Raw genomic sequence first — 114621 nt, 5'->3', positions numbered from 1 at the left:
AGATCTACTTTGTGGCCCAGTCTTTCGAGCAATACGCTCGTCTTTTTGCGCAAATTGGCTGGCCTGAGGCCGTAAACGGCGATGAGGCGCAACTGGATGTCCTGGCACGGTCAATCGTAATCAGTGGCGATGAAGCAAGCATATGTAGTCGCGTGCGGGAGCTGGTCACAAGCGGCCTGGATGAACTGCAATTGCAACTGCTGCCCATTGCCAACGAGGCGCGTGAACGAAAACAGTTGCTCCAACTGATCGGCTCCCTAGAAGCGTGATAGCAACAAACGTACGGAAGTAAGAAAGCCACTAGAAATCTCTTACTTCCATGCGTTAGGGTTTCCTCTGGTAGGACTCCATTAAGAAACGTCATGCGCCGCTGGGGCGGCGCACCACTCCGCATGAAAAGGAGTATACTCGAAACAGCAACCTCCCAGAGAAAAGACGACCAACAAAATACTGTGTCCGAGCGTGTTTAAGAAACTGTACTGAGGTGTCTGGGCGAACCACTCCATGTGGCCTCCTCGGCGCTCGGCGAGCGTCGAGTGAGAAGAGAACGAAGAATATACTGCACTGAAACAGACACCCGCCTTCGAGGTTGCCCTCTCAACGAAGAAGAGCAGACAAACAAAGGAGCAGGTACGATGAGTCTGGAGGTCATGTATCAGCGATGTGCAGGGATTGATGTCCATCAAGGCTTTCTGGTCGTGTGTGTCAGTGTGATTGAAGGGGGGAAACGACAGAAAGAGATTCGCACCTTCAATCACGACACAGCAGGTCTCTTGGCCTTACGCGCGTGGCTGCTTGAGCAGCGCTGCACGCATGTGGGGATGGAGAGCACGGGCGTATATTGGATGCCGGTGTATCGTCGGCTGGAGGGCTTCTTTGAGTTGGTGGTGGCCAATGCCCAGCACATCAAAGGCGTCCCAGGGCGAAAAACCGATGTCAAAGACGCGGAATGGATTGCCGATTTGCTGCAACATGGACTCGTCAAGGCCAGTTTTGTTCCCAGCCAGGAGCAACAAGACGTACGTGATCTGACGCGCACACGTATCCACCTGGTCGAGGAACGCTCGCGCCTGGTCAATCGAGTGCAAAAAGTGCTCGAAGAAGCAGGAATGAAACTGCCCTCGGTGGTTACTGACGTGATGGGGGTCTCAGGCCGAGCGGTGTTACGGGCCATGTGTGCCGGAGAACGTGACCCCGAGCGCTTAGCGAGCTTGTTGCTTCCAGGTGTGAAAGCGACCCATGAGCAAGCCGTCGTGGCCCTGACCGCCGAAGTACGAGTCCACCATCGCTTTCTTTTACAAGAGCTTCTCACACTTATTGATGCGCAAGATCGTGCCATCAGTCATTTGGAAGGGGAAATCGAACGGCATCTGCACCCTTTTGAGGAACAGATGACACGCTGCGAAAAGATCAATGGGGTGAGTTCGCACATCATCCATGTCTTGATGGCAGAGGTAGGAACCGATCTTTCTCGTTTTCCCGATGCCGAACATCTCAGCTCGTGGGCCGGAGTCTGCCCGGGACACAAGGAAAGCGCAGGCAAACGACAAAGTGGACGATGTCGTAAAGGCAATCGCTATGTGCGAACGGCCCTGGTGCAAGCCGCCCATGCCGTTCGCCGCTCGCATACCTACCTGGGAGAACGCTACCGTCGTCTGAAAAAGCGGCGAGGAAGTAAACGTGCGGCCTTAGCCGTGGGACGCAGCATCCTGGTCATCTACTATGAGATGATGACAACGGGGCAAGACTATGAAGAGAAGGGAGAGGAGTTTTTCCGCCAGAGGGATCGCGGCAAGGTGGAGCGCGAATTGATTCAACGTCTCAAACGTCTGGGGTATCAGATCACGCAGCCAGCAGCCTGATGGATGCTGGCATCTCAAGAGGCAGGTGAGGAAAACCACAGCCACATGGTGTGGCGTTAGGGAGTCTTTTTTGCTTTTTTGCAGCTTTTTCAGAATATATTGTTGGCGAATTAATATGGAGCAAAATATGAGATACTGAAGGAGCACAAAAAAGACAAGCATTCAGGAGAGAACCTATGTCACTCCATCCCCAAGCGATCCCGCCAGTTCCAGAAGAAACCGTACAGATAGCACGCGCCATTTTGCCCAATGGAAATACGTGTATTCATATGCGAGATGCATTAGGAACGTTTTTTCAGGATGAAGATTTCCTCGATCTGTTTCCAGCAAAAGGGCAACCAGCAGAATCACCTTGGCGACTCGCTTTGGTGATGGTGATGCAATATGCAGAGGGGTTGACGGATCGGCAAGCAGCAGATGCAGTGAAAACGCGCATTGATTGGAAATACGCCTTGAGTTTGGAAATCAAGGATCCAGGATTTGATTTTTCCATGTTGAGTGAATTTCGCGCTCGTCTCCTCGCTCATCAAGCCGAGCGGCGCCTCTTTGATCTGATGTTATCTCAGTTCCGAGAACGAGGCTGGGTCAAAGCACGAGGCAAACAACGCACCGATTCAACACATGTACTGGCAGCTATTCGAGCTGTGAACCGTCTTGAAAGTGTTGGAGAAACCATGCGCCATGTCCTTAATATCCTGGCAGAAGTAGCTCCCGATTGGCTTCTTGAGCGCGTGCAACCTGAATGGGAAAAACGGTATCGATCACGCTTTAGCGACTTTCGTTTACCAAAGGAAGAGAAATCGCGCCAAGAGCTCGCAGAGCAGATTGGAGCTGACGGCCGAATGCTCCTAGAGAGCATCTGGGGCAGCACAACCCATGCTTGGTTACAAGAACTCCCAGCAGTAGAGATTCTCCGAAGAATTTGGATCCAGCAGTATCACGCGTGTGAGCAGGGAACGCCTTGGAGAAAAGATCAAGAGCTTCCACCAGCGGCGCTCTTGATCCAATCGCCATATGATATGGAGGCGCGATACAGCAAGAAGAAGCAGACTGGATGGGTTGGCTACAAAGTGCATTTCACAGGATGCGATGCTGATCAGCCTCATTTTGTGCTAGAAGTCACAACGACAGCATCCACGCTCCCAGATGGAGAGGTCATGGAAGATCTTCATGAACGCTTGGCTGACAATCGGCTCCTTCCCAGCCAGCACCTAGTTGATAAAGGCTATGTGGATGCCGAACTGCTTGCCACGAGTCAGCATCGTCATCAGATTGACCTCGTTGGACCGGTTCTTCCTGATACCAGTTGGGCCTCAAAAGAAGCTGGGCGTTTTGATCATAGCCACTTCCACATCGATTGGAAGGCCAAACAGGTCCTGTGTCCGGCTGGACAGACAAGCCGAGATTGGGGACACATCCCTGATCGACATGGGAAGCCACGTCTGCGTATCCGGTTCCCTCTTCCCCTTTGTCGGGTTTGCACGCTTCATGAGAAGTGTTCGTCAACCGCAGCCAAAGTGCTCATTCTGCGACCAGATGAAGCCACCTATGTGGCACTTCAGCAGGCTCGAAAACGTCAGGAAACCGCTGAATTTCGAGCCTTGTATGCAGCGCGAGCGGGCATTGAAGGAACCGTTGCTCAAAGTGTACGTACCTGTGAGATACGGAGGTCCCGATACATTGGCATGAAAAAACTTAATCTCCAGGCGTTTCTTACGGCGACCTCCATCAACATGCTTCGGGCTTGTCATTGGATCGCAGAAGCGAAGCTGGCAACCACCCCAACATCTCGCTTTGCAGAATTGCTCGCTTCTGTCAAGCAAGTAGCTGTTGCGTAGCTTCTGCTCATTCGCCAACAATATCATTAACTGGTGAAAGTGGGAGAGACTTGCAAAAATCAGGCTCCATTGACAAGATATGGAGATGCAAAGCACCACATCTGACCCAATGGAGCCGTCGAGACCATTTTGCCCGAAGCAGCATGCCCCGGCGCGGGGCACCACCAGGGATGAAAGAGGATATACTGGAGAGAGATCGCGGCCAGAGTGAGAACGGACTCCAAATTATGAACAGAAGCGTGAGCCCGAAGCTGTCTCCAGGTACCTGTTTGCACCGCCAGTTGTCGCTCTTTTCTAGAAGCACGTAGAGGAATCTAACCTTTCAGGCCGGGTACCTCTTGGTGCTTATCCGAAAACTGAAGGTATTGTCAACTTGGGAAAGTAGCTGAACAATGTGCTAGAATAGCTGCATGAAAACAAACACCCCTGCTCCAAGCTACAAAGGCTTTCGCTTCCCACCTGAAATCATCAGTCACGCAGTGTGGCTGTATTTCCGTTTTTCCCTCAGTTTTCGCGATGTGGAAGAGCTTCTGGAACAGTGCGGAATCGTCGTGAGCTATGAAACCGTGCGGCAGTGGTGCTTGAGTTTGAGCAGACCTACGCGAACGAACTGCGCCGTCGCCGTCCGAAAACGGGAGATACATGGCATATGGACGAGGTGTACCTGAAAATCAATGGCAAAACCCATTATTTGTGGAGAGCTGTTGATCAGTACGGCAACGTGCTGGACATCCTGGTGCAGAGCCGATGCAACAAGCAGGCGGCCAAAAAGTTCTTTCGCAAGCTCCTCAAAGGGTTGCAATACGTCCCGCGCGTGATCATTACCGATACATTGAAGAGCTATGGAGCAGCGAAACGCGAGATCATGCCTGGCGTGGAGCATCGGCAACACAAAGGCTTGAACAATCGAGCGAAAAACTCACATCCACCGACGCGACTACGAGAGAAGAAAATGCGGCGGTTTAAATCGGCCAAACACGCACAACGCTTTCTTTCGGCCTTTGGACCCATCGCTGGACATTTCCAACCACGAAGGCATCGTTTCCCTGCTGGGGAGTACCGTGCCCTTTTGCAGGGCCGATTCCAGCAATGGCATGAGGTAACTAGAGTCAAGCAGGTCGTATAACTCCTCTACCTCCCCACTTCTCATTACCCTTTTATTGCTTTTCTCCTATAGCTCACCAGTATATTTCGTTTTTATAAATAAGTTGACAATGCCCTCACGTTTCCTGGGTGAATTGAGAATCACAATTGTGGCAGTAGTGGTGGCTTGCAGGAACACGAGTTTCACATGTGCTACATACCTTGCTGATGTTCTCCATTGTCACTGATGCACCTTCCATATTTGCAATGTGCTCGCGGTAGAGATCAAAGCATTCATTACAGATGTATATACCGCCCGGCCCCGCAGTGAGTCGATTGATCTGAACTCGACCTTTGCCACAGAAGGAACACTTGGCACTAGCACTGTTCTCTTGTCTGGTGTCGTTCCACATCTATCTTTTCTCCCCCTCTCCTGTTTGAGAACTCTCTCATCCGTCATATTCGGCATGGAGAAAACGGTCATGTACCCAATAAGTGGTAGGTGATAGCTTCTGATCTTTCCAAAAAGTTGTCTAGGGTAGCTGTCATAATTCTTTGGAGTTTAGACAAAATTCTTATGAAGCCAGGCTAGAAGCGGCTTGAGCTATTTACAAGCGAAAGGACATAGAACGGCTCTGCTAGCCATTTCTTAGCAAATTTAACTAAACTCCAATATTACAACCCTGAAATGAAACGAGCACAGAGTACCAAAAAGCCCTTGGGAACCCCGAAAAATGAGGTGCTCGTTTAGTAATATAATACGGCTATCTCATATTTGTTCATTTGATGACATTTTGACAGAAGCGAACAAGATGGACATATTTAGAACGGATAACCGAAGTAGCCAGTACACCTGGCTACCTCAAGACGATAACGACCAACGGAAACACAAGAGCGTGACGAACCAACTCGTCCGCCGCTTAGAGCGACCGGGCTACCAGGTTCATCTTTCCATGGAAGAGACCATCCCTACCACCCCTGTCGAGTTGGCTGGGTGATTTTCACAGGAGAATCCTCTACCGCCCCCAACGCTCTGAGCGTCGCTTTTTGCGCTTCGGTCAAGCCAGTAATACCGGTGATGTTCATCCCCTCGTAGAGCCTGTTTCTCACCATGCTCACGCACTCGCCTGTCCGTACATTCCAGCAGAGAATGGTTCTGTCCTCACTTGCGCTCAGCACCAGACTCCCATCGGGGCTAAAGACCACTGCCCATATCCGGCCAGGATGTCTGTGTAACGTTTTGAGGCACGCTCCGCTGCTCACCTCCCACACCCTCACCGTTCCGTCATGCCCACCACTGGCAAGCGTGGCGCCATCAGGGCTGAAGATGACTGACTCTACCCAACCCGTATGCCCTTGCAGTATCTTGAGGCACTGCCCCGTACTCACGTCCCACACCCTCACCGTCCGATCATCACTGCCGCTGGCAAGCACAGTACCATCGGGGCTGAAAGCCCCTGACCGGACCAAATCCGTGTGTCCTTGTAGCGTCTTCAGGCACTTTCCCGTGCTCACCTCCCACACCCTCACCGTCCGATCATGACTGCCACTGGCGAGGAGCGTCCCATCAAGGCTGAAGCCTACTGATCCCACCCAGCTGGTATGACCCCGCAGCGTCTGGAGGCACTTTCCCGTGCTCACCTCCCATGTCCTGACCGTCGTATCGTAGCTCCCACTGGCCAGGCGAGAACCATCGGGGCTGAACGTCACCGACCGGACCCAATCTGTATGTCCTTGTAGCGTCTTCAGGCACTTTCCCGTGCTCACCTCCCACACCCTCACCGTCCGATCGTGACTGCCACTGGCGAGGAGCGTCCCATCAAGGCTGAAGCCTACTGATCCCACCCAGCTCGTGTGACCCCGCAGCGTCTTCAGGCACTTTCCCGTGCTCACCTCCCACAGCTTCACGGTCCCGTCGTGACCCCCTGTTGCGAAACGAGAGCGGTCGGGGCTGAAGGACACCGACGTGCTCCAAATAGCATGCCCCTGCAACGTGGCGAGGCATTGCCCCGTGCTCACCTCCCACAGCCTGACTGTTCCGTCGTAGCTCCCACTGGCCAGGCGAGTACCATTGGGGCTAAAAGCCACGGCCCAGACCTGGCCTGTATGGCCCTGCAGCGTCGTGAGGCACTGCCCTGTGCTCACCTCCCACACCCGCACCGTCCGATCGTGACTGCCACTGGCAAGGCGAGCCCCATCGGGGCTAAAAGCGACCGACCGGACCCAATCGGTGTGCCCTTGCAACGTTGTGAGGCACTTTCCTGTGTTCACCTCCCACAGCTTGACCATCTGGTCGTTGCTGCCACTGCCGAGGGTTGCACTATCAGCACTGAAGGCCACCGACCAGACCCGACCCGTATGCCCCTGCAATGTGGCGAGGCATTGCTCTGTGCTCACCTCCCATAGCCTGACCGTTCCGTCGTCACTGCTACTGGCCAGGCGAGTACCATCGGGGCTAAAGGCCACCGACCAGACCCGGCCTGTATGGCCCTGGAACGTTGTGAGGCACTGCCCTGTGCTCACCTCCCAGAGCTTGACCGTTCCGTCGTTACTGCTACTGGCCAGGCGAGCCCCATCGGGGCTAAAGGCCACCGATCGAACCCAATCCGTATGTCCTTGTAGCGTCTTCAGGCACTGCCCCGTGCTCACTTCCCACAACCTCACTAACCGGTCTTCACCGCCGCTGGCCAGGCGAGCCCCATCAGGACGAAAGGCCACCGACCAGACCCAGCCGAGGTGACCACTGAGGGTCATGAGTTGCTTCCAACGGGCCACTTGCCACACGCCTATCTCCCCATTCATACTCCCTCCGGCTAAGCACTGACCATCGGGGCTGAAGGCCACACAGTAAATAGCACTGAACGGTTCGCTAAAGACGGACTGCTCAAAATGTGACGCAGCAAAATTCGCCTCCTGGAGCTCTACTCCCGCCAAATAGGCTTGCCGGATGCGCTGGTGGGAGAAATCGTACCCGCGTAACGTCCCTCTCAGTTGAGCGAGCAAGTTGATTACATTGCCCCCGCCATATCCCTGTTCCTCCCACGATCGGCTTCTGACGGTGGCCAGAGCCTGCCTGAGCTGCTGCTCAATGACCTGCTCGCTTTTGAGCAGCGTGCGCAGCCTAGCGAGCACAGGTTTGAGCAGGAGCTCGGCCTGAGCGTGCCTCACGTACTCTTTGGTCTGGGCCTTCATCAGACAATGGCTGAGCACAAGCTCCAGGTGGCCGGTCGTGATCTCCTGGGCCACTTGCTCTACCAGACGCTCCGCCACATACTCCATCACCACTGGATGAAGCGTAAACACCGCTCCTGCTTCCCCTCTTTCCAGCAGGGAGCGCCGCCTGAGCGCCCCGAGCGCCTCTAGGAGTTCCTTGCCCGGCAGAGGGGAGAGGCTCTCGGAGACCAGCTCTGCTAGCGCCAGCGGTTCCCGTGCGAGGGCGAGCCAGAAGAGGAGGGCTTCTTCGAGGGCGGAGAGATGCTCAAACTGCTGGTCGAGTAACCCGCGCATGCCCCCAAACAGGACAGTTCCCTGGCTGAGGAACTCCGTGATATTCCCACCGAAGAGATCGCGAATCGTGGCAGCGACCATCTTCAGCGCTAGGGGATTGCCCGCGCTGCGATCAGCCAGACTCCTATATTCCCCCTCTGTCCCAGCCAGATTGCTGTCCTTGAGGATTTGTCGGCAAGCCTCCAGCTCTAAACCAGCCAATGTCATTGTCCGGACGGGCGCGTGGTCCCCTTCAAGCGGAGCCAATTCCTTGGGTTTCTCGCGGCTGGTCAGCAGCAGGCAGCTTTGGTGAGCGGTCTGACCTACCCGTTGGAAGAACTGGCCATACGCTTCATACCCTGCTCGATACGTCCCTGCGCGGCTCCGTTCCTGGAAGAGCGTTTCGACATTATCCAGCGCCAGCAGGCAACGAGCGGTGCGCAGGTACTCAAGCAGGAGCGTCATGCGCTCACCCGTGCTCTCCGGGAGGTCAGTTGTGTGCTGCTCTGAGAGGAACGTGAGGTAGTCGGCCAACAAGCGCTCCAGCGGGGGGGCATTTTGCAGCGAGCGCCAGATCACCACATCGAAATGGTGCGCGATCTGTTGGGTCAGCTTGACCGAGAGCGCGGTCTTCCCATATCCACCTCGACTCAGTAGGGCGACCAGGCGGCAACGCTCATCGACAATCCACCGCTCTAACTCGACCAGTTCGCTCTCACGCCCGTAAAACGCGCTGACGTCAATGGCCTCCCCCCAGTCCCTACGCAGAGGTGGGGATGCGATCGCCTCCTGCCTGCTCTCACGGGCGAGAGGCCGCGTTACCCTGCCTGGTTGCACAGGAACGGCATGCTCAACGCCTGGGCTTGGAGTGTGACTCAGTGGACCACTGGGAGTGCTCGTGGTGGCCTCGAGCCACTTGAACGGGGGGGCGTTCCACTCGTCAGGGAGAAAATCTGGACAATCCATCAGTTCCAGGAGTTCACGTGCTTCAGCTTGCCTGGTCATAGCTCCCCACTCGACCAACGTTTTGACGATCGCTTGTACCTCGCGGTGGGTCAAGCGTGCGTTTCTTGTCCCATGAAGTTTGTGGCTCAAGACATAAGGACTCAGGCCAAGCGCTTTGGCCAGGTCTTCCTGTGTCCTCTCGGTCAGAGGGCGGTAGTAGCGTACTTTCTCGCGAAAGCGTTCCAGGTTCATCTTTGTTCACTACTTCCCACGCACAAGGGTAAGCAAGAAACGCTCAAAAATGGCTCAAGCAGCGCTCAAGAATCGCGCAATAAACCCATAGCCCTTGCCAAGGATATCAGGTATCCTCAGAACAAGTTGATGAAGGAACCTTAGAACGTTTTTCACCGTTTGTCAAGCGAAGTACTTTTGTCTGACAACCGGAATCTCTCTTCTGAGAGGAAGAGGATGGTTCATTCGTTCTGCTTTTTCGTTGCGATGATGCTCGTTGTTCACACGCTCTGAAGAGCCTTTCGCAGGCTTTTCAGGACAACAGAAGGAGATTCTATGCAAAGCTACGACCGTTTGCTTATCGGAGGGAAATGGGATGCTCCCGCGACCCCCTCGGTGCTTCAGGTCATTTCGCCTCTGACTGAAGAGGTCATTGCCCAGATACCAGACTGCTCAACGCGAGATATCGATCGGGCGGTGGCGGTTGCCCGTGCGTCCCAGGATCACGGTCCCTGGCCGCATATGCCGGTGGCGGAACGGATTGGTATCCTGCGCAAACTGGCGGCTGGACTGCGTGCGCATGAACTGGACTTCGCGCGTACGCAATCCGAGGAAGTCGGCTCACCCTACTCGCTTATCTCAGCCATTCAGGCCGAAGTGGCTGCGGCGTTGCTCGATTATTACCTCGATCTCGGCTCGACCTACCCGTTCGAGGAGGTCCGCCCCGGACTTTTTAGCAAGGCGTTAGTGCTGCGTGAGCCGGTCGGGGTGGTGGGAGCCATCGTACCCTGGAATTACCCACTGAGCCTGTCGTTTTTCAAGCTGGCTCCAGCCTTGCTCGCTGGATGTAGCGTCATCCTCAAGCCGGACTCGGCGACACCACTGCACTCCTACATCCTGGGGGAAATCCTGCAAGAGATTGGCCTGCCTCAGGGAGTCATGAGCATTCTCCCGGCGGGTCGAGAGGCCAGCGAGCATCTGGTGACCCACCCAGATGTCGACAAAATTGCTTTCACCGGCAGCACGGCAGTGGGCAAGCGCGTGGCTGCTCTCTGTGGGCAGACGCTCAAGCATGTGAGTTGTGAACTGGGCGGCAAATCTGCCGCCATCTTGCTTGATGATGTCGCTCTGGATCAGATAATCACGCCCCTGATCTACAGGGCATTGCCAAATAATGGACAGACCTGTATCGCGCAGACGCGTCTCCTGGTTCCGCAGACTCGTTACGCTGAAATCACCGAAGCCCTTGTCGAGCGCGTGCGTACCTTGCGCGTAGGGAATCCGCTCGATCCGCACACCGAAATTGGGCCGCTGGTCACCCAGCGCCAGCGCGACCGTGTAGATGGGTATATTGCCTCTGGACTGGCGGAAGGAGCGAAGATTGCTGTTGGAGGCAAGCATCCTCCAGCCATGACAAAAGGCTGGTTTGTGGAGCCAACCGTCTTCGTTGATGTCAACAGTTCCATGCGCATCGCCCAGGAAGAAATCTTCGGCCCGGTGCTGGTCGTCCTCCCCTACGCAGACGAGGAGGAAGCCATCGCCCTGGCCAATGACTCGGCCTACGGGCTCAGCGGATCGGTCTGGACGGCAGATCAGGCCCGTGGGATTGCTCTCGCGCGCCGCATACAAACGGGCACCATTGGGATCAACAACGCTGGACTCGACCCGGCTGCTCCCTTCGGCGGTTGGAAGCAATCGGGCATCGGGCGGGAGTTAGGACGAGAAGGATTGGAGGAGTACTTTGAACTGAAATCGATCCTTCTCCCGCCGGAACGACCGCCTGCTTTTGCTGCAGAGGAGAGGGCAGTTCCTGGCCTGTAGATGATCCTTGGAGGCTCTGGCCAGTTCATCTGAGAAGATCGGGTGGTCAGAAAGGCAAGCACCATGACGAAAGACAGGGAGGCCATACTGCTCGAAGCATGGAGAAGAAATTCAAAGGAGATAGGACATGGAATCAGCACTCGACTTTGCCACGCCCACCTTTAAAGCCGATCCCTTTCCGCCGTTTGCTCAACTGCGTATACATGATCCGGTTCACGAGATCACCATGCCGAACGGTCGAAAGGGCTGGATGATCACGCGCTCTGAAGATGTTGACGCAGTGTTACGGGATGGACGCTTCGTCAAGGATAGACGCAACATCTACTCGGCTGAAGCATGAGCCCAGATACTTTCGAAGGTGGAACTGGACTTTATTGCCAGGGGACTCAGTCAGAGTCTGGTCGCTTCTGATGTGCCCGATCACACCCGACTGCATTCATTAATGAATCTTTCCTTTACACCGCGGCTGATCGAACAGTGGCACGAACATGTTCAAGCTATTATTGATGAACTCCTCGATACGGTCCAGGAGAAAGGAGAAATGGAACTGATTGAGCATTTTGCGTATCGGCTGCCTCTGATGGTGATTACCGAGATGCTCGGTATCCCTGCTGCTGATCACGAAAAGTTCCATACATGGTCAAATGTGATCGTTGAGTCCGAGGGCTCTGCCGAGGCTCCTGAGCATTTGGGGTCGGTGATCCCACAGTTTCACGGCTACCTGGTAACGTTGCTTCAAGAAAAGCGCAAGCATCCCGCAGATGATCTTCTCGTTCCGATATCCCAATCTCTTGAACGAAGGGATTGAGAGCGCTACGAGAAGCAGGCCATGAGTTGCATTGAGCCTCATGGCTAAACAAGAGGAGCCATCGCATACACTTCGTGCCAGTTGATACTCTCAACAAAAGGAGAAAACATGTTACAGATAAACGATTTTGTCATCGATAAAACCGAGGAGGAACTCTTTGCATACCATCGCTCGACGATGACGTCGCCAGAGATCTTCGCACTCGAGCAAGAGCGGATTTTCGAGACGTGCTGGCTCTATCTGGGCCATGAGTCGGAAGTCCCCAATCCGGGCGACTTCGTGCGCAGGGATATTGCCGGTCGCCCCATCTTTTTCGTGCGCAGCAGGAAAACTGGGAAGATCAATGTCTTTTATAACACCTGTACACACCGCGGCGCGACCATTTGTCGACAGGATACGGGCAATGCGAAGTCCTTACAGTGCTTTTACCATGCCTGGACCTTCAACATAGACGGGGAACTCATCGGCGTGCCGGATGAGGGGTCCTATGGCGGATTTTGGGACCGGAAAAAGATGGCGCTCCAGTCTCCGCGAGTGGAAAACTACCGTGGCTTTCTGTTCGTCACCTTCAACCCGGAGGCCGAGGATTTGATCACCTATCTGGCTGGGGCTCGTGAGTACATCGATGACGTGGTGGATGGGGCAGAAGAAGGGGCCAGGCTCTTTGGGTCACAAGAAGGAGGGATGGAACTCATCCGCGGGACGCATGCCTATGCCGTGAAAGCCAATTGGAAGCTGCTGGCGGAAAACAGCGTGGATGACTATCATGTGGGACCGACGCACGAGACCTACCTGCAGTTCCTGCGCAATCTGGGCGTCCAAACCGGGAGAGCTACCAAAGGTGGAGAAGGCAAGGACCTGGGCAATGGGCACGGCGTGATGGAGAAATTTGCTCCCTGGGGTCGGCCGATTGCCCAGTGGGGGCCGGTCTTCAGCGAGGCGTCCAAACCGGACATCGAGAGGATTCATGATTACCTCCTCGAAAAGTTCGGCGAGGAACGCGGCCGCAGGATGACCGAACTGAGTCGCAATCTGCTGGTCTTCCCCAACCTGGTCATTAACGATATCATGGCTGTGACCGTTCGCACCTTCAACCCGGTTGCTCCCGATCACATGGAGGTGACGCAGAAGGAGTTAGTGCCTAAGGGCGAACGTCCCGACTTGCGTGCTTTGCGCCTGGACAGCTTCCTGACGTTCCTAGGCCCCGGCGGTTTTGCTTCCCCAGATGATACCGAAGCCATGGAATCCTGCCAGCAAGGCTTTCAAGCCAAAGCCGTCGAGTGGAATTACATTGCACGGGGATTCCATCATCATCCCCCCGGGGCCATGGACGAACATCACATACGCGCGTTTTGGCGTGGCTGGTACCGACGCATGCGAGCCGAGGAGTAGACCTATGCAGAAAGAGAGAAGCGAAGTAAACACGCTGGAGAAGTCATTAGAGAGCATGAGCCGTCAGGAGGTCGAGGACTTCCTTTATAAAGAGGGGGATTTGCTCGATCACTGGAAATTGGATGAGTGGCTCACACTTTACACCGAGGACGCACAGTACCTGATTCCAACGAATGATCTGCGCGCTGGCGACCCGGAGAACGATCTGGTCTATATCAATCATGATTTCGAACGCCTGCAAGCCCTGGTGGTACGCCTCAACAATAGTAGGGCCCACCGGGAGTACCCCTGGTCAAGGACCACGCACCTGATCACCAACGTGCGCCTGCTGGGGGTGGAAGAAGAGTGCCTGATGATCACTGCTCCCTTTATGGTGTGGCGCTTCCGCAACAAAGATGCCGAGTACTTTGTCGGGCACTATCGGTACGCCTTGAAACTGGGAGGCGGACAGTTAAAGATCCGTTCCAAGCACATTTTGATGGATATGACGAGTCTGCGTCCTGCGGGAGCGATCAGCATTATTCTCTAGAGCAACGAGCGAAACGATTGAGCCGAGAGAGGGAGGGCGAACACGTTGATAGACGTCATGGAGCCAGAGACTTCACCCTCCCTGGGGATGCCCATTCAGGAAACCTTTCAGTGGATGGTGACGCAGGCACAAATAAGCTCTGAATATGCCAAACAGTACTCACATCATCTCCTGATGCAAAGCCATGAGATAAGCGTGAAGCGGTCATGGATGACTCATTTTCATCGAACCGAAAAGAGATCTCGCGATGAGAGTTACGTGCCAGAAAGGAAGTAGAAATGAGGAAGCACATTTTAGTCGTCGACGACGACCAGGCTTTGCGATCGCTCATGCAAGAGCTATTGGAAGAGGAAACCTATGAGGTAGATACAGCCATCGATGGCGTAGACGCCTTAGGCCAACTGGACCATCAACGGAACGCGTACGATGTAATCTTGCTTGATTTAACGATGCCACGTCTCAATGGGCTGCAATTCTTGCACAAGGTACAAGAGCAAGATCCGCCCCTCTTGCACTCGATCATTGCGCTGAGTGCAGATGGGGAAGCTCTCCAGCAATCTGCTTGTATGGGGATTTGCAACACACTTAAGAAACCGTTTGATCTGGAAGTGTTGCTTGTGCTGGTTGGGCGAGCAATGTGCTGGAATTAGGAGAAATCGATGGCTCACTCTTTTTGACCACTGCTATTGGTTCGCCGCACCTGTCTCGACAACGAGGATGAGGCACCCTGCCTGTTCGACAGATGGAGCAGTGCGTAGCGAGAGCCACGAGGAAGGAGGGCAACAGAACTATGCCCTATGTGATTACTCAGCTGTATATCGGCTCAAAGGACGCATGCTGCGTCGAGGTGTGTCTCGTTGATTGTATCCATCCCACGCCAGATGAGGAGGAGTTTGAGACAACGGAACATCTTTCTATCAATCCAGATGAATGTATCGAGTGCGGCGCGTGAGAAGCCGCCTGCCCCGTTACGGCGATCTTCGAGGAGCCGCTGGTTCCCCAGGAGTGGAGGCAGTACATCGCGATCAATGCCAACTTCTTTAAACGCTGAACGTGATGCAGAGTCGATGAACACAGCGGGATGATTGGGACACCGCCTGGAACCAGCTGATCGCGGCCCAGGCAGAGCAAACACATGCAGAGGAGAGGAGCGCAAACGCTGTTTGCACGCAAGAAGGAGAAGAATATGAACCAGATAGACCGGCAAGACCCCTGTGAATTGTTGCGCACGGCTGGGTTCACTGAGGCAGAAATAGAGAACCTGGAGAGGCTTCGGCGAGCCTATAGGGAAAACAGTAGTTGGCTGACCTGTGCAGAGGAACGTCGGCTTGCATTCGTACGCTGGCTCGTGACCACTGACAGACTGACCGAGCAGGTTGAGGCATGACGCCAGGGGAAGGAGGAGCAATCCATGGCTCTGCAAGAAGAGATGAGGTGCTGATTTGACAAAGCGCGACAAACGCTATGTGATTATCGGCAATGGAGTGGCCGGCACGACAGCCGCGGAGACCTTGCGCAAGCTTGATCCGAATTGCGGCATCCATATGCTCACCAACGAGCCCTATCCACTCTACAATCGGGTCTCCCTGCCACGCTTTCTGCAAGGGGTGATTGGTGAGCAGAAGGTGATGATGCACGACTTCGCCTGGCATGAACAGCGTGCCATTCACCTCGTCACCGAAAGCATGGTCACTGGTGTTGCTACCGAGGAACGGGTCGTCGTGACTGACAGGGGAGAGCATCTTCCCTATGATGCCCTATTAGTCGCTACCGGCGGCTGGGCTAATCCCCTGCGGGTGCCGGGGGCTGAGGAGACCAAACACATCTACAACTTTGTGACGTTGGATGACGCCAGGACCATCATTGCTCGTATGCAGGAGTCACGTACCGCGGTCGCCTATGGGGGCAGTTTTATTGCTTATGAGTTGTGCGATGGCTTTGCCAGGCGCAAGCTCGACACGACCTGGATTATGCGCGGTCCCTGGTGGCTCCGCACGTGTTTGGATCGCGATGGGGGGGAGGTGGTTGATACCATCGCCAGGAAATTTGGCGTGGAAGTCATCCACAGTGATGAAATGGAGGCAGTCGTTCCCCGTCATGGCGTGCCCGGCTATGTGAAGACGAAGAAGGGGCACCAGATCCAGGCGGACCTGATCGGGGTCGGCCTGGGCATCTCGCTCAACACAGCCATCTTAGAGCAGGCCCCGGTCCAGGTTCGCAAAGGGATCCTGGTCAATGAGTACCTGGAGGCGAATGTGCCAGGGGTGTATGCAGCCGGCGATGTGGCGGAATTCTTTGACCCAACGATTGTCCAGCACCATATCATGGGCACCTGGGACAATGCTCTCGCCCACGGGCGCATCGCTGGGGCGAATATGGCAGGTGGGCACCAGGCCTATGTAGCTGTGCCCACCTATACCAGCCCTTTGTTTGACGTCAATATCGCGGTGATTGGCACAGCCGAGTCCAATAACCCGGAAGTAGAACAGATAGCTCGTCGCGAACCAGGCGAAAAGGGCCATGAGAACTACCGCAAGCTGTTTTTCCGCGAGAACAAGCTGGTCGGGGTTCTGATGATTGGCAGTCCCAAAGGGCGCAAAAAGTTGGTCGAGGTTGTCAAGAGCCAGCAGCTCATCGAGACGGCGGCCGAGCGTGAAGCTCTGTTAACACTGAAATAAAGAAAGAGGGGGCGAGGAGACGAAACCCTCGAGGAGATTCAATGACAACCAGAGAGAGAAATACTCTCGGCACCTGCAGAGATTGCTATCCCCCCACTTTGACTCCTGGGGAGCAAAAGCAAGCAGTGATTACACCACAACAACGCTACAGGCAAGGAATCGAGGGCATCTGGCAGAAAGTAGACCAGTTACCTAAAGGCCAGGATCAAGTCGTGATGTCGCAACTCTGGGAATTGGGGGAAACCTCGGCTCTTCCCACGCCGACACGATTTCCGGCCTTGGCCGCGCATAGTTTTATCACAGAACAGCTGACGGAAAATCTAAGCGTGTGGAAACCCTCCTCACCTTATCTGAAGGATTTCTGGCGCATCGGCATCGATATATCGCAGGCATATGGATTCAGGCTCCGGCCACATCAGGCATTCAAAGCCAGTTTGCGAGCAGAAATGGATACTGTTGCTAAATTCCTTCCCCTGGCTTGAAGAGAAGAGGCGAATCTTCGCGACGTGAGCTTGAATTGCCGACTAGACCAGGAGCCAAATGAATTTAGCAACAGTATCCATTCATACTCAAGGGCCACCTTCCAGCGAGGTTACACACGAAACTCCAGGAAAAGGGGTTATCCGCGGAATATGTATGTCAAGATAACCTTGCCGATTATATAGGTTGAATCTATCGGTCAATCAGCAGGCCTGTTTTTGAGGTTGGGCCACAAGTGAAGAAAAGATGGAGCAGGAAAAAACTCAGGCGGCAGAGAAGGTAGCAGGCCGTCCCAGTCGCGTTCTGAAACGTGAGGGCGAGCATCCTAATAAGTGGGCAGTGTTGGCCATCCAGGCGATTGGCATTTTCATGGCCATGCTGGACTCCTCAATCGTCAATATCAGCCTGCCGAATATCGCCAGCTATTTCAACGTGCCGCTCAACGGTGCCGTGGAATGGGTAATTATCGCATACCTGGTGACGATTGCCGGAGTCCTCCTGAGCATCGGGCGCCTGGCGGACATGATTGGACGCAAGATACTCTGGATTGCCGGACTGGTGATTTTTACACTTGGCTCGGCGATCTGCGGCGCCGCGCCAAGCTTGCTGATTCTCGTTGCTGCTCGCGCGTTCCAGGGCCTGGGTGGCGCACTGATTCTGTCGGTCAGCCCGGCGATATTGACCAGCGCCTTTCCGCCTGAAGAGCGTGGGCGCGCGCTTGGCATGAATGCTGTTTTTATCGCTCTGGGCATCAGCATCGGCCCGACACTAGGCGGCCTGATTACCGCGAATTTCACCTGGCGCTGGATCTTTTATGTCAATGTACCCCTGGGCATGATTGGCATCATTGCTACTCTCTTCGTTCTGAAAGAACTTATACAGCACGCCAGGAGACGATTTGATCCAGTAGGCGCGCTTTTGCTTGCCGTGAGCTTAATCGCGTTGACGCTCGGCTTCTCCTTTGGCCAGGAATGGGGCTGGACCTCACCAACACTGATTGCAACCATGGTAATCAGCGTGGCCGCGTTGGTTTTGCTGATTCTTGTGGAGCACCATGTCGCCGATCCCATTATCGCTTTTAGCCTTTTGCATAACCGCGTCTTCGTTTCGGCCACTGTCAGCCTGGTAATGTACTATCTGGCAGTCTTCGTCGTGAGCTTTATGCTGCCTTTCTACCTGGAGGAATTGCGGAGAATACCTCTGATAGAGGCCGGGCTACTGCTCACACCGCTGCCTCTGACCAGCATAGTAATCGCGCCGTTTAGCGGCGTCCTGGCGGATAAGATTGGTACGCGCTGGCTGGCCACCGTCGGTATGGTCATTATCTGTGTAGGGCTCGTGCTGATCAGCCAGTTAGACACGCAGAGTTCGACCAGCGATATCATCTGGCGTCTCGTCGTAACTGGTGTAGGTCAGGCGCTCTTCCAATCGCCCAATAATAGTGCGCTGCTGGGCGCGGCGCCTCGCCACCAGCAGGGTATCGCGGCAAGCTTCATGGCTCTCGGTCGTGTGGTGGGCCAGAGCGTCAGCGTGGCTCTGGCTGGCGCGATCTTCACCAGTCTAGGCGGTGCTGGGGCCGGCGTGATATTGAGACAGAGCGTGCAGAGGCTGCCGCCAGCCGAATTGGCCAGCGTACAGAACACCTTTAATACAGCCTTTCACACCACCTTCATCGTCTGTGCAGTCATCGCGGCGGTCGGAGTCTTTACTTCGTTGGTGCGCGGCAAAGAGCAGATAGTGCATCGTATCAGAAATGGCACACGAACACCCCTTGTCGCCCCAGGAAAGGAGAGCCACCGATGAGTGCTGAGCTCAATCCCACCAGAGAGAAGCAGGGCCCTGTTTTCGGGTCGGGCTTGTCTGCGGGCGAGTTCGCCGAACGCGTTCGCCTCAATCAGCGCAAGCTGCGTTCTGACCTCAAGTTGCAGTACGACGTGATCGTCTGCGGATCGGGGTCTTCTGGATCGGTCGTTGCGCGTCGTCTGGCCGAAAACCCCAACGTCAGCGTGCTGCTCCTTGAGGCAGGTGGCGGCGATGACGTCCCAAGCATCATGGATGCGGACAAATGGCCGCTCAACCTGGGCAGCGAGCGAGATTGGAACTTCCAGTCTCAACCCGATTCCCGCCTCAATGGCCGCTCCATCCCCTTGAATATGGGCAAGGTCCTGGGTGGCGGATCAAGTATTAACTTGATGGCGTGGGCTCGCGGTCACCAGAGCGACTGGGATTTCTTTGCAAAAGAGGCAGCAGACCCGGCTTGGAGCTATGCCTCGGTTTTGCAGATCTATCGTCGCATCGAAGATTGGCATGGCGCTCCAGACCCCAAATACCGAGGAACCGGTGGGCCCGTTTTTGTCGAGCCCGCCCCTACCTCCAACCCGATCGCTCCCGCCATGCTGGAAGGAGCACGGTCGGTTGGGATTCCGACCTTTGAGAATCAGAACGGTCGCATGATGGAGGGGGAAGGCGGAGCCTCGATCATTGATGTGCGGGCCCGCGCTGGCAAACGCCAATCCGTGTTCCGCTCCTACACCTTCCCCTACATGGACCGGCCCAATCTGACGGTGCTCACGCATGCCCTGGTCACCCGGCTGATCTTCGAGGGCAAGCGAGCCACCGGGGTGGAGATGTTCTACGACGGCAAGACCCACCGCGTTGGCGCGGGGCTTGAGGTGGTGCTCTCGCTGGGCGCGATTCAGACGCCGAAGGTCCTGATGCAATCGGGGATCGGCGATCAAGACGAATTGCAGCGCCTGGGCATCCCAGTCGTCGAGCATCTGCCGGGGGTCGGGCAGAACTTTCAAGACCATCCTGGTCATGGCTGCATCTGGGAGTATCAGGAACCACTTCCGCCACGTAACACCCTGCCCGAGGTGACCTTCTTCTGGAAAAGCTTCTCTGGGCGAGAGAGTCCGGACTTGCAGACGTGCCAGGGGGAAGTTCCCTTGTCGAGTGCCGAGAATGCCGCACGGTTTGGCCTGCCTGTCAGTGGGTGGACCTTGTTTGGTGGCGTTGTCCGGCCCAAAAGTCGAGGCCGTATCCGTCTGACGGGGCCTCATCCGCTCGACCCCGTTCAGATTGAGGCCAATTTTCTGTCGCACCCAGATGATCTGAAGGCGGCGATCGCCTGCGTGGAACTGTGCCGAGAGATCGGCAACTCTGCCGCGCTTCGCCCCTTCGCCAGGCGCGAGGTGATGCCAGGCAACCTGAAAGGGGCTGCGCTCGAACGCTTTGTCCGCGATGCCGCCATAACCTACTGGCATCAGACCTGCACGGCCAAGATGGGCCGAGATGCCATGTCGGTGGTGGATGGCCATCTGAACGTCTATGGCGTCACCAACCTTCGGGTGGCGGATGGCTCAATCATGCCACGGGTGACCACCGGGAATACGCAAGCGCCCTGCGTCATCATTGGCGAGCAGGCCGCCGGGATCGTGCGAACGCAGTATCGGCTGTAATCCTCATCGGAGTCAGTGTGCTCGTGTTGTCAATCCCAGCATGTTGAGATCCAATCGCAGCCCTGGCGCTGATCTCCTTTCGTGTTGGGGAAATACGGGAAGCATGGCACGAGACCCGCACAGGCGAGACCTGTAACTGGAGCAAGGATGATTGCTGCAAGTGAGCGGAACACAAAGAGAGGACAGGTGACGGGCACAAAGACACATACAGCATCCCTTCATACAGCCGCTGATGGTCGACCTCTGACAGGGACACCCAGACGGACGAACGAGCGCCGTACCTGAGAAAACGATAGTACTGTAGTCCACAACAGCTTGCTTGTTCCTCAAAGGCCTGCCATCATGGTACTATCCTCGTACTCGATCAGAGAAGGAGCTCCTCGTTGTTCCCAGCGATGGGAGAAATGAAAAGGAGACCCCATCAGATGGCAGGAGAAGAGCAAACCAGGCGTATCACTGCTGCGTCGCGTGATACGCTGCTCACCATACTTGAAACGCTTCCTGATGCTTTTTTTGTCGTCGACGATGTTGATACCATTGTCTATGCCAATCAATGTGCGCAGGCTCTGACCAGAGCATCACCAGAGGCATTCCTCGGGCACAGCTTCTGGCGCGGTGCCCCCCACCTGGTGAGCACCGCGCTCTACCACGCCATGCGCACGGTCAGACAGACGCGAGAACCGACCGAAGTGGAGTATATCTCTCCCGTGACCCGCACCCGGCTGCACGTGCAACTCGCTCCGACCGCTGGCGGACTTCTGTTGCAGTTCCACGAGAAGCAAGAACCAATCCGAAGCCAGAAGACGTTCTTCCTAGAGGAACACCTCACCGCTGATGTGCTGGTGAACCTGTATGTCGGGGTCGGCGTTCTCACCCCCGAGGGGATCTTGTTGGACATCAATGAGGCCCCGTTAGCAGATACGCAGATCCGACGCGAGGAGGTGATTGGTCAACCGTTTACCGAAACTCCCTGGTGGTCCTTTTACCCTGCGAGTCAACAGCAATTACGCGAAGCCATCACACGGGCCAGCAAGGGAGAAACCGTGCGGTTTGAGACGGTCATTCACCCTCGGGAAGGGATGGATCTGCACCTCGAGGCGACGATCACCCCCCACAGGGACGTGGGGCACCGCGTCGAGTACCTCGTCTATGTCGGGACCGACATCACCGCGCGCAAACGAGCCGAAGCAGAACTCCATGCCCTCATCGATGCTATTCCCCAGCTGGTCTGGGCAGGGCGACCCGATGGCTATGTCGATTTTTATAATCAACGCTGGCGCGACTATACCGGCCTGAGTACCGAAGAGGCCCAAGGGGAGGGATGGATGCAGTGTACGCACCCCGAGGACCGCCAACGCGTCCTGGAGACATGGCAGCGCGCCGTCCAGACCGGCAGCCCCTATGAAGCAGAACAGCGCCTGCGCCATTGTACGACCGGGCAGTATCGCTGGTTCCTCATGCAAGCCACACCCTACAGAGATGCTCGGGGCACGATCCTCAAATATATCGGCACCTGCACCGACATCGACGAGCAGAAACAGGTCGAAGAGAGGATCAAAGCCAGCGAGGAGAACTGGCGCGTGCTGGCTGAAACGGTGCCGCAACTCGTGTGGACCACGCGCCCCGACGGCTTGTCGGATTATTTTAATCAACGGTTCCGAGACTACACCCACGCCACGTGGGAGCAATTGTACGGTTATGGATGGAGCCAGTTTTTGCACCCGGAGGATTATGAACGCACCCTGGCGGAACGAGCGCACTCGTTCCGCAGAGGCACTCCCTATGAGGTTGCCTACCGTTTTCGAGAGGGCCAGACGGGCTGCTATCGCTGGTTCTTAGCCCGTGCCATGCCAGTACGTGATGAAACAGGTCAGATCCTCAAGTGGTTTGGCACCTGCACCGACATCGACGAGCAGAAACGGACGGAACAACGGCTCAAAGAGAGTGAAGAACGCTTTCAGGTCTTGGCTGAAACGGTGCCACAACTCGTGTGGACCACGCGCCCCGACGGCCAGTTCGAGTACACGAACCAGCACTGGTGTGACTACACCGGGTTGACGCTTGAGCAAACCCAAAGCGACCAATGGGCTCAGCTCCCCTTCATCCATCCTGACGACCAGGAAGACATCCGAGCTCGTTGGCAACATGCCCTGGAGACGGGAGACATGTATGAGCATGAGGGGCTTCTCAAACATGCTCATACTGGGGAGTATCGCTGGTTCTTAACCCGCGCTATGCCGGTGCGTGATGAAGCCGGCCAGATCCTCAAGTGGTGTGGCACCTGCACTGATATTCATGACAAAAAGCGGGCTGAAGCAGAGCTGCGTGTCCTGATCGATGCCATCCCCCAGCACGTCTGGATATTAGGCCCCGATGGCTTAAGTGAATACGGCAACCAACGTTGGTGTGAGTATACAGGCATGACCTACCAACAATACCAAGGGGATGGCTGGCACCAGGCCATTCACCCTGACGATCGTCAGCACACGCTGACGCTCTGGCGTCAAACGTGTGCAATGGGTGAACCTTTTGAGATCGAATACCGTCTCAAACATGGCCAAACGGGAACGTACCGCTGGTTTTTAGGCCGTGCCTTGCCGGTGCGCGATGAAACAGGCCAGATCCTCAAGTGGTTCGGCACTTGCACCGACATTGAGGAGCAGAAGCGTATCGAAGCAGCGCTACGAGAGAGTCAGGAGCGCACGAGCGTCTTGATGAACTCCAGTATTATTGGGATCAATATCGCTGAGGGTGAACAGATTGTGGACGCGAACGACACCTTTCTATACATGACCGGCTATACGCGGGAAGACCTGCGCACCGGGAAGATAAACTGGATGCAGATGACCCCTCCAGAATATCTGGATCGTACCGTAGAGGCCCATCAGGAACTGGCCGCCAAGCGGTTGATGACCCCCTACGAGAAAGAGTACGTGTGTAAAGATGGCAGTCGCCTTCCTGTGTTAGTAGGCAGTATCGGTTTAGAGCATAACCCGCTCCAAAATATCGCCTTTGTGCTGGATAACTCGGCTCGCCAGGAACTGGAACAACGCAAAGATGCTTTTATCAGCATGGCCAGCCACGAACTGAGGAACCCACTCACGGCCTTGAAAATGCAGACCTCCTTGCTGCACCGGCAACTGGTCAAGCAAGGCCTCCAGGCTCCAGCTCTCTCTAGCATGCAAACCCAGATCAACAAAATCACCCGACTGGTAGAAGACTTGCTCGATGTCTCCAAGATCCAGGCAGGGAGGCTGGAGTATCAGCAGGAGATAGTGGATCTCGACGCGTTGCTGCGGGAGATCGCTGACACGATGCTGCACACTCATCCCAGCCATACCATCCTGCTGCATGGCACCGTGGGAACCAGCCTGATGGGGGATCGAGACCGGCTGGGACAGGTCTTCACCAACCTGCTCAGCAATGCCATCAAGTATTCTCCCGGCGCAGAGACAGTCGAAATGGAGCTCTCCGCCTCCGAAGAGGCGGTCACGATCCTCGTACGTGATCATGGCCTGGGCATCCCACGCGAGCAGCGCGACAAGATTTTTGACCGCTTCTATCGCGTCACTGATCCCAAGCAGAAGGCGATCCCCGGCCTGGGCATGGGGTTATACATTGTGGCCGAGATTGTCAAGCACCATGGGGGAACCATTATGGTCGAGAGCGAAATGGGAAAAGGATCGACCTTTCAGGTGACACTTCCCCGCTAAAGACCATGAGGAACGCACATGGATACTTCCCAACAAAAAGGATGCAGCGAGGTTGTCGTTATCAAGAGTATTCTCATCGTCGAAGATGAACCTCTTCTTGGGAACCTGCTGCTGGAAATGATCCAGGAGGAGACGACCTATCAAGGCTATCTCGCTTCAAGTGGCGAGAGCGCGCTGAATATGCTCTCAACGATCACGCCCGCGTTATTTCTGCTGGACTACCATCTCCCTGGGATGAATGGGCTGGAACTCGCCGACCACCTGCGGCGCCGAGAAGGTGGGAAGCCGTGCCCCATCCTTCTCATGAGTGCCGATTTGCCACCAGGAAATGGTGTCCTGGATCATTTGAGAACACTGCAGAAACCCTTTGACCTGGAAGTACTGTTACAACTGATCGCAGAACTGCTTGCCCTATAAGGGAAATGGGTTAAAAAAGATACAGAGGCTGTCATGCTCTCCTTTTATGAGTATGACAGCCTCTGTGATTTCTCGAAAACCAGAACAAAATACTTGGCGTACGCAGCAAAATAGATGCGCTCTTTGCTCCAATCGCCTTTGAGTACCCAAATACTTCCCGCTGTTGTGACCTCCTCTCAACAGTTCCTACATCTTAATAGTTCAGAAGAAGCCAAGACCTTTTATTGATGAGTTTGCGGCGTTCTTCTGGGGTACACAAGAACTATCACCTCTCACTTGCTTACTCCGAAACAGCACCACACACTCCAGTGCAAAGTCAGCATACTCCAGTGCAAAGTCAACTTCACTCCAGTGCAAAGTCAGCATCACTCCAGTGCAAAAACAAAATCTACACCTCCTAATCCCGTGTGCTGGCATCCCTTTGGAAAGGACCAGGTCTTTCGATCCAGTGAACCATAAACGACAGAGCACACCTGATAGACCTCCCTGCGCATACCTCCAATGATCTCAACCGTGCGCCATCCCCACTCCTGCTCTCGTCGCTCTGGTTGAACTGCAGCGGGGTAGCCTTCGATATATTCCGCAATCCAGCACAATTTCTGACCCAGGAGACTGGCACGCATCTGCTCGATACTCTGCGTTCGGAATGGCTCCTCAGGAGGCTGACTCAACGCCCAATGGTACAACCGAGCACGTGCCTGGATCGCCTGCAATATCGTATAAATGATTTCTTGATGCTTTGGGGTCATCTCAGCTCCTTGCGCCGTCACCTGCTCCAGGCGATTCCTGGCTTCTTTGGGGACATTCTCTGCTGCCACCTCGCGTTTGCGTGAAACACACACGCCCCTACGCTTCACACTCGCTCCACACGCCGTCTCAGACATGTCTTTTCCTGTCTGGGACATATCCACCTTCTATCGTAGGCTCCTCCTGAAAACACATCTGCTCACAAAACCGCCCTCGCAACCTGTTGTGTCGTCACGGTATCTCAATTGAGCATCAAGTGGGCGAAGACACAATAGAAAAATCCCCCCATGTTAAGGAGAGAACCTCATAAATTGCTTTGGGAACCTTTTTAGTCATCACGTCAAGGAGAACAGACTGCGGTTCAAATTTTTTTTCAAAGAGCAGAAGTCCTCCCTGGCAAAACGCCTGTAATATCCCCTGGCCGAATGGGGTCTGGTCCGTTGAGAGCCGACCAGGCGGTCAACGCAGCGCAGGGCAGAGTGGCCGCCTCCTCAAAGGTCAGAGTATCAGGGAGATGGACCAGCGCTTGTTCATCCAGGAGGGCATACTCTGTTAACATGCCATCGAGAGTACATCCAAGTTGCTGGATCATCTGATCCCAGGTGAGCTTTCCCTCCGTCCAACGAGCGAAGTAGCTCCCAGCGACGCGGTCGCCCACGGCGACGCGGCTGACCTGCGTTCCTACAGCGACCACTTCACCTGCACCATCGCTGACGGGAATCACATTCGGCTTGGAGGGAAGCGGGTAGGTGCGATTGAGGATCATCAGTTCGCGACGGTTAAGAGAGGTCGCGCGTATGCGCACCAACACTTCGTGGGGGCCAGGGGTAGGCACCTCCTGATCGCGCAGGACGAGGCCATCAAGATCTCCAAGATGTTCGAGATGATAGGTTTTCATAGTTCTTTGTCTTTCATTAAGTCGATGTTATTCGGATCGAATGACAGCAGGTGGCATGACGATCCGGGACAAGGAAAGCTGCGTGAAATTGATGAGACTCTCTCCTTGACTACTCACGAGAATACTGCTGCTGAGCATTCTATTCCTCATCCTTGCTACAGAGCCAATCCAGGCACTGAAGCCTGACAAGATGCATCTCAGAAACGACCATATCAGCACATTCTCTAGCACAAAAACCTGGTGCGGCGACGACGTTGTGCCACCGCACCAGGGTCCACCCGGCAAAGCCATCACACTTCCAATTCCACTGACGTTATTGGGCTTTAGCCCGCCGCAAGCCACGGGGATTCATCCCGTGGTTAGGCGTTTGCGGCTTTAGCCCTTGCCCTTCCGTTTTTTCTGTACGCGAAAAGAATTGATCAGCAGTACATTGAGAACTGAATAGTGTATGGGTTCCATAGCGAAGGGCTATGGGTAAAAACGCTACCGTGTTAGCCAAAGACCACGGCTACTTGCTAAAGAGAGCAATTGCAACGTGTAGGCATTTCAATCAACGTACAAAAGTATCAGGGGATAATCGATTGCTCCCCTGTAGTTGGTCGAATGGCACGACCCACGGATAGCAGCAATGCTATGCGCGTAGCTCGCAAGGAGAAAATGTACTTGCGAGAAGCCACTGGTCTTTAGACCATGTGGAGTGTCACAATTACTTGCGCCCTGGTAATATGCGTTTATAAAATTCGGGATTCTTCACCCACACCTGCGTATGCACAAGAGCGATCACAAGCATACCCAGTGCGGCAGAGATAAAGGCATAGAGTACATAATTCTGTATCCAGGCAAAATACCATAAGGTACCACCAAGCAGAAACATTGCCCACCCCTCAATAGCGTTCACTACAGATGAACTCCCAAACGGCGATGGGTGCTCTCGACCTGTCACTCCTGTCAGGTAGTGGGGAATACCATTTGCTCCAAAGAGACCACCAAAGAAACCCAGAATGGTTGTTAGCAGCATAGCGTTTCCTTCTTCAACGACTAAGAGCTTATCCGAAAACTGTGGTTGGTACAATGAAAAGAAAACCAAGCGAGGTGAAACAAGCATATGGCTCGAACCCATCCATGGAAAGTCAGCGATGAATTGTGGGAACACGTCTGTCCTCTGATTCCTGTTCGCCTTCCTCACCCCAAGGGAGGACGACCAGCCGCCGATGATCGAGCGATGTTTGAAGCCATCGTCTATATTCTGCGAACGGGCATTCAATGGAATGCCTTGCCCCGTGAAATGGGTGCCAGTTCTACCGTCTATGACCGGTTCCGTCAATGGGAAGCGGAAGCGCGTCTTCGCTCGCCTGTGGAAAGCAGGTCTGCACCTCTACGACGAGTTGCAAGGCATTGGCTGGGACTGGCAGAGCCTGGATAGCTCGACGAGCAAAGCCCCTTTTGCCCAAGCCGCGGTCGGACCCGCTCCCACCGATCGCGGCAAGCAGGGAACCCGCGCGGAGCATTCTCTGTGATCGCCGAGGTCTGCCCTTGGCATTGGTCATTGATGGGGCCAATCGCCATGATATGAAACTGGTCGCTGCGACGTTGGAGCATCACGCGATTGCACGCCCTGAACCCACCATTGAGCATCCCCAGCATCTGTGCCTGGATGCTGGCTATGACTATGATGTCATCTACAGCCTGCTCTATGAGGAGGGGTATGAGCCGCATGTTCGCCTTAATCGCCATAACCATGCGTGGTATTGGCAAGCGCTTTCGCAACAAGGAGAGACCCAGGAGCCTGCCAACGCTCTGGAAACGACCAAAGTCCCCAGGCGCTGGGTGGTCGAGCGCCTTTTCTCCTGGCTCAATCGCTGGCGTCGAATCATCATTCGTTGGGAAAAGCTGGACCGCACCTATGATGCCTTCCTGCGTTTGGCCTGTGCTCTCATGTGTTTCCATCATTGTGAACGTCTCTCAGTTTTCGGATAAGTTCTAATTGAGTATCTCGTTCGTTGTAAACACACACCACCATTTCGCGATGTGATAAAATCATGCCAGAGTTTCTCTATTGGAACAAGGAGTCAACATATTCTGGTATCAAGACGGTGCTCATTGTCGAGGATGACCCTGATATTGGCGAGATGCTTGTAGAGATTCTTCTGGCTGAGACCCCTTATCAAGTGAAGCTCATCCAGGACGCTTCTACTGCACGTGAGATCGTTCGCACTCTCACCCCTCAGCTTGTCATCCTGGACTATCTGTTACCCCATATGGACGGGGTAGCGTGTCTGGACGCACTACGAGCTAGGAAAGGCTTGGAACGTGTCCCTGCTATTATCATGAGTGCCAACCTTCCCAAACGAGTCAGGGAACGAACGGACGTCCTTCTTGTGGAGAAGCCCTTTGACCTCTATCAGTTCGTTGCTCTGGTAATGCAAGTGCTCGAAACAGAGTAGTTAGTATATTTTAAGCACTAAGGGATTCAAGAATTATTAACTATCCCGAAAGTCTGGCGCGCGATAGACGATGTCCACGAACCATTTTTCTAAGGAAGGCAGGCGCTGAAGTTGGGTTTCCACTGCGTCCATTGCCTCCTTGGTCAGTTTGACGCCGGTCTGATAGATGCTTGTCACCAATGCGACGACGGGATATTTCCCTTTCCAGGTCATCGTGCTGGCTGACTTTATCACTGCGTCTACCGAGTCGAGCAAGGAACCATTCCAGTGCTGCTCTAAAATCCCCAACACCGTTCGACCGGGTTGTATTTGCTGTGGTAAGGCGGATAATACGCCAGACGAACAGTGATCTGATAGCGCTCCACAAATGCCAGCAAACGCTGCATAAATTGTGTACGCCGACTGTGATTCTCTGGGCCATTGTCCAAATTGATGAGTAGCGTCTGGATGTGAGGAAAGCGTACGCACGCGGTCTCCCACCAATCGATGAGACGATCCACCAGACAATCACTCGTCACTTTGGAGGTCACCCCATAGAGAAAGAACTCATCGGAGGCTGGGAGGAAAATCCCCACTGGTGTGACCGTTGCTGCTGGGTGAAAGTCGTGATCGGCGGCCTTCGTGGCAACTCGACTTTTTCCTCCACGTGCAAAGGGGCCGACCTTCACCGTCGCCTTGGCATCCATCGAGATCCGTAACGTGCCCGACGCTTCATCAGCCTCCTCGTTCAGGTGCTTCACTTGGGCTAAGATGGCGTCGGTTTCCGGGAGTTTTTGGGGGGTTGGCTCTTGGCCACTTTTTTCGGATAGTACCCCAACGCACTCAGTTTCGTAGCAATTGTCTCCGCTGTAGGTAATTCGTCTTCACGATAGCCTTTGTGTGCAAGCAACTGGCGGCGCACTTCCTTTGCCGTCAGGCGAGTGTACAGACGGTTCGTGCGAAACTGCGGATCTGCTTGACTCTGCCCATCTACGATGGCTGTGATATCGCTGAGCAAGTTAGGCAAATGCTCTTCACTCCGCTTGCGGCCTCGCGAGGTGTACGCATCGAAACAAACTATTCCCTGTTCCAGTTCGTGCTGGCCTTTACGGATCGTCCCACGATTCCATCCCAATTCCCGTTCTGCCAGGCGTTGACCTCCTTCTCCCAATGCTCGAACTGTTCGTGCCATAAACAGGCGGCGTACACTGCCTTTGATCCCTTTTCCCGTCTCTCTCAACAACTCTTTCACTTCCTCAGTCAATTCCATCTTTCGCCTCCAACGCTTTTTGACTACAGTCTATCATCTTTGGCCATATCCTCTCTGGAACAATTTAGTTTTCGAGAGTCTCTCAGTGTTTTTGCAACGCAGCCCCACTTGATGTGTTGGGGCTGGCGCAGCTTGTTCAGGATCAGATAGCCGCAAGCGATGAGTGCGCTGACCACAAAACAACTGCTCCACAAAGCGGTTGGGCCTAACTGTTCAAGGATCAGGCCACCCAGCGCGGGAGCGAGAAGCGAAGACAGCGCGCGAATGCTGCTGTAGATTCCCTGATACGAGCCACGCAGGAGGGGCGGAGAGAGTTCCGCGATCAGCGCCAGTGCAATCGGGTAGGAGAGAATTTCTCCAACGGTCCAGAACAGCACTCCCAGGATATAGCCAGCATACATATGTAGCCAGATATAGAGGCCCATGCCCGTGCCCAACATCAGCGCGGCTATGGCCAGCGAAAGGTGCCGATTGACGCGTCGAAAAAGTGTGGTCAGCGGCAGGCTAACGAAAACGATCTGAACCGCGTTTACCGCCATTACCGTACCGAAAGCCAGCGTACTCATTCCATGTGCGTACATGTCAAGCGGCAGCGCAGTCGTCGATTGTATATAGACACAGTCGAACAGGAGCGCCAGCAACGCGTAGGACCAAAGCCAGGGATCAGTAAAAGCCTGACGAAGAGGGAGCTTTGTGGGCGCTTTCCTCTCCAGCTGTTTTTTGACATGCGAACGGTTACTCTGACCCGTTTCAGGTACCCCGAACCAGATCAGCAGGCTAAAGCTGCAGGTTGTGAGCGCGTCTCCCAGAAAGAGGAGGAGATAGGAGATGGGGGCAATCAGCCCGGCGATGAGCGGTCCAATCGCGTTGCCAATGTTGTTCGCCCAATAGCGCAGGGCATAAGCTCGCGTCTGCTCTTCTGGTGGCACCAGGTCCGCTATGGCCGCCGAGGTCACAGGGCGAAAGAGCTCATTGAAGAACTGGTAGAGGATAGCGAGCGGAATAATCAGGGGCAGCGTCTGGGCGAAGCCGAGGGCCAGCATCAGGGTGGCTGTCGCGACCAGGCTGAAGAGCAGCGTTACGCGTCGTCCAATTCTATCAGCCAGTATCCCCCCGCAGATCCCGGCACCCAGCGAGCCAAGGCCCATCAGTGAGATGATGAGCGTCGCGGCACTGATAGACAGATGGTGAAGGGAGGTCAGATACAACGTAAAGAAAGGCATGATAAAATTGCCAGCTTTGTTGATGAAGGAGCCGGTGACCAGGAACCAGAAAGAGCGCGAGAAGCGCAGGTTCTGCAAAAAAGTGGCAAGCCGCTTTGTGGGTATGTCCAAAATGGAATCCTTTCAGAGATGTGCAGAGCAGCAACCGCACTGGAGGTGAGCTCCGTTGTGATCCCACGTCTGCTCAAATTGCTCATTGTTTGGCAAAAAACAATCGATGTGTTAATATTTTGCCAGCAGCAGAGAAGATCTGCCAGCAGCAGAAGAGACAGAAAGCATGAAGAAATTGCCATGTATACGATTGCGATCATTGCGTACGACGCGGTGAATCTTTTTCAATTGGGAGTAGCTACGGAAATTTTTGGGATTGAACGCGCTGAATTGAAGGTACCCTGGTATCGGCTTCTGATTTGTGCCACAGAACCAGGGCCAGTTCGGACTTCTACCGGCCTTCCCCTGAGCACTCCCTATCATCTGGAGCATCTCGCGGAGGCAGACACGATCATTGTGCCCAGTTCTCCTCGTTTTCGTACCGCGACCGCGCCAGACGATTTGCTTGAGGCTTTGCGTGCGGCTTATCAGCGTGGCACGCGTGTCATCTCTTTTTGCACAGGAGCCTTCCTCCTGGCTGCTGCGGGCTTGCTCGATGGGCGCCGGGCCACGACCCACTGGGCCTGGGCCGCGGAACTGGCCACGTGCTATCCCAAAGTCCAGGTCAATCCCCACGTGCTCTATGTCGATGATGGCCAGGTGTTAACGGCTGCAGGAACGGCAGCGGCTATCGACCTGTCTCTCTATATTGTGCGCCAGGATTACGGAGCTGAAATTGCTGCGGCTGTTGCGCGGCGGATGGTTGTTCCTCTGCATCGCGAGGGCGGACAGGCGCAATATATCGAGACGCCCTTTCCCGACCTGGATGAGAACGACCCCTTTGGCGCGACCCTGGCGTGGATCGCGGCCCACCTCGACAGAGAGTTTACCATCGAGCAACTGGCTGCCCAGGCTGCAATGAGCCGGCGGACCTTCGCACGCCGTTTCAGCGCGACCCTGGGGATGGCTCCCTATCAATGGATACTTCAGCAGCGCATTGTGCTGGCTCAGCGTCTTCTGGAAACGACCAACGAGCCCGTTGAGCAGATTGCCTCGTGCTGTGGTTTTCATTCAGCGGCGACGCTGCGCTTGCACTTCCAGCGTTTTCTCCATATCTCACCACAGGCCTATCGTCATACTTTTCAGCAAAAACAAGGGGAGAGGCGCATATGGCGCGACTGGTGATAAATGACATGAAAAGCGGATCTGACACACTCATAAGGCGTATGGGAGGTGAGGCGCAAATACCTGAAATCGCTTGCATGCACAATTCGCGCCGCAATCAACCACAGCTTTCAGTACCATGCTTCCAGAGGAAACTCAAAAGAGGTTCAGGTAGAGTTAATGAAACCTGTCAGCTATCTGGGATCATTAATTATTCTTGAGTCCCTAATGCAATCGTCCAAAAGAAAGTAGGAAAGTAGCCGATATGAGAAGGTATGCAACCCATTTTCATTCGACCACTCACCGAATCCGAGCGAGCCCATATCGAGGCTCACTTACGCTCCGGCTCAGCCTTTGTGCTACGCCGTTGCCAGATCCTTCTGGCTTCAGCCCGTGGAGAGCGAGCCATCGCCATTGCGCGGCAGCTGGGCTGCGACGACCAGACAGTGCGCAATGTGATCAAAGACTTCAACGAGCAGGGGCTCGACGTGCTCAAGAAGGAGTCCTGTCGCCCTCATCGGCTACGCACCAGCATTGCCGACGAGAATCTGCCAGCCTTGCGCGATCTGCTCCATCGCAGCCCGCGCGATTTTGGTATCGAGCGCAATCTCTGGTCTCTCCCACTGGTGGCGCAAATCTGCTTGTCACAAGGACTCGTAGCTGCCCCGACCACTGCTGCCAGTGTCCGCCGCGCGCTCAAGCGCTTGGGCGTCAGTTGGAAACGAGCCAAGCACTGGATTACCAGCCCCGATCCGCAGTATGCACGAAAAAAAAGGCTCGTGACCGCTTGATCGCGTACGCTCAACCCCGCTCTGATTGGGCCATTGGCTTCCTCGACGAGGTCTGGTGGAGCCGATTTGCTCTTCCACGCCTTCACACCTGGCAAGATCCAGAGTACCCAGTCCGTTTGGTTGAGCAATCCTGGCAAAAGAATGACCCTGACCCAAAAGCATTGGCTTGCTATGGTGTCCTCTGGCAAAACGGAACCACGGAGGAACCCGTGCGAGAGCAGATGTGGCTTCGTTTTGTCACAGGACGCCCGGTGAGTGAGATCACCATCCAGTTTCTGGACTGGTGTTGTCAGCAATTGGCCGCACAAGGCAAACGTCAGTGGCTCCTCATCTGGGACAACGCCTCCTGGCATGTGAGTAAGATGGTGCGCACCTGGATCAGAAAACACAACCTCGCTGTCAAACAAACGGACGAAGGGGTACGGATTTTGCCTTTCCAACTGCCCACCAAAAGTCCCTGGCTCAATCCAATTGAGCCCAAGTGGGTCCATGGCAAACGCAATGTGGCCGAAACCAATGGGTTGCTTTCGGCTCACCACCTCGCTGAGCGAGTCTGTGCCTATTATGGGTGTGCATATGAGCCACATTTATCTCTTCCCGAAAAGGTTTCGTAATCTTGCACTAAGACCGTGTTTTGTTAATCGCAGAGATGGCCTCACACGATAAACTGGAAGGATGAATACAAGTTATCCCAGTAATCTGTCTGATGCGGAGTGGGAGTGCCTGCAGCGCCACCTCCCTCTCCAGTCCAAACGAGGCGGGCCACCCGCCCACTCCCTGCGTGCCATTTTTAATGCCATCTTTTACGTTTTGCGCACTAGTTGCCCATGGCGTTACCTGCCAACCAACTTTCCGCCATGGCAAACGGTCTTTTATCACTTCCGGCGCCTGCGCCTCAAAGGGACCTGGACGCTTTTGCTGCGGGCGTTGCACCAGGCTGAACGAGAACGACAAGGAAGGCACCCTGACCCAAGTGCAGCCAGCATGGATTCCCAAAGCGTGAAAACGGTTGAGGAGTCGTCTGGGATCTGTGGCTACGATGCCCACAAACACATCAAAGGGAGAAAACGGCATCTCCTCGTGGATACGCTAGGTATCCCCATTTCCATCTACGTAACCCCTGCCGATACGCATGATACCAAGGGGGCTCGTTGTCTCCTTGCAGGGCTCAAGTTCTTCGTGCCGCGTCTGAAAAAGATTTGGGCAAATGCGGCCTATCATGGGCAGGAGTTAGCTGAGTGGTGTCAAGCCACAGGAGATTGGGAACTGGAAGTCGTGGAACACCCATCAGGCACCCGCGGTTTCAGCGTGGTGCCCCGTAGATGGGTCGTGGAGCGAACATTCAGTTGGATTTCTCGTAACAGAAGAATGAGTAAGGATTACGAGCGAAAAGTGCAGACGAGTGAAACACTGATCCAAGTGGCAATGATTCGGTTGCTCCTCGCTCGTTTGGGGCCCAAGAACGACCCGTTCCCAAACACCCCATTAGGGCGTAAACCGTTTCCAATGGCCTTCGGAGACCACTTCGACTGCTCCGTCGATCACTTTGATGGCGGTCTGATCGTCGATCGCGTACGTTGGCATGGGTAGCCTCGCAGCCCACTTTTCTGCGTTGGCCAGGGAAGCGTCCGGGTGATCCTCGTGATCCAGGTGCGGAATCAACGCAAAGTCAACCAGTCCCACTCCCTGAGCCGTGACCAAGATCCTGCTGATTTCTCCCTGGGGTGTGGCGAACACGATGTCTTCCGACGTGAGCGATTCACCGCTGCCCCTGCGCGGATCACGGTAGGTCTCGCCGAAGGTGGCGGCCGCCGCCATGCTCCCGGCACTCACCCCCACGTAGACCGTCTCGCGCAGCTGAGAGGGCAACAGGTCTGCCAGTCCCGACTGTCGCATCCAGTGGCACAGATACAGGGGATCGCCGCCGCCAACCAGCAGGGTGTCCGTCTCCTTAAGCATTGGGACCCAACAGTCTTCTTGGATACTGGGCAGAGCGGTGAGCTCCAGCACGCCCAACGACTTCCATCCCAATTCGCACAAGGGGCCGTGGATCAGCCGCCAGGCCATGGCAGCACCGCCAGGGAAGGGGTAGATCGCGGTGGGAATGTAGAGGGCGCTGGACTCGGTAATCGGTTTGCCCAACAGATCAACCAGAGCGTTGCGAATGCTGTCGTTTTTGATGCCAGCCGAGGTGAGAAGCAATTTCATGATGGTTTCCTTTCCAATCCATGAAGAGCCGAAAGTCTTTTCCGATCATGCTCTTTGAGACTGAAGCAGAACAACCCCAGAACGTAAAGACTGCGTTTCTCTCAACTTGAGTCGTCTGCTCTCCTGGATGTCTTGAGACAAAGGTCTTCCGCTCCCCAATTGCATGCAAGACATTCTACCATCTTACAAAGCAAAAACTTCTCCTATCTTGCTCTTTTGTCCATGCAGAATTACCGCCGCGCATTCCAAAACACGGTCTAATACTACAGCACCACTTAAAACGTGGGGTGGCTCCACAGGCTCACTGCCATATTACAAGTCTTCTACAAAGAAGGAGCCTAAGAAACCACTTCGTAACATATATACCTCGCTAAGTGGGACTGTAGTACTAGTTTGCGGTGCGAAATGGAGAGAAGCGCATGAGAAGGGCGTTGAGAGCCATTGCTCTCGGTATCATGGATGAGGTTCTCTCTGGATGAGCCCTAGGCGACCGTGGCCTGGGCAATATGGCGCAGGTTACTGGAGATGATGCCCAGACCGATCCAACGTTGCATCCCGTCTTCCCCGTGATAGGCACATCTGCGCAACCCATAATCGCGGCGCAGGCTGTGAATGCGCCCCTCGATCCCCGCACGCCAGCGGTAGGCCCGTTTGAAGGCTCGTGTGTGTTCTTGGGCTCGTTGCTCCTGCGAGCGCTTGCCCTCCGCAGGGATCGCCACCACCTTGACCCCTGCGGCTTGCGCTCGCTCACGCGTCCCTGCAGCGTGAACCCCGCGATCGCCGACCAACCAGCGCGGAGGGTGCGCAAAGAGGGGCTGATGATGGGCAAGTGCTTCATCAGCCTGTCCATGCTCATGAGGAGCCTCGCAGATCTCAAAGCGCGTGACGATGCCCCCCTCTACCTCGTCGAGCACCACGTGCCGACCGAACTCCACCAGGGCCCCGCCTTTGTGACGTGGGATGGCGCGGGTGTGTGGTTCGTGCAAGCTGAGCACTTTCTCGTGAGAGGCCACCTTCTTGCCTTCCAGCACCCGCACGCTCGCTTGGGTAATGACTTGCTCGATGAGCGGGAGCACCTGCTGGACTGAGCAGAGCAGTTGCTGAGCTAGTGCTTGCGGCTGGTGATGTAAACTCGTCGCAACCTGCTTGGCCTGCTTGACCATCTGTTGCGTGGTCGTGATCAACTTCTGGTAGAGTTCTTTCTGCTGTTCATCTTTCTGCTCCCCTTTGCGCCGCAACAGCCGATGCAACGACTGCGCAGCACGACGCGCTGAGCGCACTCGGCTCCGGCAGGCTTGCTTCACTGACAAGAGCGTGCCCTCCACCAGTGGTTTGGCCCGCTGCACAAAGCGGGAGAGCACCCGCACGCTATCCACGAGCAAGCCACTGTCGGTGGGATGATGAATGTTGGTCTGCACACAGGTGGCGTCAAGGCGCAGTTTGCGTCCGCTGGTGACCTTGGCCTGCCTCGCCAGATGCACCACGCGGTCATTGAGGGTATGCACCGTCTCTGGGCGGATGGTGTGGGCCCAGCGAATGAGCGTGGTATCATCAGGGACTCGCTCACGCATAGACGCGGCAAAACCAGCGCAGCACCAGGCTGTCCTTGACGCGTTCCTCCGTTTCTTGAAAGCTCCACTGATACAAGTGTTTGCAGATGAGCATGCGCAAGATCACTTCCACCGGCGTCGAATGCCGCCCATGCACCAGCGTCCAGCGATAGCGCTTCCCCAGATCTCCACGGACGTGCTGATAGAGGTCATCATCGTCGAGCAACCCATCCAACTGCTTGAGGACAGGATCGGTTTGGGCTGCCACCTCGGGCACGCGGGCAAACACATCTTCTGGTTGGTAGCAATCGATGAGCATGGCCCTTCCTTTCTCTGCCTGATAAGCCCCTCTTGTTCATTCTACCACGCTCTTTCTTCGCTCTTTCTGCTCTCAAGCCGCTTCAGTGGCTCCATTTCGCACCGCAAACTAGTACTAAGTGTCGTCGCCACTCACTCAGCAACTAGTAAATTGGGCCAAAGCGTGATGTCGCGCTGCGACATGAAAGCGGATGAAAAAGGGCTGCACCTGAGACTTTATCTCAGCATTAGAAGCCTATTTTCGGAGGAACTTCGACGGATTTTGAGGTGAAACCTGGGAAATCGGCGCGAAATCTGGGAATCGGTGGTTTGCCTCCAGGTCACGCTGTTCCCGATGCGGCTTTTTCCATCGATGCGTTGTAAATTGGCCGATTTTGTCAAATGATCGTACTGGTTTGTGGCTGATGATGCGCTGAAGCAGCCGCAAGTGAAAGAGATGCGCTCGTTGGTTGAAAAAGCAAACCAAGCATTACCCACAAAGGTGCAGTTTTATTGAGTGACGTCCTATTTCTCCTTGCGCTTCTCTGTCGAACGGGCAGGAGAACGAAAGGCTCCGCTGAACTAAAGAAAATGGACCCCTTTTTTTCTGTGAGCGGGAGCCGATGATACTGAGGAAAGGGAACAAATGGATCAAAGGAAGCTCTTCATCTGAAGGACAGATTGATGAAACTGCAGTGAGCATCGAACGCTTGGCATGCGTGCGATGAGAAGGAGTCGAGATGAAGGATTTGACCTACGAAAAACACTTGACGGGGCTCCTCGTGATAGACCCCTACAACGATTTCATCTCACCAGGGGGCAAGCTTTGGCCGCGCGTGCAAGAAGTGGTTGAGGCTACCTCGTGTGTATCGAACATGAAGGCCGTGCTCGAAGCGGCACGGCGAGCCAACTTGCGGATTTTCTTCGCTCTGCACCACCGCTACCGGGCAAGGGATTACGAGACGTGGAAATACATTGCTCCTATCCAGCGAGAAGCTTGGGAACACAAGACCTTTGAAGATGGCACCTGGGGCGGCGAAATTCACCCTGATTTTCTTCCACAACCCGGCGAAACGGTTGCACAGGAGCACTGGTGCTCAAGTGGCTTTGCCAATACAGATCTTGACCTTCTCCTGAAAAGACATGGAGTCCACAAGCTCGTTGTCATTGGCCTGAAAGCCAACACCTGTGTCGAGTCAACGGTCAGGCATGCAATAGAACTCGGTTATGAAGTGACGATGGTCAAAGATGCGACGGCGAGTTTTTCCTGGGATGAGATGAAGGCTTCGCTCGAAATAAATCTCCCGTCATATGCCTCAGCGATCCTGACCGCTCAAGAGATTGTCAACAAGCTTGCGAAGGGCTGAACGTAATGTCGATGGGAAATCGGCGCGAATGGTGGGAATCGAGTATTGGTTGCCTAAACACATGGCTCCAGAAGCGATGCGCAGCACTCGTCATGTGTCCATTCGAGCACCAAGCTGAGAGAGCACTTCAAGCTTTCCCTGCACTCGCCTCTACAAAAACGGTGCGCATTGGTTCAACAAGGACACTGGATCGGCCATTTTGTTTGCTCTTTCTGCCTCTTTGAAGCTCAAAGAAGCGAACGTGATGCGAACCACGTTGCTGTGAATTCACAAAAACGGTGGGCAAACGTCCGCTTGTAGAGCGACTTTCTATGGTGATGGATGGTCGAATCCCGTGTTTCACGCTGATTTCCTACCATTCACCTTAAAAATCGTCGAACATTCGCGCTATTTACTAGCAACCAAGCGGTACTACGTGAGCACATGATAAGGACCCTATAAGCCTGATGTATTCATGCAGCACTAGGACAGAGGAAAAGATTGGTGCCTGTCAATGTCACAGTCCATTCGCCGCCGCTCGCTTGGTAAGTGAGCAGTATGTGAGACCAGGAACCTATCAGTCCGAGACCTCGTCCCTGGCTCGTTCATCCAACGTCAAGGGCATAAAAGAAACTACCTGGCTGTGTTTCTGGTAGCTTTCTGTGTAGTTCTGTGGGGATATCTGACTATTTCGCGGGTATTGTGGGACTATTTCCAACCAGGATAGGCCATATCTCACTGCTTGCTCCATCTCCCCACTCTTTGCACCCCGTCTGATATAGCGTTCTCTTCTGGTCAATCAGCTTCACAAGACCTCGTGTCCAATCCTCACCTTTCGCTATTTTGTCGCCCTGGTAGCGTAGTCTGTCGGCTATCCCATTGGTGGTGACGATCGTGAAAATCATCCAGGCCAGACACCAGATCCCACGCGAACGCACGAGTGCAGGCAGGGTTAGTGGCAGCCAGGGCGAGAGGACACGTCGGCGGACGGCCAAGAAAGCTCAAGATCAACGGGAAAGTGGCGCTGGCTCGGCGCATGTTTGCTGACCAGAGTCATTCTATTCCAGAAATGTGTGCAGCCCTTGGGATTTCTCGCACTACTCTCTATCACTACGCCAAAGAGGCAAAACCACCAGCGTCATTACCAAACAATCAACAGCTTCGCTCAGACCAAAGCGCTCGGCTTCGCGTGTGGGCTAACGAGCGGAATCGCAACCCAAAACTCCCCACCAGACACCCTTGCGCCAATCCCCCCCATCCAGGCGCTGGGTCCTATCGCAACGAATGACCGGGCACTGTTTCGCTGCCTCTTTCGAGAGGGACATGAGCCAGGCTTTTTCTTTGGCAGACAAGCCGCTGCGCTTCCTGGAGATGTTCCGGAGTGATCGCTTTGCAGAGTGTCGCTGAACCAGTGGATGGCGTTGACCTCTCCTGCCCTGGTGCAGGACCATCTGCATCTGAACCAGATAGTCATGGACGCGCTGCACAAGCAGAAGCAACCAGTCGTCATTTGAAGCGCACAGGGCGAGGCCAGATCTGAGCCGTTCCCCATCCGCATCTCGAATGCTGAGATGCGGATGGGGAACGGCTCCTCTGCTTGAACAGGGGGTGTCAGAACTGAGACGACAAAAGATCTTCCGAGGTGATGCATACTGAGAGACTGAAGTGTCAACATTCAGAGAAAGACTTGCCCTGGAGATCGTCTGCGAGAGATGCCGAGAACAACGACCCATCTGATGAGGGGTAATGCATACATGGTCCGCACTGCGCTTCAGCCACGGCCAAAGAACAAACCTAGCAGACAACGCTTGGCTAGCGGACGTTCCGTTGCTCTGCTTGTAAACGTCTCTTCAACGAGCGTACAGGAATGCAGTTCACCTTCCTCGAATATCCCACCGATGGTGTCCTTCTCGTTGTCTTGTGGCGGATCCGGTACACGTTGAGCCTGCGAGATCTCGCCGGGATGGTTCTCGATCGAGGCTTGGCGTTCACCTATGAGATCGTTCGGGAGTGGGAAAGGCGGTTTGCCCCACTCATTGGAGAACAAGTGCGGACCCGCACGACGCGGCCAAGCAGGGCAGTCGTGATATGTCGATGAAACCTACGTGAAAGTCAAGGGGAAATAGTGTTCTCTGTATCGCGCCATTAACACAGATGGCAACCTGGTTGATGCGCGCCTGAGCCACAGAAACGGGATAGGAAGGCAGCACAACTTTTTTTCAAGCAAGTGCTCGCTGTTGTTGGCCATACGCCGGAACGGGTGACGACGGACGGGCATGCCTCCTCTCCACGAGCAGTGCGTGAAACACTGGGTGACCAGGTGCACCATCGGACCAAGAAATAGCTCAATAATCGCTTGGAACAAGACTATAGAGGGGTCAAGCAACGGTATTCTCCCATGCTTGGCTTCGGAAGTTTCGACTCAGTAGCCCGTTTTTGTTGTGCTTTTGACAAATTGCTGAACGCTCTCCGTTCTCGCTCATTATGGAAAACCAACCTCACTCTGAGAGCAACGACGAGCTTTCCTTGATCGAATTGCTGCCTTGAAAATAACGATACAAGCAATCTCCTAGCGAGAGACAGCCGTCCCTCAGCATGCGCTGTTCCCTGATGAGCTTCTGTGTCCTCAGTTCTGACACTACCATGCTAGACCAGCCACACAGGGGTGGACGTTGGATTTGGGAGAAAAGACAGGGGAGGGCCTCTTCCGCCTAGCCTGTCCCTCCCTGAAGCTTGAGCACCCGTGCCAGATGATCCTGGATTTTCGGCAGTGTTTGCTGTGCAAATGCCTTGAGGTCGGGATCGCTACCGTTGGCGATCTCATACTGGTAGAGCGTGGCATTGGCCCTTTGGTAGTTTACCTGGCCGCGCACATAATCTGCGTCGAATGTCTGACCCGTCTCCTGCTGGAGGGTTGATATCATTGTCGCGTACGCGGCTTTCAGCAGCGTTGGCGGCGGTACCGGAGCTTTGCGCTTCAAAATCGCCTCCAGGGCATTATTCACCGTGATGTGCGAACTCACCATGAGTTGCGCATAGGAGCGAATGGCCTCGGTGCCACCCTTCGTCTGGGCGAGCCGGCCGGCGTCGACCTGAAACGGCGTACCGAGCGACGTCTGGGTAACGAAGTAGATGTCGCTTGGCCCGAACTCGGTTTCGCTTGGGTTCATCGCGGGAGTTTGCGCATAGGCAATGTCAGCAGTGATGGCGACCAGTGCGCACAAAAGAATTCCTCCAAAGAACGCAATTACTCTCATAATGACCGTCTCCTTCATTTGTGTTTTTCTTGTCTGCATGAACTCCTGATCGAAATTTGTTAATGAGGAGGACGTTTCCTAACCTGGCAGAGTAAGGGAAGCTTGACGTTTACAAGGCTAGCGCCCTCGCCAGGAAGATTAACGGTAGAATGCCTTTAGCCATTGTAAAGCATCAGGCGCCAGTCCTGCCTCTAGCGTACTCACGTATACAAACTCAACTGGATCCGCATTGTGTCACTGTTCCGCATTTGTAGAGGGTCTCAACTGGGAAGGAAGAGTGGAAGAAGAAGGAGATACATACTAGGTATTGACAACGTGTGCGAAAGTAAGTGAGAATAAGTAGATATACGCAGTCGTACCGTTTGCCAAGCAGGTGGATGTCAGCGTGAAAACAGTGCAGCGCTGGGACCGAGAAAGCAGGCTCAAAGCCAAAGGAACGCTTTCTGGGCGTCGCTCCTCTCATGAGGTCGATCTGACCACGGCGCTCAACCTTCCGAAGCTGCCAGCCGCTCGCTGAACGAGAGCCACTTGCCGGGTGTCGAGTCCTGCTCAACTGGAATTCCCGCAAAGCGGGAGAAAAGGCGCTCAAGGATGAAAACCGCGCACAAGATCCGGATGAACCCCACCCCTGAACAGGTGGAGTATCTCAAACGAGCCTGTGGCACGAGGCGGTTTGTCTACAACTGGGGACGGGAGCAGTGGGAGAAGCAGTATCAGGCGTATAAAGCTGAGCAGGAAACCGTTCCCGAAGAGCAGCGCGTGCTCAAACCGCCACATGCCCTCGCACTCAAGAAGCAATTCAACCAGATCCGGGAGCAGGAGTATCCGTGGACCTATCAGGTGACGAAGTGTGTGGTGGAGGGTGCGTTCGATGACCTCAAAAACGCCTATGACAACTTCTTTGCGGGCCGAGCGAACTACCCGCAGTACAAGAAAAAGGGGAAGTCGCACGAGTCGTTTTATCTCTCCAACGATAAATTCACCTTGGGAAGCCATTGGATCTCGATTCCCGGACTTGGCCGCTTCATCCTCGATCAGCGCCAAACGAAGAAGGACCGAGGCAAGCTCTTACGCAGACTGGGAACGGTGAACCTCGCCGAAAAACTGCGCTTCGTCGAAAAGGGGAAAGCCACCACTCCCACGAAGAAGCGAAACACGCGCAAGCACGTCGTGTGCGAACGGGTCAAGATCCTGGGGGCGACGGTCTGCTGTGAAGCGGGGCACTGGTACGTCTCCATTCAAGGAGACATCACACGGGAGCGCCCCACAACGCCCGAAGCAGTGGTGGGGGTAGATGTGGGCGTAAAGCACGCTGCTGTAGTGAGCGATGGACGCAGGCTTGAGAACCAAAGGCCATTAGCGCTCCATCTCAAGAAACTCGGCAAGCTGCAACGCCAACTCAGTAAGAAAGAGAAGACGAAAGACCCGCAAACCAGGCGAACCGTGTTCAGTAAGAATTACGAGAAGCAACGACTCAAGGTCGCACGCAAGCATCAGCAGATCGCCAACATCCGGCGGGATGTGCAGCACAAGTTCACGACCGAACTGGCGCGCACCTGTGGGGCCATCGGCATCGAAGACCTCAACATCGTGGGGATGATGGCCAACCGGAAGCTCTCGCGTGCCGTGGCTGATGCCGCGATGGGGCAACTGTTGCAGTTCCTCAAGACCAAAGTGGCCAACGCCGGGGGAGAGCTCTTCATCGCCTCGCGCTGGTTCCCTTCGACCAAACGCTGTTCGTGCTGTGGGCAGGTCAAAAAGCGCATGCCGCTCAAACACCGCACCTATGAGTGCGTGGCCTGTGGGCTGGTCATCGACCGGGATCTCAATGCCGCCTTGAATTTGCTGTGGTTCGCAACAGAAGAGCTTCGCCAGCTTCACGCGTAAAGCTGGCCGTCCTGGAGAGTGGCTACCGCCGGACGTAAAATGCCTGGGGAGTTGATGTGAGACCGAAACGGGAGGGCCGATCCAAAGGTTCCCGTGCGCTGGCTATCGACGATGAAGCAGGAAGAACTGACCGCTCGAGGGTGTTTACACACGTTCGAGTATGAGAAAGGTAGCAGCAAGCTCATGTAAAGCAAACAATCGAAGCGATGAGAAGATATTGAAGATCGAAGCGGTGCAGTGAGTACAAACGAGCGGTACATCGATCAGCCAGGTGGTCAAAGACCTGGGGATTCCCGATGGCAATCTGTGCTGCTGGTGTCAACAGTATGGAATGGGAGGGGAACAGGCCTTTGTTGGCAGTGGGCCTATTCCCCCGCACAAGGAAGAAGTGCGGCGTCTCAAGAAGGAAAATGAGCTCTTGCGTCAGGAACGCGACATCTTAAAAAGAGCCATGCTCCTGCGGAGGCTGTGTGGTAGTGTTGCAAAAAACGGCAGCAATGGGGTAAACTGAACAAATATGGGAGATTGAGAGGCCCTCTCTATGCAAAACCGCACCGTGTTCAAATGGCGACACTTCCCTCGGGCGGGCAACCGCTGGTGACTGATGGTCCATTCCTTGAGGGAACGGAAGTGATCGGAGGGGTCGCTGAGATCGAGGTCGCTGATCTTGATGAGGCGTTGCGCCTTGCCAAGGCATGGTCGGTTCACGCACCAGGCTACAATGTGGTCGAGATCTGGCCGGTGGTGGAGGAACCACACCTCCATGTCTGATACGCCAAGCACCCGGTTTTCTCCAGCCTCCAGTGGGGACATCCAGTCCACGCTCAGTGCAGTCTTCCGCGAAGAGGCAGGCAAAGTCCTGGGCGCCCTTCTGCGTATCCTGGGCAACTTCGAGGTTGCCGAGGAGATTGTTCAGGATGCCCTGCTGGTCGCGCTGGAACGGTGGCCCATCGAGGGGATTCCAACCCAACCAGGCGCCTGGTTGCTGACGGTCGCCCGTCGTCGCGCCATCGACCAGCTCCGCCGCGATGCATCGGCACGGGGTCCGCGTCATCTTTGTAGATGAAGCTCACCACCTGCTCTATGGACGGGACGGGACGGAAGGAAGCAAGCTCCAGGAACAGTTAGAGTGGTTGAAATCGCTGGGGAACTCGGCTGGGGTGCTCTACATCCTGGTGAGGACCTATGATCTTTTCAATTTTGGGAAACTCAGTGGACAAACCGCGCGCCGCTGCTTGCCGGTCCATTTCCCGCGCTACCAACTGGAACAGGAAGCAGATTGCATCGAGTTCCAGGCCGCGCTGCTTGAACTCTTGCGGCGGGTGCCGCTCGAATGCCCAGCCGAGCGCTGGGTCACAGAGTACTGGCTCTATTTCTACGAGTGTAGCGTGGGCTGCATTGGCATCTTAAAGGACTGGCTGCTGCGTGCGGTTTCAACGGCCCTCGATGAGGGCAAGAGCAGGCTTTCCCTGGATTGTGTCCAGGATCATGCACTCCCTGTGGATATCTATCGGCAAATGGCCCTGGATGCCTACGAAGGGGAGCAGCGGCTCAACCACACCGAAGTCAACCGGGAACATGTGTGGCGACTGTTGCAAGGTGGTGAGCTGATCGCTCCTGTTCCTCCACTCCCTCCACGCGAGACGCCCCCCAAGCAGACGGCAGTCACGGCATCTGCGGCAGTCTCAGAAGTCCCTCCTGTGGAGGTTCCGAACGTTCCAAGTGGGGAGGCACCTCCACCGCCACCAGCCAAGAAGACCCGTGCACGTAAAAAGGCCGAGCGAAAGCCGCAGACACCGCAGAGCCCGCAAACATGGAAAGGATCGAGACAGGTGGGATGCCTCCTGCCGCTCCGCCAAAACGGGGCCGAAAAAAGAAAACTGTAGACGAGGCCGAAGCAACCGTGAACATGGAGGTCAAGACTTCACCCGAATCCACAGACCCTGCGAAACATCCTCCGACTGATGCTTGCGCAGGCACACCACCAGCAAAACCCAAACGGACCAGGCGTGTCGGGGAACCAAAACCAAAGCGCTACCCAGTCGGGGAGAAAGATCCAGAACAAGGCATGTAGCGTCGCACCGAGATGATGTTGAGCGTGCATGGGAGATCAAGACAGGCCAGTGCCTCTGTGCAATGACATTTGGCAGATGGGAACATTCTGTGCTAAGCTCTAAGCATCTTTTCAAACAGCTAACCAACAAGGAGCGTGATGCAGCCATGATGAAACCACTTTCCCTCTCCCTGACCTGCCTCATACGCGTCCTTGCTCACCCTGTCGGTGTGTTCGCGCCGCATGCGGCGCGAATCGAGGAGTGAGCGGAGAGGCAAGCTCTCCCCATTGTTTCCCCTGTTGGGACTTATCCCCCTCTTCTTCGCACCGCACCCCCTCTTGAGACACGCTTGAACCAATCTCGCATCTCAACGCGGATGTCGCGTGTGAAAGGATTCCTATGTTTCCTCGCTTTTCCAAACGCCTGCGCACCTTCCCAAAGCTCGCACTGCTCATCAATCGCAACTACACCTTGTTGTGGCTTGGTGGTACGATCTCGCTGATTGGCGATATACTGTTCACGATGATGCTCATCTTATGGGTCGGGACGCTGCTGCAAAACCAGAGCGCGGCCCCCCTTGCTGTCAGCGGCGTGGTGCTGGCCGCCGCGCTCCCGGCCCTGCTGATCGGTCCATTCGCTGGCGTGTTTGTGGACCGCTGGCCCAAACAACGGACGATGCGCCTCATGGATGCGCTCCGGGCCGTGCTGGTGTGCTCCCTTTTGCCGATCAGTGGACCGCTCCCGCTGCCACTCGCTCTCAAGCTCACCATCATGTATCTCGTGGTGGCAGCCGTCAGTGGGCTGAGTCAGTTCTTCACTCCGGCGACCAAGGCGATCCTCAAAGAGGTGGTCCCGCAAGAGCAGCTGACCCGCGCTTCGGCGCTGACCGTCGGGGCTGGCGTGTTCAGCTGGGGCATCGGGTCTGCCTGTGCTGGCATCTGCTACGTCTCCCTGGGAATCGGGTGGGCGATTGCCTTGAATGCGGCCTCGTTTGCCTGTTCCTGGGTGTTGATCGGGTGCATGCACGTATCTGCGGCAGAAAGGCGTGCGTCAGCCCACCCCACATCACTGTGGCACGTCTTGACGGAACTGCGCGAGGGGTTGCGCTTCATCGGGGGCCAGCTCCAGCTCCGCACTCTTCTGCTTACCGAGAGCTTGTTTTCCTTTGGATGGGGCATAGTGAGCGTCCTGGCCTTCTTCTACATCACCCAGAATATTCATGTGCCCATGAGCCTGTTTGGCCTCTTCAGTGCTGTTCCAGCCATTGGGGGCATCTTGGGGACCTTGCTCGTTGATCGTGCGGTGGCCAAAGTCGGAGCGACCAGCGTCTATGCTCGCGCCTTCCTCTTTGCTGGGGTGATGGTCATCGTCTCAACCGTACCGAATCAGGCGATCATCGACCTGGTGGGTTTCACGCTTATTGGCATCGCCACGATGCAGGCCGAGGTGCTGGTTGGACCCTTGGTCCTCTTTGCCACGCCAGAGCAGATGGTGGGCCGCGTCTTCTCCACCCTGGGAACCGTCACGACCCTGAGTTCATTCCTCGCCACGTTCCTCAGCGGTTATTTGAGCAGCACGCTGCTGCAAGGGGTCGTCGTCCATCTGCCCACAGGCGAACTGAACGCGACCAACCTGCTTCATATCGGGGCTGGGGTTCTCATCTTTGTGGGGGGACTGCACGCCTCTCGCCAGTTCAGAAGACTTCGATAGCGTACCCACATGGACAGGAAGGTGGGCCACTACCCAGGCACATTGTGAAGCATATCTTGGAACTCCATCACTTTTGGTGATGCTCGATTTCTGTGATATACTCACGTGTAATATCCCAATAAAGTAAGCGTTTGCTTGGAGTTCATCATCCCGTGGTTTTTTCCCCTTTTCTTCCTCTTTCAGATGGCCTTGTTCTTGATGAGGTGAGAGTGCTGCATGACTGTTTGACAGTCCTTGTTCGCTCAACTGCCTCTTCATCGGCTTGTCCACGCTGTTTGCAACCAGCGAAACGTATTCATAGCCATTATCGACGTACCGTCGCTGATGTTCCAAGCGGCGGACGTCAAATAGTTCTTTCGCTCGTCGTGCGCAAATTCTTTTGTCAAACGATTGATTGTCCTCAGCGCATCTTCACTGAGCGGCTTCCCGATCTGGTTCGCCCTTGGGCAAGGACAACACTTCGTTTCTGTTCAGCTCTAGAGACCATCGGTTTTGCGGCGGGTGGAGAAGCAGGTGCTGAGCTCGCCACCCTCTTGGGGATGCCAACCTCTCCGGCAACCGTCCTGCGGCGGCTCAAAGCCGTACCGACGCCGGTCGTTGAGACAGTGACCCATGTTGGCATAGACGATTGGGCGTTTCGACGGGGACGACGCTATGGCACCATTCTGGTCGATTTGCAAACACATCGAGTTATTGATCTGCTTCCTGATCGCTCGACCAAGACCGCCAAGGCGTGGTTTCAAGCTCATCCAGAAATTGTGGTCATCAGCCGAGACCGAGGCACCGATTATGCAATTGCTGCCACTCAAGGCGCTCCACAAGCGATCCAAGTAGCAGACCGCTGGCACTTGATTCGTAATCTGACCGATCTTCTCCAAGCCTTTCTGGCCCGTAGTCGCCCGGACGTCCGACAAGCAGGGAAAGAAGCGGAAGAGGCTGTTGTCCAGGACCTTCGGCAGGAATGGCGGCCCATTCCCATTCCCGCGACGGAACAAATCCGTCTCTCTCGACGCGCTGGACGCCTCGATCAGTATACGCAAGTCTTGGCTCTCTCTGAGCAAGGATTACCCCCCAAACAGATTGCTCGGAAGATGGGGCAACCCAGCGAACGCACGATCAAGCGTTGGCTCGCCCAAGGAGCGTTTCCCGAAGCGCGACAACGGCGCAAAAAGCGTAGCCGCTTCGATGCTTATGCACCCTACGTTCTCAAACGTTGGCAAGAGGGCTGCCACAATGGGACGCAGTTATGGCAAGAAATCCGAGCGCTGGGCTATCCTGATTCCTCTCGCATGGTCAATCGCTTTTTGGAGCCGCTGAGGAAAGGCTTTGCCACCGTCGAGAGTCTCTCCCGTTTCTCTGCAAAGCCAGCCGTTTGGCTCTTTGTCCAGGAGCCGACCTCTCTGAGCGAGGCTGAACAAAAGGAGATTGCTCTCTTGTGTCAAAGTAATCCTCTCATTGAGGCCGCCTATCGATTAGTCCAGGATGCGCGTACATATGGTTCGTACTCGTCAAGGCGAGCAGCTTGATACCTGGTTAGCGAAGGTTGCATCCAGTTCTCTTCCTGAGTTCCAAAAATTTGCATCGGGCATTGAGCGAGACAAAGCTGCTGTCATCGCAGGACTGACGCTGCCGTACAGTAATGGGTTGGTGGAAGGACAGGTGAATCGCCTTAAGCTGATCAAAAGGATGATGTATGGCCGTGCGAGCTTCCCGCTGCTTCGTCAACGGGTGCTGCATGCTGCCTGATTTCTTAAGAGAGGTTCCACGTGGAAAACATACGCATTCGACAGGCTCAGGCCGCAGATCAAAGGGCTGTTTGGGCCTGTGTTCGCGCAGCCTATTCCAAGTATCTTGTTCGCATGGGCAGGGAACCAACTCCTCTGCATGCCGATTACGAGGCGCTCATTGCACAAGGTGTAGTCTATGTACTTGCAAACGAAGAAGAGGTGCGAGGAGTCCTGGTGATGATGTCATGGGAGAGGAGTTTGCTTGTGGAGAATGTCGCCGTTGACCCACGTTTTCAAGGGCAGGGATTGGGGCAGGTGCTCATGGCCTTCGTTGAACAGCAGGGGCGAAAAGAGCAGTTAGATGAGATTCGCTTGTACACGAATGAAGTGATGACCGAAAATCTCCGCTTCTATCACAAGCTTGGATTTGAGGAAGATGGGCGGCGAGTAGAAGATGGTTATCACCGAGTCTTTCTGCGGAAAGGACTCAGGTGAGCATCGACTTCCTCAAATGCTTGTCGTGACCTCGGCCAACAGGCATCACCAAAAGTGATGGAGGTCCATATCTTGGCAGGAGATCTTGTAACACAAAAGCGCCCGACGCACGAGCCACCCTCACCCCAGCCAACTTGAGAAAATCGGCGCGGGGTGAGGGACTTTTCCACGGACGCTCCTCACAAGCCGACTCAGATGGGAGGAAATCTCCTATTTCGAGCCTTTTCCCCCTTTGTGAAGGATATCGTGCCGCTCTCCTTGTGAAGGATATCGCGCTCGATTTTGCCACAATATGCTGCAAAATCACAAACATCTTTGTCCAAAGAAAGAAACTGAGGTAAGCTACGATAGAAAGCTTTTTGCGAGTTTGAATGTAGGATACCGAGACGTATGGCGAAGGAGGAAAACATGGCGTTTCATAGTGGTACAGAATACAAAAACGATGACGTTTCTATTGGAGTTCCTGCGAGAGAAATACTTCTTTGCCTTTCTCTTGATGCAGATATTGCCCATTTTGTGGATCACTGGATCTCTCAAGCAAGGCAGCGTGAGGATATCTATTACTTTTCTGCTCCAATTACTGTAGTAAAACGTATGCAAGCATAGCTCTGCTACACCTTTTGTTGTTCCTGTTTCATCCGTAGGAGCCTCAAGGCCGAAGCCTTTTTGGTCTTACCCCGCGTCCGCAGGCAAGTTTACGTCCTCGTCTGAGCCAATACCGGTGACGACTTGGTCAATGAGCCCGATCAAGTGAAGGGCTTCCCGCAGGATATTCTGGCTCGCATTATGATCGCGATCTTGCGGGAACTGAGAATAGGGGCATGATGGATTCTGGCAGAGGAAGGTGCGATCTTTGAGCGTCATCGCTTCCCACTTCCAGCCGCAGCAGTGGCAGGTCTTACTCGAAGGAAAGAAGCGTCCCACCTTGATCACCTGTCCACCCTGCTGCTCTACCTTCGCCCCGAGCAGGGAGAGCAGTTTGCCCAATGCTGCGTCAGAGAACGAACGAGACAGCCGCCGATTCTTGAGCAACCCGCTTCCGGTTGAGGTCTTCGATGCCAATGCTTCCATAGCAATTGGCAAGCCTGGTTGTGAGCTTGTGGAGCACATCGTCTCTCAGAGAGGTAATACGATAATGGAGTCGTGCCACCTGTCTACGCGCTTTCTCGCGGTTTTTTGATCCCGGTTTGCGGCGATGCAGTCGCTTATTGGCCTGACGCAATTTTTTGAGCGCCGTTTTGAGGAAGGCTTGGTTCTCGACTCCCTCTCCTGTACTCAAGGTGGCCAATCGGTTCAGTCCGACATCGATACCAACAGCGGCTGGTTTCTTCGCCGGGATCGCATCTGGGAGTTCGACCTGGAGAGACACAAACCACCAGTCTGCTGTTTTCGTGATGCGTGCTCCTCTCACGCGACCTTTGAAGCGCAGATTTTCCGCCATGTTGACCCATCCGAGCTTAGGAACCCACAGACGATGATCCCCCAACTCGAATTGATCGTTGGCAAGGTAAAAGGAGGGTTTGTTTTGTTTCTTGCTCTTGAACTTGGGGCGTTTGGCTTTGCCTTCAAAAAACGCGGTGAAGGCTTTTCCTAGATCGAGAAAGGGCTGATCTGAGGCGTTCTTCGTCACCTCCCATGTCCAGGGGAATTGCACCCGCCGGATCTCGTTGAATTGCTTCTTGAGTTTCAAGGCAGTGGGTTTCTCCCCGGCTTCGTATTGGCGGTTCCATTCGGCCAGCGCCTAATTCCACACAAAGCGTGCAACGCCTGCGGCACGAGCAAGGGAGTTGGCCTGCTCAGGTGTGGGATGCAGTCTGATCTTATGGGCGCGAATCATGCGGTTCTGCTCTTTCTCTTGCCTCCTATTTTCTCAAGTATAGGACAAACGTTCTCATCTGTCAAGAAGCTCGAAAGTGTGGCGTCTTGCCCACGGTTGGTCCCTTTTTCCCACTTTTTTGGGAACAGTTGCGTTCTCTTTTTTGGAAGCAGAAATGTGTTGGTCAGATCCTTCTCCACGATATGAATGTGCAAACTGGTGAAGCTCTTGTGGCCTACCATCTCTTTGAGCGTTGCTATCACAATCATGGTGTTGGAACAAAAGCTCTCCATTTACTTCAACAGTATGCAAGAGAAGAAACGACGTTGCAAGTTCTCACCATTATCACCTCTCTCGATAATATCCCATCGCAGCGTCTTGCACAAAAGACCGGTTTTGTGATGATAGGTGCTCCGCGAGAAGATCCTTCTCAAGGGATGGTCTTCCAATGGCATATAGACAGACCATTTTGAGAGCTACAGCTGCTAATCCTTCACGTCATTTACCGTTTAGCCGATTGCCAATTTTATTGCAATGGTTGGTAATGGTATGTGCAAACCATGTCGTGATCAAGTTTCCCATGTACCTGTGATATATGCTGGGAAAAAGAAGGCGCCCACGACGAGCAGGGTACATCCCAGCACATAGAGGAATGTGCCAAGACTCAAAGGGGGAGGGGAGAAAAATCTCTTCATAGCAACCCTTTTTTTCTAGGACCGCCTTTTTCTCTGGTAGAGCACATCTGACTCTCAAGCCCTTTCTCTCTTGAGCACAGGGCAGAGGGCTGCACACCTAGAAGCCTCATCGGTTGATCAACCGATGAGGCTTCTGATCGTTTTCCGCTTGAGTTATGAGCAGCTATTTTTGAAACAGATACAATCCAAACCCTAACGTATCTCGTCCCCAATGTAGAGAGATATCGCGCCAAGCACGTCTCCGTGCGAGCAGGGCTGGCACATCTGGATCATCGGGATGCTGCTGGGCATAGCGTTCCATTGTTCGTAAATGGGACCATTCATACCGATCCCACTCGTCATCGCTACATACCAAGGCATACAGAGGGATAAGGCCGAGCGTGACGCCAGCAGCAACATTTTCCGCATGGGTCATTAGCTCCTCGCGAGACGCCCCTATCGCAGCAAGGTACTCGGGGGCTGGCTCTTGTTTCCAATACCCATCTCCCACGAATACTTGTCCACCTGGACGAACATATTGGGACAGGCGCTCAAGCGTTCCTTTGAAGCCACCATAAATCTCCGATGCTCCCAGACAGATAGCAAGATCGAATGTCTCGGGAGCTGCGCGGCAGAGGGATGCATCGCATTCTTGCAGTTCCAGCTTCCCTTGAGGAAGGCGCGCCGCAGCTTGCTCACGTGCTTCCTGAAAGAAAGGAGAAGAGAAATCAAGTCCGAGGGCCGTGACCTGATAACGCTCGACAAGACGAATGAGCAATTCGGCCTTGCCTGTTCCGATATCGAGCACTCGAGCCTCTGGGGTGAGTTGCAGAAGGGTGATGAATTCCTCCATTTTTTCCACGCTAAAGGGATTACAATATCGTGAGCCTTGATGAGAAATGGCAGAGTACTTATGTGGATCCACAGATATTCCTCTCAAAAGGTGAGGATACTCACCGATGTTCTTCTCCGATCCACTTTTGCTGTGAAACGCACGCCAACACAAGCGTGCGACACTGCATTGGAGTGGAGAATGGGATGTCAATGAGATGGAAAGAGACAACGTTTCACCCGCATCTCGACAGCACTTCTCCAGGCCATCTCGAAAAGTTACACTCCTGCTCCTGAAGAAGGCATCATGGTATCAAGATGTAGATGAGGAAAATCATTCATACAGTCCAATTCTCCTTTCTTGCTCTCTAACAATCAACTCTTGGCCACAAGCTGTTGCGTTTCTTCCGCCCAGGTGGCTGCGCCAGTATAACACGGTCATATCTTTTCGGCAAGAAATTTTGCTTTTCTTGCCTCCTGGGGCTCGTGCTGTTTGAGAAATACCGCACTTTTTTCTCTCTTAGACTTCTGTATTACCGTCCGCTCCTCGCGCTATTCCAGAGAAAAATGCGGCCCTAGTTTTTTTGCTCTCCTCTCTGGCGTCGTATTTGCGAGCTTACAGCCAGGCGCAGTGTCGTGGGCGATCCTGGTCTATCCGCTCGCGACGATGTTCCTCACGCAGTATTGCGGCCACAATGAGCACATCATAGACCGCATCAAAGACTACTTGTACCAGATGGAGAAAACACATCAATACGAGGGCTATGAGCACTATAACACGATGGTCTCCAAAAGATCAGGGGCGCATCTCTCAGCACTGGCGGGGGCTATCCTGAGCACGCAGGCCCTGGCTACCATCGTTGGCGCGGTGCGCCTTGTTCTTGATCATCAGATAGTTATCTGCGTGCTTGCGGTGGTTATCGAAACCTCTCTTATTCTTGTCACAGCCAACCATTTACGTGACCGATAAGGTCATAAAGGACACACACTCTGGGACTCTTCAACAAGAAAACGATAGAGCTTATAGTATGGAGAGGGACAATCACCCCCTCATGGCTTGCCAAAATTGAGGACGCCGAAGCCAGACGTCTTTCAGCTTAGCAGAAAAGGAGCTTGAGACATGAGCACACCTGCCTGTATTGCTCTCACACACCAGACATCCGTTCATTTTGTATATCTCTCTCAGGATGGCTACCCAGCCTATGCTGGCCAGATCCTGCTCCAGCACTACAATACGCTGGAACACGTTGAACAGCTCCTTACGGGAGGCAACCTCTATCGCCTTGAGCCAGTTCTGGGAGATGCACATGACTTCTTTGAGGCCCAAAATGATGCGGAGATGAGGCAGAAAACCCAAACATGGTGCCAGTTTAAGCTACGGGACTACGATCGCCGCTGGAGCCAGCCCACAGATGAGCAGGCGCAGGAACTCGGGAGTCTGCTGCTGCTGCTGAACCAACAGCAGCAGACTCCCTGGACCTATGTGTTTCGCGCAGGCCAATGGTACCTCTACTCTTCTCGCTCTCGAGAAGAGACCCTCCTCCAAGAAGCACTCAACAATCACAAGGAACAGTAGGCCTTTGGGTATTAACAGGCCGGAATACCACGCTAAGCGCTTAGCGTGGTATTCCGGCCTGTTAATACCCAAAGGCCGTCTTCAACGTTCTTGAAAGAATTGAGAAGGAAAAACATCGTTTACCCCAAATAGCCAGTCTATGACAACACAACCTTGACGATTCGTTTTCCTGTATGGTACATTGTTCTAGCGCTTCCAGTGGAAGCGTCAGAAGCTTTTCGTCTTCAGATTTTACGAAAAAAGGGGTTTGTAATGGCATTCAGAACCACTAGGCCGGGCAATTGCAGCATTCTGTGCGAACTCTGCGCAGTCGCCCAGGGCCGGATTCTGCCCTTTTTCAGGAAGAATCTGAGGAAAAGCACAGTATTTATAAGATAGCAAACAGCTTTGATCCTCACACCACAGGCTATGGGCGAGCAAAAATCGACGTCCATGGCCTTATTGTTTCCTTCTTTCATCCCTTCCCAGTTTGAGAAGAATTGAGCAATGATCATGTGCGTCGCGTGGAGCTCACCCCTGACCGTGTTGTGCTCATTCGTTTGCTCAGTTTGTTCTAAAAAGGAAGGTTCCAAATATGACCATCACCCGCCATTCCTTTCGAGGCGAAGGGGACATGCTCAAAGTGTTTGACCTTGTGAGCTCGTTTCCCCTGGTCAGCCGCCACACACTTGATCTGCCCTGGCGTCTCAGTGCTCCAGTTATCAACGAGGGACACGACGGCTCCTTCTGGATAGATACCAACGGAAGGGTTGTTGGCTTCGCCGCCTGGCAATACTACTGGGCAGCACTCGATTTCTTTATCCTGCCTGGTCCCACAAAGCAGGAGGTCGAAGCAGAAATCTTTGCCTGGGCTGAAGGACGTATGCGTGAATGCGACGTAGAACGCGGTTATCCACTCCCCTACTGGGTGGAGTTCCGCGACGATGATGCCGAGCGCCTTCAATTGGTAAAGGCTCATGGCTTTGTGCTTGAAGACAACGATAGCTACACTCTCTTTCAACATGCTCTGGACGACCTTGCTCCGGTCCCTGAGCTATCAGAAGGCTTCGTGCTCCGTCCCCTCATGGGCGAGCAAGAGGTTGCTGACTACGCCGAGCTTCATCGTTTAGCCTTCGAGAGTGCTTCGATGACATCAGAATGGCGCGCACGCTCGTTGTGTACTCCGCAGTATCGATCCGACCTGGATCTCGTGATTTGTGCCCCTGATGGATTACTGGCCGCTTTCTGTGTGGGCTGGTATGACCCAGGCCGTCATGTGGCGCAGATCGAACCAATCGGTGTCCATCCACGCTTCCGTCGGCACGGCCTTGCTCGCACCTTGTTGTTGACAATGTTGCACCGATTCAAATTGTATGGAGCCACCAGCGCATTTATCGAGCCTTTTTCTGCTAATATGCCTATCCATCGTGCCAGTGAAGCAGTGGGTTTCCAACGGGTACATACTATCCACCGCCTGGGAAAATGGGTAAATCAGCCTGTTTAAGGCGATACATGCCACTGTGCTTCTCCCATTGAGAGATGAGGAGTCATAATCGACCCATCATGTTGGTGTGGCTCCTTATGGGCCCTTGAGTATTAACGGACCGGAATACCACGCTAAGCGCTTAGCGTGGTATTCCGGTCCGTTAATACTCAAGGGCCCAGTAGCCTGCTAATACCTGAGAAGAAAGCCGGGAAGCTCCCTCTCAGCAACTACTTCCTGGCACGCTGCTCCTGAACAGATATGGCATACGAAGAGAAGGCATCCCCTCGCGCCAATTTCCAAGAAGAAGGATAGTATCATGATCATGGAACAGGAGTCGTTTCTCCCATCGCGGACACCATCAGCCACTCCAAGCAATGCACACTCTACCACACTCCCCGAGGGCGCCACCTACCCGCCTCCACATCGTGCGTGTTTCGTTTGCCAGCAACGCGCCTGGATCTGGGCTGGAGATCGCTCTATCTGCGGATCCGGCGCGCCACAACACCAGGAGCGTGAGACCTGGTCCTGGGCCAACAGTTCCTCAGCGAAGGCCTCCTCTCTTATGCCTGTCCATAGGCACCAATAGAGCATGTAACATTTGTGGCTCCTCTTTCGAGGCTCACTGACCCCTCTTCTCGTCTCATAGTGAAGAGCCAGTTTTGACAGTGGTAGATTACTGATCACTTTTCAAATTATGAAGTAGTTCATTTTTCGCGGATGCCCGCAAGGGATATACTCTTATCTGCTCGTTTGATTGTTCGATGTAGCATTCGTATTTCTGTTATTTCATTTAGAGGGGATCAAAAGTGTCACAAGAATCTACAAACATCTGCCCTCATTGCCAGGCCACTCATCCTCCAGGTCAATCCCACTGTGTGCGCTGTGGTGCTGCAATCGCCACAAAGAGTGTCCCCCCGACGGTGCTTGCCGCAGGCTCGTCGCCGCAGTATAACGCGCTCCCACCGACCGTACAGGCTTCTGCTCCGAATGCCTCGTTAACGCCACTGCCGCCCACACCCGCGAGCAACCCGTATAATAGCGGTGCCGCCTATAATCCCTATGGAAATGCAGGCACACTACCCCCATCGTCAAACGCATACGGCCAGCCGCCGTACGCTCCGCCTCCGCAGGTTCCATATGGACAGCCAATGATGGCACCAGTCGTGGCGCAGCCGCGGAAACAATCAGGAGGCGCCATCGCGGCAATTATCATACTCGCCGTGCTGCTCGTTCTCACATGTGGCTTTAGCGGAATCTATATTGCTGTCCAGAATAACAAAACTGCAACTATGAATCAGGACGCCACAGCGACAGCAGACGATGCCACAGCAACAGCAGGCGATGCCACAGCAACAGCATACTCAGTGCAACTCACACCTACGCCATATCCATCCTATACTGAAAGCCAATCACCTTCGGGGGCTACCTTCTCCGAGGCCGCGCAGCAGGTGATTCCTACCGCGCAACTGGCAAATGAGATTGATGGTCAGCAACGACCAGTCACGCTGCAATCGAAGTTCCAGAGCGGCCAGACGGTCTATCTGTCCTACAAATGGACACAAGGAAACACTGGCTATGTCCAAACCCGCTGGTATGTCAATGGCGAAATGAAAGATAAAGCCATGTCCAAGTATATCAATGAATATGCCAATGGGTATGGATATTTCTCGGAGAGTTTTTCTACCTATGACGTCACCTTTCAAGGAACGGTAGAAGTTTTCTGGTGCCAGGATGCTGACTGCACGCATGGCGGACTCGCGTGGGCGCGCCCATTTAGCGTGACCGCCAGCTAACCAGGAGAGAATGCTTTCCATACATAAACGAGAAGAAACGCGCAAGCAAGCCTCAACCTGCCCGCGCGTTTCTTGTGCTCCACAACCAGCGCAAACCCACCTTCCGGCACACTACTTCTGGACAGTTATGGCATCCCCTGGCGCCAATTTCTAAGAAGAAGGATACGACCATGATCATGGAACAGGAGGCCTTTCTCCCATCGGCCACAACATCAGCCACTCCAAGCGATGCACAATCTTCAGCACACATCTTTCTCCCCGAGGAAGCAACCTACCCTCACCCAATCGCCCCTGTTTGGTTTGTCACCAGCGAGTCTGGACCAGGACTGGGAATCGCTCTATCTGCGGTTCCAGCGCGCCAGAACACCAGGAGTGCGAGAGCTGGCGCTGGGTCAACATTTCTTAAGAGAATACCTCTCCTCGGCCAGCGGATGCGTGGACAAAAGCAGCAGAGAGCCTGAGGTTGGATTGACCCAGCGCCAGGCGACTTCATCTTCTGCGTCTGCATCTTCTAAAATAAGCAAGTCCAGTTCCTTCTCTGGACCTACCACACTCGCCCATCCCATAATCTCGCAGAGCTGGCTTCCCTCTTCTATCACCACGTGCCCCTGCACATACAAATAGCAATGCGGCACATGAAATTGCCGCATGAAGGCCTCGACGGCAACCATAATCACGCCGGCGGCAAGGGGTAATCGCAGGCGCACTTGCTCTTGTCTTCGCTCCACCATAGCCATATCATACCAAAGGTTCCTTCACTCGTGAATGCGTTCACCCCGCTTCTCATCTGCATTCACTGCTCTATTCTCTCTCTCTCCTTTTTTCATCCACACGAAAATACCGTGCAGCGAGACAGTGCTTTACAGCTTCCATCTCATTTGGGGAACCTCCACACATGAACTTTGCTACACTACTCTCACAAGCATATATATACATCCTTCTTCCTGGCCTCGCCGGAGAAGAAGCTACAGACACCTGATCAGTTTGGGAGGATAAATGACCTCATGGGAATGTATCCATTCATCGCCGTACTTCTCGCACTTCCCGGTGCAATCGCAGCCATTCTCACGCTCATAGAGCGCTATATCAAGTGGAGGGCAAACTATGCCAAAAGAGAACGTTGATCCACACGCAGGGATCACAAAAGCTAGGCTCCTCGCCTGGCTGGCTAGATCGGCGAAGACGGCAGCAACCTGGACGCGACAGCGTGGCAAGGCACAACTTCGGTTGCCGAAGAGAGCTAGAGTGAGAGAAGACAGGAGGTCGCCGCCAAGCTTTGACCTGGGGACAGAGAGGCTAGCAGAATCTCTTCTCTTGCCTACGAGGGCAGCGCCAGGCGAAATATGACTGCAACACGAGGCAACGGTTGCTGCTATAAGAGATGCTGAGGCACCAACGGCTGCGGCTGCACGCAACTTCTCACAAAATCGATACGATATCGCGCGTTTTCCACAATCGCTTCCACCCTCCCCTCGATATCCTGGCAATAAAACAAACATCACGCGCAAAAGAGAACAGCCAGCAGCAGCAGCCGTAGCGGAGTGGAGCGAGGAAGGGAGAGACGAAAAGGCGAGGGGAAGCTGAGACGAGAAGGCAAAGCGAGGCTACTCCTCTTCACATCTCTCCCAACACTCGTTCGTTGTGAACAACTATAATAATTTTGCCCACAACATCCACACCCAAAAAGAACTCCCTCTGCCCTCTTCCGGAGGAGGAAACTCTACCTGCTTGAGGAAGCACACCAAGCCTCATTCTCCCAACACCCTCACACACAAAAAAGACCTGGAGCGCTCCAGGTCTTTTTTGTGTGTCCTGATCTGGCTCTCCTCGATGCCGAGCACCTTCACTCCACTCCATTTCAGGATGACTTCCGAACCTCAAAACGGGCACCACTGTCAGGCAGCCGTTAAGAGGGTCTGTCTTGTGCTCGAGAGGCTTGTTTGTCTGCTCCGCGTTGTTGATAGTTCGCTTTTCCCACGTTCGGAGATCCTTGCCGCGAACGTGGGCGGAGCACATACATGATCGCGATCATGACTGCTACTACTGGCAGCAGTATGGGCCAGTACGCGATGCCAAATCCACAAACGAAGGAAGTAAAGGCTTAGGAGAAGAAAAAGCGCTACAAAAACGATGGTACCTGCCAGAAAAAAGCCAGATCTCTGCTGTTGAAACATGCGTCTCCTCTCTTTTTTGTTCGATGGTTTTCTCTCTGGTACTACAATTCGCGTCCCGAAGGGTTGCGTCTGCGACGTATGACGTTTCAAACCTGTGTCAGAGCCAACCACGCCTAGAGTCGCGAATAAACGCGATGCCCAGAAACAGAGCGACGCCCACCAATGGCAACACAAGGAGGATTTGCAGGATATTGCCCCAGAACGGATCGCCGCCAGGCACAAACTGTACATGCGCTGGCTGCTGGGGATCATAGGCGATCTTTGGCTGATCTCCGATCTGCATCGGACAGGCAAGCATCTGGCTGACATCTACCTCGATGTCCTGTCCGTTAGCACGAAAGCTGATGCGCGCCGCGCAGGTCTCCGTATGTCTGCTGGAGGTATGCGTTTGTGAATCATCGGTATAATAGGTATGGGTAAAGGTGCGCAGGACCCTTGCCTGCGTGATCGGGTGTGTTTGCTGAAACTGCATGCCCACGATACTGGACTGGATGGTTATCAAGGCATAATAGATCACCCCTCCTACCACAGCAATGGGAAGAAAAATGTGCCAAATGATGTGCCAGATGTTGGCAAGCCATTCCAAAACAGTTTCCTTTCCTCGACGCACAGGCTCCTCGCTTTCTGCTCGCGCTCGCTTCTCTCTTATCTACGAGTATAGCATCTTTTACACGAATAGAATATGATGCGCTTCACTTTCTGCTGTTGAGAGACTCAACTGTATATGCGAGTCCACCAGCACATCTGGATGGGCGGGTGACACGGATCTCCTCCGGCCTCTTCGAGCACCTGAAGAGAACGCGCCAGTCTCCACGTCGGGACACCTTCCCGGCCAGGCACATGCTCGTCGTCGAGAGCTTCCGTGATTCCTTGCCAGAAAATGAGGCAAACAATCCCCTTGTGCTCGCCAGAAGCATGCTCCATGCTCCAGTCTCACGGCTGCGGATCGCGGCTGACCTTCGCGATCTGGTTCTCTCACGTCAACAAGAGCCTCCATCCAAAACTCACAACGACGACAGACACCCTCCGCCAGACGACCCATCACAAGCAGTGACCATACAATTGTCGGTCGCCACCGCAGGCATCGCCGCGGCGTTTGGGCCGGTGCTTGGTGGATTCCTGGTCGGTGCACTGAGCTGGCGCGGCATTTTTCTGATCAATGTGCCGATCGGTGTTCTAGGTTACGGCCTGACCCTGGCCTTTGTACCCCAGCCGCCGCGACTGGCTCCACAGGGACTCGACCCGCCAGCCCAGGCCCTTGCGATCCTGGGTCCAGGCATGCTCACGTTCGCTTTGATTGAAGAACCAGCGCTGGGCTGGATGCACCCACTCATCCTGCTCATGTTCTCGCTCTTCATCCTGGCTGCCGTGCTTTTCATCCTGCGCGAGAAACGTGCCGCATCTCCCATGTTGCCGCTCAACCTCTTTGCCTCGGCCACATTCTCAGCGAGCAATCTGGTTGGCCTGCTGCTCAATTTTGGCTTCTATGGCCAGTTCTTTGTGATCAATCTCTACTTCCCACACATCCAGGGCTACTCACCATTGCTCACTGGCCTGGCCTTGTTACCGGAAAGCTGCATGGTCTTTGCAGGCTCAATGCTTGCGGGCTGGATCACCGGGCGTACTGGCCCCCGCCTGCCAATGATGCTTGGGCTCGCTATCAGCGGCTTTGGTATGCTCGGCATGAGCCTGGCCCAAGTCAGCACTGCCTATCTGCTGCTCTGCCGGCCCTGCTTGCCATAGGCTTTGGCACGTCCTTTACCATGCCAGCGATGACCGCAGCAGTTATCGCAAGCGCGCCCGGTAAGCGGCCCGGCACCGCCTCAGGCGTTCTCAATGCCAGTCGCCAGATGGGCCAGGTTCTGGGCACAGCAGTTCTGGGTTCGCTAGTTGCGGACCAGCACACGTTTCTCTCTGGCATGCATAGCGCTCTGCTCATGGCTGGCACGGCCTTCCTGCTCGGCTGCTGCCTCTCGGCCAGGTTTATCAGGACCCAGGAGCTTCATCTGTAATCCCCAGAAGACATCAATACTTTCCTCGGCTCCACGAGGAAAGTCAACGCCCCACGCTGTCTGTCTAGAGCGCCAATCGTGCCATTTCTATGCATCATCACGATATGACGCTCTTGAGCCAAGGACCAATTTCTGGCCGCTTTTTCAACATTGTACAAAGTAGAGTTTATGACAAAAGGAAAAATCTTCTATGTCTCTTCCTTTTCCCACGATCAATGAATCTTATTTACCTGAAAACATAGGGCCACAGCTTTCCAGGAACTGGGCCAACGGATCAGACAGCATTTCGTGCGACAAGTACCTCATCACCGAGCACTGAGCTATCAGCGAGGCTTGATGAGTGACGTTTCACGGAAAAACGGGTGGCAACTGGCTGAAGAAGGAGGAGAAGCGACTCCCTACGCAATGCAACATCTTTTGGATCGGGCGAAATGGGATTGCGACTGAGTGCGAGATAAGCTGCGAACCTATGTCAGAGAAACACTTGCAGACCCCCATGGAGTGTTGGTGATCGATGAGACCGGATTTCTCAAAAAGGGGCGCAAATCCGTGGGAGTGCAACGACAATACAGCGGCACGGCGGGACGGATCGAAAACTGCCAGGTGGGCGTGTTTCTTTCCTACGCGAGTTCGCGTGGACACACGTTGCTGGATCGCGAATTGTATGTGCCCAAGAGTTGGACTGACGACCAGGAGCGTTGCCGAGAAGCTCATGTGCCTACTTCAGTAACGCTCGCCACCAAACCAGAACTGGCTGCGCAAATGCTCTGGCGTAATGTAGATGCTGGCCTCCCCGTTGCCTGGGTAATGAAGTAGGGCACCAGCGAGGTACTGCCGAAACAGCCCTTTTCTGTTGCCCCCTTCCCAAACTGTACAGGCCCGTTTCCGAGCATACAGCTTTCCAGAGGAAACAAATTCTCGCATGAGGAATAAGGAAGGACTTACGCATTTCACGGCCTTCTAACCCTACACAGTTCTGGCCTGCCCCTCCTGCCGCCCTTTGCCCTGCGACCGGATCTCCCGATCTCCCTGGTAGGTCGTCACTCCTACGACGTGAGGTAGGAGGCCAGGTCTTGATCACTCAAGAGCATCAACCTCCCCCTCCCGAACCGTACGTGCAGCTTGTCACCGCATACGGCTCTCACGGAATCTCCTACGTTGTACTGATTCGTACGGGTTGTATGCCAGATCAGAGAGACGTATTCCACTGTAGTCGCCTCGATGGATCTTCTGATGGCATTCTGAACAGACAGGGATCTGTTTTCGATTCATCAGTTGTAATATGGCGTTGATGCCGGCTGGTTTTTTCGCGCCAGTTTTCCGAATATGGCGGACATGGTGCATTTCTACTTGCTCAGAACTGCTACAAATACAGCATGGCATTCCCAATTTTGAGCGTGATCGCAATTTCATGCTCCATCGGAGCTGATCGACTGTCGCTTGGTTGATTTGAAAACCGTTCCGTTGCTTTTTCCAGTCGTTGTTGTTGTAGAATGCGACCTGACGATCTCGTTTCCCATCTTTTGCTTTGATGGTAACGGTAGGAGTTTTCCCAAAGCGCTTGAAAACTTGGCGCACTGAGCACTTGTATTTCGCTGCCAGCGTGTGAGCAAGTGAGAACTTGAGAATGTATTGGATACGTATCAGGTGTGAAAAGTTGTCCGCGAAGCGATAGTAGTTTTGTACTCCTCGATTGATGCCATTGTAGAGGGCGATGATTTGGTCTGCATCTAGATGTATCCATCCTAACTTGGTGGTGGGTTGTCCTAGTGCAGTGCAAAATCCTTTCGCATGGAGTTTCTTGATGAGCTCATCTCTGGGAGCCACCATAACTATTTCCCAGCCCGTTGAACGGCGTTTGACAGGCCGTACGGAACCGTTGTTGGTCGTGACGACTCGTTGAATTCCTTCTCTTCCAATGGCTAGTCGAGTTCCAAGGAAGTGGGCCTGTTCTTTGCGTGCATGCGTGATTTTTGTCTTTTCCGCGCTCAAGGTGAGCTTGAGGCGTTGACTCAGGAAGGTTTTCAGTTCTTCCTTGACTTGTTCTGCAAGCTTTCGAGGTCCGCAGATCCCAACCAGCCAATCGTCCGCATACCTCAGATATTTGAGGCGGATGAAGTTAGGGTCATCCACGTCTACTGCTGGCATATTTCGGATTTGTCGTACTAATTCGCGGAATTCTTTTGTGCGTGTTGCTCCTTTCTTGACAAGGCGGAGTTTTTGTTCTGACAGTTTGTGGTAGAGGGGGTTTCGTCGTTTCCGTTTCCCGCCTCTCTCTACCTGTTTGCACATTTCTTCGACTTTTTCATCCAGTTCATGCAAGTACACGTTTGCAAGGATTGGGCTTGCCAGGCCGCCTTGCGGGGTTCCTGCCAGACTATCGTGTCTCGCTTCTCGTAGGTCTAAGTATCCTGCCCGCAGGAGCTTCCATATGAGATTGAGAAAGCGCTCGTCTCGAATCTTCTTGCGAAGGAGGCTCACTAACACGCCGTGGTCGATCGCGTCGAAGCAGGATTGAATATCTCCCTCCAAAAACCAGTTGATGGCCGGCCATTTCCCGCGAATCTCCCGTAGCGCTGTGTGACAACTGCGGTTCGGGCGGAAGCCGTGGCTGGTTTCGTGAAAGTATGGTCCCTTTGGGCTATCATAGATGCATTCGAGAATGGTGCGGATCACCTCTTGCACGATTTTATCGCGCGTGGAGGGGATTCCTAACTTTCTCTTCTTTCCGTTGGGTTTTGGCAGATAGACCGTTCGGACCGGTTTGAACTGAAATCGTTCCGTTCGCATCTCCTCGATGATGTGTTGGATCATGCACATGGAGATGCCGTCGATGGTTTTTCCATCCGTTCCTGGGGTCATATTCCCTGGGGCTGATTTAATCCTTTCGTAGGCCAGAACGTACAAATCTTCTTTGTACATCAGGCGATAGAGGTTCGAGTTGATCCAGTTCCTGTCTGTATTCAGTTGTCGTAGGCGCTCAAGTCTCTGTAAGGTCTTGTGTGACTCGTCCAAGTCAACCTCCTTAGAATTAAGCAGATTCCCTAGAGTCCTTCCTTCTCAACAAAAACTTTTGATGAGATAGTACTATGACTCCTCCGTGACCTTGGCCTTCACAGGCTGTAGGCCATCCCCAAGTTGCTCTAGAAGCCTCGCTTCGTGTTTTAGGTGTCCCGTCCGTCGTTTCCCGCTCCTTGCGGGCTGGTCTCGATGGGAGCTTTGCAGGGAAATATGAGCTTTCTCTACAACATCGAGCGCAGGCGATCATACCGTATCCTGCGGGCTGCCACTTTTCCCCCACGACTAGGTTTCAAACAATCCGGTCTTCACCACGCACGACCTCGCTGACTGACCTCTGGTTCGCGGTACTCGAACTTCACCAGCCTTGCTCACATCATGCTACTGTCCCCTCTCACCTTTCGGAGGAAGGTATCCCTGAACTCATTGTGAGCGCAGGTAAGATGCTGCTTTAATCACCATGCTCCAGTGATGCCTTTTCCAAGGCAGAGACTTCTATGCCACATGGGCGCAATCATATGGCGGCTCTGTCACCATCTGGCTCGCACCAGGAAGGTGATCCCGTGGTACGTCGTTGTGATACGTGCTAGCTCGCTTTAGGGTCTCCACTTATCCCTTGAAAGACCTCGTTGGTCCCCGTTCACGCTCAGAGAAGTCCTCCGGCCTCCGGTTTATACCAGAGGAGAACGTGTCATCGGTTTCAAGCGTTCTTCCGATGGGTGGGCACATACACCCCGTCAGGATTGGAGTTCGGGCAGTCTAGCTCTACCCATGGCGAGCGGGTCGTACGAATGCCCTGCCCTACAACGCTTTCGGACATGCACCGCTTCCCTGACACGCTTGGTCACCTTCAGCTTTCGCCTCTGGCTATGCCAGTAACCCAGAAACCTCTTCTCAGTTCCTCCTGCTTGCAGCAGGGATACCACAACGCGCCTCACGGCGCACACCGGAGATACCGTGTACGGGAGCGCACAGTCGTTGCGGGCTAGTCTGGAGACTCGCAAACAGGCGTATGCGCTGGCGGTGGCTTGCAAAGAGCACGTGGAGGTGCAAGGAACCCGCAAGCGAGTGGACCAGGTAGCGTATGGCATAGCCAGAGAAGATTGGCAGGAATTGAGTGCAGGCATAGGGAGCAAAGGACCTCGCCTCTTTGCATGGGCACGCCTTGAACTCACTGCACCAGAGATCAGCGGGTGGCAGCGCTGGCTCCTGATTCAACAAGCCTGGACGAAGGAACACAACCTGCTGAGATGGCCTATGTACTGGTTTTTGCTCCCGCTGGCACCTCTTTAGAGGAGATGGTGGAGGCTTTCGGCGCACGTTGGACGGTGGAGCAATGTTTTGAGGAAGGGAAAGGTGAAGTGGGCTTGGATGAGTACGAAGTGCGTTCCTGGCACGGATGGTACCGTCATGTGACGCTCTCCATGCTCGCATTGTCCTTTTTAACCGTTTTGCGAGCCAATGGAGAAGAAGATGCGCTTAAAAAAAGTCTGGACAGTCTTTCCAGACCCCAGAATCAGAGGAGATCGCCCCTGTTCAAGCCCACGTATCTTCTGATCTCCCTGTGATGATTCCCCTCTCTGTTGCTGAAATCCGACGGCTTTTCTCTTATCTTGTAGGCCAACGGTCTCTTCCTTTTGCGTATCGGTTGGCCTGGTCATTCTGGCGACGCACGCATCAAGCCCTCGCAAGGCGCTGCCATTACAGGCGCCGAAGCGCTATCGCAAGCCATCTACAACTGTAAGAATTTCTGATCATACGCATCCTCCACGTTCTTTTCCCTCATCGCCTCGTTGGGATCAGGTCAGAAACTCGGCTAGCGGGAAGGAGCGATGAAGACGAGATGGAACTATGTAGTTCTGCCGGTGGGTCGTGAACAGGACCGAGTTGATGCCGGCGTGGGGGGAGCGCGGTGCGACGGAGAGGGTCTGATCGGAATAGTGGCCGTCCATCGCGAGCCGAACGCGATTGAAGATTGCAATCGTCGGCTGGAAGACGATGAAGTGCAGCCCGGCGGCGGGCGTGCTGCTGTAGTGGTCTGCCGCCGGGTCGGAGGTGTAGTGGAACGGATTGTCCAGCGTATTGAAATCACCGCGCACGGGAATGGTCGTCCCCGTGGGGTAGTCCACGCCGTAGTTGCTGGTCGTCGGCGCTGTCGTGCTGTCCACCGGCGCCATGCTCCCAGTGTGGCCGTAGGCGTGGTACTGGTGGACCCCTTGCACCACATTGGCCTCACTTTGACCTGGCGGATTGAGGGTGAGCGTCCCCGGCGCAGGCGAGAGGCCGGGCTGCAACATCGCCTGGACGCGATCAGCATACGTGGGGAAGCCCTGTCCGTACCAAGTAGCCAGATCTTCAAACAGGTGGGAGAGATGCATGGTTGTACCATGCTGGAAGTAGCCGTGGGGCCACTGATCGGTCTCGCCAGGTAAGGTCTCCAGATTCGCGATGATGCCGGGACCCATATTCGACTGCAAGGTGGTGGTGAAGCCGAGGAAGACCTCAGCATAGGGAGGGATCGACTTCGCGCCAGGAATATTCGCCGCCAGCGCCAGCCTGCTCGGCAGGCTCTGTTTCCCATAGAACCCGCCCCCGGCGAAGCCTCTGCGAATACTCGTCACTTTGAACAGACTGCCCGCCTGGTTGCTTGCCGTCCCGAAAAGGGCGTTGGTGGCTTCCATAACATTCGTGAGCGAGTCACTGCGCAGTAACACGGCCACATCGTTCTGCTCCAGGTGAACCGGTCCAAAGCCAGCAGGGGGCTGGTCGCTGGGGAACGTCATGGCATCCTGGACCGCATAGACGGTATGGCCCTCGAGCTTAGATGTCACCAGGTCAACCGGCAAATAATCCGGGTAGCGCGTCCCAGCCTTGAAAAAACTAGAAGTTTTCCCCAGACTGGGGATGTAATGGTGAAAGTAGGAGAGTCCCCAGGCGACCGCGATGCCCAATCCACTGAGCGTGGGTGGAAATTGCTGTTCCAGGCCCAGCAGGACGGATTCCAGGTGGTGCTGCGCCTCCTGTAAGGTTTTCGCGTTCGCCGGGACACGCAATTTCGCGGTAATGATGTGATTGTGCAGTGGGTGTACTAAGACTGGAATCGTACCATTGCTACTGTTGATGCCGGAGCCATTGTCCTTGATAATCGGAACGTTCTGGATGATGTATTGTTCCGGCGGCAACGGTTGCGGCAACGGTTGGCCGTCCGCGAAAGCGACCTGCTCAGGTGGTTGAACCAGCGTGTCGATGAGTCCGTAGATACCTGCGGACGCCAGGGCCGCACCAAGGGTGCCTTCAAGAAAACGTCGTCGACTCTGTTTCCTGTGTGGTTCTTCTGCAATCCTCTGTTCGTCGTTCTTGGTCATGATCTCCACTCTCTTTGCTTAGAATTGTCCTCGTTGCTAACTCTGATCCGAGCAGGTCATATAGACCTCTCGGGAGTCTATGCGAAACCTTCGAGCACCCTTCGCGCTCTGATTGTGGCCTTCCATGGGGGCACCGTCTCGGCCGCTATCTTTAATGATACCATCCCTGGCGAAGCTGGCTTCATCGATACGGCGGCCTCTCTGGCTGTGTTGCCCACGAATTGCGCAACGAGGTTATTGAAGAGCTAATCCTGATCTGATGAGCGAAAATCGTTCAGAAGCAGACGTTGAATCCGTGAGAGGTGGCAGAAACAACGGGAGGAAGAGCAAAAAAGGGAGAAGAGAGGAAGAATTGAGGAACAGCCAGGAAAAGAAGACATGAAGCTTTCTTCGGATAAGCAAACTTGTCCGAGGAGAAGGAAGCCAGCGACCGTCAGCGGGAAGCTCTTGCCGGGGCCAAACCGAGCGAGGTGGCAAAGTTGTCTGGAACCCCGGACAGTTTGATCGTCACTTGCCCAGTTGTAGAACCGCGAGCATTACGAACCAGCCGCTCCCGGCCTGGGAAAGACGAGAATGCGCTCGCTGCGCACGGGACAGGATCACGTTCGCTGTGCCTGGCGAATTACACAGACACTACACGATGAAATTGCAACTGACCTAGAAAAGCGGCAGCAGGAACTGAATGACCGCCTAAAGTTGCTGACAAGCGACAATAAAGACTTTCAAGTAACCGCCTCTTATCTGTTAGACTTGGCACAACGGGCAGAAATGCTATTCAAAGAGAGCGATGACGACCTACGACAGAAGTTATTGGAATACGTACTTTCAAACATTGAATTAACGGACAAGAAGTTGTCTTATATACTCAACGACCCCTTTAAGTCCATTGTTGAGGCAAAGAAAAAGAGCCTTTCGGCTCAAAATCCAAACATTTGGTGCAGGATAGTTGACGCATTTCAAACATCTGCTATCACTGCTACCAATGATTACAAACGAAAACACCTGGTGAAGATATTCAGCTTATCTGGGGAATTATGAAATGAATGAGTGAGCTGCCCTAAGCCCCAACAGTGCCTGTCTTCACTTCTCCGGCTCGCTCATAATTGGCGAAAATCGCACCATTTGGCGTAACCAAACTGTCTGTTACTGTAAAGGCTGCAGGAAGAGTGCCCTCACTAAACAAACGCTTGCCGTTGCCGAGCGTGACGGGGAAAGTCTTCAACCACAGCTCATCAACCAGATCATATTTGAGGAGTGTCTGGATCAGGTTGCCGCTGCCGTGAACTTGGATATCAGAGCCTTCTGAATTCTTGAGCTTTTTGATGTCATCGATGCTTTTCAGAAAAACTGAGTTTTTCCAATCTGATTTGTCCATGGTATTACTCATCACATATTTTGTGACGTCATTGATGCCAGGCCACATGTCTGCATGCTCAGGCCAATAGGAAGCAAAAAACTCAAATGTTTTCCTGCCTAAAAGAAGATCTGCAGGCTTCATATATTTTGCCATGAACGAACCCGCCGCTTCGTCAGCTTCGGCAAAATACGGCGCAGTCCAACCGCCATATTTGAAGCCGTCGGAAGTGTCTTCGTCAGGTCTACCAGGAGCTTGCATGACGCCATCAAGCGTGAGGAACATGTGGACGATAATTTTTCTCATGAAAAGCACTCCTTATCAATTGTTGGGTGATGGGAGAAAGGCGATGTCGCCGGTCTCTCCTATGGATCTCGTGTTCATGTGTGCGCGACAAAGCTCTGCGCGTTTCTTCTCTGCTCGGCTCCACATGACGAACGTTGCTCGCTTTCGGAGCATAGCATGAGGGCACGAAACAAACTTCTCCCATCTTGCTCTCTTCTCAAAGAGACGATCTTCCGCAGAGGTCTGGATGCGGACCGAGGTATCGGCGATATCGTTCATAGGTACCTCGCTTCTCGACGAAGGATGGTGTTCTTGCTCACCACCGAGAGCGTGTGCGCAAGGCTGTAGCGGCCTTTTTCTTAACGGGTCACTCCCTCGACACGCTCGTTGCGCAACTCGTGGTTTTTTCCAATGAATGCGAAATGCCCCAACCGTAATCAGCGTATGACTTGACACTGTTCCCCCCTCATCTCGTTGTGCAATCTGTATGACTTTCCCACCTCGTGGTTCCCCTTCGGTTTTTGGTGAACCAGTTTCCCGTAAGATAACGTGAGGACATGAGCAAAAAGTATTGTAAAGGATTTTGCAAGCCCTTGATTCTCTTTTGAGATACATCTCTCCTTCTTCATCTTGAAAGGATTTACGAATTGCTCCGAACAATGTATTGTGCTACTGGAAAATAATTGTATAATCGTACATGTCTATTTATTATCGGCATCGTAGAAAGGAAGGTCCAAAAGAGCGTATGCGATGGGTTTCTGATGAACCACCACCGTCTCAAGAAAATCTGGCTCAGCGCGGAACCCTCTCAACCCCTGGCGCTCTCGGCGAACGTCCTCCGAGCAGCGACCAAGCCTTCAATGATCCGAAAGCACCGTATCTTTTACCAATAGATCTCACATCTCTCCGTCCAGAGGATTATTTGCACTATTTTTTTCGCCAGGTCTTCAAAGGCAACTCCCTGGTACCTCTTGCTTTTGGCAAAGAGAGCCGCATGCTCGACGTTGGCACCGGGACAGGTTGTTGGGCCATCGAGATGGCAGAGGCTCTGCCCAACGTACAGGTCTACGGTCTGGATCTGCAAGCACCTCAGGATGCTTCGGCCAGATCACACAGACACAACCACCACCCAGCAAATTATCATTTCCAACCAGGAAATGTTCTCAAGCACTTGCCTTTCCGTGAGGAATGTTTTGCTTTCGTGCACCAACGCTTTCTTCTCGCAAGCATTCCTCCGGCTCAATGGTATGCTGTTCTCCGCGAACTGATGCGCGTGACACGTCCCGGTGGGTGGATCGAACTGGTCGAGGGAGGGACTGTGCTTCTCGATCAGGGGCCAGCGACCAGACAGTGGTTTTCCTGGTGGGAAGCTCTGGCAGCGCGGTCGGGTCTCGATCTGTCTCGAAGTAGCCACCTTGGTGAACTCGTCCAGCAGGTCGGGCTTACCTGTCGCAGCTCGGTCATTGACCTCCCTGTTGGAGCCTGGGGAAGGCAGGTTGGTTTGCTCCTACAGCGTCACATGCTGACCGTCTATGATGATTTTGCCGCACATGCTCAATATTCCGGCATTGCTCCAACCCAGTTGCAGGCGGTACGTACTCAATTGCAGGATGAGTGGCAGACGAGACGCAGTCAAGCGCGCTTTTTCGTTGTTCTGGCCGAGAAGAGGCGTCCTGGCTCTCCTTAGCCAGGATTGTGAGTGGAGGCGACAGGCAAGCTGCCGCTGCTCTCCTTACAAGATCACGCATCTTCGCACCATTTTATCTTGAGAAAGTAGGAATCACGATTTTATGGCATGGTTTTTTCGTCGCAAACGCCCAAAGACCCAGCAGACGGCTGTACTCACCGATCCCAGCAGCATTCTGAGCGCCGCAACGGTCAATGAGCAATATATTGGCACACGGCGGTTCGTGAATGCGCCAGACGCGCCCTATCAGCTTCCGAAAGATCTGACTGATCTCCAGCGCCTTGATTTCCAGCATTTTATCCTTCGCCAGGCGCTGATGGGCAATTATGTCGCGCCCATTCACCCTGGCGAGAGGAGTCAGATTCTGGATGTGGGAACCGGGACAGGCCGCTGGGCCATCGAAATGGCCCAAAATTTCCCCCAAGCTCAGGTTTTCGGGGTGGATCTGGAAGAGAGCCGGGATATTACCGGTCACCAGTCAAGCACCCCGCTCAACTATCACTTTCAGGCCGGCAACGTCCTGCAAGGCTTGCCTTTTCTGGATGGAACCTTTGATTTCGTCCATCAACGTTTGCTGGTCACTGGTATTCCCTTTGCCCGTTGGGGTGACGTGATTCGAGAGCTTCTCCGCGTCACGAAAGCTGGTGGCTGGATAGAAATGGTTGAGGCTGGGTCTACCTTTGTCAACAGTGGTGCTGCGACGGCGCAGTGGTCAGCCTGGAGTAATACTTTAATGAAGCCCGCAGGCATCGATGTCTACCAGATCACGCAATTAGGCGCGATTGTCCAGCAAAATGGCCTGGCCTGTGAAAGTCGCGTGTATAACATTCCTATCGGGGCGTGGGGAGGCAGAATCGGAACGATGTTACAGCAAGATTTGCTCTCCATTTATGAGAGCCTGGTTCCCCGTTACCAGAAGGCACTCGGTGTCTCACCAGCGAGTACGAATCTGGTGCGTCAGCAGCTGATCCAGGAGTGGGAACGGCAGCAGACGTTGTTCAGCGTGTTTGTGGTGTGGGGACAAAAACAGGAGACTTACTGAATGCTCAGTTCGTTTCCCTTTCTCTAGATTCTATTTCTCTCTGTATTGCTTATAACTCTCAAGAGAATGTGCGTAAGGGATATTCGCTCGTGGACATGCGAAAATCCCTCGCAGAAGCTCTCTCCTCTCGGTTGTTTCATCGGAATGGTCGTCGGCCTTCTGGTATCTTGCATCTTTCCTGTTTTTCCTTGACGACAAAACCGATGGAGAACGACCGAGTTGGAGAGAACCCGAGAATTCAATCGGCCTCTGGAGCAGGCTGAGGAGCCTGGCAGAGAAGAATGGAAGAGTATTGGCGGTTCCCGAATGCGCTACCACACTCAGCAATACATTTGTCTTGTTCCGCTTGAGAAGCGGGGCAGGGCGATTTGCTTTTGGGGAATTTTTGTTGAGTACGCTTCCCAAAGAAGGAATACTCAGCAGTAGAGAGCAGCCTCTCAGGCTCCTGAATGAGCCTAATGTAAGAGCAGGCGCCTTCGCAGTTTTATCCTGTTTTACAGCAATATACACAGTAGCAGCCTTCTACCGCAGAAATTTTGATGTGCGTTTGTCCATGAATTGATATTGTCAACTTGGAACGTAGCTGAACAATGTGCTAACATGGCTTCATGAAAACAACCACCACTGCCCCCGATTACAGAGGCTACCGCTTTCCGCCTGAAATCATCAGCCATGCTGTGTGGCTATATTTCCGCTTCTCGCTCAGTTTTCGCGATGTCGAAGAGCTTCTGGCACAGCGCGGAATCGTCGTGACCTACGAAACCGTGCGCCAGTGGTGCTTGAAGTTTGGGCAGACGTACGCGAACGAACTCCGCCGCCGTCGCCCTCGGTGTGGGGACAAGTGGCACCTGGATGAGGTCTTTCTCACCATCAATGGGAAAAGGTCGTATCTGTGGCGAGCCGTCGATCAGGACGGCAACGTGCTAGATATCCTGGTGCAGAGCTGGCGGAACACACACGCGGCGAAACGCTTTTTCCGCAAACTTCTCAAAGGGTTGCAATACGTTCCTCGTGTAATCATTACCGATAAGCTGAGGAGCTATGGCGCGGCCAAACGCGAGATTCTGCCTGGCGTAGAGCACCGGCAGCACAAAAGGCTCAACAACCGGGCGAAAAATTCTCACCAACCGACGCGCCTGCGTGAAAAGAAGATGCGGAAATTCAAATCGGCCAAACAGGCCCAACGTTTTCTCTCCGCCTTTAGCCTCATCGCCGGACATTTTCAACTACGAAGGCATCGGTTGCATGCCGGGGAATACCGCGCCATTTTGCAGAGCCGATTCCAGCAATGGAATGAGGTCACTGGCGTTAAACCAATCGCATAACCACACAGACCTTCCCACTTCTCATCGCCTTTCCAGCGATTTTCCCCTTAGAGCTCATCAATATCTTTCCTTTTTACCAATAAGTTAACAATATCTATTCCTTCCCTCAAACAATCACTTGACAAAACGGAGCATCGTTCCGTATAATATTAGCGGAGCATTGCTCCGCTAATATTATACCATACGCAAAAGAGTTGGAAGGAGAGTCCCAATCCACTGGGTCGAATTGAATCCAGGTGAAGCTCTCAGAAGCGCAGTCGCGATTTCTGCTCGATTCGGTCGCGGACAACCTTCGAGGCTATCAGAGCCCTTGGCGAGGCGTTAGACGTCCCGCGACGGTGTCTCGGATATGGGGGAAGCTTAGCGGCTTCGCCCCACAAGGCTAATAGCTTAGCGAACTCCTATCGGACCAGCTCTTTATTCAAGAGAAAGGGGATTTCTTCTTATGGATATTCAGGATAAAGTCGTTCTCATTACAGGTGCATCCGGAGGCATTGGTCTGGCTACCGCACGTCTCTTTGCGGAGGCCGGAGCAAAGGTCGCACTTGCGGCACGTTCTGCCGATACCCTTACTACCATTGTCAATGAGCTTCATGAGCAACATCGTGAGGCTATCGCGGTTCCCACCGATTTGCGCAATAAGGATGCGATTGAGGCTCTGGTGGACCGCGTTTTTCAGCAGTATGGACGAATTGATATTCTCATCAATAATGCGGGACAAACCGTGCTTGGCAACGTGGCTGATGTAGATATCGATCAGTTTCGCCAGATTTTTGAGCTCAATGTGCTTGGCCCTGTAGAAGCGATGCAGGCTATCATCCCAAAGATGCGTCAAAACGGCGGAGGTCTGATCATCAACGTCAGTTCGATTGTTACAAAAATGCACCTGCCCGCCATTAGTGCATACGCCGCGACAAAAGCTGCCCTTAATATGATCTCTGATACTGCACGAGAGGAATTAGCTTCAGAGAATATTCGCATAACAACGATGTTGCCTCGTGCAACGGCAACGAATTTCGGCAAAAATAGCTTAGCAACTCCAAAGACAAATCAGCTGCGCCCACCACAAGGCGGACCAGAACCCGATAGTGCTGAAGCTGTGGCCCAGAAGATTCTCGAGGCAGCACGCAATGAGCCGCACGAGCAATATATGGATCGTTAAGTGTAAATAAATTTGCTTCGTGGGCCAAAATTGGACAATTCGATGGGTGTGTGCCCAGGCGACTGAAACGGCCAGTAGAGCGAGATGAGTTCTTTTTTAAGTGCTGAATATACCTCTTTTACCTGTCTTGCCCCCCATTTAATTATCCAATTTGGGCCCACAAAGCGCCGTGATCTACACTCAACTCAACTCAAAAACACGAGAAGGATGCTCTCAGAATGAAAACGAATGAAGGATTCTGTCAGAACTGGGAAGAAGGCTTGTCATGGAGATCATTTGTGAGGTATCCTCAGAAAAACAAGAACTCATCGGAGAAGGAATACTTCATGAACTGCCCGCATTGCACCTCAACCACCATCAAAGAGCAAACCCAGAAGACGACGCTCGGTTATCGCACGTTCCGTTGCCCAGCATGTAAGCGCCTCTTCAACGAGCGCACAGGAACGCCGTTCAATTTCCTGGAATATCCCACCGATGTGGTTCTTCTCGTTGTCCTGTGGCGACTCCGCTACAAGTTGAGCCTGCGGGATCTGGCTGAAATGTTTCTGGAGAGGGGCCTCGTGTTCACGCATGAAACTGTTCGAGAATGGGAAACACGCTTTGCCCCTTTCATAGCCGAACAATTGCGAGCAAGACGACACGGCCACGCCGGGACTTCCTGGCATGTTGATGAAACGTACATCAAAGTGCATGGCAAATGGTGTTATCTTTACCGAGCCATCGACCATGACGGTCATCTGGTGGATTCCATGTTGAGCGAGAAGCGAAATATGGAGGCAGCGCAGCGGTTTTTCAATCAAGCAGTTGCTGTGGTTGGGCATGCCCCAGAGTCTGTCACAACAGATGGGCACCGTTCCTATCCACGAGCTATCCGCGAGACCATGGGCAATCATGTCCGGCATCGGACGAACAAGTACCTCAACAATCGTCTGGAACAAGACCACCGAGACATCAAACAGCAGTACTATCCTATGCATGGATTTGGAACATTTGAGGCGGCAGCACGTTTTTGTTCTGCTTTTGACGAGTTACGGAATTATCTCCGTCCGCGCTCCATCACGGGAGAATCGATCTCACTCTCCGAACGACGAAGAGCTTTCCTCGATCGGCTTGTGGCCTTGCAAGCACTCCTCCAAGCAGCCTCATAGCAAGAGACAAGTTGTGATCAGCAGGCCCTGGACTTTGATGAGCTTCTGTATTCTGAGTTTTGACAGAACCCTACCAGAGTGATTGGGCCAGACTCTTACTTGGTGACTCATTCCATCCAGGGGGAACAGCGTTAACCGAGTATCTTGGGACTCTACTTTCCCTGGGATCTGATCAGCGTGTACTGGATGTCGCTGCCGGGCAGGGGGCAAGCGCGATTCATCTGGCACAGCGTTTCGGTTGTAGTGTCCTGGGTATAGAGTATAGCAGCGTGGCTGTAGAGAATGCCTCACAGGCAGTGCTGGCCACAGGAGTTGCCCATCTAGTGACGTTTGAGCAGGGGGATGCCGAAAACTTGCCGGTACCTGCGGCAAGTTTTGATGTGGTTCTTTGTGAGTGTGCATTCTGTACGTTCCCCCAAAAAGCGATGGCGGCTTCTGAGTTTGTGCGTGTTCTGAGGCCAGGAGGACGGGTAGGGTTGAGCGATCTTACACGTAAGGGTGATATTCCTGCAGATCTGCAAGGACTGCTGGCATGGATTGCCTGTATTGCTGACGCACAGCCGCTTGAGGACTATGTGCACTATCTTACAGAAGCAGGCTTGACAGTCCAACTAGAGACTGTATGTAAAGGCTTCAAGATGGGGCTCTCGCTAGGCGACGCAGAAGCAAGCGGATCTGAGACGCGTAAATCCAACTTTCGCTGCTTTCTGGCAAGAACTCGTAGTCCTTGCAGAGCCGACGGCAGAAGGTGAGCCAAGCAAAGGTCCGTTCGACCACCCAGCGGCGCGGAAGGACTCCTCGGAAACCGGTATGCAAAGGAGGAAGTCGTCGCCACTCAAAGCGCAGATGAGCCAGATCATTGATGTCGCCTATGGGAACCCACTCTCCTCGGGAACGAGGGGGATGTTGGACGACGGTAACGCTCCACCCCAAATGCTCTTCTATCCAGGTTTTCCCACTTCCCGTGTAGCCTTGGTCAACCCAGACGTGCTCGAGGCGAGGATAGCGAGCTTGAACCCCCTGTAGGAACGCAACCGCTGCTCGATCTTGCACATCTGCCGTATGAACCTTCAGATGCAGGATCAATCCCAACGTATCAACGAGAACCTGACGTTTTCGCCCGTTTATTTTCTTGCCGCCATCATAGCCACGGGTCCCCCTTTTTGACTCGTCTTGACCGTTTGACTGTCGAGAATGGCGGCACTGGGGGGAGGTTCTCGCCCTTGCTGTTTCCTTTGAGCCTCTCTCAGAACAGTATGCATCCTTTCCCAACTCCCGTTCCTGCACCACGTACGGAAGTAGGTCCAGACGGTTGACCAGGGCGGGAACTCACGAGGAAGCATGCGCCATTGGCAACCGCTTCTCAAGATATACAGAATCGCATTCACGATTTCCCTCATGTTCACCGCTCGTGGTCGTCCACCTAGCCTGGCGGGCGGGATCAAGGGTTCCAAGATTGCCCATTCCTCATCACTCATATCGCGCGGGATAGGCACGCCATCTCATGGAAGTCCTCCTGCTTGAGATAAACGTCCCTGCTCAGTTTCTTTGACACTCCTCTCCCTTTCAATTTTACCGCTTTACATACAGTCTCTAGTAGAGCAGCATGACGATGCCTTATCCGACATGGTGCGAAACATCCAGGGGAAACTCCTGGGAACAGAGTTACTGGTAAAGCTCAAAAAGCTCCAGCTTCCTATGGAAATCAACTTTGAGGAGGCCAAAAAGATGGCAAAAGCTGCGGCAACAGCTATAAAGGCGCAACAATTTGGTTATGCAATAGTCGCCGCAGAGGAACAATCAAAATCTATTGGTACTCTCTGAAATTTTCATGGCTTGCGCAACCTTCCCTTTTAACTATGCGTATAATCCTTCTTGTTCCTAATGCATAATTACGAAACCTTTTCGGAAAGAACAAGATGTGGCTCATAGGAACATCCAAAGTAGGCACAGACTCGTGCGGCAAGCTGTTTGGCGGTAAGCAGCCCATCATGTTCGACTACATTGCGTTTGGCATGGACCCATTTGGGCTCAATGGGATTGAGCCAAGGGCTTTTCGTGGGCAGAAACAAAGGCAGAATACGCACGCCCTTGCCCTCGGCTTTGACCAGGCTGTTGTGCTCTCTGATCCAGGTCCGCACCATCTTGCTCACGTGAAAGGAGGCATTATCCCAGATCAGCAGCCAAGAAGTCTTGTTTTGAGCTTGTAGTCGAGTGCAACACCACTCCAGAAATTGGGTGGTGATGGCGCTGACGGGGCGTCCGGTCACGAAGCGCAGCGACATCTGTTTGCGAATCGGATCATCGATCGGTCCCTGTTGCCACAATACTCCATAACAGGCGAGAGCTTTGGGATCAGGATCACCTTTTTGCCACGTCTGTTCCACCAAGCGCACGGGTTGATCTTTCCCTTGCCAGGCGGACAGACGAGGAAGAGCGAACCTGCTCCACCACACCTCGTCCACAAACCCGATGACCCAGCCTGGTTGGGTGCTCGCCCAGGCCATCAGCCGATCGCGTGCGTTTTTTTTTGCTGGTACTGGGGGTCGGGGCTGGTAATCCAGTGTTTGGCACGCTTCCAATTGGTCCCTAAGCTTTGGAGCGCTCGGCGCACGCTCGCCACCGACGTTTTGTGGGGGATAATGCCCTGCTCGAAACTGATCTTGGCCGCCAGTTCCAAGGTCCACAGGCCACGGTCGAGTCCAAAGTCGTGGGGACTGCGGTGCAAGAGCGCTTTCAACCGCTCGGCCGCTTCGATGGTGAAGGTCGTTCGGAGTCGATGGGGACGCGAAGACCCCTCTTTGAGCACGGTGAGTCCAGCTATATTGAAGCCTTTGATCGCATTGCGAACGGTCTGGTCGTCGCAGCCCAGATACTTGGCGATAGCGGGGGCGCGCTCCCCACGGGCAGACGCGAGCAATATTTGGCTGCGTCGCAACACGAAGGCATTGGACGAACGCAACCCCGCCTGGATCTGGCTGTGTTCGTCTTTGGTCAGTGGTCGAATAAAAATGGGGGCTTTCATGCCCTCTATGATACCACATTTCCTATGACCTTTCGTCAGAATGCACTAAGTACAACCACACAAGTTCTGCGGTATCAGGTATACTCTGAGCAGGAGGGAACCATGAAAGCGCTTCAGATGCCTGAATTGACAGAAGCACAGCAGACCGAGTTAGCAGAAGTCTATCGATGCACAAAAGATGTAAGAATGCGCACACGTACCCAAATTGTGTTGCTAGCTTGTGAACAGTACTTTACAGCTCCACGTATTGCAGCTATTGTCCGTGAAAACGATGAGACGATACAACGTTGGCTCAAACGCTACCTGGTTTTGGGGATCGAAGGATTGCAAGATCGGCCCAGGACAGGCGCACCTTCGAAAACAACGAAGACATATGAAGAGCAGTTACTCGAAGCCGTTCGACGGCGACCTCGTAGTCTCCGAGCAGCCGTATTCGATGTGAACCCTCCAACGCTTAGCCGATTACATGGCTGAGCACACAGGCATCACTGCCTCCTCTGAGACGATTCGTCGTCGTCTGGCAGCTCATGAGATTGTTTTTAGCCAGCCTCAACACACCATTAGTAGCCCTGACCCTGATTATGCAGTCAAAAAGAAGACTATTGAAGAGGTCCGAGATGGAGTCAAAGAAGGAGAAGTCTTCTATTATGCGGATGAGTTCAATGTGAGTCTGCTGCCAACCTTACGTGCGTTATGGAGTCCAAAGGGACAGCAGGTGATGATCCACACACCTGGTCAGCAAGCCACCTCTTACGGCATTGGTGCCGTCAATTATTACACTGGCGAAACTGTGGTCCTGTTCCAATCTCACAAGCGACGCCAGGAGATTGCGCAATTGCTGAAAGCCCTGGCTGAGAAACATCCGATGGAAACGATCTATGTAGCTTGGGACAATGCCAACACGCATGAGGATGAGGAAGTAGATGTGGTTGTTCAGGCAGCTGAGGGACGATTAGTCCTATTGTACTTACCGACCTACAGCCCCTGGCTCAATTCCATCGAGATGCTTTGGCGACATTTTCGTCGGGAAGTCACCCATTGTGAACTCTTTGAGACGATGCAAGCTTTGCTGACAGCAGCTCAGGATTTCTTCAACCGCTATAATCAATTTCCGGGGAAAATCTTGTTAATTATTGGTTCTCATGCTGCAAAACTTGTGTGACCGTACTTACTGACCTCGACAGAGAGAGGTAAAGAATGAGTAGGGAAAGCCGATTGGCGAGAAGAAAGGCGCAAACGCGCCTGGGTCCTCAAACATGAGGGATGGAAACAAAAAGATAGTGCCGTGGCATTGGGAGTGAGCGAAGGAGCCGTGAGCCAATGGATCAAACAAGGAAGAGAAGGGGGAGAAAAAGCCCTCAAAGCGCATCCTGCAAAAGGAGCGACACCTCGCTTGACGGCTGAACAGAAGGCGCACATTCCGACGTTGTTGGCGAAAGGAGCACCAGCCTATGGGTTTGTCGGGGAGGTCTGGAATAGTCGAAGACTGGCCCAAGTGATCAAACGAGAGTTCAAGGTGAGCTATCATCCCGACCATTGTGGTCGCTTGTCCGCGAGATGGGGTACAGTATACAAAAAACGGTGGAACGAGCAACACAACGTAATGAGGAGGCAATTGAAGACTGGAAAGAACATGAGTGGCCTGCTCTGAAAAAAAGCCGCACAAGAAAGGCGAACAATCGTTTTTGTAGACGAATCAGGCTTTTATCTTCTGCCGATGATAGTAAGAACCTACTCCCCGAGAGGACAGACCCCGACAGTGCGTGTCAAGTTGACCAGCGATCATCTCTCGACAATTGGAGGCATCACCCAAGAGGGGCGAATCTTCATGCAAACACAAGAGCACGCCTATAGAGCCGAAGAGGTCGTACGATTTTTACGAGCCTTACTCCGCAAGATCTCAGGCAAGTTGCTCATTATTTGGGATGGCTCGCCAATCCATCGCGCGAATGTGATCAAAACCTTTCTCTCCAGTCTAATAGGGAAACGGGTGCATCTCGAGCGGTTGCCTGGCTATGCTCCTGACCTCAATCCTCAGGAATACGTGTGGAATCTCCTCAAACGCCGCGAACTCAAAAACCTGTGTTGCCAGGATCTCACTCACCTCAACCAAGAGCTTGTGCGTGCCAAAGAGCGCCTGCGTCATCGACGCGATATCCTTCAACGTTGTTTTTCTTATGCACTTGGTGAAGTTTAGTTGGACGAGGTCAGTAGTAGTGATCGCTGGGTCTGTCCTTTAGCGCCTGCCGAGAATGGCTTTGATGGAGCTATTCTCGGCAGGCGAGAATAGCCATGAGAAAGGTCATGATCGCACATTCGCTATAAACTGTGCTACAGGTGCGGCTACGAGCAAACAGATAGTGATACTAAGTAGTGGGACGTTCAGGAGATGGGTGAAGGTAGTGAGAGGTGCTGGCACGAGTAATACAAGAAAGTAGAGGCATTGCGCCAGCCCGGCGAATTTGCCCCATTGCGTTGAGCCGAAGCGTATAGGATAGGCAAACACCAGATAACTCACCAAGGCTGCCGCCAGCGGAAGCAAGAAGCGTAAAAGCATGATGGTTCCGACCCAGAGTGGTAACGCACCGTTTTGAATCAGGATCACCGTAAGTGATAAGTAGAGGCAGAAATCTGTTTCGCCGTCAGCAATCTGGCCCAATTTACTCTGCGTCTTTGTGCTCCGGGCAATGTGTCCATCGAGGATATCGGTCGCTATACCACATAGGAAGATTGCGAGGGCCAATCTTGATGGTATTGCCAGGCCGCCTATAAGCTTACCGAGTAGATATGATGCGCCTAATCCACGTAACCAGGTGAGGGTATTGGCTACCCCGATGTTTGGTAGCAGTTTGCCATTTTGTACTGATCGATTGAGGCCAAGATGCCAGAACAGGTCATATTGTTGCCATGCGATACAAAAGAGGAATCCAGGTAACATGTGTAAAGTATTGGCTAATCCTGCAAACAGACCATTCCCAATCAGCATTATCAGAGCTAGCAGCGCAATGAGCCACGTTACTCGTTGCCATGATTGTTTCAATGAGGGGTTGGCGTTTGCGGTTTGGTAAGACATCAGCCAGGAGCGTTGAAAGAAGATGAACCAGCCTCGCAGGCTGAAACGACTCTGGCGGAGCGTTGTTAGCAAGTCAACGACAAATGTCTGTTCAGGGTTCTGTTGCATAAGAAATATTTCTACTACTACTTTTTTTTGCGTTACTATCCGGAGGGCTATCGCATTTTTTAGATTGTCTGTCAGCAAATTATCTTCTCTCGCTATTGTCGCACAGTCTGGGTGGAGATACTACTTACGCGATTTTTTTGTGACTACCTAACATAAATACGTTAATAGAAAGGATGACATTGGCAACCGAGAAGGAATACAGGTAAGATATAGTAGAATTTATAATGTTTTACGAGATTGAGCAAGAACGTCAACTTTGATCACCTGTGTCATCAAAACCTGATTGCGGTTATAAATAATAAAGGAGAAAACATCGTTGAAAACACAAACATCGAACGTAAAAGAAAATGCTACAGAAGAGCTGCTCGCTCCCGGGGGGATTGGTATGGCTGTTGCCGTTGACTGGGGGCTGACCGTGCAAACCGTATTAACGCCAGTCTTTGCGCTTTTTAGCCATTCCAACCAGGCTAATATGATGAAAATGGCTGGCCCCAACTCACCTATCGGCAACATACTATTTTTTGTTGTTGCATTGCTCGCAGCCTGTGTCTTTGCCTGGTTTGGTGAGATGGTACGCAGTGGTCGCAACTGGGCGCGCATAATACAGATAGTTGTCAGTGTGTTACTCTCACTGGCTGGTATTGTAGGACTCATCAACCTGTATCAAAGTATCGCCGTTGGCAACTTCTGGCCGATAGTCGCCGAGATAATCCTTGTTATCATCTCTCCCTTGATCGTCTGGCGTATGACTCGTCCCTCGACTGCGCGCTGGTTTAAGTTAGTTACTCCTGTAGAGGCGCGCAAGCGTCATGGTGGCAAGTGGGTGTGGTTCATCATACTATGCAGCATTATTGGTGGTGTATTGCAGGCCATCGCTGCTATGAGATAGACCGACTGCGCAACCTCTGTGAAGAGAAAAGAGGAAGTTCGATATGACTTCAATGGATTATGATCTGACCATTCTTGGAGGAGGGTCGGGTGGATTGACTGCGGCTCGAGTCGCAGCATCTCTAGGTGCACGGGTTTTATTGATTGATAAAGAGCGCCTTGGTGGAGATTGCCTGTACACTGGATGTGTGCCAAGTAAAAGTTTGATTCATGTAGCACGTCAGGTCTATCAAGCCAGAACTGCTACCCGTCTGGGATTGACATCTGATAACGTAGAGATTGACATGGCACGGGTTGCCGAATCTATTCAGGGCGTCATCAAACAGGTACAAGATGCAGAGCAAGTCTATACTGATGATGTAACCGTCAAATTTGGAACGGTTTCCTTTCAGTCTCCAACAGCGTTGCTCATCAATGATGAGCAAATAACTAGTCGTGCAACAATCATTGCAACTGGTTCACACCCTGCTCGTTTGCCAATAGAAGGGTTAGCAGAAATTGGCTACCTGACGAACGAAGATGTGTTTCAATTGACCAACCTGCCAGCATCACTCCTCATTGTGGGCGGTGGACCGGTGGGCGTCGAGCTTGGGCAGGCGCTGGCACGCTTAGGTGTCCAGATTACTCTTATTCAAGGACCGGAACGAATTTTACCACGAGAGGAGCCTGAAGTTTCAGTGGCTATCGCTGAAGCGCTCCAGCTTGAAAACGTGCAGGTAGTGACAAATGCGCGCGTGCTGAGAGCGGAACGCCATGGCGGGAAGAAGAGTGTCATGGTGAAACAGGGAGAACAGATGGTAGTGTTTGAAGCTGATGAGATTCTCCTCGCCGCGGGTCGTCAGCCAAATGTTGGTGGGTTGAATCTCGACACAATTGGTGTCACCTACAATGAACAAGGCATCAAGGTTAACGACTATCTCCGGACTTCCGTTGCAAATATTTTTGCTCTTGGTGATGTCATCGGGGGCTATCTTTTTACGCATGTTGCAGCCTATCAGGCCGGAGTTGCAGTGCGGAATGCTCTGTTGCCCGTGGGTAAAAAGAAGGTTGACTATCGTGTTGTTCCCTGGTGTACATTTACGGACCCGGAGGCGGCTCATATTGGACTGACATATACTGAAGCGCGGCAACGCCACCGCCAGGTTCGCGTCGTCACTTTTCCCTGGGCAGACATCGACCGGGCGCAGACAGAGCATGCAACGACCGGGTTTATTAAACTTATACTGGCGGGCAAGAAAGAGGAGATCGTAGGGGCGCATATGGTGGGTGCACACGCAGGAGAATTGCTTGGAGAGATTGCGCTGGCAATGCAAAATCACCTGACTGTCTCTACTATGTTTGCCACTATTCATCCATACCCAACATATCATACTGGTCTGCAACAGGCGCTATTTGAGGCATATCTGACGAGTTCGCAATTACGTAGCAATCGGTCCATCGTCAGCGCGGCTTTGCGACTTAGAAAGTAAGAAGGAAGCAAAAAAGCGAGACGGGAAAGCGAGAAAAATGTTTTTCCGTCTCGCTTTTGCTTCAGAAGAAGAAGGCTATCAAGCTCTCCAGATCAAAAATGTATACTACATTATCTGGATTGGACCCGAGAAACCACTCCAGTAGAGATATCACTCAAGGAGGCCCTGAGCACACAAAAGCTCAAACTCGTCAGGGGGCCGATATCCCAGACTGGAATGAAGCCGCCGCTGGTTGTAGACCACCTGGAAGAAGTCCCCGATATTGTCTGAGGCTTCTTCCAGGGTTTGGTAATCATTCACGTAGACTTCCTCAGTTTTAAGGGTCTTCATGAAGCTCTCGGCCCGAGCATTCTGATACGGATTCCCCGTGGCAGCCATGCTCACGCAGGCTCCGACCTCGAAGAGACGATGCACGTAGGCTGTGTTGGCATACTGCACCCCCTGGTCGCAATGATGGATCAGTCCGGGGCGCACCTCGCAAGACTGGAGAGCCATCTCTAAGGTCGCCAGGGTCAACGAGTGATCCAGCCCCCGTCGCAGGCTCCAGCCGATGCACTTGCGCGAATAGGCGTCGAGAATGCAAGCCAGGTAGACGAACTCTTTGGGCAAACGGATATATATCAGATCCGCCACCCAACACCGATCGGGAGCATCAAACTGGCGATTGGCGACGAGGTTGGGAGAGCGGCGGTACTGATGCCGCGAATTGGTCGTTTGCACCGTTCGTCGTTTGCTTCGGCAGAGCCAGGAGTACTCGTGCATGATGCGCCGCACCCGTTTGTGGTTGATCCTGGTGCCTGCCCGCTGCAACGCGCGGGTGACGCGCCGATAGCCGTAGCCGGGAAACGCGAGAATGACCTGTTCCATCGCCTGGCGGACCCTGGCTTCTTGCTCGCCACGTCTGGCTTGCTGCTGTTGATGCTCATAGTACCAGCGCCGATTGACGCCAAGCCACGCACAGAGTTGTCGCACCGAAAGCTCTTGCATCTGCTCCCGTAAGCGATCGATCACCTGGTGGCGTTGCTGGACGGAAGCAGATGCAAGGCTTTTTTTAGCACGGTGTTCTCCAACGCGAGTTGGCCGCAAAAGCGTTCCAGTTCGGCGACGCGCCCTTCGAGCACCTCAACGGAGCGCTCCTGGGTCTCGCTGCTGAAAAAGGCTGCTTCGCCTTTGGCCTGATAGGCTTCGCGCCAGTTGCTGATCGCAGTATGAGACACCTTGTATTCTCGGCTGAGTTGGCTGAGATATTTCTCGCCACTCACCAGTTATCGGACAATGTGCAGTTTGATTTCTGGACCGAAAACTTGCTGAGTCATGATGTTGCTCCTTTTTGCTCACCACTTCTCAGTGGTACTCTTCTGTGAAATCTGAGTTGGAGCGGTTCTTTGGGGGAAGTCCAAGAGTTATAGGTATTACCCCTGGAGAGTATCGACGAAAGCACACTGTTTTGACAGGATAGCTACGGAGATAATCACCTTTCTCAACCAATAGCCCATTCAGTGTCACTCATTTCGGACACTTTGTCACTACTTGGGGTCGTAACATTTTTCCGTACACGAATCCCCGCTAAGCCAGGCTTAGCGGGGATTCGTGTACGGAAAAATGTTACGACCCCGTTAGAGAGTAACACGTTAAGAAGCTGTACTAGGATGGGTTTAGAAGCCAAGGTTCTCTTTGACCAGAATAAGAGAAATGCGCCCCAGCACCATCTCTCGATTGATGATCAGCAGTTTATTCACCGCGCTATTGACGCCATAGGTATTCAGAGCACGCTCGTCTTCAAGTGGCAGCGTGTACTCATGAATGCGGCGGAACCCTTCATCGAGATGAGCAACCAGTTTCTGAGCGCCGACTACATAGATAACCTTCGCTGCTCCAGACACACCAGGTGCCATCTGGCTTCCGCCCGCTGAAGCAATCACCAACTGGCCCTGTTCTGTAATGGCGTGGACACTCGCGACAAGCACATCAGGAGCGGCACCCAACTGACGTTTCGCACGTTCCTGTCCCTCCTGATCGAGGTCGACCAAGCGATTGCGCACGACATCATAGCGACCGGATGATTCGATCTCAGCCGAGGCACCAATTTGATCAAGTGTGCGAGACGGCGCATTGTAAACCTCAGCGCCCTTGGGGATCAGTTCAAATACTTTCTTCCGTGCCTCCTCGGCATTGGCGACTACGAAGGTCTGCATGCCATTGACGGTGAGGGCCTCGGCGGTTTTTGCAATGCGCTCGTCAGAGGCCACATGACTAAACTTCAGATTGGGTGTTAATTGAGACTTTCCCATATTACTTATTCTCTTCTCCTCTATGGACTAGATTGCCGTACCCGGCGTTATTGACAACAACATCTAGACGTCCGTATGTATTGACTGCAGCGTCAACTACTTCACGTGCTTACGCTGATTTTTTCCATCCAGAGCTATCGTACTCACGGGCCTTGCCATATTTTGCTCTAAGGTCTGCAAGCTGTTGGGGGTTGCGTGCCGTGGCTACCAATTGATCTCCATGTGCGAGGACCGCTTCGGCAAGCGTACGACCAAAGCCGAGAGAGCTTCCTGTAATCAACCACACTTTTGACATGTTTTTTCCTTTCTGCTTGGAAAAGAGTGTGCATCCCTCGAGAAACGACAGGACGACAGAGTATGCGTAGCATGAAAGTCGTTTCTCGGTATTCTCATTGCGGGCGGTTGCTTTACAAACAACCGTTGTTTATAATTCTATTGGCTGAGGAACGCAATGACAATCAGCAAAGGCGCCCTTTTGTGTGTTAACCAACAAAAGGGGAAAAGTGTTGAAAAAAACTAGAATCGTAAACTCATCTTAGAAAGTTGTTCCTCCAAACGAGCCAGATAGGCGGTGGGATCTTTGCGAAAACGAAACTGCTTGCGACGAGCCTCTTGCCGAGAGGAGATTCCTGACCGCACGTGCTGCCAGCGGGTCAGATCGTATGGGATCAGTTCCTCGGCGCTGAACGAATGCAAGCGTGTCGCCAGTGCCGCGGTCACCCGCACTGGTCCATGCACCACCAGTCCAGGGATGGCTCCTTTGCGTCCCGTGGCTCGGCGCTCACCAGCTCGGACCTTGCCAAAGGCCTGCTCCAGATCGTTGTTGGTTTTGGGCAGACCCGCCACCTGATAACAGAAGAAGAGATGGGGGGCATAACTTTCGGTCACTTTCAGGAAGTGCACGAGCGCCGGCCTCATAGCCTCCGACTGTCCGACCTGCTCTTGCATCCGCATGAGATGGTTCTCAAAGCGCTTGTGCACGTCTTTTGCCTCGTGCTGTTGCTGGTTACTCAAGACATGGGCCACCTCGAAAAGCAGCGTAAAGAGCGGACGCACGACCTCAAAGGGCTCCTTGGTGGCCCCCAGCCCTTTGTTGAGCACACGCTTCAATCGTTCAAGCGCGCTGGGAAGCCCCTTTTTTCTCCCACTCGCTCAAGTGAATCATGGATCGCTTGAAGTCGTTCCTGCAAACGTAAGCCAGAAGCCGAGAGCGGTGGCAAGCCATCGTCGGTCAGGCTGGCTCGAACCGCCAAAGCGTACTCGTGAATCACTTCCGCCTCAGCATCGGTCCTGCTTTCCACGGCTCGTTCGATGGGCCGCACACCGCGAACCTGCTTTTTCAGTTCCTTTTTGGCGTGCCGATCCGCCTCAAAGATGAGTTTGCCCGCTTCACGCAGGTAATGAAAGTGGCAGAGCTGATGAGGAACCTCAGGGAAGACACTGGCAACTGCCCGGCGAATGGAGAGCTGCCCATCGGAGATGATCCCATGAACCGGGACAGAAAGGATCTCTTTCACCTCGGTGAGCAGGCCGGAGAGATCTTCTTGGGTTGAACTGAGAAGCGCTCTAGCTAGCACGATCTCCCCTGTGAGCACTTCCCGGATCACCCAAAGGACCTCATGGCCCACATCGGGTTGCAACCCATCGATGGCCAGGATCACTCGCCCTTGAGAGGAGAAACGGGTGTGCAGTCGTTGCCGGCAGGAGAGATGCAGCGTCACCAATTCCTCGTAGCGGTGCATCAGATGCTCAACGGTCCGTTCACAGACCCGCAGTCCTCGCTCCTGCAAGATCCGCTGCATTTCGGGAGCTGAGCGCTGTTCTCGATAGCGCAATCTGCCCACCAACGCGATCAGATCCAGACCACATTCTCCATGGGGTAACGCCCATCGGCCTTCTTCCTCTGGTCGGTAGGGCTGTTTATAGGCCTGGCATGCTGGATTGGGACAACGACGAACGACCAAGCGTAACTGGACTAACCCCTTGACGGTAAGGATCTTCCGATGCGCATGATAGGCCACCGGCATCCATGTTCCACACGAGCGACAATGCTCCTCGTGTGGCTCTAAACGGACCTGCTGCTCTGCCTGGGGACGGGCAACTCTTCTTCCTCTCATCTACGTTTTCTCCTGATGCACCTCTTTCTGTACAGTTTACTCCTTCCTCCAAGGCCTGTTTACGATTCTAGAAAAAAAGGGACAACTCATCGATCATCTGTGGTAGACAGAAGAGAAGGAGATATGTACCAGGAATAATGGCGATGCAGCACAAGGGAAATGATTTGCGAGTTCGACGTACAAGGGAAATGTTAATAAACGCGTCACGGGAAGTGCTGCAAAAGAAAGGATTTTCGGCAGCCAGTATTCAAGACATTACTGAGCGGGCAATGGTCAACCGCAGTACCTTTTATGCTCACTTTACGGATAAATATGAACTCCTGACTATCCTCTTTCGTGAGCAGTTTCAACAGGCAATGGCAAGCAAACTTCCTTCGACTTCCTCCTGGAAACCACAAACGCTCTTCCTGCTGATTGAGGCCGTGCTCGACTATTTTGACGTGTTCTACGGCCATTGTCAGCCAGCGCAAAACACTGGCCCCATCTTTGAACACACCACTCAAGAGGAATTGTATACGTTAGTGTTGACCTGGCTCAGACGAGACGCTGAAAACAAACGCTGGCAGGTACCGGCTGAAACAGTCGCCCAGATCGTGAGTTGGGGAATTTTTGGAGCAGCTGTCAAATGGAGTCAGGAAGCGCACACGAAGTCGAAAAGACAGATGACTCAAGATATTTTTCAGGTCATAAACGAAGGGACGATGCACTTCTTCACCAAAGCTGTGTCAGGGTCGTAACATTTTTCCGTACAAGAATCCCCGTTAAGCCAGGCTTAGCGGGGATTCTTGGGCTCTCCCGCACTTTGTGTGATAGGGAAAAAATGGTAAAATGAAGCTGAAACTTCGACCGATTTTAAGGTGAAACGTGAGAAATCGGTGCGAAACATGGGAATCGGCATTCGTCATCCTGGCAATGCCGCTCCCCATGTCGCTTCTTCCATCGACACCTTGGAAATTGGGGGCATCGCGCGCACCTGGCCACAACTCGACATTAAGAGCCGCCCTGGATGTTTCTCGCGTCTTCCTTGTTCGTCATACCCAGGCCCGTGAGAAAGAACTGAACGACCAACAACCCGAAGCCACCACTGACGCTCGAAAGAAAGGTTTTCTCTAAGAGAAGAAGCAAAAGGAGCAGCGTTCTCAGCACTGTTCCTCACATTTCGAGGATGCTCTGCTTCTTGAGCGTTCTGCGAGGCTGCATGAGCGCCTCTCGTGGTTGCTCATGCTCGTGTTCCTTCGAAGTCTGGTACTGGAGTCCAGTCCAGTTTGCTTGTTTCTCACAGATATCACATTATTTCACTAGACGTGCTTTCGATTCGAGCAGGAATGCGTCTTCGTTCTCAGGGATGGGGGTACGTGAAAGGGAGAGGTACCATCCGTATGTCCAAGACAAAGCGAACAGAACGTCTTACTCCTGCGTCGAGTGAGACGCTCCTCCACATGTTAAAGACGCTTCCTGATGCGTTGTTTCTCGTCAATGATGCCGAGACGATTAAGTATGTGAATACGAGCGCGCAGACCATGACCGGATCATCACGAGAAGCATTACTGGGAAACTCCTTCTGGCACGGGGCTCCCCAACTGCTGAGCCCCTCACTCTATCAGGCCATGCGCAAGACCAGGCAAACCCAGGAACCAACCGAAGTGGAGTATTGGTCTCCTATGACCCGGAACTGGCTGCGCGCGCAACTCACTCCGACCGTTGAGGGACTCACATTGCAATTCCACCAGATGAGAGCACCAACACCAACACCACGCCAGGAGACGTTTCCCCAGGGCGAGCGCCTCTGCATCGATGACCTGGATGGCCTTCATACCAGGATCGGGATCTTGACGCCCGAGGGGATCGTGTTGGACATCAATGCGGTCCCGTTAGACGACGCGCAGGTTCGACGCGAGGAAGTGATTGGCAAACCGCTGGCCGAGACCCCCTGGTGGTCCTTTGCTCCTGCCAGTCAAGAGCAGCTGCGCGCAGCCATCGCGCGAGCCAACGCAGGAGAAACGGTGTGTTTCGAGGCCCTGGTTCGCCCGAGGGAAGGGATGCTCCTTTCCTTTGAGAGCGTGATCACCCCCCACCTGAATGCGGATCACCACATCGAATATCTCGTCATCGCCGGCATCGACATCACCGCGCGCAAGCGAGCCGAAAGAGACATCCATGCCTTGATCGATGCCATCCCCCAGTTGGTCTGGACCGGGCGACCGGACGGCTACGTCGACTCGTATAATCAACGCTGGCGCGATTATACGGGCCTGACCACCGAAGAGGCCCAGGGGGATGGATGGATGCAGTGTACACATCCGGAGGACCGGCAACGCGTCCTGGAGGTGTGGCAGCGCGCCGTCGAGACCGGCGAGCCATATGAAACGGAACAGCGCCTGCGCCATGGCACGACCGGGGAGTATCGCTGGTTCCTGATGCAAGCAACACCCTACACCGATGCGCAGGGTACGATCCTCAAATATGTTGGTACCTGCACCGATATTCATGACAAAAAGCGGGCCGAAGCAGAACTGCGTGCCCTAATCGATGCCATCCCCCAGTTGGTCTGGATCCTGGGCCCCGATGGCTCGAGTGAATACGGCAACCAACGCTGGTGTGACTATACCAACATGTCCTTTGAACAATACCAGGGGGACGGCTGGCTCCAGGCCATCCACCCCGACGATTATCAGCACACGCTGACGCTCTGGCGTCATGCGCTTGAAACAGGTGAACCCTTCGAGATCGAATATCGTCTCAAGAATGGCAAAACGGGGGGCTATCGCTGGTTCTTAGCTCGTGCGCTCCCGGTACGCGATGAAGCAGGCCAGATCCTCAAGTGGTTTGGCACCTGCACCGATATTCATGAGAAAAAGCAGATCGAAGACGACATCCGTGTCCTGGTTGATGCCATCCCCCAATTTGTCTGGATCATGCACCCCGATGGTTCTGCTGAATACGCGAACCCACGCTGGTGTGAGTATACCGGCATGACCTCCCAACAATACCAGGGGGACGGCTGGCTCCAGGCCATCCACCCCGATGACCAGCAACGCGTCCTGGCGGGGTGGCAGAGCGCCGTCCAGGCAGGCAGACCCTATGAAGGGGAACAGCGCCTGCGCAATAGCACCACCGGAGACTATCGTTGGTTTCTTGCCAGAGGAGCGCCGTTCAAAGATGCGCAGGGCACGATCCTGAAATATTTTGGCACCAGCACTGACATCGATGAGCAGAAACAGGCTGAACAGAGAATCAAAGCCAGTGAGGAGAACTGGCGCGTGCTGGCCGAAACGGTGCCGCAGATGGTGTGGACGACGCGCCCAAATGGCCAGCACGAGTATGTGAACCAGCGCTGGTGTGACTACATGGGGGTTACGGTTGAGCACATGCAAAGCGACCGATGGGCTCCTCTCTCGTTCATCCATCCCGATGATCGGGAAGGCACCCGAGCCCTCTGGCTGCATGCCCTGGAGACGGGAGCAATGTATGAGCACGAAGAGCGTTTCAGAAATAGCCAGACCGGAGCCTATCGCTGGTTCTTAGCCCGCGCCATGCCGGTGCGCGATGGGGCAGGCCAGATCCTCAAATGGTTTGGCACCAGCACCGATATCGAGGACCAAAAACGCATCGAGCAGCAGCTCAAAGAAAGCGAGGAGAACTGGCGCGTGCTGGCCGAAACGGTGCCGCAACTGGTGTGGACCATTCAACCAGATGGCCGCCTTGACTACTGTAATCAGCGCTATTATGACTACATAGGTGCTTCTCCCGAGCAATTATTGGGCTATGGGTGGAGCCAATTTTTGCACCCGGATGATGCTGAGCGAACGCTGGCTCTTCGACGTCACTTGCTCGAAACGGGTGAAGCCTATGAGATCAAATATCGTCTCAGGGAGGGCAACACAGGGAACTATCGCTGGTTCTTAGCCCGCGCCATGCCGGTGCGCGATGAAACCGGCCAGATCCTCAAATGGTTTGGCACCAGCACCGATATCGAGGACCAGAAACGCATCGAGCAGCAGCTCAAAGAAAGCGAGGAGAACTGGCGCGTGCTGGCCGAAACGGTGCCACAGTTGGTGATGGTGGCACGATCCGACGGCCAGCACGAGTATGTGAACCAGCGCTGGCGTGATTACACCGGGTTCACGGTAGAGCAAACACAAAGCGACCTATGGGCCTATCTCCAGTTCATCCATCCCGATGATCGTGAAGGCGCACGAGCGCTCTCGCAGCATGCCCAGGAAACGGGAGCAATGTATGAGCACGAAGAGCGTCTCAGAAACAGCCAGACGGGAGCGTATCGCTGGTTCTTAACGCGCGGGGTGCCAGTCCGTGATGAAACCGGCCAGATCGTCAAGTGGTTTGGTACGTGCACCGATATCGACGAGCAGAAACGGACGGAGGAAGCCTTACGCCAGAGCCAGAAACGAGCGAGCGTCCTGATGAACTCCAGCATTATCGGGATCTTTGTCGCCGAAGATGAACAGGTTGTAGACGCGAACGACACCTTTCTGCGTATGACCGGCTATACAGGCGAAGACCTGCGTGAAAGGCGCATGAGCTGGAGGCACATGACGCCTCCAGAATATCTGGCTCGTACCCAGCAGGCCTATGAGGAACTTGCCACTCAGCAGTCAATAATACCCTATGAGAAAGAGTACGTGTGTAAAGATGGCAGTCGTCTTCCTGTGCTTGTGGGTGCCGTCGTCTTACAGCATCACCCGTTCCAAGGAATCGCTTTTGTGCTGGATAATTCGGCCCGCAAAGAACTGGAACAACGCAAAGATGACTTTATCAGCATGGCCAGCCATGAACTGAGGAACCCGCTCGCCGCCTTAAAGATGCAGACCCAACTGGTGCGAAAACGACTGGAAAGGCAATCCCATCACGAAGCTGCTACAGCGCTTGCCAAGGTAGAGGGGCCCGTCAAGCGACTTGAACGCCTGATCGGAGAGTTACTGGATGTCTCCAAGATCCAGGCGGGTCGGTTGGAGTATCTGCAGGAGACGGTCGATCTTGACGCGTTGCTCCATGAGGTGGCCGATACCATGCAGCAGATACAGACGACGCATACCATTGTGGTGCGAGGTGCCGCACCACGCTCACTCGTGGGAGACAAAGACCGGCTCGGACAGATCTTCACCAACCTGATCAGCAATGCCATCAAGTATTCTCCAGGCGCAGAGACAGTTGAGATAGACATGAGCGCCTCCCCTGAGACGGTCACGATCCGTGTCCGCGATTATGGCCTCGGCATCCCGCGAGAGCAGCGCGACAAAATCTTTGAGCGCTTCTATCGGGCCACTGGTCCCAAGCAAAAGGCGATCCCCGGACTGGGAATGGGACTCTATATTGTCGCGGAAATCATCAAGCGTCACGGGGGAACCATCACGGTGGAAAGCGAAGTCGGAAAAGGATCGATCTTTACGGTGACCCTTCCCAAAAGGAGGGATGTCTGAGCGTGGCAAGGACGCTACGCACGTCATCTGAATCGGTGATGGCTGCGAGATCCGTGTGAGCACAGATGGCACCGCCATCACCGGTTCTGTCAGAACTCAGACAACCCCTTGGCAAAAAAGTCAGACTTTTGGTCTGCTGATCTTGTAAAAACAGGAGAGAATGGGGAATGTTGACTGATGAACTGCCCACATTGTGCTATGACAACCACCACGAAACGAGCGAAGAAAACGAAACTGGGTTACGCCACGCTCTTTTGCCCTCACTGTCAACGTACGTTCAACGAGCGAACTGGTACTCCTTTCAATTATCTTGAATTCCCGACAGACATTGTCCTGCTCGCGGTCTTGTGACGACTACGCTATAAACTCAGTCTGCGAGACATCGCGGAAATGTTTTTGGCGCGAGGTTTTCCGTTCACTCATGAAGCCATACGTGATTGGGAAGCACGATTTGCTCCATTGATGGCAGATCACTTGCGAGCCAGGCGACGTGGACAAGCTGGGAAGTCTTGGCATGTAGATGAAACGTATCTCAAAGTGCATGGGAAGTGGTGTTATCTCTATCGAGCCATCGACCACGATGGTCATCTGGTTGACTCCATGTTGAGTGAAAAACGGAATATGGAGGCAGCTCAGCGGTTTTTCCAGCAGGTAGTCGCTGTGGTTGGCCATACCCCAGAATCGGATGGGCATCGTTCCTATCCCAGGGCGATAAGCGAGACCATGGGCACCCCTGTTCAGCATCGGACCAACAAATACCTCAATAATCGCCTGGAACAAGACCATCGAGGGATCAAACAGCGCTACTATCCCATGCGTGGCTTTGGAACATTTGAAGCGGCGGCACGTTTCTGTTGTGCTTTTGACGAATTACGCAACTACCTCCGTTCGCGTCGCGCCATGGGAGAACCGATCTCACTCCCAGAACAACGACGTGTTTTTCTCCAAAAACTTGTCGCCTTGAAGGCATTGATACAAGCAGCCTCATAGCGAGAGATGAGCAGTAAGAAGCATTCTCTGGACCCTGGTAAGCTTTCTGTGTTCTCAGTTCTGACACTACCGTTTGCTTCTCTGCTGCGCACTCGCACGGGAGAACAGCTCGACGCCTGGCTTGAGAAAGTGAGAGCCAGCCAGATCGAGCGAGATCAGCAGCAGGTCGCGAATCGGTTTCAGACCTGGCCCACGCACCTACGCACAGCGCTTGGTCGGAAAGCGAAACCCACCCGCCTCCACACAGTCGTAGACATAATGCGCCACCGGAACTCCGCCCGCCACATCGAAGTGGTAGTCGTGCCGGCGCAGGAGGAAATCGTCGCCGAAGTAGAAGTCCTGTTTTTTGCTATGGCTGGCGATTGCGTCTGGAAACCGCGCGCGCAACCCGCGCCAGAGCTCCCCGCCTTCTTGCCATGGTGAGATTTCGGTGATCTCGAAGCCAGGCATGGCCATCAAGAATGGCGTAGTATGGAATACTTTTGCCTCTTCAGGCGCTAGATGCCTGAAGAGGCATGGCGCTCTATTGCCCCCAAGGCCCACGGATTGCGCAACGAGATGTGCATGTGGCTCAAGCAGCTTCGCTGGCCCGTTCAATTCTCCCGCTTGTTTTGGGCAAGAGGTTGGAAAGGCCTCCGCCTTCTGAAAACGAGAGAACAAGAAAGGACACTCTCAAGCCAGATTGCTGGTGAGGGAAAAATCGTTGCACAACCCGTGGGCTCCGCGAGCGGCGGCTTGCCCTTTCCCAAAGCAAAAGGCAGATCTCACGGTTCTTGTCAACAGCCTTCTGAGGGTTGTCACCACTTGTGGCGCTCTTTTCTCGTCATTCCTCGGTGTGTGCGGTGCGCCGGTGTCGATACGCGCTCGCCTTCAGACGACTCCCGCACCCGGCCATCGAACACCACGCCCCCGAGCGATTCTTGGACGTATCGTAGAACGCCTTCTGGCACCGCTCATTGCGGCACACTTTCAGCCTGCCCCAGGTGCCGTCCGTCATGGAGGTAAACACCATCCCGACGAGATGGGCAAGCGCTCCATCCACGCCGGCAATATCCGGTTCGAGGGTGGGTAATCCGTCGGCGTGCAAGAGAACCGTGAGCGGGGCGTCGCTGGCAAGGCGATTGAAGACGTCGATGTGCGACGCAAGCATGGCTGTCTCATGGTTCGCACGCAAGAGGCTGCGTAGCGCCTCGCGCAGCTGTAACACACGACGAAAATCTCCTTGTGTGACCGGTGCGCCATCGGCCAACAGACAATGCTCAACCAGCCAGGCGTGAAGCTGGTCTGGACTCGTCAGTTCCGTGTGCGCACGTCTCCCTTGTCCATACTGGGTATTCACGAGCGCTTGCACCACAGCCAGCGATCCCGGCGCCGCCTTGCTCTGCTCTTCATGCAGAGTTGTCATCCCGATCCTCCTTCTTGAATATGATCACCAGTATAACATATATGACGGTGGCTTTTCAAGAGCTAAATAGGTTAAAAATTACCATCAAAATGTATTGACAGGTGATTTTTCCACGAGGTATACTGGGACAGAGAAAGAGGAGATATAAAAAGGAGATACATACTAGGGTATCTGACTCGTATCCCTCTACATGTCTAAGAACTTATCCGAAAACTGAGAGACGTTCACAATGATGGAAACACATGAGAGCACAGGCCAAACGCAGGAAGGCATCATAGGTGCGGTCCAGCTTTTCCCAACGAATGATGATTCGACGCCAGCGATTGAGCCAGGAGAAAAGGCGCTCGACCACCCAGCGCCTGGGGACTTTGGTCGTTTCCAGAGCGTTGGCAGGCTCCTGGGTCTCTCCTTGTTGCGAAAGCGCTTGCCAATACCACGCATGGTTATGGCGATTAAGGCGAATATGCGGCTCATACCCCTCCTCATAGAGCAGGCTGTAGATGACATCATAGTCATAGCCAGCATCCAGGCACAGATGCTGGGGATGCTCAATGGTGGGTTCAGGGCGTGCAATCGCGTGATGCTCCAACGTCGCAGCGACCAGTTTCATATCATGGCGATTGGCCCCATCAATGACCAATGCCAAGGGCAGACCTCGGCGATCACAGAGAATGCTCCGCGCGGGTTCCCTGCTTGCCGCGATCGGTGGGAGCGGGTCCGACCGCGGCTTGGGCAAAAGGGGCTTTGCTCGTCGAGCTATCCAGGCTCTGCCAGTCCCAGCCAATGCCTTGCAACTCGTCGTAGAGGTGCAGACCTGCTTTCCACAGGCGAGCGAAGACGCGCTTCCGCTTCCCATTGACGGAACCGGTCATAGACGGTAGAACTGGCACCCATTTCACGGGGCAAGGCATTCCATTGAATGCCCGTTCGCAGAATATAGACGATGGCTTCAAACATCGCTCGATCATCGGCGGCTGGTCGTCCTCCCTTGGGGTGAGGAAGGCGAACAGGAATCAGAGGACAGACGTGTTCCCACAATTCATCGCTGACTTTCCATGGATGGGTTCGAGCCATATGCTTGTTTCACCTCGCTTGGTTTTCTTTTCATTGTACCAACCACAGTTTTCGGATAAGCTCTAAAAGCTGGAAGTGTGAAGGGATACGCCCTGTAGCAGAGCACGCGTATGGCACCAAAACGGGCCCGGGCCTGCTCCTTTGGACAGCTCATTATTGTGTTGGTAACGTGAGAGGGAGGAAATGATGGGTGAGCATCATGTGACGGTACTCGTACCTACATCAGTAAAGAATGCCTATGCGTTCTTTACCCATTTTCATGATTTTCCCAAGTATATGCATTCTGTTCGGGGGGTGACGTACTATGACACTCAACAGAGTCATTGGGTTGTACAGGTAGCAGGAAAACAAGTGTGGGATGCTGTGAATGAGAACTGGATTCCTGAGCGGCAGGTAGGCTGGAGATCGATAAAGGGAATGCAGAATAGAGGTACGATCAAGTTTACGCCTTTAGGAACTGAGCAGACAGTAGTAGATGTCTTCATCCACCATGACCCTCCGATGGGTATCGTGGGGAGAATGGCAGAATGGTTGGGAATAAATAGCCATTTTCAAACCGTACTGAAAAGGAGATGCAGAACTTCACCAGAATGGTAGAGGAGGCACCTCAGGGAGCATCAGATCCAATGTTGTCGCACTACTTGTTTCATCGAGAGAGCGCATTCACAAGAGGGAAGACGACGGAGAGACAACGGGCGGCAATGAAGGATGATCCGAAAATGTCTCCAGTGCATCTGCGAAAGAGAGCGAAAAAAGTGGCATCTGAACGTGAGGAGGAAAAGCGAGAGTATGAGGCCAGGCAAGCCGGAGCACAACTAAAACGGCAGCAGATGCAGGGGGCGGTTAGAGCGCAAGATGAGGCACTGAAGCGACAAAAAGTGTCTGATCTGCAAGAAACACATGCAAAGGAAGAGAGCGAAAAGAGACAGAAAGGCATCATACACGAGTTGGATCCAGTGCGTGACACCATAGGGGGAAGGAACGCATCGATGGAGCGTACTGCCTTTGGCGATCAAGATGCCAGGCATGAGCGTTTTCCACAATATGACGCAGACCCAATGACGGCACGTTCGTTGAGATCGTGGGAAGATAAAACGTCAGAGCCTGTAGCAGACGAGAAAGCTGAATCGCCGTGGAAAAATCTTATTCGAGGACGATCATTAGAGGATGAGACGAGGTGAATATGACACGTCATGTTCAAAAGCGAACGGATAGTAGAAGGAGTGCGCTAAGAGATCAATGACCTCTCAGCAAACTAGTACAGATCTCCTTCTACTATCTCCTGACGACCTGGTCAAGATGGTAAAACGGCTATGCTCGCTCATGCCAGGGAAGGTTGGCAGATCTGGCAAGAGAAATTGAATCAGTTGGATGCTCTCCCCAAAAAGAAACTGGTGGCCTTTGCCAAGCAGAGCGGGAGCAGTGGGCGAGCAATAGTCGGACGATCAGTCAGTTTGCGGGTTCTCTGCGATCAACTGGAGTACACCCAAGCGAATCTTGCACGCCTGAACGCTCTCGATTGAGCAGCTTCTGAACTCAGGATGGTAACTATGAAGCGATGAGTTTCTTTCTCGGATGCTGAAACGTGTCATTGCTGATGCTTTGCAAAGTGACGACACCTTCAGCCACACTGCTTGCGTATGACTTAGAGGGCACACATACTTCATTGCCGGATCTGGACGAAGCCAAGAAGGACCTCCCCGAAGTCGAGTTATCGTCAATGCTCAATGGGTCATGTTCAGTTGGGGTAAGCTCGCAGAGAAGGTGTTTTCTCGGAAAAAAGAGAAAGAGAAGAAAAATGGCCAGCGAACTCCAGGGGAAAGATTGCGTTTCTAGCAACCGACGGTATTGAGCGGGTCGAACTGGTCCCCCTGGAATACCATCAAAGAAGTTGGGGATAACCGGAGTTGATCTCGATCAAATCTGGGCAGATCCAGGCGACCAACAAAGACATCCATCCGGCGGACACCTTCTCTGTCGATAAGACCCTTCCGAAGGCATCGGTAGCGCATTACGAAGCACCGGTACGCCCCGGAGGAACATGTAATCCTGACCGACAGCGCGCATCAACACAGATACCATGCAGTTCGTGCGCGATTTCTTCGCGACCAACAAGCCAGTGGGCTCGATCTGTCATGGCTCCTGGTTTCTCGTGGAAACAGGCATGGTTGCTGGGCATGCGTTAGCTTCCTGGCCAAGCCTCCAAACGGGCATCCACGATGCTGGTGGTACGCGGGTAGACGAAGAGGTACATATCGAAAAAGGGGCTGGCACCAGTCGTAGGCCCGATGATATGCCAACATTCTATCTCTCGCGCGATCATTCGGGAAGGTGCGAAAGCAAGCATACTACCAAGGTGAGGAGAGCAGGCTGAACAGAAGCTGGCCCATGCTGTCAGGGTGTCGATGCAAACGTTATCCGACTTCTGTTTACTTTGTGGCAATGGAGCGTTTCTCAATGAGGTTGGATTCAGAGGTAGGGCTCAGAGAATCGTGTAGAAAAACGCATCGGTGTATCGGTACCCAAAAGTGGGCAGGAGCTTGCTTTGAACTTGCTCGATCTAGTGAGTCAGAGTCCTGTTGATGATCTATCTTTCTGGAAGCCAGGGTATCAGAGATCTTTCGCTTTCCAGCACCCTTTGTCGAGACCTGGATGGAATCACGCATAGACAGCAGAGGAGAACCAACTATGGCTCATATCACGCCAATCAAACTACCAGCTTCAAGAGTTGTCAGCACTGGGGCTGGTGAATTATACTTCATCGGGAATGCCACCACCCTGATCACATATGCTGGATTCACTCTTCTCACCGATCCCGCCTTTTTACATAAAGGAGACTACACACCACTTGGTCACGGCGTATATACGCGACGTGAGATCGAACCGGCTTGCTCTCCCCAGGACCTACCGCCACTTGACCTGATCGTCCTCTCTCACTATCACGGCGATCACTTTGATGAGGTGGCCGCGAGGGAGCTAGACAAGCAGATTCCCATTGTCACAAACGAGCACGCGGCGGAACAACTCGCTAAATTGGGATTTACGAATCTCCACACGTTAAACACCTGGGAAGCGCAACTGATCAGTAAAGGCGATGCCCAGCTCCTCGTGACAGCGATGCCCGCAAAGCACGCTCCTGACCACCTTATCCAACTCCTGCCTCCAGTGATGGGCAGCATGTTGGAGTTCAGCACCCGGGGCAAGCCTCTGTTCCGCCTTTATATTTCGGGGGATACGCTTCTCTATGATCATCTTCACGACATTCCAAGGCGCTACCCTGAGATCGATCTGGGACTCTTCCATATCGGTGGTACGACGCTCCTGGGGGTACTGGTCACGATGAGCGGGGAACAAGGTGTTCAGGCCGTGGAGATCATCCATCCCCGTGTTGCTATCCCGATCCACTTTAACGACTTCTCCGTCTTTCTGTCGGGGTTGGACGATTTTAAGGCAGCTGCGACGAGAGCTTCCCTCACCACGAGTGTGCACTACCTCCTGCAAGGCGACACCTATCGATTCAGCGTGGAGCGAGGCCAGGTGGAAACTGATCAGGGGGAAGTCAAACCATCATCACTCAAACCGCCTTTCACCAGAGAAACGGCTCTTCTGAAAGTCAAAGCTGCCGAGGATGCTTGGAATAGTCGTGACCCGGAGCGGGTCGCGCTGGCGTACACCCCTGATTCTCAATGGCGCAACCGGACGGAGTTCTTGACAGGTCGAGAGGCGATCAAAGCCTTTCTCCGCCGCAAATGGGCCAAAGAATTGGACTATCGCCTGATGAAAGAATTGTGGTGTTACACCGACAACCGCATCTCGGTACGTTTCGAGTACGAATGGCGTGATGCCGACACGGGACAATGGATGCGGACACACGGGAATGAACATTGGGAATTTGATGAAGAGGGACTCATGCGGCGGCGCGATATGAGTGGGAATGATTATCCTATTCAGGAGTCAGAGCGGCGCTACCGCTAAGAGCACCGCAACGTATGCAATGCATCGGGTGTAGCCAAGCCATGTGTGTTGCCTATCATACTCAGCAGACCGTGACGACGCTCAAAGGGATGTATCGTCTGACGCTTCATGTCCGTCGTTGTCACAAGCAGCACAGCCATGGACCGATTGAGGAACTGCTCCAGAAGCAGCTTCCGTCCCTCGATGGTTGTAAATTCACGAGAGAGGAGACGAGCCATGTTGAGCAAAATTTGGGCCGAATGTTCGGACAGAAATGCCAGACCAGGATCTTACCCAACATTCAACCCGATTTTTGGTCATTATTCAACTGGGGATAAACCGTCTGTGCAATAGTGGTGTCCCCCCGAGCGTGAATGGATAGTCTTACACTCGCGCTCAGAGGATGTCCGCTTTGCCCCGACGGCCTTATTTCTACTGGATAGCCAAAACCGCTCTAAAACGCACTTGATTTGACATCATACGATCATACGCTTCGCTGGCACGTTCCAGGGGAAACGTTTCGATCAGGGGAAGAACGTGACAAAGGGTGCTAAAATTCAACGTGTCTTCTGAATCCACCATTGAAACGAGGGAACCAACCCTTCACCAGGAGAAGGCCCAGTGCTACAGATAAGTAACCGTCTTTGTCTGAAACGACCCTCGGCAATGGCAGGGAGCTTGTTGACTCACAAACTCCCAGTGCATGGCGGCGCCGAGCATCCTGCCCCGCGCCGCTATGCGCTGGGAGTCGATACGTGAGAGCGCGTGCGAAGGGGTGCGAGTGTGCTCTTCGTGCAAATGGTTAAAAAAGCTTACGTAGCACTGAGCTTCTTAGAAAGGAGACCAATCATGCCTGTTATCCGTGTCAGCTGCCCCGCAAACGCGCTTACGGCTGAGCAAAAAGCGCAGCTCGCCCCGCTCCTCACCGATGGAGTCATGGGCCAGGAGATCGATCCCGTGACCGATGTTGGCAGGGATATCACGGCGCTCATGTTCAACGAGATTGCCGATCACAATAGCTTTATCGGTGGGACACCCGTGGATAAGCCGAAGCATCCACGGGACACATTCTGGCTGGTTGAGACAATAGTCGCCGCAGGCTTCTTCGACCAGGCGCGACGCGACGCCGTGCAGGACGCGATTAAAAAGGCGTTTGTCACCGTGCTCGGCGACGATGGCTCAGTGATGGAGCAAGATGGCGTGCGAGTTTCGCCCACGTACCTGGCACGACTCTACTCTTTGATCATCGAGATCCCGGAGGGCAGCTGGGGGGTAGGCGGACGCACCTCTTCCGCAGTCGAGATCGGCAAGTTAGCTGGTACCGATCCGAGCCGCAAGCGCTTCGCTGAACTCCAGGCGAACACAGCCAAGCTGAAAGCGACGCGGGTTTCATGATACGCGGCACGATCCTGTGCGCAATCGGTGCCCTAGTGTTACCCGCCAGAGCACCCGCGCATGAGTAGACTCCTGCCAGAAATGGCCTTATATGCGCCCCTGCACTTCGTCGTGTACGAGGATGAGGCAGGCAAGACCTTCGTGGTCTACGACAACTTTGTCTCCCTGCTGGCCCAGTACCAGCGCGAGGAGATCACCCAGGTGGCGCGGGTGGTGGAGCAGAAGTTGGAAGCGCTCCTCGCCGCTGTAACCCAGTAAGAGGGGTGCGAAAAGACACAATTTGGCAGAAGAAAGGAGAGGGAAAAGATGAAAGCGATTCGCTTCGGGCAGTATGGGGAGCCTGCCCAGGTGCTAATGGTTCAGGAGTGTCCTCTCCCAGAACCTGGAAAGGGGGAAGTGCGCGTGCGTATCCTGGCCAGTCCTGTCAACCCCTCGGACCTGTTGTTTGTGCGAGGGCTCGAGACAGCTATTCAACCACAGTTTCCCTCACCCGTCGGATTTGAAGGGGTTGGCATGGTGGATGCTCTCGGGCCACAGGTGCAGCGTCCTGTCCCTGGACAGCGGGTTGCGTTTTTCAATGAGAAGGGGGGCAACTGGGCTGACTATGCCGCGATGCCCGCACATGCTCTGCTTACGGTACCCGACGATCTTCCCGATGAGCAAGCCGCCTGTTTCATCATCAACCCAGCGACCGCCATGCTCATGCTTCGTCACGTGCTGGCCATCCCTGCTGGCGAATGGTTGCTTCAATCCGCGGCCAGCTCCGAACTGGGACGCATGATCATCCGCCTGGCCAAACACGATGGCATTCGCACCATCAACGTGGTCCGTCGGCGCGAAGCGGCAGCGGAACTGCAACGCCTGGGGGCCGACGCCGTCATCGTGTCCACCGAGGGGTCGATTGACGAGCAAGTGCGCCGGATTGTTGGTCCACAGGGCGTCCAGTACGCCATTGATCCGGTGGTCGGAGAAACAGGAACCCAGATGTACCAGGCGCTGGGCGAGGAAGGCAGAATGCTGATCTATGGTTCCCTCACCGGAGAGCCGATCCGTGTCGGAGCCGACCCACGTTTCATTCTGGCAGGCCGGCGCATCCTGGAAGTGTTCTTCTTCGGCTACTGGTTTCCCAGGCTTAATGAGACCGCACAACGTCAGCTGGTCCAGGACATCGTCACGCTGATGCGTGAGGGCATTCTCGTGACCTCTGCTGCGCGTCCATTCTCCCTCGACGAAATTGGTGCCGCCGTCAAAAGAGCAGAGGCCCCTGGCCGCCAAGGCAAAGTGCTGCTCGTGCCCGCAAAGGAGTAGAATCGGGTGGGAGATCCATGCTTTATTCGGCTCCCCACCGTACGCGCAGGGGAACTGGAAGATCCGCGGGAAGACGCGTGAGTTTTGTAGTGATCGGGTAGCCGTGAGGCTACCCGATCTGAGAGGCTGCTTTCTGGACGAGGTACGCAACTTTTTGATCCAGGTCCGCTGCGGTCTACACAAACTCTTCCCCCGTCACCGCGCATACGTGCAGCAAAGAGGATGGCCGATCATAACTGAGACAGGTGTTTCCTCGTGCATTTTCATACACCTGCACCCGAATCGGAACATAGAGTCCTGCCTCAGCTGAGTACTTCTCGAAGTGCTAGCCTATCAAGGGATTGCCAATAATATAGAGTTTTGCCTTGAGAGGATGAACGGGTTCTATCAGAATTCAGAAGAAGGCTTGGCCAGGAGATCGTGAGTGAGGTATGCTAAGAGCATACGATCATCTGATGAGGAGGCATTCATGAACTGCCCACACTGCGCTTCAGGTACCACCAAGGAACAAACCAAGAAAACTGCGCTTGGCTATCGAACCTTCCGCTGTTCAGCTTGCAAGCAAACCTTCAACGAGCGGACAGGAACGCTGTTCAACTTTCTGGAATACCCCACTGATGTGGTTCTCCTGGTCGTACGGAACTATCTCCATCCTCACAAGGCTGTGGGAGAACCAACTCCACATTCAGAACAGCGGCAAGTTTTCCTCGATCGGCTTGCCGTTTTGAAGACATCGATACAAGCTTCCTCCTGGTGAGAGACGGCGCATCGAGCATTTACTGAAACCTCCCCGGCATGAATGCCTGTCACTTATACACAAGTCATGAAGGATGGAGAAGAGCGGCGAGATGAACGCCCTCCAAGACGTCCATCACCCGCATCCATCCTTTCCATAACGTCTGCCATCCAGGGGGACCATCGCTCTTGCGGTCGAGATAGCCTCCCAGGCGTGCAATGGCGTGCCACACTTCTTGGGCGGTAGTGATGCTGCGGTGACGTCGATCCAAGAAGACGATGACCTGGATGACTTTTTGCGAGACCACGTCGGTCGCTGGCATGTTTCCCGCTTGCTGTGCCGTGTGCCGAATGATCAACAAACGCAAGGCAATGGGAGTCAGCACCGCGAGTAATTTCCACTGAGCCTCCATGCTTTGCACGTTGTGATGTTCCATCCGACAGCCCGTTTTGAGGGCTTTGTGGCGCATCCTCCAGGAACCAGCGCCAGCCATACCATTGCACCACCTCCCATGCCTCACTTGGGCAAGTGATCGGAAGCGTGGAAAACCGCGATCCATTCCAACGGCTCTTGTCCTTCAAGCGGCTGGGCTTCCCAAACCCGTATCACCCAGGCAACAATCTCCATTTTGCGTAAACACGCTCCGTGCAGAGGCGGCTGGACGCGTACCTTTTGGAAATTGATCTGTAAGCGTGCTTCTCGCCTGGGCTCGCGCCTGCTGGGCAGCAATACTCACCAGATGAGCATCCATGCCAGGAAGGGCACGAGCCAGGGTCCCCAGATGCACGCGCGTCAAGCTCGGCTTGCACATCCTCTTGAGAAACCTCCACGTTGCGATCCTGGGCCACTCGCAACACAAAGTCGTACCCAAGATCCTCACATGTTTGCCAAAACGTGTACACATCGCTGTTGCTATCGCTCACGTAGACCCATTGGTGGTGCTGAGGAACCCGCCCGATCTGTCGGATACTCTGTTCCCAGACCTGCGATTCTCGCTCCCGTTTTTTGCGCTCAGCCTTTGTCTCCCCAATGGGGGCAAGCTGACGAATGAAAGGTGAGAGCATCATGCATCCCAAGATCGCCTGCGTTTGGGGGTCCATCGCGAGCACGGTGTGCAAACTGAAACCGATATCTTCTCGGCTGTTGCCCACTGGTCCCCGTCCTTTGAGAGCGTTATGGATTGTGAAGTCAAACTCGGTCGTGTCAGCCAACAGGAGCGTACGAGAACATTGGGTCGCCGCGTGGTAGGTTTGGCTCCAGTGGGGGAGCAAGAGATCTTCATACCCGAATGCAGGGTTGCTCAAGAAACGATATCCCCCCTGCGTTTCTCCCCAGGTCTCTCGCGTCGTGAGGCAAGGAGGCTGATGGGTTCTCTGCCAGGGCGTTCGCGATCTTGATCAAACGATCAGTACGACGCGGATCTCTCAGTTCTGCTGCTCCGAAGGTCTGGACGGCCCATGTGTCAGCATGCTGCAAAGGTTCTTGTTCCATGAGCCTTCCTCCTTCGCTTGTTCTTGCTTTTCTTTTCAGCACGCCAACACTTGTGTGGAAGTGACAGGCATGAATGCGCGGGGGTTCCTGTTGCTCACCCACCGTTTCCTTGCTCACCTGACGGAGAACAAGGCTCTTGGTGGGGATAAGCAGGACTTTCGAGCCGACGCGCTCCGGCACGGACAGCTTTCCCAGAAGCCACCACGCCCATGCTTCGGGGCAGCACTTGCCCCTCATTCGCACGTTGTTGCAGCCCCTCCATCACGGCTCGCAGGCGCGGCTCCGCACCTTCCCAGACGTGCTGGGTGACAGAGGGGATGGTGTGTTCCGGTTCCAGGTGGGCCAGCAAAAAGGCCGAGTACAAATCGCGTTGCACCCGCCCTAAGCCGCAAGGGCAGTGGTGCCAGCGTTGTGATCTTGGTTTCTTCACATACCGCCCACAGTGATGACAATACTGACTCAGTTTGGTCTTGAAAGCAGAGACTTCGCTCAGGGTGCCGCCAGTTTTTGCAACTACGCGGGCCAAATGCGCTAGAAACAGCCCTGGGGCGCGAAGTCCGATACTCTTGCCATACTGCTTCTGCCATCCTTTAAACGAGGTTTTTTCGATGGTGATGGTATTCCCCACCTGGGCAATGCGATGCGCGAGGTTGCCATGGAGACTTTTGCGGTGCGCGGCGAGTCTGCGCTCCAGGTTGGCATGCTGTCTCCAGGTTGCTTGATACCTCTTGCTCTCTTTCCAGGGCAAGCGTGCTTTGCCCTGTTTCTTGATGCATCCCATCTCGTCGTAGTTTCCTGGATTGTTTGCACGGCGCTGTCGTTCCATCCTGCGTTGCAAGCGTCGCTTTTGTTGAGCATCAGGAACCAGCCCCTCACAGAACGCCACAAGATCGGCGTCGCCATCGCGCGGGACAATCGCCAGTGTGGAGGGGCCAATATCCAAACCAATCGTATCGGTTCTTCCCTCCATGTGCTTGGGCTTGACGAACGCATGACCCTCTCGCGACCAGTTGCACGACATAGCGGTTGCCGTCATGGTCAGCGCCCTGTGCTCGTGGAGAGGAGGCTTTGCGGCGGACCAGGCGCACATACTTGATGGGGTGGTGCAGACCATGCTGGACAACAGGATCACGCCAGTCGATGATCGCCGGGATCACTTCTGTATTCCAGAGGAGAAAGCCTCCATCGCCCACACCTGGGTCAAGGAGAAAGCGCAGGCCAACATCGTTGCGCTTGCCCTCGACGCTATCGATGCCGCGCCCTTGACTGCGAAAGCGGACTCGTTTGGCTTTGCCCACACAGACGCTACTCTACCGCGTGATACGCCCGGCTTGCCAGTGTTTGGGCCATAGTACTGTCAATGTGATCAGCGATCCAGGAGGCACGAGCACGTTTCGCGTACTCATGCAGGGCGTACTCCGAAAAGTGATGCTTTGTACACACATGAGAAAACGCCTGAGTTCGTTCTTGCCTGTGAGTACGAGGAATGGCACAGGCTTTGCTCCAGGCAGGATCGTTACGCATCCGCCTGAGTCGCTTGTTGGCTTCTCCAAGCAGCGCGTTATACAGCTGCCGAGCAGCCTCCAAGTGAGCGCGCAAGCGCTGCTCCTGGCTCCAGTCCACGTGCAGGGGCACTTCGAGGAGAAACGTTGGGGTCGCGGGCTCGCTTCATGGGGTGCTCAGCCTCTCTCTGTCTTTTTGCATGGGGTGCACATGCAAAAGCTCACGTCCCCTGCCATCTGCGCAAAACGATCGCGTCCCGACCCGATCAGCACCGTTTTCGCCGCATCGTCCAGTGTCGCGTTCCCACAGGGGGAAGACGAGGTTCTCTCGTCCGACTCACCCCCGCATCAGTCCCGTTGCTGGGAATGTCGGCCACCGACGAGAGCGCGGTGCCGATCACGGCGAGTTAGAACAAGTGTACTACAACCAGCGGCTCCTGTCAAGTTTGGAGAAACCATCCTCGATTGCTCCCCCACCTCCCCCTTTTCACGGGTAGGTATTTCATTGAAGACCCTTGGTGAGCCACCTCATCAGGTAGATCAGGGAGGATTTGCTTGCCGAGACGGTTCGGGATGCGCCGGATCAAGAAAGCTCTGGGCCTGGCGGGCGACACGCTCCTGGGTGCGAACCTGACGTTGGTACCGTGTGCGCGCACACTCCTCATGCCACAGCTGGCGTTGGGCGCGGATCTGCTCCTGTTCCTCGTGACGCTGCCGCCGCGCCTCACGTTTCCTCTCGTGCTCGTGCTCCTGTTCTTGCGTGCGCGACACTTTTTCCCGTGTGCGTTGCGCTCGGTGTGCTTCGTGTTCTCGCACGCGCTGGGCTTTCTCCTCTCGATGCCGTGTGCGCTGTTCCTCCTGTTCTCGTGTGCGTTGCGCTCTGGCGTTTTTGTGCTGAGCGCGGCATTCGGCCTCGTGCGCCTGCGCCTGCACTTTCTCCTGCCGTTTCTGCTCGCTTTGTTTGCTTTTGCGTTGCCGTTGACGCTCTTCTTTGTGCTTGCGCTTTTTCACCCAACTGGAGGGGGGCTTGCCCACCGCATACACCTGCCTCGGCCAGGACTCTCCTACTCCCGTGCCCATAGGCAGATTCTCCCCGCGCATGACTGCTGCACTGATAGCCTGTTGCCCCCGCACAAAACAACTCAGTTCTCGCCCGCGGGGACGATGGAACTGCTTGCGCGGACGACCCACTTTCCCCTTGCTTCCCGCCTTTGGCCGACGCTTCTCTGCTTGTTGCCTGACCTCTTGCTCCCCTCCGACCAGCACGACCCAATGCATCGCCACCGCCATCGCCAACCATCGCCGACTGGCCCGCCCCGGATCGGTCATTTTCGTCTGTTCCCACCGCCATCCCCCGCGTTTCTCATCCTTGAATTCGTCTTCGATCCAAAATCGCATCTGGTACCACGCCCCCTCCGCTTCCTCTCCCGAGAGATCCGTCACCACCGCCAACTCCTCATCATATCCCCTCTCCCATCGCACCAGCACCGTTCCCTCTCTCGGCGTCCCCTGTTCACTCCACACCCCTCGCCCACTCCATCTGCGCCCGTGGCGGACGACGCGCTCCCCAATCGGGCGAAACGTCTCCTCGCCCACCGCCCGCAGGCTCATTCCCTCTTTGACCCGCAGCATCGGATGCCACCCTAGGCGCTGGATGGCCCGGTACAGCCAGGGCGCGTACAATCCGCGATCTGCCATCACGAGCACTTTCCAGTCCACAGGGATCGCTCCTTGCAAGGATTGCAACAGCGCTTCGAGAGGCTCTTGCCAGCTTCCTGCCTCCTTCGCCCGCAGAAAGTGCCAGGCCACCGGGATCGCACACCCACGATACACCACACTGATCGAGAGCACCGTGAACCGTTCTCCCAGTGTCGTTGCATCCAGCGCCAGCGCCAATTCGTGCTTCCCTTGCCAATTCTGGATGACCCACCGCAGCAAATCGGCAAAGCACTCTTCCACTTTCACCTCCCGTCGCCTGGCTCCCCGTTTGGCCGACGCTTCGTACTCCGCTTCCCGCAAGCGCTGACGCAGCCGCCCACGCGGACACTGCAACACATTGGCTAACCAATTGCTGACCTGCGTGATCCCACTGCTCTTGGTGAACACCATCGCGTAGCTCCACAACCCCATCACCCGCGCCTGGGGCAGGCTCAAGCTCGGCAAGTGTTTCTGCACCTCCCCTTGCCACTGTGGTATCGTAGAAAGAGAAGACATCGCTTTCCCCTTGTAAGTCAAAGTTCGAAACGGTTTCTTCTTTTTCTATCGGCAGGCTCTAGCGATCCGTCTGCTTTATTCCTCTTTTTCTTGCTTCTCCCACCTCTCCCCAGGCTCTCTCAACACATACCTACCCGTGAGAGCCACCTCCCCCCCAAACAAGCTCTCTCCCTGACACTTTTTCAATGGAAGATAACGAGTAAATAAGAGCAAAAGGGGTGAGACGCACGCATCACCGAGTACCTGGCAGCTTGAGAGAGGACTTTTGTGTCTGGGAGGAGGTCGGCGAACAGAAGAGATCGTCCTACAAGCAGAAATGTGAGCTGAAAGAGGACAATCTCCATGAGGAATCCATTATGGACTGTGTGGCAGGACCAGGTCAAGGAATTTTTTACGCACTTGCATGGGCATCAAAGCAAAACGCTTGCGCTGTTTGTGGTCGGAGTGATCAAAGCCCGGAGTCTGGTGATCCCAGTCGTGGCCGAAGAGTTGTTAGCCGAGAGTGAAGCGAAGGCGAGTAGCATCGAGCGTCGTCTGGAGCGCTTTTTAAGCAATGAGCGTATTGAGACGGAGAAGACCTGGGACGCGCTGCTTGCCCAAGTGCTGCCCTTTTTTCGGCGAGGCCCGTTGCGCCTAGTCATCGATCTCACCTCCTATGAAGAGCATGCGCAAGTGATTTACATCGGTCTGCTGCACCATTCTCGCGTTTTACCGCTGGTATGGAAAGTCATGCCAGGCTGGCAAAGGTGGGATCAAGGCTTGTGGGAGTGCATTGAAGAGCTGTTCAAGCGACTGGCTCCTCACATCGGCGAGGCGGAATGCACTGTGCTTGGCGATAGCGCATTTGGCTGCTCTCCGATGGTCGCTCTTTGTCAGAAATACGGCTGGCATTACCTCTTCAGAATTTGTGCCCATCATACCTGCCAGCCCTACGCGCCTGCTGGTCATCTCTTGCCTTCTCGTCGGGTCTGCGATGTGGTCGCCACGCAAGGCTCGCGGTTTTATGGACGCGTTCGGTTATGGCAGGAGGAACAGCTTGAGACCAACCTGAGTGCCTATTGGGACCCGCATGAGGAAGAAGCTCTGCTGGTCATTTCTGACCGTCCCGCAGGTGGAGCCCGCTTGCGAGAGTATCGCTTGTGGTGGCGAGTGGAATCCACCTTCCAGGATTTGAAGAGTCGTGGGTGGCAGTGGGAAAGCTGTCATGTGCGCCGGTTGGATCGCATCGATCGGATGCTGCTCGTGCTCTTTCTCGCCGTCTGGTGGCTGGTTCATGGGGCTGCCTCCTGTATGCATCATGGCAAACGCGATCGCTATGATCGCCATGACCGCCGCGACAAGAGCATTTTCCGCATTGGCAGGCTGTATCTGTTAGATCTTGCGGGCAACTCCTCTCGTCTCTGCGAACGTAAGAAATGTTTATTATTTCGAGGTTCGTCGGTCAAATGGCGTTTTTCTCTTCGCTTTTGATGCGCCGAGACTATTGCTCTCTGTACAGGGATGCGGTGATCTTCTGCAAGGTCTCCTGCTTGTCTGCCTTGCTGATGTGGTGGGCGGTCTGCTGTGAGCGAAAATCGACAGCGCGCCAGCGAGGGTAGATATGCAGATGAAAGTGGAAGACCTCTTGACCAGCAGCTGACTCATTAGCTTGCGTCAGGTAAATCCCTTCGCACTCCAGTCCCAGTTTGACAGCACGAGCGATCTCTCTTGCTGCTCTCATGATGTGGGCACCAGTTACGTCATCCAAGGAATAAATAGTGGGAATATGTTGCTTGGGCACGACCAGCGGGTGATTTTCTTTGGAAAGAAAGACGATAATGTGCTCATCTTCTGTCACCACATAGGCTGGGGCTTGATGGTGAATAATCTGGCAAAAAACGCAGTTCTCACTCATGCGGTAGGGCTCCTCTCCTTCATTTTGCTGTTCATTATATCAGAGTCTAGATACGCCTCTCCCTCCACTTCTTCCCTCTTTGAAGATGTTCTACATGAGCTAAAAAGTGTCAGGGAGAGAGCCCCAAACAAGGAACGGCTTTTCATCCCCCGGATGGAATCGCGGGGGCTTTCAAGCCCAACTTTTTGTAAACTTGACGAACTTCTGTGATCTGAGTTCTGACAGAACCGTGTTGGGTTTGTCATGGCAAGACCTCCTTCTCGCCCGATGAGCACTCTCCTGATGGAGCACTTTGCGCTTGATACTGATTGAAGTAGGCATGCCAGGGATGCAGGTGCGGTTCAAAAACCCGCTCCAGCACCGCGGGATCGTGTACGACGATCTCCCGCGCCTGCGCTTCGCTCGCGACATCGAGAATGCCCAGACCGCCCTGATTGTCCACAAAAGCACCGCCCATAAGCAGCTTCCTGGCCATAAAAAACTGTTTCATATACCTGCCATGTTCACGATAAAAGGGTTGCTCAGACACCGTCTTCCCAGGTTGCCAGGCCGGGCCATGAGTATAGATCACGACAAACATTGCTGACTCTCCTTTGCAAACCACTGTTGGACAAGCTGATATAAAGCGCCCAGATCCTCGCCCTCAATGGGGGGAATGATATGCTGGCTGCCCACGTAGAGACTGTAGAGGACTCTGGCAAGAGACTGTGCGTACAGACGATCGGCCCTGGTGGCAAAGACTACCGCTTCCAAATACGCCAGCCGCTGCTGATCGATGCGCTGTTGGTGAACGCGCACCTGTTCATCTTGTAAGGCCCAGGCGCGCAGAGTCACATCGAGCCGAGGAGGATGTAAGCTCGCTCGTATCACCCGTGCCAGCTTTTCTGGTGGTGAATCCTCCTGTTCTGCCCATTGGATAATGCGAAGTGTTCCCTCTTCTTCCCAAAACTCCAGCAACCGTTGCTTAAAGTCCTGGAAATTGGCGAAGTGGTGGTAAAAGGACCCTTTGGTCACCCCGAGTCGGCTGGTTAAGGACTCGATCGTGAGAGCTTCGGCACCCGCCTCTTCAAGCAGGGCGAGCCCTTCCTCGAGCCATCTGCGTCTGCTGAGTTGCGCCATGAACGGTTCCTCCCTTTGCTCAACACATTTCTCTTCCTCACGTCATACCATATGGTATGGTATGTTTGCAAGGAGTGAACGCTCTTTCCCTCCCTGCTTCGTTGGTCTCCATGGATTCTCCGTCGCTTGCTTACAGCTTTCTTCCCTGGATCAGCTTGTTGCACCACCCATGGGGGATGGAGGATCACCGATAATGTCTTATTGAGTGGTGGAAAATTGGCGAGTTGACAGAACAAGTTATCAGTGCTTCTTCATAAGTCCCACGGGATGCGCAACGAGATGTAGCTCAGCAGTGATTTGGCTTGAGAGCGTTCTTCGCTGCTCTCTCGTTTCATAGGGCAGAGGTTATTCTGATCCTTTGCCAGCAAAAAGCCGGGGCATGAAACGGTCCTGTGAAGACATCTCAATCAAAAACGCATCTCGTGGCGCACCCCGTGGGCAGATCCGAAGAATGAGCAAATGGCGCGAAGCATGAGCAGTAACCATTGACCGCCTGGGAAAACCGCTCATATAATAATTTGGGAG

At 54.0% G+C, this 114621-nt stretch carries 101 protein-coding genes and 18 pseudogenes (1 of these 119 running past the window's edge); 80 read left to right on the top strand and 39 right to left on the bottom strand.

Features of this window, described 5'->3' with window-relative positions; translation table 11 throughout:
• The 4 genes and pseudogenes from KRAC_RS53275 to KRAC_RS53260 all read left to right on the top strand — a co-directional run.
• Window positions 1-269: the 3' end of an LLM class flavin-dependent oxidoreductase gene (locus KRAC_RS53275; protein WP_052569325.1), read on the top strand. It extends 748 nt beyond the left edge of the window; 269 of the gene's 1017 nt are visible here — the last part of the coding sequence; its start codon lies beyond the left edge, outside the window; the stop codon is at window positions 267-269.
• Window positions 270-635: 366 nt separating this feature from the next.
• Complete coding sequence (locus KRAC_RS53270; protein ID WP_007917147.1) at window positions 636-1862, top strand: IS110 family RNA-guided transposase; 1227 nt, start codon at window positions 636-638, stop codon at window positions 1860-1862.
• A gap of 176 nt (window positions 1863-2038) precedes the next feature.
• Window positions 2039-3700, top strand: a complete 1662-nt coding sequence (locus KRAC_RS53265) for an IS1182 family transposase (RefSeq protein WP_007921437.1) — start codon at window positions 2039-2041, stop codon at window positions 3698-3700.
• Window positions 3701-4110: 410 nt separating this feature from the next.
• Window positions 4111-4826: pseudogene (locus KRAC_RS53260) on the top strand (IS6 family transposase).
• 94 nt (window positions 4827-4920) lie between these two features.
• Here KRAC_RS53260 and KRAC_RS78870 read toward each other — a convergent pair.
• On the bottom strand, window positions 4921-5196 hold the full coding sequence (locus KRAC_RS78870) for a ClpX C4-type zinc finger protein (protein WP_007921436.1): 276 nt from the start codon (window positions 5194-5196) through the stop codon (window positions 4921-4923).
• A 399-nt stretch (window positions 5197-5595) separates the two neighbouring features.
• Here KRAC_RS78870 and KRAC_RS73170 point away from each other — a divergent pair, with 399 nt between their 5' ends.
• On the top strand, window positions 5596-5781 hold the full coding sequence (locus KRAC_RS73170; RefSeq protein WP_157508116.1) for a hypothetical protein: 186 nt from the start codon (window positions 5596-5598) through the stop codon (window positions 5779-5781).
• On the opposite strand, the gene KRAC_RS53255 is transcribed toward KRAC_RS73170, so the two are convergent.
• Window positions 5753-9466, bottom strand: coding sequence for a WD40 domain-containing protein (locus KRAC_RS53255; RefSeq protein WP_007921434.1), 3714 nt, complete (start codon window positions 9464-9466; stop codon window positions 5753-5755). The genes KRAC_RS73170 and KRAC_RS53255 overlap by 29 nt on opposite strands.
• Before the next feature lie 315 nt (window positions 9467-9781).
• Here KRAC_RS53255 and KRAC_RS53250 point away from each other — a divergent pair, with 315 nt between their 5' ends.
• The 14 genes and pseudogenes from KRAC_RS53250 to KRAC_RS53185 all read left to right on the top strand — a co-directional run bounded on the left by KRAC_RS53250 (window position 9782) and on the right by KRAC_RS53185 (window position 24741).
• Window positions 9782-11266, top strand: a complete 1485-nt coding sequence (locus KRAC_RS53250; protein ID WP_007921433.1) for an aldehyde dehydrogenase — start codon at window positions 9782-9784, stop codon at window positions 11264-11266.
• A 127-nt stretch (window positions 11267-11393) separates the two neighbouring features.
• A complete protein-coding gene (locus tag KRAC_RS64375; protein WP_052569324.1) occupies window positions 11394-11606 on the top strand; it encodes a hypothetical protein in 213 nt (70 codons plus the stop codon).
• An 18-nt stretch (window positions 11607-11624) separates the two neighbouring features.
• Entirely contained in the window at window positions 11625-12074 is a 450-nt protein-coding gene (locus KRAC_RS53245; protein ID WP_052569323.1) for a cytochrome P450 family protein, read from the top strand.
• A 108-nt stretch (window positions 12075-12182) separates the two neighbouring features.
• Window positions 12183-13466 carry an aromatic ring-hydroxylating oxygenase subunit alpha gene (locus KRAC_RS53240; RefSeq protein WP_007921431.1) on the top strand — a complete coding sequence of 428 codons (1284 nt, stop codon included), beginning with the start codon at window positions 12183-12185 and terminating at the stop codon, window positions 13464-13466.
• A 4-nt stretch (window positions 13467-13470) separates the two neighbouring features.
• Window positions 13471-13995, top strand: coding sequence for an aromatic-ring-hydroxylating dioxygenase subunit beta (locus KRAC_RS53235; protein ID WP_007921430.1), 525 nt, complete (start codon window positions 13471-13473; stop codon window positions 13993-13995).
• Window positions 13996-14273: 278 nt separating this feature from the next.
• Window positions 14274-14645 (top strand): response regulator, encoded by a 372-nt coding sequence (locus KRAC_RS53225; RefSeq protein WP_007921419.1) that lies wholly within the window; start codon window positions 14274-14276, stop codon window positions 14643-14645.
• A 140-nt stretch (window positions 14646-14785) separates the two neighbouring features.
• Window positions 14786-15046 (top strand): annotated as a pseudogene (locus KRAC_RS77610) (4Fe-4S dicluster domain-containing protein).
• 135 nt (window positions 15047-15181) lie between these two features.
• Window positions 15182-15382, top strand: a complete 201-nt coding sequence (locus tag KRAC_RS77605) for a hypothetical protein (RefSeq protein ID WP_007921417.1) — start codon at window positions 15182-15184, stop codon at window positions 15380-15382.
• A gap of 55 nt (window positions 15383-15437) precedes the next feature.
• Entirely contained in the window at window positions 15438-16673 is a 1236-nt protein-coding gene (locus KRAC_RS53210; RefSeq protein WP_007921415.1) for an NAD(P)/FAD-dependent oxidoreductase, read from the top strand.
• A gap of 125 nt (window positions 16674-16798) precedes the next feature.
• The gene (locus KRAC_RS53205) at window positions 16799-17155 is read left to right on the top strand and encodes a hypothetical protein (RefSeq protein ID WP_157508113.1); all 357 of its coding nucleotides are present in this window, start codon (window positions 16799-16801) and stop codon (window positions 17153-17155) included.
• Window positions 17156-17399: 244 nt separating this feature from the next.
• Window positions 17400-18956, top strand: a complete 1557-nt coding sequence (locus KRAC_RS53200; RefSeq protein WP_007921407.1) for a DHA2 family efflux MFS transporter permease subunit — start codon at window positions 17400-17402, stop codon at window positions 18954-18956.
• On the top strand, window positions 18953-20611 hold the full coding sequence (locus KRAC_RS53195) for a GMC family oxidoreductase (protein WP_007921405.1): 1659 nt from the start codon (window positions 18953-18955) through the stop codon (window positions 20609-20611). The genes KRAC_RS53200 and KRAC_RS53195 overlap by 4 nt, the downstream gene beginning before the upstream one ends.
• 425 nt (window positions 20612-21036) lie before the next feature.
• Window positions 21037-24324, top strand: a complete 3288-nt coding sequence (locus KRAC_RS53190; protein WP_007921397.1) for a PAS domain S-box protein — start codon at window positions 21037-21039, stop codon at window positions 24322-24324.
• Window positions 24325-24342: 18 nt separating this feature from the next.
• Window positions 24343-24741 (top strand): response regulator, encoded by a 399-nt coding sequence (locus KRAC_RS53185; protein WP_007921395.1) that lies wholly within the window; start codon window positions 24343-24345, stop codon window positions 24739-24741.
• Between the two features lie 365 nt (window positions 24742-25106).
• Here the strand turns inward: KRAC_RS53185 and KRAC_RS53180 are convergent, their stop codons facing one another.
• Together KRAC_RS53180 and KRAC_RS53175 are read right to left on the bottom strand one after the other, a co-directional pair.
• On the bottom strand, window positions 25107-25646 hold the full coding sequence (locus tag KRAC_RS53180) for a hypothetical protein (RefSeq protein ID WP_169461060.1): 540 nt from the start codon (window positions 25644-25646) through the stop codon (window positions 25107-25109).
• Window positions 25647-25861: 215 nt separating this feature from the next.
• Entirely contained in the window at window positions 25862-26386 is a 525-nt protein-coding gene (locus KRAC_RS53175; protein WP_007921392.1) for a zinc-dependent alcohol dehydrogenase family protein, read from the bottom strand.
• A 190-nt stretch (window positions 26387-26576) separates the two neighbouring features.
• Between KRAC_RS53175 and KRAC_RS74225 the strand changes: the two genes are divergently transcribed.
• Window positions 26577-26765 carry a hypothetical protein gene (locus KRAC_RS74225; RefSeq protein ID WP_169461059.1) on the top strand — a complete coding sequence of 63 codons (189 nt, stop codon included), beginning with the start codon at window positions 26577-26579 and terminating at the stop codon, window positions 26763-26765.
• Between the two features lie 327 nt (window positions 26766-27092).
• On the opposite strand, the gene KRAC_RS53170 is transcribed toward KRAC_RS74225, so the two are convergent.
• Window positions 27093-27404, bottom strand: a complete 312-nt coding sequence (locus KRAC_RS53170; protein WP_007921390.1) for a hypothetical protein — start codon at window positions 27402-27404, stop codon at window positions 27093-27095.
• Window positions 27405-27491: 87 nt separating this feature from the next.
• On the opposite strand from KRAC_RS53170, the pseudogene KRAC_RS53165 reads away from it, so the two are divergent.
• Window positions 27492-28363: pseudogene (locus KRAC_RS53165) on the top strand (IS5 family transposase).
• 62 nt (window positions 28364-28425) lie between these two features.
• The gene (locus KRAC_RS53160) at window positions 28426-28830 is read left to right on the top strand and encodes a response regulator (protein ID WP_007921388.1); all 405 of its coding nucleotides are present in this window, start codon (window positions 28426-28428) and stop codon (window positions 28828-28830) included.
• Between the two features lie 36 nt (window positions 28831-28866).
• Here the strand turns inward: KRAC_RS53160 and KRAC_RS80500 are convergent.
• A pseudogene (locus KRAC_RS80500) lies at window positions 28867-30079 on the bottom strand (ISAzo13 family transposase).
• A 23-nt stretch (window positions 30080-30102) separates the two neighbouring features.
• Entirely contained in the window at window positions 30103-31413 is a 1311-nt protein-coding gene (locus KRAC_RS53145) for an MDR family MFS transporter (RefSeq protein ID WP_007921386.1), read from the bottom strand.
• A 180-nt stretch (window positions 31414-31593) separates the two neighbouring features.
• Here KRAC_RS53145 and KRAC_RS53140 point away from each other — a divergent pair, with 180 nt between their 5' ends.
• The 4 genes from KRAC_RS53140 to KRAC_RS68285 all read left to right on the top strand — a co-directional run bounded on the left by KRAC_RS53140 (window position 31594) and on the right by KRAC_RS68285 (window position 34937).
• The gene (locus KRAC_RS53140; protein WP_007921385.1) at window positions 31594-32577 is read left to right on the top strand and encodes a helix-turn-helix domain-containing protein; all 984 of its coding nucleotides are present in this window, start codon (window positions 31594-31596) and stop codon (window positions 32575-32577) included.
• Window positions 32578-32831: 254 nt separating this feature from the next.
• Window positions 32832-33347: a helix-turn-helix domain-containing protein gene (locus tag KRAC_RS73160; protein WP_007905169.1), complete on the top strand. Its 516-nt coding sequence runs from the start codon at window positions 32832-32834 to the stop codon at window positions 33345-33347.
• Window positions 33344-33961: a transposase gene (locus KRAC_RS73155; protein WP_007905171.1), complete on the top strand. Its 618-nt coding sequence runs from the start codon at window positions 33344-33346 to the stop codon at window positions 33959-33961. Before KRAC_RS73160 ends, KRAC_RS73155 begins: the two co-directional genes overlap by 4 nt.
• Before the next feature lie 61 nt (window positions 33962-34022).
• Window positions 34023-34937, top strand: a complete 915-nt coding sequence (locus KRAC_RS68285; protein WP_007921381.1) for an IS5 family transposase — start codon at window positions 34023-34025, stop codon at window positions 34935-34937.
• Here KRAC_RS68285 and KRAC_RS53120 read toward each other — a convergent pair.
• Both KRAC_RS53120 and KRAC_RS53115 read right to left on the bottom strand, forming a co-directional pair.
• On the bottom strand, window positions 34833-35555 hold the full coding sequence (locus tag KRAC_RS53120; protein ID WP_007921380.1) for a Type 1 glutamine amidotransferase-like domain-containing protein: 723 nt from the start codon (window positions 35553-35555) through the stop codon (window positions 34833-34835). The genes KRAC_RS68285 and KRAC_RS53120 overlap by 105 nt on opposite strands.
• Before the next feature lie 482 nt (window positions 35556-36037).
• Window positions 36038-37424: pseudogene (locus tag KRAC_RS53115) on the bottom strand (ISNCY family transposase).
• Between the two features lie 718 nt (window positions 37425-38142).
• Between KRAC_RS53115 and KRAC_RS53105 the strand changes: the two are divergent.
• Both KRAC_RS53105 and KRAC_RS78865 read left to right on the top strand, forming a co-directional pair.
• Window positions 38143-38769, top strand: a complete 627-nt coding sequence (locus KRAC_RS53105) for a cysteine hydrolase family protein (protein ID WP_007921376.1) — start codon at window positions 38143-38145, stop codon at window positions 38767-38769.
• A 919-nt stretch (window positions 38770-39688) separates the two neighbouring features.
• Window positions 39689-39850 (top strand): annotated as a pseudogene (locus KRAC_RS78865) (recombinase family protein); the annotation flags it as partial.
• Between the two features lie 94 nt (window positions 39851-39944).
• On the opposite strand, the gene KRAC_RS77585 reads toward KRAC_RS78865, so the two are convergent.
• Window positions 39945-40100: a hypothetical protein gene (locus KRAC_RS77585; RefSeq protein WP_244422598.1), complete on the bottom strand. Its 156-nt coding sequence runs from the start codon at window positions 40098-40100 to the stop codon at window positions 39945-39947.
• A gap of 4 nt (window positions 40101-40104) precedes the next feature.
• Between KRAC_RS77585 and KRAC_RS80495 the strand changes: the two are divergent.
• Together KRAC_RS80495 and KRAC_RS68275 are read left to right on the top strand one after the other, a co-directional pair.
• Window positions 40105-40262: pseudogene (locus KRAC_RS80495) on the top strand (oxalate decarboxylase); the annotation flags it as partial.
• Window positions 40263-40498: 236 nt separating this feature from the next.
• Window positions 40499-41321: pseudogene (locus KRAC_RS68275) on the top strand (IS6 family transposase).
• A 138-nt stretch (window positions 41322-41459) separates the two neighbouring features.
• Here KRAC_RS68275 and KRAC_RS64370 read toward each other — a convergent pair.
• Entirely contained in the window at window positions 41460-42005 is a 546-nt protein-coding gene (locus KRAC_RS64370; protein WP_007921374.1) for a DUF4142 domain-containing protein, read from the bottom strand.
• Between the two features lie 343 nt (window positions 42006-42348).
• On the opposite strand from KRAC_RS64370, the pseudogene KRAC_RS64365 reads away from it, so the two are divergent.
• The 10 genes and pseudogenes from KRAC_RS64365 to KRAC_RS73140 all read left to right on the top strand — a co-directional run.
• A pseudogene (locus KRAC_RS64365) lies at window positions 42349-42519 on the top strand (IS607 family transposase); the annotation flags it as partial.
• Between the two features lie 77 nt (window positions 42520-42596).
• Window positions 42597-43892, top strand: a complete 1296-nt coding sequence (locus tag KRAC_RS53080) for an RNA-guided endonuclease InsQ/TnpB family protein (protein ID WP_007921373.1) — start codon at window positions 42597-42599, stop codon at window positions 43890-43892.
• A gap of 564 nt (window positions 43893-44456) precedes the next feature.
• Entirely contained in the window at window positions 44457-44663 is a 207-nt protein-coding gene (locus KRAC_RS53070; RefSeq protein ID WP_052569319.1) for a YciI family protein, read from the top strand.
• Entirely contained in the window at window positions 44656-44958 is a 303-nt protein-coding gene (locus KRAC_RS53065) for a sigma factor (protein ID WP_040447596.1), read from the top strand. Before KRAC_RS53070 ends, KRAC_RS53065 begins: the two co-directional genes overlap by 8 nt.
• On the top strand, window positions 44921-45778 hold the full coding sequence (locus tag KRAC_RS64360; protein ID WP_075164606.1) for a TniB family NTP-binding protein: 858 nt from the start codon (window positions 44921-44923) through the stop codon (window positions 45776-45778). Before KRAC_RS53065 ends, KRAC_RS64360 begins: the two co-directional genes overlap by 38 nt.
• A gap of 567 nt (window positions 45779-46345) precedes the next feature.
• On the top strand, window positions 46346-47656 hold the full coding sequence (locus tag KRAC_RS53055; RefSeq protein ID WP_007921370.1) for an MFS transporter: 1311 nt from the start codon (window positions 46346-46348) through the stop codon (window positions 47654-47656).
• Between the two features lie 224 nt (window positions 47657-47880).
• The gene (locus tag KRAC_RS53050; RefSeq protein ID WP_244422567.1) at window positions 47881-49182 is read left to right on the top strand and encodes an ISL3 family transposase; all 1302 of its coding nucleotides are present in this window, start codon (window positions 47881-47883) and stop codon (window positions 49180-49182) included.
• Window positions 49139-49402 carry a transposase gene (locus tag KRAC_RS77580; RefSeq protein WP_338010154.1) on the top strand — a complete coding sequence of 88 codons (264 nt, stop codon included), beginning with the start codon at window positions 49139-49141 and terminating at the stop codon, window positions 49400-49402. Before KRAC_RS53050 ends, KRAC_RS77580 begins: the two co-directional genes overlap by 44 nt.
• 20 nt (window positions 49403-49422) lie before the next feature.
• The gene (locus KRAC_RS53040; RefSeq protein WP_007921368.1) at window positions 49423-49878 is read left to right on the top strand and encodes a GNAT family N-acetyltransferase; all 456 of its coding nucleotides are present in this window, start codon (window positions 49423-49425) and stop codon (window positions 49876-49878) included.
• 390 nt (window positions 49879-50268) lie between these two features.
• On the top strand, window positions 50269-50484 hold the full coding sequence (locus KRAC_RS73140) for a hypothetical protein (RefSeq protein ID WP_169461058.1): 216 nt from the start codon (window positions 50269-50271) through the stop codon (window positions 50482-50484).
• 66 nt (window positions 50485-50550) lie between these two features.
• Here the strand turns inward: KRAC_RS73140 and KRAC_RS68270 are convergent.
• Window positions 50551-51715, bottom strand: a pseudogene (locus tag KRAC_RS68270) (RNA-guided endonuclease InsQ/TnpB family protein).
• Window positions 51716-51801: 86 nt separating this feature from the next.
• On the opposite strand from KRAC_RS68270, the gene KRAC_RS53025 reads away from it, so the two are divergent.
• Complete coding sequence (locus KRAC_RS53025) at window positions 51802-52167, top strand: GNAT family N-acetyltransferase (protein WP_040447593.1); 366 nt, start codon at window positions 51802-51804, stop codon at window positions 52165-52167.
• Between the two features lie 385 nt (window positions 52168-52552).
• On the opposite strand, the gene KRAC_RS53020 is transcribed toward KRAC_RS53025, so the two are convergent.
• On the bottom strand, window positions 52553-53293 hold the full coding sequence (locus KRAC_RS53020) for an SAM-dependent methyltransferase (protein ID WP_007921365.1): 741 nt from the start codon (window positions 53291-53293) through the stop codon (window positions 52553-52555).
• A 537-nt stretch (window positions 53294-53830) separates the two neighbouring features.
• Here KRAC_RS53020 and KRAC_RS53015 point away from each other — a divergent pair.
• The 5 genes from KRAC_RS53015 (at window position 53831) to KRAC_RS52990 (ending at window position 58033) form a co-directional block, all read left to right on the top strand.
• Window positions 53831-54169, top strand: a complete 339-nt coding sequence (locus KRAC_RS53015) for a hypothetical protein (RefSeq protein WP_157508111.1) — start codon at window positions 53831-53833, stop codon at window positions 54167-54169.
• A 150-nt stretch (window positions 54170-54319) separates the two neighbouring features.
• The gene (locus tag KRAC_RS53010) at window positions 54320-54775 is read left to right on the top strand and encodes a hypothetical protein (protein ID WP_007921361.1); all 456 of its coding nucleotides are present in this window, start codon (window positions 54320-54322) and stop codon (window positions 54773-54775) included.
• Window positions 54776-55349: 574 nt separating this feature from the next.
• On the top strand, window positions 55350-56258 hold the full coding sequence (locus KRAC_RS64350; RefSeq protein ID WP_052569316.1) for a GNAT family N-acetyltransferase: 909 nt from the start codon (window positions 55350-55352) through the stop codon (window positions 56256-56258).
• 298 nt (window positions 56259-56556) lie between these two features.
• On the top strand, window positions 56557-56826 hold the full coding sequence (locus tag KRAC_RS52995) for a hypothetical protein (RefSeq protein WP_007921359.1): 270 nt from the start codon (window positions 56557-56559) through the stop codon (window positions 56824-56826).
• Between the two features lie 220 nt (window positions 56827-57046).
• Complete coding sequence (locus KRAC_RS52990; RefSeq protein ID WP_007921358.1) at window positions 57047-58033, top strand: hypothetical protein; 987 nt, start codon at window positions 57047-57049, stop codon at window positions 58031-58033.
• A gap of 392 nt (window positions 58034-58425) precedes the next feature.
• Here the strand turns inward: KRAC_RS52990 and KRAC_RS52985 are convergent, their stop codons facing one another.
• Together KRAC_RS52985 and KRAC_RS52975 are read right to left on the bottom strand one after the other, a co-directional pair.
• On the bottom strand, window positions 58426-58770 hold the full coding sequence (locus tag KRAC_RS52985; protein ID WP_007921357.1) for a hypothetical protein: 345 nt from the start codon (window positions 58768-58770) through the stop codon (window positions 58426-58428).
• A gap of 1534 nt (window positions 58771-60304) precedes the next feature.
• Window positions 60305-60817, bottom strand: coding sequence for a DUF3592 domain-containing protein (locus KRAC_RS52975; RefSeq protein ID WP_211221501.1), 513 nt, complete (start codon window positions 60815-60817; stop codon window positions 60305-60307).
• Between the two features lie 146 nt (window positions 60818-60963).
• Here KRAC_RS52975 and KRAC_RS52970 point away from each other — a divergent pair, with 146 nt between their 5' ends.
• The 3 genes and pseudogenes from KRAC_RS52970 to KRAC_RS69910 form a co-directional block, all read left to right on the top strand.
• Window positions 60964-61950 carry an MFS transporter gene (locus tag KRAC_RS52970; RefSeq protein ID WP_052569315.1) on the top strand — a complete coding sequence of 329 codons (987 nt, stop codon included), beginning with the start codon at window positions 60964-60966 and terminating at the stop codon, window positions 61948-61950.
• Window positions 61951-61970: 20 nt separating this feature from the next.
• Window positions 61971-62219 carry a hypothetical protein gene (locus tag KRAC_RS73135; protein WP_157508109.1) on the top strand — a complete coding sequence of 83 codons (249 nt, stop codon included), beginning with the start codon at window positions 61971-61973 and terminating at the stop codon, window positions 62217-62219.
• Window positions 62220-62480: 261 nt separating this feature from the next.
• A pseudogene (locus tag KRAC_RS69910) lies at window positions 62481-63026 on the top strand (IS701 family transposase); the annotation flags it as partial.
• A gap of 318 nt (window positions 63027-63344) precedes the next feature.
• Here the strand turns inward: KRAC_RS69910 and KRAC_RS52960 are convergent.
• Window positions 63345-65234 carry a reverse transcriptase/maturase family protein gene (locus KRAC_RS52960; RefSeq protein WP_007921348.1) on the bottom strand — a complete coding sequence of 630 codons (1890 nt, stop codon included), beginning with the start codon at window positions 65232-65234 and terminating at the stop codon, window positions 63345-63347.
• 981 nt (window positions 65235-66215) lie between these two features.
• Between KRAC_RS52960 and KRAC_RS64345 the strand changes: the two genes are divergently transcribed.
• Window positions 66216-66530: a hypothetical protein gene (locus KRAC_RS64345; RefSeq protein WP_052569313.1), complete on the top strand. Its 315-nt coding sequence runs from the start codon at window positions 66216-66218 to the stop codon at window positions 66528-66530.
• A 506-nt stretch (window positions 66531-67036) separates the two neighbouring features.
• On the opposite strand, the gene KRAC_RS52950 is transcribed toward KRAC_RS64345, so the two are convergent.
• Entirely contained in the window at window positions 67037-68602 is a 1566-nt protein-coding gene (locus tag KRAC_RS52950; RefSeq protein WP_007921347.1) for a DUF7405 family protein, read from the bottom strand.
• Between the two features lie 33 nt (window positions 68603-68635).
• On the opposite strand from KRAC_RS52950, the gene KRAC_RS73130 reads away from it, so the two are divergent.
• Window positions 68636-68851 (top strand): hypothetical protein, encoded by a 216-nt coding sequence (locus tag KRAC_RS73130; RefSeq protein WP_157508107.1) that lies wholly within the window; start codon window positions 68636-68638, stop codon window positions 68849-68851.
• Between the two features lie 324 nt (window positions 68852-69175).
• Window positions 69176-69640, top strand: a complete 465-nt coding sequence (locus tag KRAC_RS52945; RefSeq protein ID WP_007921345.1) for a hypothetical protein — start codon at window positions 69176-69178, stop codon at window positions 69638-69640.
• 19 nt (window positions 69641-69659) lie between these two features.
• Here KRAC_RS52945 and KRAC_RS52940 read toward each other — a convergent pair whose 3' ends face one another.
• Window positions 69660-70262, bottom strand: coding sequence for a dihydrofolate reductase family protein (locus KRAC_RS52940; RefSeq protein ID WP_007921343.1), 603 nt, complete (start codon window positions 70260-70262; stop codon window positions 69660-69662).
• A gap of 15 nt (window positions 70263-70277) precedes the next feature.
• The gene (locus KRAC_RS52935; RefSeq protein ID WP_040447588.1) at window positions 70278-70520 is read right to left on the bottom strand and encodes a hypothetical protein; all 243 of its coding nucleotides are present in this window, start codon (window positions 70518-70520) and stop codon (window positions 70278-70280) included.
• Window positions 70521-70986: 466 nt separating this feature from the next.
• Here KRAC_RS52935 and KRAC_RS52930 point away from each other — a divergent pair, with 466 nt between their 5' ends.
• The 6 genes from KRAC_RS52930 to KRAC_RS52905 all read left to right on the top strand — a co-directional run bounded on the left by KRAC_RS52930 (window position 70987) and on the right by KRAC_RS52905 (window position 77357).
• On the top strand, window positions 70987-71928 hold the full coding sequence (locus tag KRAC_RS52930) for a class I SAM-dependent methyltransferase (RefSeq protein ID WP_007921340.1): 942 nt from the start codon (window positions 70987-70989) through the stop codon (window positions 71926-71928).
• Between the two features lie 103 nt (window positions 71929-72031).
• On the top strand, window positions 72032-72970 hold the full coding sequence (locus tag KRAC_RS52925) for a methyltransferase domain-containing protein (protein ID WP_007921339.1): 939 nt from the start codon (window positions 72032-72034) through the stop codon (window positions 72968-72970).
• 608 nt (window positions 72971-73578) lie between these two features.
• On the top strand, window positions 73579-74295 hold the full coding sequence (locus KRAC_RS52920; RefSeq protein ID WP_007921337.1) for an IS6 family transposase: 717 nt from the start codon (window positions 73579-73581) through the stop codon (window positions 74293-74295).
• Window positions 74296-74740: 445 nt separating this feature from the next.
• Window positions 74741-75457 (top strand): SDR family NAD(P)-dependent oxidoreductase, encoded by a 717-nt coding sequence (locus KRAC_RS52915; protein WP_007921336.1) that lies wholly within the window; start codon window positions 74741-74743, stop codon window positions 75455-75457.
• A 326-nt stretch (window positions 75458-75783) separates the two neighbouring features.
• On the top strand, window positions 75784-76605 hold the full coding sequence (locus KRAC_RS52910) for an IS6 family transposase (RefSeq protein WP_040447587.1): 822 nt from the start codon (window positions 75784-75786) through the stop codon (window positions 76603-76605).
• A 59-nt stretch (window positions 76606-76664) separates the two neighbouring features.
• On the top strand, window positions 76665-77357 hold the full coding sequence (locus tag KRAC_RS52905) for a class I SAM-dependent methyltransferase (RefSeq protein WP_244422566.1): 693 nt from the start codon (window positions 76665-76667) through the stop codon (window positions 77355-77357).
• On the opposite strand, the gene KRAC_RS69905 is transcribed toward KRAC_RS52905, so the two are convergent.
• The 3 genes from KRAC_RS69905 to KRAC_RS52880 form a co-directional block, all read right to left on the bottom strand.
• Window positions 77239-78083, bottom strand: a protein-coding gene (locus tag KRAC_RS69905) for an IS5 family transposase (RefSeq protein ID WP_476629973.1) whose coding sequence is annotated in 2 segments (ribosomal slippage) — window positions 77239-77768 and window positions 77768-78083 — 846 coding nt in all. Because the reading frame shifts where the segments join, the coding sequence is not laid out codon by codon here. The genes KRAC_RS52905 and KRAC_RS69905 overlap by 119 nt on opposite strands.
• 414 nt (window positions 78084-78497) lie before the next feature.
• Complete coding sequence (locus tag KRAC_RS52885) at window positions 78498-79112, bottom strand: transposase (protein ID WP_007906021.1); 615 nt, start codon at window positions 79110-79112, stop codon at window positions 78498-78500.
• Window positions 79112-79630: a helix-turn-helix domain-containing protein gene (locus KRAC_RS52880; RefSeq protein ID WP_007907850.1), complete on the bottom strand. Its 519-nt coding sequence runs from the start codon at window positions 79628-79630 to the stop codon at window positions 79112-79114. The genes KRAC_RS52885 and KRAC_RS52880 overlap by 1 nt, the downstream gene beginning before the upstream one ends.
• A gap of 102 nt (window positions 79631-79732) precedes the next feature.
• Here KRAC_RS52880 and KRAC_RS73125 point away from each other — a divergent pair, with 102 nt between their 5' ends.
• The 4 genes and pseudogenes from KRAC_RS73125 to KRAC_RS77565 form a co-directional block, all read left to right on the top strand.
• A complete protein-coding gene (locus tag KRAC_RS73125) occupies window positions 79733-80104 on the top strand; it encodes a helix-turn-helix domain-containing protein (protein WP_075164604.1) in 372 nt (123 codons plus the stop codon).
• The gene (locus KRAC_RS52870) at window positions 80097-80792 is read left to right on the top strand and encodes an IS630 family transposase (protein WP_157508105.1); all 696 of its coding nucleotides are present in this window, start codon (window positions 80097-80099) and stop codon (window positions 80790-80792) included. The genes KRAC_RS73125 and KRAC_RS52870 overlap by 8 nt, the downstream gene beginning before the upstream one ends.
• A 69-nt stretch (window positions 80793-80861) precedes the next feature.
• A pseudogene (locus KRAC_RS80490) lies at window positions 80862-81281 on the top strand (helix-turn-helix domain-containing protein); the annotation flags it as partial.
• 15 nt (window positions 81282-81296) lie between these two features.
• Window positions 81297-81827 (top strand): annotated as a pseudogene (locus KRAC_RS77565) (IS630 family transposase); the annotation flags it as partial.
• 105 nt (window positions 81828-81932) lie between these two features.
• Here the strand turns inward: KRAC_RS77565 and KRAC_RS52855 are convergent.
• Entirely contained in the window at window positions 81933-82811 is an 879-nt protein-coding gene (locus KRAC_RS52855; protein WP_007921332.1) for a CDP-alcohol phosphatidyltransferase family protein, read from the bottom strand.
• A gap of 316 nt (window positions 82812-83127) precedes the next feature.
• Between KRAC_RS52855 and KRAC_RS52850 the strand changes: the two genes are divergently transcribed.
• Both KRAC_RS52850 and KRAC_RS52845 read left to right on the top strand, forming a co-directional pair.
• Window positions 83128-83700 (top strand): hypothetical protein, encoded by a 573-nt coding sequence (locus tag KRAC_RS52850; RefSeq protein WP_007921324.1) that lies wholly within the window; start codon window positions 83128-83130, stop codon window positions 83698-83700.
• 43 nt (window positions 83701-83743) lie between these two features.
• The gene (locus KRAC_RS52845) at window positions 83744-85168 is read left to right on the top strand and encodes a dihydrolipoyl dehydrogenase family protein (RefSeq protein WP_007921322.1); all 1425 of its coding nucleotides are present in this window, start codon (window positions 83744-83746) and stop codon (window positions 85166-85168) included.
• 150 nt (window positions 85169-85318) lie between these two features.
• Here KRAC_RS52845 and KRAC_RS52840 read toward each other — a convergent pair whose 3' ends face one another.
• The 5 genes and pseudogenes from KRAC_RS52840 to KRAC_RS68250 form a co-directional block, all read right to left on the bottom strand.
• A complete protein-coding gene (locus KRAC_RS52840; RefSeq protein WP_007921318.1) occupies window positions 85319-86179 on the bottom strand; it encodes an IS3 family transposase in 861 nt (286 codons plus the stop codon).
• Window positions 86176-86385 (bottom strand): hypothetical protein, encoded by a 210-nt coding sequence (locus tag KRAC_RS52835; protein ID WP_157508103.1) that lies wholly within the window; start codon window positions 86383-86385, stop codon window positions 86176-86178. Before KRAC_RS52835 ends, KRAC_RS52840 begins: the two co-directional genes overlap by 4 nt.
• 438 nt (window positions 86386-86823) lie before the next feature.
• On the bottom strand, window positions 86824-87459 hold the full coding sequence (locus KRAC_RS52830; protein WP_007921315.1) for an LUD domain-containing protein: 636 nt from the start codon (window positions 87457-87459) through the stop codon (window positions 86824-86826).
• A 28-nt stretch (window positions 87460-87487) separates the two neighbouring features.
• Window positions 87488-87754: pseudogene (locus KRAC_RS52825) on the bottom strand (SDR family NAD(P)-dependent oxidoreductase); the annotation flags it as partial.
• Between the two features lie 221 nt (window positions 87755-87975).
• A protein-coding gene (locus tag KRAC_RS68250; RefSeq protein WP_085954385.1) for a transposase occupies window positions 87976-89486 on the bottom strand; the annotation gives its coding sequence in 2 pieces (ribosomal slippage) (window positions 87976-88604 and window positions 88604-89486; 1512 coding nt in all).
• Window positions 89487-89719: 233 nt separating this feature from the next.
• Here KRAC_RS68250 and KRAC_RS52810 point away from each other — a divergent pair.
• The 4 genes and pseudogenes from KRAC_RS52810 to KRAC_RS73120 all read left to right on the top strand — a co-directional run bounded on the left by KRAC_RS52810 (window position 89720) and on the right by KRAC_RS73120 (window position 96427).
• Window positions 89720-90313, top strand: coding sequence for a TetR/AcrR family transcriptional regulator (locus KRAC_RS52810; RefSeq protein WP_007921311.1), 594 nt, complete (start codon window positions 89720-89722; stop codon window positions 90311-90313).
• 642 nt (window positions 90314-90955) lie between these two features.
• The gene (locus KRAC_RS52805) at window positions 90956-95014 is read left to right on the top strand and encodes a PAS domain S-box protein (protein ID WP_007921308.1); all 4059 of its coding nucleotides are present in this window, start codon (window positions 90956-90958) and stop codon (window positions 95012-95014) included.
• A 177-nt stretch (window positions 95015-95191) separates the two neighbouring features.
• A pseudogene (locus KRAC_RS52800) lies at window positions 95192-96004 on the top strand (IS6 family transposase).
• Window positions 96005-96010: 6 nt separating this feature from the next.
• Window positions 96011-96427, top strand: coding sequence for a hypothetical protein (locus tag KRAC_RS73120; protein ID WP_007921307.1), 417 nt, complete (start codon window positions 96011-96013; stop codon window positions 96425-96427).
• Window positions 96428-96827: 400 nt separating this feature from the next.
• On the opposite strand, the gene KRAC_RS52790 is transcribed toward KRAC_RS73120, so the two are convergent.
• Window positions 96828-97409 carry a CGNR zinc finger domain-containing protein gene (locus KRAC_RS52790; protein WP_007921295.1) on the bottom strand — a complete coding sequence of 194 codons (582 nt, stop codon included), beginning with the start codon at window positions 97407-97409 and terminating at the stop codon, window positions 96828-96830.
• Window positions 97410-97611: 202 nt separating this feature from the next.
• Window positions 97612-98483: pseudogene (locus tag KRAC_RS52785) on the bottom strand (IS5 family transposase).
• Between the two features lie 183 nt (window positions 98484-98666).
• Between KRAC_RS52785 and KRAC_RS52780 the strand changes: the two are divergent.
• From KRAC_RS52780 to KRAC_RS52770, 3 genes are all read left to right on the top strand, one after another.
• Entirely contained in the window at window positions 98667-99080 is a 414-nt protein-coding gene (locus KRAC_RS52780; protein ID WP_083815211.1) for an SRPBCC family protein, read from the top strand.
• Between the two features lie 158 nt (window positions 99081-99238).
• A complete protein-coding gene (locus tag KRAC_RS52775) occupies window positions 99239-99664 on the top strand; it encodes a hypothetical protein (RefSeq protein WP_157508101.1) in 426 nt (141 codons plus the stop codon).
• 132 nt (window positions 99665-99796) lie between these two features.
• The gene (locus KRAC_RS52770) at window positions 99797-100006 is read left to right on the top strand and encodes a hypothetical protein (protein WP_040447579.1); all 210 of its coding nucleotides are present in this window, start codon (window positions 99797-99799) and stop codon (window positions 100004-100006) included.
• A 488-nt stretch (window positions 100007-100494) separates the two neighbouring features.
• On the opposite strand, the gene KRAC_RS77560 is transcribed toward KRAC_RS52770, so the two are convergent.
• Entirely contained in the window at window positions 100495-100662 is a 168-nt protein-coding gene (locus KRAC_RS77560) for a hypothetical protein (protein ID WP_244422564.1), read from the bottom strand.
• On the opposite strand from KRAC_RS77560, the gene KRAC_RS80485 reads away from it, so the two are divergent.
• The 8 genes and pseudogenes from KRAC_RS80485 to KRAC_RS73110 form a co-directional block, all read left to right on the top strand.
• Window positions 100603-100857 carry a DJ-1/PfpI family protein gene (locus KRAC_RS80485; protein WP_420795883.1) on the top strand — a complete coding sequence of 85 codons (255 nt, stop codon included), beginning with the start codon at window positions 100603-100605 and terminating at the stop codon, window positions 100855-100857. The two genes, KRAC_RS77560 and KRAC_RS80485, sit on opposite strands and share 60 nt — an antisense overlap.
• A 314-nt stretch (window positions 100858-101171) precedes the next feature.
• Window positions 101172-102458 (top strand): DUF1348 family protein, encoded by a 1287-nt coding sequence (locus KRAC_RS77555; protein ID WP_007921289.1) that lies wholly within the window; start codon window positions 101172-101174, stop codon window positions 102456-102458.
• Between the two features lie 14 nt (window positions 102459-102472).
• Window positions 102473-102775 carry a hypothetical protein gene (locus KRAC_RS73115; protein WP_007921287.1) on the top strand — a complete coding sequence of 101 codons (303 nt, stop codon included), beginning with the start codon at window positions 102473-102475 and terminating at the stop codon, window positions 102773-102775.
• Between the two features lie 283 nt (window positions 102776-103058).
• Entirely contained in the window at window positions 103059-103196 is a 138-nt protein-coding gene (locus tag KRAC_RS74220) for a hypothetical protein (RefSeq protein ID WP_169461057.1), read from the top strand.
• 90 nt (window positions 103197-103286) lie between these two features.
• Entirely contained in the window at window positions 103287-103832 is a 546-nt protein-coding gene (locus tag KRAC_RS52750) for a tautomerase family protein (protein ID WP_007921285.1), read from the top strand.
• Window positions 103833-103892: 60 nt separating this feature from the next.
• The gene (locus tag KRAC_RS68240) at window positions 103893-104090 is read left to right on the top strand and encodes a DUF302 domain-containing protein (protein WP_007921283.1); all 198 of its coding nucleotides are present in this window, start codon (window positions 103893-103895) and stop codon (window positions 104088-104090) included.
• A 48-nt stretch (window positions 104091-104138) separates the two neighbouring features.
• Window positions 104139-105140 carry a zinc-dependent alcohol dehydrogenase family protein gene (locus tag KRAC_RS52745; protein ID WP_007921280.1) on the top strand — a complete coding sequence of 334 codons (1002 nt, stop codon included), beginning with the start codon at window positions 104139-104141 and terminating at the stop codon, window positions 105138-105140.
• Between the two features lie 469 nt (window positions 105141-105609).
• Window positions 105610-105777: pseudogene (locus tag KRAC_RS73110) on the top strand (IS6 family transposase); the annotation flags it as partial.
• Window positions 105778-105961: 184 nt separating this feature from the next.
• On the opposite strand, the gene KRAC_RS52735 reads toward KRAC_RS73110, so the two are convergent.
• The 5 genes and pseudogenes from KRAC_RS52735 to KRAC_RS52705 all read right to left on the bottom strand — a co-directional run bounded on the left by KRAC_RS52735 (window position 105962) and on the right by KRAC_RS52705 (window position 111083).
• Window positions 105962-106369 carry an IS4 family transposase gene (locus tag KRAC_RS52735; protein ID WP_040447534.1) on the bottom strand — a complete coding sequence of 136 codons (408 nt, stop codon included), beginning with the start codon at window positions 106367-106369 and terminating at the stop codon, window positions 105962-105964.
• Window positions 106370-106481: 112 nt separating this feature from the next.
• Window positions 106482-107180: a hypothetical protein gene (locus KRAC_RS52730; RefSeq protein ID WP_157508099.1), complete on the bottom strand. Its 699-nt coding sequence runs from the start codon at window positions 107178-107180 to the stop codon at window positions 106482-106484.
• Window positions 107155-107367, bottom strand: a complete 213-nt coding sequence (locus KRAC_RS52725) for an IS4/Tn5 family transposase DNA-binding protein (RefSeq protein ID WP_040447536.1) — start codon at window positions 107365-107367, stop codon at window positions 107155-107157. Before KRAC_RS52725 ends, KRAC_RS52730 begins: the two co-directional genes overlap by 26 nt.
• Window positions 107368-107461: 94 nt before the next feature.
• Window positions 107462-109002: pseudogene (locus KRAC_RS68230) on the bottom strand (nuclease/transposase family protein).
• Window positions 109003-109409: 407 nt separating this feature from the next.
• On the bottom strand, window positions 109410-111083 hold the full coding sequence (locus KRAC_RS52705) for a transposase (RefSeq protein WP_007921278.1): 1674 nt from the start codon (window positions 111081-111083) through the stop codon (window positions 109410-109412).
• 342 nt (window positions 111084-111425) lie between these two features.
• On the opposite strand from KRAC_RS52705, the gene KRAC_RS52700 reads away from it, so the two are divergent.
• Window positions 111426-112553, top strand: coding sequence for a transposase (locus tag KRAC_RS52700; RefSeq protein WP_007921277.1), 1128 nt, complete (start codon window positions 111426-111428; stop codon window positions 112551-112553).
• A gap of 10 nt (window positions 112554-112563) precedes the next feature.
• Here KRAC_RS52700 and KRAC_RS52695 read toward each other — a convergent pair whose 3' ends face one another.
• The 3 genes from KRAC_RS52695 to KRAC_RS52680 form a co-directional block, all read right to left on the bottom strand.
• Window positions 112564-112977, bottom strand: coding sequence for an HIT family protein (locus KRAC_RS52695; protein ID WP_007921276.1), 414 nt, complete (start codon window positions 112975-112977; stop codon window positions 112564-112566).
• 241 nt (window positions 112978-113218) lie between these two features.
• A complete protein-coding gene (locus tag KRAC_RS52685) occupies window positions 113219-113557 on the bottom strand; it encodes a YciI family protein (RefSeq protein ID WP_007921274.1) in 339 nt (112 codons plus the stop codon).
• The gene (locus KRAC_RS52680) at window positions 113545-114096 is read right to left on the bottom strand and encodes a TetR/AcrR family transcriptional regulator (protein WP_007921273.1); all 552 of its coding nucleotides are present in this window, start codon (window positions 114094-114096) and stop codon (window positions 113545-113547) included. The genes KRAC_RS52685 and KRAC_RS52680 overlap by 13 nt, the downstream gene beginning before the upstream one ends.
• Window positions 114097-114621 lie beyond the last annotated feature (525 nt).

This window comes from Ktedonobacter racemifer DSM 44963, from assembly GCF_000178855.1.
In the GTDB taxonomy this organism is placed as follows: domain Bacteria; phylum Chloroflexota; class Ktedonobacteria; order Ktedonobacterales; family Ktedonobacteraceae; genus Ktedonobacter; species Ktedonobacter racemifer.
Note: the sequence above shows the minus strand (reverse complement) of the source record. Positions and strands in the feature narration are given on the sequence as shown.

What these genes read in the sequence shown, in the direction of transcription:
- KRAC_RS53270 (WP_007917147.1), top strand. Translation starts at nt 636, where the DNA reads ATGAGTCTGGAGGTCATGTATCAGCGATGTGCAGGGATTGATGTCCAT.
- KRAC_RS53265 (WP_007921437.1), top strand. Translation starts at nt 2,039, where the DNA reads ATGTCACTCCATCCCCAAGCGATCCCGCCAGTTCCAGAAGAAACCGTA.
- KRAC_RS78870 (WP_007921436.1), bottom strand. Translation starts at nt 5,196, where the DNA reads ATGTGGAACGACACCAGACAAGAGAACAGTGCTAGTGCCAAGTGTTCC.
- KRAC_RS73170 (WP_157508116.1), top strand. Translation starts at nt 5,596, where the DNA reads ATGGACATATTTAGAACGGATAACCGAAGTAGCCAGTACACCTGGCTA.
- KRAC_RS53255 (WP_007921434.1), bottom strand. Translation starts at nt 9,466, where the DNA reads ATGAACCTGGAACGCTTTCGCGAGAAAGTACGCTACTACCGCCCTCTG.
- KRAC_RS53250 (WP_007921433.1), top strand. Translation starts at nt 9,782, where the DNA reads ATGCAAAGCTACGACCGTTTGCTTATCGGAGGGAAATGGGATGCTCCC.
- KRAC_RS64375 (WP_052569324.1), top strand. Translation starts at nt 11,394, where the DNA reads ATGGAATCAGCACTCGACTTTGCCACGCCCACCTTTAAAGCCGATCCC.
- KRAC_RS53240 (WP_007921431.1), top strand. Translation starts at nt 12,183, where the DNA reads ATGTTACAGATAAACGATTTTGTCATCGATAAAACCGAGGAGGAACTC.
- KRAC_RS53235 (WP_007921430.1), top strand. Translation starts at nt 13,471, where the DNA reads ATGCAGAAAGAGAGAAGCGAAGTAAACACGCTGGAGAAGTCATTAGAG.
- KRAC_RS53225 (WP_007921419.1), top strand. Translation starts at nt 14,274, where the DNA reads ATGAGGAAGCACATTTTAGTCGTCGACGACGACCAGGCTTTGCGATCG.
- KRAC_RS77605 (WP_007921417.1), top strand. Translation starts at nt 15,182, where the DNA reads ATGAACCAGATAGACCGGCAAGACCCCTGTGAATTGTTGCGCACGGCT.
- KRAC_RS53200 (WP_007921407.1), top strand. Translation starts at nt 17,400, where the DNA reads ATGGAGCAGGAAAAAACTCAGGCGGCAGAGAAGGTAGCAGGCCGTCCC.
- KRAC_RS53195 (WP_007921405.1), top strand. Translation starts at nt 18,953, where the DNA reads ATGAGTGCTGAGCTCAATCCCACCAGAGAGAAGCAGGGCCCTGTTTTC.
- KRAC_RS53190 (WP_007921397.1), top strand. Translation starts at nt 21,037, where the DNA reads ATGGCAGGAGAAGAGCAAACCAGGCGTATCACTGCTGCGTCGCGTGAT.
- KRAC_RS53185 (WP_007921395.1), top strand. Translation starts at nt 24,343, where the DNA reads ATGGATACTTCCCAACAAAAAGGATGCAGCGAGGTTGTCGTTATCAAG.
- KRAC_RS53180 (WP_169461060.1), bottom strand. Translation starts at nt 25,646, where the DNA reads ATGTCCCAGACAGGAAAAGACATGTCTGAGACGGCGTGTGGAGCGAGT.
- KRAC_RS53175 (WP_007921392.1), bottom strand. Translation starts at nt 26,386, where the DNA reads ATGAAAACCTATCATCTCGAACATCTTGGAGATCTTGATGGCCTCGTC.
- KRAC_RS74225 (WP_169461059.1), top strand. Translation starts at nt 26,577, where the DNA reads ATGCATCTCAGAAACGACCATATCAGCACATTCTCTAGCACAAAAACC.
- KRAC_RS53170 (WP_007921390.1), bottom strand. Translation starts at nt 27,404, where the DNA reads ATGCTGCTAACAACCATTCTGGGTTTCTTTGGTGGTCTCTTTGGAGCA.
- KRAC_RS53160 (WP_007921388.1), top strand. Translation starts at nt 28,426, where the DNA reads ATGCCAGAGTTTCTCTATTGGAACAAGGAGTCAACATATTCTGGTATC.
- KRAC_RS53140 (WP_007921385.1), top strand. Translation starts at nt 31,594, where the DNA reads ATGTATACGATTGCGATCATTGCGTACGACGCGGTGAATCTTTTTCAA.
- KRAC_RS73160 (WP_007905169.1), top strand. Translation starts at nt 32,832, where the DNA reads ATGCAACCCATTTTCATTCGACCACTCACCGAATCCGAGCGAGCCCAT.
- KRAC_RS68285 (WP_007921381.1), top strand. Translation starts at nt 34,023, where the DNA reads ATGAATACAAGTTATCCCAGTAATCTGTCTGATGCGGAGTGGGAGTGC.
- KRAC_RS53120 (WP_007921380.1), bottom strand. Translation starts at nt 35,555, where the DNA reads ATGAAATTGCTTCTCACCTCGGCTGGCATCAAAAACGACAGCATTCGC.
- KRAC_RS53105 (WP_007921376.1), top strand. Translation starts at nt 38,143, where the DNA reads ATGAAGGATTTGACCTACGAAAAACACTTGACGGGGCTCCTCGTGATA.
- KRAC_RS64370 (WP_007921374.1), bottom strand. Translation starts at nt 42,005, where the DNA reads ATGAGAGTAATTGCGTTCTTTGGAGGAATTCTTTTGTGCGCACTGGTC.
- KRAC_RS53080 (WP_007921373.1), top strand. Translation starts at nt 42,597, where the DNA reads ATGAAAACCGCGCACAAGATCCGGATGAACCCCACCCCTGAACAGGTG.
- KRAC_RS53070 (WP_052569319.1), top strand. Translation starts at nt 44,457, where the DNA reads ATGGCGACACTTCCCTCGGGCGGGCAACCGCTGGTGACTGATGGTCCA.
- KRAC_RS53065 (WP_040447596.1), top strand. Translation starts at nt 44,656, where the DNA reads ATGTCTGATACGCCAAGCACCCGGTTTTCTCCAGCCTCCAGTGGGGAC.
- KRAC_RS64360 (WP_075164606.1), top strand. Translation starts at nt 44,921, where the DNA reads ATGCATCGGCACGGGGTCCGCGTCATCTTTGTAGATGAAGCTCACCAC.
- KRAC_RS53055 (WP_007921370.1), top strand. Translation starts at nt 46,346, where the DNA reads ATGTTTCCTCGCTTTTCCAAACGCCTGCGCACCTTCCCAAAGCTCGCA.
- KRAC_RS77580 (WP_338010154.1), top strand. Translation starts at nt 49,139, where the DNA reads ATGCGCGTACATATGGTTCGTACTCGTCAAGGCGAGCAGCTTGATACC.
- KRAC_RS73140 (WP_169461058.1), top strand. Translation starts at nt 50,269, where the DNA reads ATGGCGAAGGAGGAAAACATGGCGTTTCATAGTGGTACAGAATACAAA.
- KRAC_RS53010 (WP_007921361.1), top strand. Translation starts at nt 54,320, where the DNA reads ATGAGCACACCTGCCTGTATTGCTCTCACACACCAGACATCCGTTCAT.
- KRAC_RS64350 (WP_052569316.1), top strand. Translation starts at nt 55,350, where the DNA reads ATGACCATCACCCGCCATTCCTTTCGAGGCGAAGGGGACATGCTCAAA.
- KRAC_RS52995 (WP_007921359.1), top strand. Translation starts at nt 56,557, where the DNA reads ATGATCATGGAACAGGAGTCGTTTCTCCCATCGCGGACACCATCAGCC.
- KRAC_RS52985 (WP_007921357.1), bottom strand. Translation starts at nt 58,770, where the DNA reads ATGGCTATGGTGGAGCGAAGACAAGAGCAAGTGCGCCTGCGATTACCC.
- KRAC_RS73135 (WP_157508109.1), top strand. Translation starts at nt 61,971, where the DNA reads ATGCCAGCGATGACCGCAGCAGTTATCGCAAGCGCGCCCGGTAAGCGG.
- KRAC_RS52950 (WP_007921347.1), bottom strand. Translation starts at nt 68,602, where the DNA reads ATGACCAAGAACGACGAACAGAGGATTGCAGAAGAACCACACAGGAAA.
- KRAC_RS52945 (WP_007921345.1), top strand. Translation starts at nt 69,176, where the DNA reads ATGCGCTCGCTGCGCACGGGACAGGATCACGTTCGCTGTGCCTGGCGA.
- KRAC_RS52940 (WP_007921343.1), bottom strand. Translation starts at nt 70,262, where the DNA reads ATGAGAAAAATTATCGTCCACATGTTCCTCACGCTTGATGGCGTCATG.
- KRAC_RS52935 (WP_040447588.1), bottom strand. Translation starts at nt 70,520, where the DNA reads ATGAACGATATCGCCGATACCTCGGTCCGCATCCAGACCTCTGCGGAA.
- KRAC_RS52930 (WP_007921340.1), top strand. Translation starts at nt 70,987, where the DNA reads ATGCGATGGGTTTCTGATGAACCACCACCGTCTCAAGAAAATCTGGCT.
- KRAC_RS52925 (WP_007921339.1), top strand. Translation starts at nt 72,032, where the DNA reads ATGGCATGGTTTTTTCGTCGCAAACGCCCAAAGACCCAGCAGACGGCT.
- KRAC_RS52920 (WP_007921337.1), top strand. Translation starts at nt 73,579, where the DNA reads ATGAAAACAACCACCACTGCCCCCGATTACAGAGGCTACCGCTTTCCG.
- KRAC_RS52915 (WP_007921336.1), top strand. Translation starts at nt 74,741, where the DNA reads ATGGATATTCAGGATAAAGTCGTTCTCATTACAGGTGCATCCGGAGGC.
- KRAC_RS52910 (WP_040447587.1), top strand. Translation starts at nt 75,784, where the DNA reads ATGAACTGCCCGCATTGCACCTCAACCACCATCAAAGAGCAAACCCAG.
- KRAC_RS52885 (WP_007906021.1), bottom strand. Translation starts at nt 79,112, where the DNA reads ATGGCCTGGGCGAGCACCCAACCAGGCTGGGTCATCGGGTTTGTGGAC.
- KRAC_RS52880 (WP_007907850.1), bottom strand. Translation starts at nt 79,630, where the DNA reads ATGAAAGCCCCCATTTTTATTCGACCACTGACCAAAGACGAACACAGC.
- KRAC_RS73125 (WP_075164604.1), top strand. Translation starts at nt 79,733, where the DNA reads ATGAAAGCGCTTCAGATGCCTGAATTGACAGAAGCACAGCAGACCGAG.
- KRAC_RS52870 (WP_157508105.1), top strand. Translation starts at nt 80,097, where the DNA reads ATGGCTGAGCACACAGGCATCACTGCCTCCTCTGAGACGATTCGTCGT.
- KRAC_RS52855 (WP_007921332.1), bottom strand. Translation starts at nt 82,811, where the DNA reads ATGCAACAGAACCCTGAACAGACATTTGTCGTTGACTTGCTAACAACG.
- KRAC_RS52845 (WP_007921322.1), top strand. Translation starts at nt 83,744, where the DNA reads ATGACTTCAATGGATTATGATCTGACCATTCTTGGAGGAGGGTCGGGT.
- KRAC_RS52830 (WP_007921315.1), bottom strand. Translation starts at nt 87,459, where the DNA reads ATGGGAAAGTCTCAATTAACACCCAATCTGAAGTTTAGTCATGTGGCC.
- KRAC_RS52810 (WP_007921311.1), top strand. Translation starts at nt 89,720, where the DNA reads ATGCAGCACAAGGGAAATGATTTGCGAGTTCGACGTACAAGGGAAATG.
- KRAC_RS52805 (WP_007921308.1), top strand. Translation starts at nt 90,956, where the DNA reads ATGTCCAAGACAAAGCGAACAGAACGTCTTACTCCTGCGTCGAGTGAG.
- KRAC_RS73120 (WP_007921307.1), top strand. Translation starts at nt 96,011, where the DNA reads ATGAGCAGTAAGAAGCATTCTCTGGACCCTGGTAAGCTTTCTGTGTTC.
- KRAC_RS52790 (WP_007921295.1), bottom strand. Translation starts at nt 97,409, where the DNA reads ATGACAACTCTGCATGAAGAGCAGAGCAAGGCGGCGCCGGGATCGCTG.
- KRAC_RS52780 (WP_083815211.1), top strand. Translation starts at nt 98,667, where the DNA reads ATGATGGGTGAGCATCATGTGACGGTACTCGTACCTACATCAGTAAAG.
- KRAC_RS52770 (WP_040447579.1), top strand. Translation starts at nt 99,797, where the DNA reads ATGCTCGCTCATGCCAGGGAAGGTTGGCAGATCTGGCAAGAGAAATTG.
- KRAC_RS77560 (WP_244422564.1), bottom strand. Translation starts at nt 100,662, where the DNA reads ATGCCCAGCAACCATGCCTGTTTCCACGAGAAACCAGGAGCCATGACA.
- KRAC_RS77555 (WP_007921289.1), top strand. Translation starts at nt 101,172, where the DNA reads ATGGCTCATATCACGCCAATCAAACTACCAGCTTCAAGAGTTGTCAGC.
- KRAC_RS73115 (WP_007921287.1), top strand. Translation starts at nt 102,473, where the DNA reads ATGCAATGCATCGGGTGTAGCCAAGCCATGTGTGTTGCCTATCATACT.
- KRAC_RS52750 (WP_007921285.1), top strand. Translation starts at nt 103,287, where the DNA reads ATGCCTGTTATCCGTGTCAGCTGCCCCGCAAACGCGCTTACGGCTGAG.
- KRAC_RS68240 (WP_007921283.1), top strand. Translation starts at nt 103,893, where the DNA reads ATGAGTAGACTCCTGCCAGAAATGGCCTTATATGCGCCCCTGCACTTC.
- KRAC_RS52745 (WP_007921280.1), top strand. Translation starts at nt 104,139, where the DNA reads ATGAAAGCGATTCGCTTCGGGCAGTATGGGGAGCCTGCCCAGGTGCTA.
- KRAC_RS52735 (WP_040447534.1), bottom strand. Translation starts at nt 106,369, where the DNA reads ATGGCTGGCGCTGGTTCCTGGAGGATGCGCCACAAAGCCCTCAAAACG.
- KRAC_RS52725 (WP_040447536.1), bottom strand. Translation starts at nt 107,367, where the DNA reads ATGGAACAAGAACCTTTGCAGCATGCTGACACATGGGCCGTCCAGACC.
- KRAC_RS52705 (WP_007921278.1), bottom strand. Translation starts at nt 111,083, where the DNA reads ATGTCTTCTCTTTCTACGATACCACAGTGGCAAGGGGAGGTGCAGAAA.
- KRAC_RS52700 (WP_007921277.1), top strand. Translation starts at nt 111,426, where the DNA reads ATGAGGAATCCATTATGGACTGTGTGGCAGGACCAGGTCAAGGAATTT.
- KRAC_RS52695 (WP_007921276.1), bottom strand. Translation starts at nt 112,977, where the DNA reads ATGAGTGAGAACTGCGTTTTTTGCCAGATTATTCACCATCAAGCCCCA.
- KRAC_RS52685 (WP_007921274.1), bottom strand. Translation starts at nt 113,557, where the DNA reads ATGTTTGTCGTGATCTATACTCATGGCCCGGCCTGGCAACCTGGGAAG.
- KRAC_RS52680 (WP_007921273.1), bottom strand. Translation starts at nt 114,096, where the DNA reads ATGGCGCAACTCAGCAGACGCAGATGGCTCGAGGAAGGGCTCGCCCTG.